Raw genomic sequence first — 115,343 nt, forward strand, 5'->3', positions numbered from 1 at the left:
GCGCTGCGGCGGGCCGCACGGCAAGGTCACGCTCGACGTACCGACCGGGAGCGTCCACGCGGACGTCCGCTTCTCCGTCTCGCACAGCGGGGACGTGATCGGGTTCGCCGTCTGCCGTGGCGCGGACGTCGGCCTCGACGTCGAGGACGGCGCCGGCGCCGATGTGGAGAAGGTGGCCCCCCGCGTCCTCGGCGAGACGGAACTGGCGGCTCTGCACGCACGCCCGGCGGCCGACCGGCCGGCGGCCTTTCTGCGCTACTGGACGCGCAAGGAGTCCGTGCTGAAAGCGATCGGCGTCGGCCTGCGTGTTCCGCTGCGCCGACTGGAGGTGTCGGATCCCAAGCTGCCACCGGCCGTGCTGAGTTGGCCTGAAGGGATGGATGCCCGTCAAGAAGTGCGCATGGCGGATACGGTGGTTGACACGACGCATCCCGCGTCGGTCTCGGTGACGGGAACAACCGAAGTGACACTCGTACCGCACGACACGTCGGCGATGCTCCGGGCGTGGCGTTAACTCCGTTTATTCTGCATCGACTTCTTTTACGGACCACGGGGAAGGGTTAGGGTCAGATGTCGGACGTCGTGCTGTTGACCCCGCGTGAGATAGCCACGGGTGCACTCAGCCTGAACAACCAGAACGTGACCGTCACCGACGAGGAGTACGTCCAACTCGACCCGGCACTACGGATTTTCTACGAGAAGGTCCGGGAGAATCTGGGCCTGGCCTGCATCACCGGATATCTGCGCAATGCCGGACACTCCGTCACATCGCTTAATCTGCACGGCCGTACGCCCAGCGATGACGCCATCATCGAGCTCATCCGCCGTGAGCGCCCCCGTTTCATCGGCATCAGCATCATGTACGACCTGCACATCATCGATGCCATCCGGCTCATCAGGTGCGCGCGGACCGCCGACCCGGACGTCTTCATCGCCATCGGCGGCGCCTTCTGCACGTACAACGCGAAACTCATCGCCGAGCAGGTACCCGAGGCCGACTGCGTCACCTTCGGCGAGGGTGAGCTGACGGTCGTGGGGATCATGGACCGGTTGACCGCCGGGACCGACTGGCGGGAGACGCCCGGGCTGTTCTACCGCGACGGCGACCGGGTGCGCAGCAGCGGCATGCCCGTGCTGCCGGACCTCGGCAACCTCGTCTGGCCGGCCCGTGACGTGCTTCAGTACCACAAGGCGGCCGGCATCGCGACGCCCGTGGCCTCCACGTTCACCAGCCGAGGCTGCCACGCCAAGTGCACCTTCTGCTACGCGCCTCGCCAGCCCGGAGTGGTGGACGGCTTCTGGCGGATGCGACCGCCCGGTGACGTCGTCGACGAGATCGAGTACCTGCAGAGGGAGTTCGGGACCCGTTTCATCTGGTTCAACGACGACAACTTCGGTGGGGCGTTCGGCGACGGCTTCGCGCACGCCGTCGAGTTCGCCGAGACCGTCCTCAGTCGTGGCCTGAAGTTCCAGTTCCACTGTGAGTTCCGGGTCGACTCCGGGCTGATCGACCACGAGGCTCTCGACCTGCTGCACCGGGCGGGGCTCTCGTCCGCGCTGCTGGGCATCGAGTCCGGGTCTCCCGGCATGCTGCGGCGGTTCAAGAAGGGCACCACGGTGGCCTACAACCTGGACGCGGCCCGCATGTTCAAGCGCAAGGGCCTCGGCCTCGACCCGGGCTGGATCATGATCGAGCCGAAGACCACCATCGACGAACTCTGGGAGAACCTCGAGTTCATCGTGGCCGCTCGGATCCACGAGGCGGACAACCCGTTCTTCCTCATCAACCGCGCCATCGCCCTGCGCGGCACCGAGATGTACGACAAGATCGAGGAGCCGCTGCCGCTGGCCGACATCGAAGGCCTGGAGGGCGACGCCTACGAGATCCTGCGCACCGCCCGCCGTGACTACCGGGTGCCGGACCCCCGGGTCGAGGCCTTGTGGAGCGCGTGGAGCGAGGTAGGCGAGGAGATCAGCGACCGCAAGGAGAACGTCCTGCCGTTCATCGCCCAGAAGATCGCCCTGGGCGCCCGCCGGCTACGGGGGACGGAGCACAATCCGCGCGCCTTCCTCAGTCGCCTGCGGGCCTGGCGCAACGGGCTGCCGGAGCTGTTCCTCGCCTTCATGAACTACGGGCTCGTCCTCGCCGAGACCGACCCGCCCGACCTCGCCACCCGGCTCACCGCCGATCTGCGGGACCTGGTGGCCGACTACGACGCCGAGCACCTCGGCGAGTCCTTCGAGGAGTTCGGCGAGCGGGTGGAGCGCGTCTGCGGCGCCGAGGCCCTCGTCGCGGCGGGAGTGGGCCGATGACCCTGCGCTACGGAGTGGTCGGCTGTGGTCGCGTCTTCCAGCGCTATCACCTGCCCGTCGTCACCGACCACGAGGACTACACGCTCGTCGCCGCCTGCGACACCGACGCCGACAGTGCTCGCTCGGTCCTCGGCGCGGCCGCCGACGGCGTCCTCGTCACGACCAGCCTGGAGGAGTTCCTCACGGTCGGCAGGCCGGACGTGGTGGCGGTGTGCACCCCCAACGACGCCCACACCGAGCCCGTGCTCGCGGCCCTCGCGGCCGGGGCACACGTCCTGTGCGAAAAGCCGCTGGCCGCCGACGTGACCGAGGCACGCCACCTGGCCCGCGCGGCCGGCGCCGACCGGCTCGCGGTCAATCTGCCCTACCGCTTCCACGAGCTGGTGCCGGCGTTCCTGAAGGCGTTGCCCGAGGGTCCGTGTGAGATCACCTTGACCTTCACCACCGCCGGCCAGCGGCTCTGGCGGCCGGTGACGAACTGGTACGGCGACGCGGCGCGGGCCGGCGGCGGGGCACTGGTCGACCTCGGCGCGCACGCCCTGGACCTGCTGATCACCGTCTTCGGCCGGCCCCGGCCGGTCTCCTGCCGGGTCGACGCGGCAGGTGTGGAGGAGCGGGTGGTCGCCGACCTGGAGTTCCCGGCAGGTCCTGCGAAGCTGCGCATCGATCGCCGCAGCCGGGTCATGGGCCTCACCCTGGAGGCCACCGCCGCCAGTGGCGAGAGCACCGTGCTGGACCTGCGACGCGGCGAGGTGCGCAGCGCCGCGGGCACGGTCACGGCCGAGGACCGCCGGCCCGAGCTGGCGGCGATCCGCGGCTTCCTCGATACGGTGGCGGGCCGGGCCCGGGGCCGCATGGTGGCCCCGGCGCAGGCGCTGGAGGTGCAGGAACTCATCGTGGCGCTGTACGCCGGCGCCGAGTGCGATCAGGAACTGACGCTCTGAGTGACGTCCTGTCCGGTTGCGGGGGCGTCGGATATGACCGGCCGGAACGTCTCCTTCAGCTCCCGCAGCCGGGCGCGTGAGCGCTCCCCCGAGTACAGGTGCGTCGCGCCGATCTCTTCTTCCGTGATCCGGTCCAGGAAGAACAGGTTGATGACGTCGGACGGCGTGGCGCAGGTCTTGCAGAAGCTGAACCGCGGCCGGTCGTGCATGAACAGGTCGTAGTGCTGGTGCGAGCCGTACTGGTCGAGCAGCAGCTTGCGGTCCTGTGCCAGGTTGCCCATCGGTTTGACCCAGGCGTGCGGGCATGCGGAGACATCGCCCTGGCCGAAGAGCTGGGCCATGGTCGCCGTGACGAAGCAGCCGAGGGTGCGCACGTTCGTCTTGAGCTGTTCGGCCATGTGCTCGACGTAGGCGCGCGGCGGCAGGACGTCCGCGAACTCGTCGTAGCGCTCCACCAGCGGCATCAGGTGGTCGCCGGGCGGCGGGCCCATCCGCTCGGCGGTGTCGCCGCGCACGGGGAAGAAGTACAGCGTGGTGCTCCCCGCGACCTCGTCGCGCAGGTACCGGGCGAACTCCAGCTGACCCGCGTAGTTGGCGTCGGTGAGCACCGACTGGATGTCGATGCGCAGCCCGGCCTCGGCCGCCGCGTGGAGACTGCGCATGATGACGTCGTGCAGCTTCGCCTGCTTCGGGGGCAGGCGGTGCCGGTTCAGCTCCAGCGTGTGTCCGTCCAGGGAGATGTTCAGCTGGACGTTGCCCATCGCGGCGAGGGCCTCGATGCGCCGTTCGTTGAGGAACACACCGTTGGTGATGACCTGGACGGTCTCGTAGCGGCGGCTGGCCTCCTGGACGAACTCGGTGGACCCCTTCAGCCAGAAGAACTCACCACCGGAGAGCCGCAGAATGGGCGCGTCCACGTGCTCGTGGTACATGTCCAGTATCTCGTGCCAGTCCTGACGGCGATCGGTGGTGAGCCGCAGCCGTGCGTCCGGCACGTTCATGAGGAGGTTGTACTCCTCGGTGAGGCAGTAGGAACAACGCATTTGGCAGAGTTGTTCCTCGATGACCATGTCGTTCATCAGGAAGGGGAGTCGACCGCCTTCTGCCGCCGAGGCGGTGAGTGCGGCACGAAACTTTTCCTTAAGGCGCATGAAAGTCCCCGTTTTGCGGTCGGCTTGGGATTTACGGCCAGGTCGCTCGACCGGTCAACCCTAACTGTTCGTCAACCAGGTATCCATAGCACCCAGTTGGGTTCCGGTTGGGGCTCCATGAGCGGGAAACACTCTGTACATGTGGGGAAGCGGCGGTCTTCCGGTCTGGGGGTGGACCTTGATCGGCACCGTTGGTTAGCATGCCGTCGGTGAAGGCCGGACAGCCACGGGGGCACTGAAGGCATGAGCGCAATCCGCCGTATCGACGTCACGCTGAAAGACCACGACTACGCCGTCCACGTCGGATCCGGCGCTCGTCGGCTGCTGCCGGCCGTCCTGCGGGAACTGGGCGTCGGCCGCGTCGCCATGGTGAGTGCCCTGCCGGAGAGAGAACTCCCCAATCCCGGTGTGCCGTTCACGGTCGTGCCGGTGGCCGACGGCGAGCGGCACAAGACGCTCGCGTCGGTGGAGTCGTACTGCCGCGCCTTCGTCGGGGCGGGGCTGACACGGTCCGACGCCGTGATCGCCTGTGGTGGCGGCACGACGACGGACACCGTCGGCCTGGCCGCCGCCCTCTACCACCGTGGCATCAAGGTCGTGCACCTGCCGACCACGCTGCTCGCCCAGGTCGACGCGAGCGTCGGCGGCAAGACCGCGGTCAACCTGCCCGAGGGCAAGAACCTGATCGGTGCCTACTGGCAGCCCAGCGCGGTGCTGTGCGACACGGACTTCCTGCACACCCTGCCCCGACGCGAACTGCTCAGCGGATACGGGGAGATAGCCCGCTGCGCGTTCATCGGCGCCGGCGACCTGCGCGGACTCGACCTGACCGAGCAGATCGTGGCGAGCGTGAAGCTCAAGGCGTCGGTCGTCGCCCGCGACGAACGCGACCGCGGTCCGCGCCACATCCTCAACTACGGCCACACCCTCGGGCACGCCATCGAGCGTGCCACCGACTACGCCTGGCGACACGGCGAGGCGGTCGCGGTCGGCACCGTGTTCGCCGGGCTGCTCGCGGGCCGGCTGGGCCGCGTCGACCGGACCAGGGTGGCCGAGCACCAGGAGATGGTGGAGAGCTTCGGACTGCCCACCTGGCTGCCGTCCGGCGTGTCCGTTCCGACCCTGGTGGAGCTGATGCGGCGCGACAAGAAGGGGCAGGACGCCGACGCCGGACTGACGTTCGTCCTGGACGGCCCCCGGGGGGTCGAGCTGGTGCCCGGGATCGACGAGCACCTGGTCTCCTCCGTCCTGGCGGACCTGCCCTCGGGCCCCGCCCCCACCTCGGCCTGAGGAGCGCCATGCCCGACGCCCCGCCCGGCCCGAGCGCCATCTCGGGCACGACCCGCCTCTACGTGGTCCTGGGAGACCCGGTGGCCCAGGTGCGCGCCCCCGGCCTGCTGAACGACCTGTTCGCCCGTACCGCGCGGGACGCCGTGCTGGTCCCCGTGCATGTCGGCCCCGACGGCCTCGCGGAGGTGATGCGGGGACTGCGCCGGATGCGCAACCTCGACGGGATCCTCGTCACCGTGCCGCACAAGATCGAGGTGTGCCGGTACGCCGACCTGCTGGGCCCGGCCGCGGAAGTGGCCGGCAGCGCCAACGCCCTGCGCAGGAACCCCGACGGGACCTGGCTCGCCGAGAACTTCGACGGCGCCGGCTTCGTCCACGGGCTGCGCGACAACGGCCAGGACCCCGCGGGCGCGACCGTCGCCCTGGCCGGGGCCGGAGGCGCCGGACGGGCCGTCGCCGCGGCGCTGCTCACCGCCGGCATCGCCCGGATGCGGCTGTACGACCCCGACCCCGTCCGCCGGGAGGACGTACTGGCCCGGCTGGACGCACGCTGGCCGGGCCGCGTCACGGTGGGCGCGGAGGGCGACTTCGACGGCGACGGCGCCGACATCGCGGTGAACGCGACCCCGCTGGGTATGCGCCCCGGCGACCCGCTGCCCTTCGACCTCGCCCGCCTGCCGCGTACCTGTGCGGTCGCCGACATCATCATGAAGCCGGCCGAGACCGCCCTGCTCAAGGCCGCCCGGGAGAGCGGACGCCCCGTCGTGTACGGCCGCCACATGCTCGACAGTCAGGTGCTCCTGTACGAGGAGTTCTTCGCACTGCACGCACCGGAAGGAAACGGGAGGTGGAAGCCGTGATCGACCATGCCCAGGCCGTGGCCCTCGCGCAGCGGGCCCTGGCGCACCTGGAGGCCGGCACGACGGACCAGGCCGAGGACGTGCTGCGGGTCCCCGTCACGGAATACCTCGACCCCGACCGCTGGCGGCGCGAGGTCGACGTCGTCTTCAAACGGGTCCCGCTGGCGCTCGCGCTCTCCGTCGAACTCCCGGGCGCCGGCTCCTACAAGGCTCTCGACGCGCTGGGCACCCCGGTCCTGCTCACCCGTGGACAGGACGGCGTCGTACGGGCGTTCCTCAACGTCTGCCGCCACCGCGGAGCCCAGCTGTGCCCGGCCGGAACCGGCACCCGGCACCGCTTCCGCTGTCCCTACCACGCCTGGGTGTACGACGACCGGGGCGGCCTCGTCGCCGTGCACAAGCCGGCCACCTTCGGGGACGTCGACACCGCCGAACTGGGGCTGCGCCCCCTGCCCGTCGTGGAGCGCCTCGGCTTCGTATGGGTGTGCCTCACCCCGGGCGCCACGATCGACCTGGACGCCTGGCTCGGGGACTACGCGCGCGAGCTGGAGCGGCTGGAACTCGACAAGTGGCACGTCTACGAGCAGCGCGAACTCGACGGCCCCGGCTGGAAGGTCGCCTTCGACGGCTATCTGGAGAGCTACCACATCCAGGCGCTGCACCGCACCACGTTCGCCCCGACGTCCACCTCCAACCTGATGGTGGTGGACTCCTTCGGGCCGCACCAGCGGATCCTGTACCCGGTCAAGTCGCTCCGGACGCTGCGGGACATCCCGGTCGAGGACTGGGACCCCGCTCCGCACTGCGGCACCGTCTACACCGTCTTCCCCAATGTGTCGATCGCCGGCACCTGGGAAGGGCACGGAGTCGTCTCCCAGATCATGCCCGGCCCGGGCGTGGACCGGAGCAGCACCGTGCAGACCATCCTGACGCGCGTGCCCCCTGTCACCGAGGAGGACCGGCGCTACACGGCGGAGTTCAGCGAACTCGTCGAAAGAGGGGTGGCGGACGAGGACTATCGCACCGGATTTGACGTACAGGCAGCTTTGTCCTCCGGAGCCAATACGCACTTTGTCTTCGGACGGAACGAGTTGGCCTTGCAGCATCACCATCGCTGGCTGGACCGTCTGCTTGCAGGGACCAACTAGGCTCCGACAGAGCTTTTTTGAGGCTAAGTCAGCATGGACAGCCTCTGGCCCACCGGATAGATTGTCACTCGTCCGAACGAATGAAAGGCTGTCTGTGAACCGCGACGAAGTGCTCCAGGAGATCCACCAAATCGCCAAGGAGTTTGCCGCCTCCAGTGGTCGCACGGTGAACGAGAACAGCAGCAACTTCCTCGAAGCCTATGGATTCACCTCGTTGGACGCGCTGGAGTTCCTGCTTCTCCTCGAGGAGCGCTTCGGTGTGACGTTCGAGGACGAGGACCTCACCGAGGACACGCTCACGTCCGAGGACCGGCTGGCCGACTACGTCGTCGAACGTCTCGGCTGAGCAGCGGGAGCCCCGCCCCATGACACCCCCCAAGCTGACGGAAGTCGCTGAGGGATTCTCCGTGCACGCCGTCAGCGCGCTGGACGCGCGCTTTCTGTACCGCGAGATGTTCGAAGGCGGAACGTACGCCGGTGTTTCCCTTCCCGACGAGCCGTTCGTCATCGACGTCGGCGCGAACATCGGGCTCTTCACGCTCTTCGTGAAGCAGCGGCGGCCCAAGGCGCGCATCGTGGCCTTCGAACCGCTGCCCGAACTCGTGGCGGCCCTGCACGCCAACGTGGCGGAGTTCGGCCTCCACGACGTGTCCGTGCACGAGACGGCCCTGGGGAGCGAGGAGGCGGCCGGAGTTTCCTTCCGCTACTACCCGCTGCTCCCCAGCAGTTCGACGCTGTACCCGCAGGACCAGGGCCAGCTGAGAGAACTGCTGGGAAAGAGTTTTCCGCCGCGGGTCGTGGAGCGGATGTTCCAGGGACGCGAGACGACCGTCACCGTCGAACGGCTCTCGAGTCACATCGGCACCGACCGACCCGTCGATCTCTTGAAGATCGACGCCGTGGGCTCCGAACTGGAGATCCTGCGGGGTGTCGACGCGGAACTGCGCCCCCTGCTGCGCAACGTCTTCATCGACGTCCAGGACGTGCACGGCCGGGTCGCCGAACTCTGTCTGTATCTGCGGGAGATGGGCCTGGAGCCCAGCGTTCTGAAACCGCCGATGGCGGACGGGGAGGACACGCTGAACCACCTGATCCACGCCGTGCGGCCGTGACACAAGGAATCCTGCGAGCTCAAAGAGGGGGAACACCGGGATGCTGACGCTCGGCCTGGGCGGGTCCAACCACGACTTCGCCGCCTGTCTCGTCTCCGACGGCGTCATCGCCGCAGGCATCGAGGAGGAGCGGGTACGCCGGGTCAAGTACTCGGTCGGAGTCAACTCGCTGTTCAACCAGTCGTGGCGGTACTGCCTCGACATGGCGCAGGCACGCCTCGCGGACGTCGACGTCATCGTCGCCGACGACACGCTGCTGGCACCCGCGTACTTTCCCTTCCGCAAGCGGATCCACCTGATACGCCATCACATGGCGCACGCCGCCAGCACCTTCTTCCCCTCGCCCTTCGAACGGGCCGCCATTCTCGTGGTCGACGGAGCGGGCAGCCTGATCGACGACCAGGGCGTGGAGACCCTCACCACCGCCGTCGGCGAGGGCACCACCATCACCGAGCTGTCCAAGGTGCTCGGCACCAACTGGTCCACCGACGGCCTCAGCGCCCTTCGGGTCTACCAGGCAGGCGACAGCGACCATTCCCTCGGCTACATGTACAAGGCGGTCAGCAAGGCCATCGGCTTCGTCCTGTACGAGAACGAGTACGAAGGCCGCCACTGGTACCTGTCCGAGGACGGCAAGACGATGGGCCTCGCGCCCTACGGAACCCCGCGCTACTGCAAGGAGTTCCGCGACTACCTCACGCTGCTGCCCGACGGCCGCTACGAACTGCACCTCAAGAACGGCGGACTGCTCGACTTCATCGAGCACGCCCTCGACGGCTACACGGGCGACGAGCGCTTCGCCCGCGCCGCCGACCTCGCCTACGCGGCCCAGGACACACTGGAGGAGGCCCTCCTGCACGTCGCCCGCCGGCTCCACGCGGACACCGGGCTCACCGACCTGTGCCTGGCCGGCGGAGTCGCGCTGAACTGCGTGGCCAACGGCCGGCTGCTGCGCGAGACCCCCTTCGAGAACGTCTTCGTGCAGCCCGCCGCGGGCGACGGCGGCTGCGCCGTCGGCAACGCCTACTACGGCTACCACGTCATCGCCGGCCGGCCCCGCGAAAAGCCCGCCCGCACCGCCCAGCGCCACGCCTACCTGGGCCGCACCTACGACGACCGCGAGGTACGGGCCGCGCTCGACGCGTCCGGACTGCCCTACCGCAAGGTGGACGAGCCGTCCCGGATCGGGGCCGAACTGCTCGCGCAGGGCAAGCTGCTGGGCTGGTTCACCGGCGGGTCGGAGTTCGGGCCGCGCGCCCTGGGCCACCGCAGCATCCTGGCCGATCCCCGGCGCGCCGAGATGAAGGACATCATCAACGCCCGCGTCAAGCACCGCGAGCCCTTCCGGCCCTTCGCCCCGGCGGTGCTGCGCGAGCACGCGGCCGACTACTTCGACCTCGACATCGAGTCGCCCTACATGCTGATCGTGGCCCCGGTCCGGCCCGAGAAGCAGGGCGAGGTCCCGGCCATCGTGCACGTCGACGGCACCGCCCGGGTGCAGACCGTGACAGCCGAGGACAACGGCGCGTACCACGGGCTGATCGCGCACTTCCACCGGTTGACCGGAGTTCCGGTGGTGCTCAACACCTCGTTCAACGACAACGGTCAGCCGATCGTCGAGACCCCGCAGCAGGCCCTCGAGTTCTACGGCGGCAGCCGGCTGGACTGGATGATCATCGAAAACTACGTGGTGGCGCACTCGGCCGACGACCTGGACGCCCTGGCGCCCTCCCTGTCGTCGGCGACCGGCAGCCCCGCCACCGACTGAGACCGACTGAGAGGGACGCACTGTGGCTCTGGCACTCGACGGCGGGAATCCGGTCCGCCGCCACGACTTTCCGGCCTGGCCGTACCACGACGACACCGAACGCGCGGCGCTGATCCGCGCGGTCGACCAGGGCCAGTGGTGGCGAGTCGGCGGCTCCGAGGTCACCTCTTTCGAGGCGGAGTTCGGCGAGTACCACGGCGGCACGACGCTCGCCGTCACCAACGGTACCCACGCCCTGGAACTCGGCCTGGAACTGCTGGGCCTGAAGCCGGGCGACGAGGTGATCGTGCCCGCCTTCACGTTCATCTCCACCTCCATCGCGGTGCAGCGCGCGGGCGGCGTCCCGGTCCCGGTCGACGTGGACCCCGTGACGTACTGCCTCGACCCGCAGACGCTGGAGGCGGTCCGCACACCACGGACACGTGTCGTCATCCCCGTCCACATGGCCGGGCACGTCGCCGACATGGACGCCATCGGCGCCTGGGCCGCCCGGCACGACATCGTCGTCTTCCAGGACGCCGCGCACGCGCACGGCGCCGTCTGGTCCGGCCGTCGCGTAGGCGACTTCGGCACGCTCGCCGCGTTCAGCTTCCAGAACGGCAAGCTGATGACCGCGGGCGAGGGCGGGGCGCTGCTCCTGCCCTCGCAGGAGTGGTTCGACGAGGCGTTCTCCCGGCACAGCTGTGGCCGACCCCTCGGCGACACGGACTACGAGCACCGCACCCCGTCCTCCAACTACCGCATGACGGAGTTCGCCGGGGCCGTCCTGCGCGCCCAGCTCGCACGGCTCTCCGAGCAGAACGCACGCCGCGAGAGCCGTTGGAAGACGCTGTCCGCGGCGCTGCGCGAGATTCCCGGTGTGGTCCCGCAGGGCCGCGATCCGCGCTGTGACCTCAACCCGCACTACATGGCCATGGCCGCCCTCGACCCCGCGGCGCACCCCGGCGTCGACCGTGACCTGGTGGTCAGGGCGCTGGTCGCCGAGGGCATCCCCGCCTTCGTCAACTACCCGCCGGTCTACCGCACCCAGGCTCACGAGGCGCTGCGCGGCAACGGACTGCCGGACACGGCCGAGCTCGCCGAGCGCAACCCGGTCAGCGAACACCTGGGCGCGCACGGCTTCTGGCTGCACCACCGGGTGCTGCTCGGCACGGACGCCGACTGCGCCGACGTCGCGGAGGCCGTGGCCAAGGTGCTGACCGAGCTGGCGGGGAAGAAGCGTCCCGCTTGATGAGGGTCGCCGTCATCGGGCTGGGCTGGGTGGCCCGCGAGGTATGGCTGCCCCGGCTGGTCAAGCACCCGGACTTCGAGGTCGTCGCCGTGGTCGAGCCGCGGCCCGAGGCCGTCGAGCGGGCCGCCGCCCTGGTGGGCGGGGCACGGGTGTACGACGGGTACCAGGAGCTCGGGCCGCGCGAAGCCGACCTCGTGTTCGTCCTCACCCCGAACCACACCCACGGCGCCCACGCGAGCCACTTCCTGCGCCAGGGCCTCGCCGTGTTCCTGGAGAAGCCCACCGGCACCGACTTCGGCCACCTGCGGCTCCTCGAAGACGCCGCCCGCGACGGCGGGGGGCGGCTGCTGCTCTCCACCGCCGCCCGCCACCGCGCGGACGTGGGGGAGCTGGCGCGTCTCGTCGCCGACGGGGCGCTCGGCACGCCCCGCCAGGCCGAGCTGAGCTGGGTGCGCTCCCGGGGCATTCCCGGAAGCGACTGGTTCGCCCGCCGGGAGACGGCCGGCGGCGGGGTGCTGGTCGACCTGGGCTGGCACGTCATCGACGTCCTGCACCACCTGTGGGGCGCCTCCGGCGTTCGCCACGCCACCGCCCTCGCCTCCAGCGACTTCCTCACCCGCGCGGGCTGGGGCGCGGACTGGCACACGGGCACGGCCGGCCTGCGGAACGCCGACGTGGAGGACCAGCTCACCGCCCTGGTGGCCACCGAGCGATACGGAATGCACCTGCGCTTCGCCTGGGCCTCGCACGAGCCGGTCGACCGCACCAGGCTGGTGCTGCACGGCACCGCGGGCACCGCCGAGCTGACCACCACGTTCGGCTTCAGCCCCCGGCGTGTGAGCGAACCGACGCTCACCCTCCGCCAGGCGGGCGGAGAGCGTCGAGTGCCGCTGCCCCCGGCCGCCGTCGGCGACGAGTACGACCAGCAACTCGACGCGCTGGCCGCCGAACTGGCCCGGCCCGATGCCACGGACCGGGCGCTGCGCGAGGCCCGCGAAGCCCTGGCCGTCGTCGAGGCCTGTTACCGCGCCACGTCCGCCCGTTGGACAGCACCGGAGACGAATTCATGACTGCATCCCTGTCCGAGCCGACGGCGCTGCGCTACGAGCCGCTGCGCGGCCTCGCCCTGTGGGGCCAGGAGGAGAAGGCCGCCGCACTGGACGTGCTGGAGAGCCGCTCCCTGTTCCGCTACTACGGTCCCGCGCTGCAGCGCCGCGTCGAGCGGTTCGAGGAGCGGTTCGCCGCTCTGCACCAGGCCCCCCACGCGGTCGGCGTGTCCTCCGGCACCGCCGCCCTGACCTGCGCCCTGATCGGCCTGGGGATACCCGAGGGCGGTGAGGTCATCGTGCCGTCGGCCACCTTCATCGGCTGCGTCAACGCCATCGTGGCCGCGCGCGGTATCCCCGTCTTCGCCGACATCGACGAGTCGCTCACCCTCGACCCGACGGCGTGGGAGAAGCTCGTCACCGAGCGGACCTTCGCGGTCATGCCCGTCCACCTGAACAACGCCGCCGCCGACATGGACCCGATCCTGGCCGTCGCCCGTGAGCACGGCATCCGGGTCCTGGAGGACGCGGCCCAGGCCTGCGGTGTCAGCTACCGGGGGCGCCCGGTGGGCTCGATCGGTGACGCGGGCGCGTTCAGCTTCCAGCTGGAGAAGAACATCACCGCCGGTGAGGGTGGCGCCGTCGTCACGACGGACCCCGGCGTCCACGACCGCGTGGTCCGCTACCAGGACCAGGGCGGGCAGTTCACCACCTCACGCAGCGGCGAGCGCGGCGGTGCAGCGGGCGAGGCCCTCCTCGGCGCCAACCTGCGGATGACCGAGATCGCCGGCGCCCTGCTGTCCGTACAGCTGGAACGGCTTGCTCCGATGCTGCGTCGGCTGCGCGACATCGCCCGGACCGTCCGAGCCGACCTCGCCGACCTGGAGCTCGAATGGCGGCGGCTGCCGGACGAGGAGGGCAGTGGCGGCGATCTCACGGTCCTGCTGGACGACCGCATGGCGGCACGCCGGTTCGTCACCGTGCTCACCGCGGCCGGCATCCCCGCGGCCACGCTCTATTCGGGCCGCCTGGTCCAGCAGAACCCCGCCGTCCGCGCCGGCCGCACCCCCTGGGGCGTCGCCTGGGACGCCACCGCGCGTCTGCGCGCCAGCGAGGCCGTGCTGGGCCGGTCCGTGACCGTCGGACTCGGCGCGACCATGACCGACGAGGACGTCGCCCATGTGGTGGCGAGCATGCGGGCGGCGTCCGAGGCCGTCCGAAAGGGAGCGAACGGTGAGTGACCTCTGGCCGCGGGCCGTCGTCCTGGACCTGGACGGCGTTCTCATCGACAGCATCCACGTGATGCGCAGGGCCTTCCAGCGGGCGTACGACCTCACGGTCGGCGACGGCGAGGCACCCTTCGAGGAGTACCTGACCCACCTCGGGCGGCACATGCCCGACACCCTGACGATCATGGGCCTGCCCGCCGGGATGTACGAGCCGTTCGTCGTCGAGAGCCGCAAGCTGGTCCACGAGATCGAGCCGTGCCCCGGCGCCGCGGAACTGCTCGCCGGACTGCGCGAGGCCGGCGTTCCGACAGCCGTCGCCACCGGCAAGACCCATGGCCGTGCCGTGGAGGCACTGGCGGCGACCGGCCTGCTGGACCTGGTGGACGCGGTGTGCGGCAGCGACGAGGTGGCCAACGGCAAACCGGCTCCCGACATCGTCCTGCTCGCCCTGGAGAAGATCGGGGCCGCTGCCGAGGGCGCCGTCATGGTCGGCGACTCCGTGCTGGACCTGCGGGCCGGCCGCGCGGCCGGCACCCGTACGGCCGCGGGCCTCTGGGGGCAGGGCGACCGGGAGGAACTGCTCGCCCACCGGCCCGAACTGGTGGCCGGCTCGTGCGCCGAACTGGCCGACCTGCTGCACCGCCGTGAAGGGACCCCCGCGTGACCATCGCCTCCACCTCCCGTGACCTGCTGCTGCTCAACGGCCCCAACCTCGGCACGCTCGGCACGCGCGAACCCGGGATCTACGGCACCACCACCCTCGCCGAGGTGGAGGAGTCGGTGGCCGAGCTGCTGGCCCGCGCCGGGTACGGACTGCGCAGCGAACAACACGACGGCGAGGGCGAGTTGATCCGTGCCCTGCACAAGCACCGGGACACCGCCGCCGCGATCGTCAATCCCGGCGCGCTGATGATCGCGGGCTGGAGCCTGCGCGACGCCCTCGCCGACTACCCGGCGCCCTGGGCCGAGGTGCACATCTCCAACGTCTGGGCCCGCGAGTCCTTCCGGCACAACTCCGTCGTCTCGCCCCTCGCCGTGGGCGTCATCGCGGGCTTCGGCACCCACGGGTACGAACTCGCCGCCGAGGCACTGGTACGGCGGCTGGAGGCGGCGCAGGGTACGGCGAAGTGAGCGCCGCGAACCTGTGGGAGGCGTTCTCCCGGGCGGACCTCGACCCCGACGCGCCCGCGCTCGGCGACCTGACCCGCCGGGCGGCCGTCGTACGGGTGACCGAGCTGGCCGGACGGCTGCGCGCACAGGGCGTACGGCCCGCCGAGGCGGTCGGCCTCCAAGGCCCCAACCAGCCGGAATGGGTGCTGGGCCTGCTCGCGCTGACGGCGGTGGGCGCCTGCCCCCTGCTGCTGCCCGCGGACTCGCCACCGGCGGAGACCCGCAGGCTGCTGAGGACCGCCGGAGCCCGGCGGACACTGGTGGCGGACCCGGGCGAGGCGGACGGGGCGGTGCTTCGGGCGCGGGACGGCGGCACGGACGGCGGGCTCGTCGGTGACGGGATCACAGGAGCCGACGCAGACTCCGGTCCGGTCGCCCACGCGCCGGGCACGCTGGTGCTGGTCTCCTCCGGATCGACCGGGACGCCCAAGCTCGTGGCGCGCTCGCCGCGTTCCGTGCTCGACGAGGGCGTGCGCTACCACCACGCCGGTCTGGCGCGGCCGGACGACCGCGTACTGCTCCCGCTGCCGCTGAGCCACGCCTACGCGCTCGGCTGGCTGGCCGGCGCGCTGGTGGCCGGGGCGCACGTGGACCCGGTGCCGCCCCGTGCCGTCGGCGCCGTGCACAGCCGACTGCGCGAGCGGGCGACGGTCCTGGTCACCGTGCCCGGCCTGGCCCGCGTCCTGGCGCGCCGGCGGGCCCTGACCGACGACGCCCCGTTCCCCGCGCTGCGCCGGGTGATGGCCGGCGCCGGATACGTGGACGCCGAACTGGACGCGCTGTGGACCCGCACCATCGGTGTGGGAGTCTCCCGCAACTACGGCTCCAGCGAGACGGGTTCCGTGCTGTGGGGAGATCCCGGACTGCCGTCGGGAGCCGTCGGCGGTCCGATGCCCGGCGTGCGGGTCGACCTGCTGGACCCCGACGGCACGCCTCTGCCCGGCCGGGGCGCGGCCCAGGGGGAACTCGCCGTAGTCCTGGAGGACGGCTCGGTCCACCGCCTGCACGACCTCGCCGATCGCGACGAGCACGGCGTCCACCGCATCCTGGGCAGGGCCCGGCGCGGAGTGGTCCGCCGGGGGGCCCGCTGGGTCTCCACGATGGAGGTGGAGTCGGTGCTCCGGGCGGCCCCCGGCGTCGCCGACGTCTCGGTCACGGCGACGGGTCCCGACGACTCGGACGACCAGGGGCTCACCGTCGAGTACGTGCCCGCCGACGCCGACCTGGCCGCTCCGGCACGGGTGCAGGCGTTCGCCCGTGCCGAACTGGCCGCGTACAAGGTGCCCGACAGCTTCCGGCCGCGCTACCGGCTGCGCCGCTCCGCCGTCGGCAAGGCGCAGGCGGCCCCCGTGTACCGCCTCGCGCGCGCCGCCCGCCCCGGGACCACGGCCGAGCAGGTCCTGGCGGCGGCCCTCACCGAACTCGGCCTGCTCGCGGGCCTGGGCCATGGCGGCACCGCCGCCGACCTGGCCGGGACGGCGGGGCTGCGCGTGGATGTGCTGTCGCCCGTGCTGGACACCGCCTGCGCGCTGGGGCTGCTGGTCACGGACACCGCCTCGGCGGGTGCGCCGGACGCCTGGGCGTACTCCCCGGACGTCGTGCCGGCCGGCCGGGCGCTGGCGGCCCGGGTGCGCGGCGAAGCGGCGGGGGAGCGACCGGTACTGCCGGGCGCGCCCGCCGGATCCCCGGCAGCGGAGAAGGCCCTGCGGGAGAGCGTCGAGGGGCTGCTGGCCGAGGCCGCCGTCGACGGTGCGCTCCTGGAGATCGGCGACGGCGGTGCCCCACCGGCGGCCGACGCCGAGTACGGCGCCTGCGTGGTCCTCGGGGGTGTCCACGGTCCGGCCGCCCAACTCGGCTCACTCGCCGCACTGCTGAGGCCGAAGGGACTGCTCGTGGTCGCTGACGCCTTCGTCCACGACCCGCTCGCCCTCACCGACGACATGAGCCGGACGACGGCGGTCCGCTGGCTCGTCGACGGACACCTCCACTGGTGGACGACGCAGGAGCTGCGGGCAGGGCTGGAGGCCGTGGGACTGCGGGTGGAGGAGAGCCGCGGTGCCGAGCAGGCGCCGTACGCGATCCTCGTCGCCCGGAAGCCGTCGTGACCGGTATCCCTCCGCGTACGCATCCCGGCACGGCGGGCGGCGTTCTCGCCGTGGACATCGGAGGCACCAAGCTGGCCCTGCGCGCGGTCGCCGCCGGGGCGGCCGTGTACGAGCGCACCGTCGTGTGGCCCGCCGGCGGTGACGGGGGAGGCGAGTCGGAGCTGTTGGAGGCGTCCGTCGCCGAGGCGGTCGGCGCGCTGGGGGGAACGCCGGCCCGGATCGGCGTGGCGGCGGCGCCCAATGTCGGCGCCGACGGGTCCGTGGTGAGCTGGCCCAACCGGCCCCACTGGGTGGGCCGTTCGCTGAGCGCCCCCTTCGCGGGCAGCGGCGCCGAGGTCCTGTTCGGCGACGACGCGACGCTCGCCGGGCTGGCGGAGGCCCTGTCCACGGGCAGTCGGGACCTGGTCTACCTGGGCATCGGTACGGGCGTCGGCGGCGGGGTGGTCAGCGGTGGCCGACTGCTGACCGGCGCCTGGGGCACGGCGGGCGAGCTGGGCCATCTGGTGGTCGATCCGCAGGGCCCGCGCTGCCGGTGCGGCACGCGCGGCTGCCTTCAGGCCGTGGTCTCGGCCGAGGCGCTGGCCGCTCACGCCGCCGCGGCACGCGGACTTCCCACGACGACCGCCGAGCTGGTGGCGGGCGTGGACCGGGCCGAACCGTGGGCGGAGCGCACCCTCGACCACGCGGCCGACTCGATGGCCGGCGCGTTGCGAGTCCTCGTGGAGCTGGTCCAGCCCGCGCAGGTACGCATCGGAGGGGGCCTCGGAGCCGCGCTCGCGGGCCTGCCCCGCAGGGTCGCGCGTCGCCTGACCGCGACGGCCCGCCCGGGCCGGCCCCTCCCCGAGGTCGGTCCGGCCGTCCACGGTCCGCACTCCTCCCTCGCCGGCGCCGCCCTTCTCGCCGCCCACGGCACGAGCGTGCTCGGTGGGGCGGACCTGTACCGCGAGGGGAGCCCGTCATGACCCGGCCGACGGTCAGCGTGGTCATCCCGACCCGCGACAAGGCGGACAGCCTGCGCCTCGTCCTGGCCTGCCTGGCCCGTCAGCTGTGCCCGGAGCCCCACGAGATCGTGGTCGTCGACGACGGCTGCACCGACGGCACCGCCGACGTCGTGGCGGCCGCCGCCGCACAGCTGCCCCTGCACACCGTGCCGGGACCACGGGCGGGCCGCGCCGCGGCACGCAACGCCGGGGCGGCAGCGGCCCGCGGCGGCCTGCTGATCTTCCTGGACGACGACATCCTGCTCCCGCCGCAGGCCCTGGCGGCCCACGTCGCCGAGCACACCGACCGGGAGCCCGGTTGCGCGCACGGGCCGGTCCGTGAACTTCCCGCCGCACGGCGTCTGCTGGCCGCCGCGCGGGACGAAGTCCTCTTCGATCCCCACGCGGCGGCGACGGGCGGCCGGTTCGGGCGCACGGTGGCGAACGCCCTGGAGACACTGGTGACAGCCATGAACACGGGTGAACTGGAGCCCGTGGCACCATGGTTGACGTGCATCGGTGCCAACACCTCGATGCCGTACGGGCTGTGGGAGCGATCCGGCGGCTACGACGAGACATTCGGCACGACTTGGGGGTGCGAGGACCTCGAACTCGGCCTGCGCCTGTGGTCGTCGGGAGCCGGGATGCGCCTCGCTCCCGCCGCACCGGGCGTGCACCTCACCCACGAACGCGCCGACCGCTGGGAACAGCACACGGTGAACCTCGCCCGGTTCACCGAGAAGCACCCCGTGCCCGCCGTACGCGCCCTGCCGGAGCTGCTCGGCCCCTCGGGAAACAGCCGCCGGTACGTCACGGCCGTACGGACCCTGGAAGAGAGCCCCCGCCCATGAACCACGTGGCCAGGACCCACCCTCCGTCGGCCGGCCCCGCCCCGCTGCCCCTGTTCTCCCGCCAGGACTGGTGTTGGGAGTGGACCCGCAGCTACACCGGTGACTCCACGCCGATCGAGTCGTCCGAGACCCTGCTGTTCCACGGGCCGCTCGACACGGGAGCACTGCGGGACACGCTGGCCGAGATCGGAACCCGGCACGAGGCGCTGCGCCTGCACCTCGTGGCAGGGGCCGGCCCGGACCCGTCCGCGGTCTGGCCCGGACAGGGGCTGCGGTCCGAGCCGGGGCCCCTGGACGTCGTACGGGCCCCCGCGCGGGAGCGTGCGGCGGAGGTGACGCGGGTCCTGTCCCGGCCTCTCGACCTGACGGACCGCATGACGCGCACGACCCTGGTGCGCACGGCGGAGGAGGAGCACGTCCTCGTCGCGCAGTTCCACCACCTGATCTTCGACAGCACGTCCCATCGCCTCTTCCGTGACCTGCTGGCCCAGGGCTACCGCGAGCGCATCGCACCGGGCGACGGCGCCGCCAAGCGCCGTGGTGAGCCCGCGAGTTACACCGGCCTGATCAGCCGGGAGCACGCACCCGAGGTACGGTCCGCCGTGCAGGGGCGGGCCGCCGCCCTCGCCGGGGAACTGCGGGCGTACGGTGCGGCCGACCCGCTGGCGGGCGACGCCGGGGCGGTCGTCGCCGCGGCGGAGTTCGGCTCCCTGCCGGTGGCGCTGACGGCCGAGCGGACCCGCCTGTTGCTGCGGCGCTCGCGCGCCGAGCGCGTCACGCTCCACACCGTTCTGCTGGCGGCCCTCGTGCACGCCGTGGCCACGGTGTACGGGCGGGACCGCCTGGTGTGCTCCGTGTACACGCACGGGCGGACCTCCGCGAGCGCCCGCGAGACGCTCGGCCTGTTCAGTACCGTGGTCCCGGTGCCGGTGGACACGGAGTACCGGTCCCTGACGGAGTTCCTCAAGGCCGTCCACGACAGCGTCCGGAGGGCCTCGGACGCGGCCGACCTGCCGTTCAGCGAGATCGCCTCCCGCGTCCTGGACCGCCCGCCGGGCGAGGGGGCCTACTACCGCAGCGCTCTGGCCCACCTGGAACTGCGGCTGAGCGGAGTGACCGGCTGGCTGCCGGAGGAGCCGAACCCTGTGCCGGCGTTGCCGTCCGGGCTCGCCGTGACCCCGCTGGACCTGTACCCCGAGCACCCGTTCCCGGTCTTCGCCGGCCCCGAGCAGGCGCTGGCGTGCGCCAGCACCCTCTTCGCCGACCTGGAGATGGCGGACGGGGCTCTCACGGGCTCGGTGTGGTACGAGAAGCACTATCACGATGCCACAAGGGCGGCACGGGTGGGCGAGATATTCATGCACTTCATGGAGCGATTGAGTGAGGGCGCCGTTTCATGATGCATCGTCAGAAATCGCTACCGTGACCGGCATTGCCGCGACCTGACGGATATCCGGAATCGGCACGGCCCTGTGGCAAGCCTTATTGACGGGAGATCACTTCGCCTGGAAGCATTCCCCTGCCACCGACCGGTGGCAGAGGAACCCGCCTACAAAGAGGGGAAGTTGACATGACGAAGGTCAATTCTGTAAGCCTCGCACTCATCAATCTCGAGCAGCTCCGCCGTCAGGCCGCGGCCGAGGCGAAGTAGGACCACCGACAAGTGCCGTACGGGGAGTCACGATTTCCCGTGCGGCACTCGTCGCACCTTCGGGCGAGGGAGCGCATGGACCGGGCAAGTGGAAGTACGCACGCCGTGGAATTGAGCCGTCAGCAGCAACGGCTCTGGGAAGTGGAATGTCTGGTTCGCGGAAGCGCGCTGCTGCACACCGGCATTGCGCTGCGTCTCGACGGAATGCTCGACGAGAAAAGGCTTTCCCACGCCGTCACGGCCGTATTTCGGCGACATGAACTGCTCGACACGGGCTTCCACGCGGACGGTGAGACGCTGACCCTCGGTCCGGCCACGCACCACGAGCCGCGCGTCCTGCACCGCCCGGACCTGTATGCGGACCGGGCCGGCCACCTCGCCGAGATACGCCGATCGGCGGCCGCGGCCCACGCGGAGGTCTTCCCCCTTGCCGGCGAGCCCTTGGCGCGCGCCCAGCTGACGCTTCTCGGCGACGGCGGCGGCGTCCTGCTCCTCACCTTCCACCGGCTCGTGATGGACCTGTTCTCGCTGCACCAGGTGGTGACGGACCTTCAGGAGGCGTACCGGCTGGGACCGGACGAGCCGCTGCCGCCTGCCGACCGGTACTCCGCACTTCTGGCGGCACGCGAGCACCGCAGGTCCGCCGACTGGGAGTTCTGGCGTACCGAGCTGTCCGGCTTCCCCACGCCGTGGATCGGCGAGCGGCGGCCGGAGCCGGGCTGGCTGCCCGACGGTGCCGAACTGCGCGTTCCCCTCGATCCCGCCCTGTCCGCTCTCCTCCGGGCGAACGCCCGCGCCGCGCGCTGCACGCCCACGGTGTACGTCACCGCCGCGGCGGCCCGACGGGTGCTGGAACGCTCCGGAGCCACCGACCTGGTCCTCGGCACCATGTCCGCGAACCGCATGAACTCCGACGCGGTGGGCCCCCTCGCCCAGGCGGTCCTCGTCCGCGTCGGCCCCTCGGCCCCGCACGGCGACCAGGGGGTGCTCGCACAGGTGCGGCGCGGGCTGCGCGAGGGAATGGCACACCAGGGAGTGGAGTTCGAGGAGATCGTCGACCTGCTCACGGACGGGATGGGCGTCGCGCGCGACGACCTGGCCCCGCTGAGCGTGAGCGTGACAGCGGACTCCTGGCAGAGTTCCGTGGCGGGGCTCACCTTCACCCTCTTCGACCTGGACGACGACCGGGGCGATGGGGAGGCGGATGGGGAGGCCGAAGAGGAGGCCGAGGGCACCGCCGGGCCCGTGGTCCGCCCGTCCCAGCTGGACCTGGAGTTCAACCTGTCCGGAACGCGGCCGCAGTTGGTCCTCACCTACGACCGCCGGTGCTTCGGCACACCGTGGTGCGAACGGTTCGCGGCCGACCTGCTGGCCGACCTGGCGACCGGCCGCGGCTGATCCGGCCCTCGGCCCGGACGGGCCACCGGACGCTCGGTCAGGCCGACCCGCCACGTGCGCGGTCGATCGACTCCAGCCCCAGCCGTCGTACGTCCCCGAAGCGCGCCTCGTCGAGGAGCGCGGTCATCAGCGCGACGTCCAGGTCCTCGACGTCCGGGGCGAATTCCGCGGCCTGTGAGGCGATCCGAGCCGCGTCGATCGAGGTGCCTCCGGCTTCGTAGAAGTCCGAGTCATCCCCCGGGAGCGAGCCGAGCACGCCGTGCCATGCCTGAGCGAGGGCCGCCGCGAGACCGTCGAGTCCCTGCGGACCCTGCCGCGTTGCCGAGGTGTCCACATCCGCCATGGCAGGAACATAACGCACCCCGCTCACCCCCATCCGGAGTTTTACAGTTGTGTGGCATGACCGCTCTGACGAGGGGCTATGCGCTGCGCCGAGGGTAGCGTCGACAGCGTCAGGGCGTCTTCCACAGGGCAGGTCATGACGGCGACATCCCATGAGTCGGATCAAGGACTTCCCCTCTCCTCGCGTCAGGAGTGGTGCTGGGAGTGGGAGAGGTGTTACGACGAGCTCTATCCCAAGGCCGTCTCCCTCGACTGCTCGACCGCCCTGCGCATGCGAGGGGCCCTGGACGTCGGCGCGTTACGCGACGCCCTCGCCGAAGTCGCCCTACGCCATGACGCGTTGAGGCTGCGGCTGCTCGACACCGGGACGCCTGTCGAGCAGGTGGTCCGACCGCGGCAGGCCCTGCGTCCTGAGCCGTTTCCCCTGGAGACCATGGACCTGGTCGACGCACTGCGCCGACGGGAACTGCACGAGATCCTCCTCGACCTGACCACACGGCCCTTCGAGGTCACCGACCGGCTGTCCCGGGCCACCCTGCTGCGGCTGGCCGCCGACGACCACGTCCTGCTGACCAGCTTCCACCATCTGGTCTTCGACGAGCCGAGCCATCAGGTCTATCTGCGCGACCTCGCCCACTTCTACAACCGCCGCATGGCCGCCCCCGGCGTCGGCGGCATCCGGCCGCCCCTGTCCTACGTGGACTTCGTCCGCAGCGAGAACACACCTCGAACCCGCCTCGACACCGCCTCCCGCCTGGCGGGCTGGGTGGACCGGCTGCGCGCCCACGGCTCCGGGGAACTCCTTCCCGGCCGCGCCACCGGGTTCCTCCCGCTCCAGCACCAGTACGACAGCATCCCCCTGGACCTGTCGGCCGAGGAGTCCCGGCGGCTGCTGCGCGCGGCCCGCGGCGAGCGGGTCTCCCTGTACGCGCTGCTCGCGGCGGCGCTGGCCCGGACACTGGGTGGCTTCTACGGCCGCGAGCGGCTGATCCTCTCCACGCCCTCGCACGGCCGGGTGCGCCCCGAGACCCGCTCCGCCGTGGGCCTGTTCTCCAACATGATCCAGGTGCCGGTCGACCTGGGGCAGACCCCGCCGAGTGGACTGTTCCGGCAGGTCGACGGCGTCCTCAGGGATGCCTCGGCGGGCGTCGACCTGCCGTTCGGCCGGCTTGCCGAGGCCGTCCTGGGCCGCCAGGGCGACGCGGCCTTCTACCGTCACGCCCTGGCGCACGCGGAGTTGCGCCTGTACGGGGTGACCGGCTGGATCGTCGACCGACGGGAACACGAGTTGCCGATGCACGGACTGCGCACCGGCCTCGCCCCCTACCACCAGGATTTCTCCCGGCTCAAATACGCCACACCGCAGTCGTCCCTGGCCGCCGCGGCCACTCTCTCGGTCGGCCTCACCATGGAGGCGGGCCGGCTGACCGGCGCGCTGCGCTACGAGACGACGTACCACGGACGCCGGACGGCCGAGGCCCTGGCGAACGGCTTCCGGGGGCGTCTGACGGATCTGGCGCGGGTCGGGGCCCGAAGGGCGTGAATCCCGTCAGGTCCGTCGTGTCCGGGGAGCACCGGGCGGGGGACTCCCGGCCCGTTCCGTCCGTGCGGACCTGGTACCGGCGTCACTCCTCCACCTTGGCGGGCGCGTCGCGCCAACTGCCCTACCGGGGGCGGCTCGAAGACTGTGGTGTGAAGATTCCCGAGGACCGGTGATCACTCGTTCGAACTCACATATTCTGTCCGGCATCACGTTCGGATACACGGGGCATCGCGTGGCGCGTTCGCGCCGGGGCAGGCCGAGAGAGGAGCGGACGGGTGAGTCACGCACGAGGTCCGGCGACGGACCCGACGGGGGACATGCGATGACCGACGGTCTGGCGGCCCGACTACCACTGGACCTACTGCGCGAGCGGAACCTGCGACGGCTGTTCTGCGCGCAGGCCGCCTCGGTCCTGGGCAGCAGCATGATGCCCATCGCGCTGTCCTTCGCCGTGCTGGAACACGGCGGCGGGGCGAGCGGGGTCGGCCTGGTGCTGGGCGCGCAGACCGCGCCCCTGATCGTGTTCCTGCTGGCGGGTGGTGTGCTGGCGGACCGGTGGGGCCGCCGGGTCACCATGATCGGGAGCGACCTCGCCCGCGCGGCCATCGAAATCACGGTCGTGGTCATCCTGTTGACCGTCGGCATGCCGCTGGGCGGCTTCGTCGCCTTCGCCGCGGCGCTCTCCGTGGCGGCCGCGTTCTTCCATCCCGCCTTCCACGGGTTCGTCCCGGAGGTCGTCTCCGGCAAACGCCTCCAGGAGGCCAACGCCCTCGGCTCCACGCTCAATTCGATCGGCTCGCTGCTCGGACCCGCCGTCGCCGGCGCGCTGGTGGCCTGGACCGATCCCGCCTGGGTCATCGCCATCGACGCGGCCACCTTCCTGGCCAGCGCGCTGTTCCTGGCCGGAGTGCGCACCTCGTCGTCCGCCACGAAGGCCTCCCGGGAGGACGAGAGCTTCTTCCGGCAACTGCAGCACGGATGGCGGGAGTTCAGCTCACGCACCTGGTTGTGGTCCCTGCTCGCCTACACCTCGCTGGCGTCCACCTTCGTCCTGGGGCCCGTCATGGTGCTGGGCATCGCCTTCGTCGGCGGCAAGGAGAACGGCGCCGCCCAATGGGGCACCGTCATGGCCGCGCAGGGAGTCGGCTCACTCCTCGGCGGATTCGCCGGAATGCGGTTGCGCTTCCGCAGGCCGCTGCTGGCGTCCGTCTTCTGCACGTTCGGTCTGGGAGCCTTCGCCGGTCTCCTCGCCGTGCGCGCGCCCGTGTACGTCCTGGTCCTGGGCTCGCTGCTGTCCGGCGCGGGATTCGCACTGCTGCACATCCTCTGGACGAGCGCCCTCCAGGCCGACGTGCCGTCCGACGCGATGTCCCGCGTCAGCGCGTACGACGGTGTGGCGACCGTGCTCTCCATGACCGTGGGCTACTGGTGGGCGGCCCCGACCGCGGATCGGGTCGGGGCCTCGTCGTTGCTCTGGTTCGGCGTGGTGTGGACCCTGGCGAGCGCCGCCGCGATGGTCGCGCTGCCACAGATCCGCCGGTCCGCGCCGGGAACGGAGAAGGGCGGGGACGGCGGGATGGACGGCGGGATCACCCCGGAGGCCCGGGAGCCCTCCACGGCGCACTGAGAGGCGTGAGAGGCGATCCGGGGCGGCAGATTCCTCTCGGCCGCCCCGGGGGAGTGGGCCGTGGGCCGCCATGGCTCTCCCGGGTGAGCGGCACCGCTCTGCCGTGCGATCCCCGACCTCTTAGAAGTGGTTCCCGAGGTGGCGTCTCGGTGGAACGGCAGCCCCGCACGCCGCCCGGCCGCCGCACAGCACTGTGCGCGGCGGCCAGGCGGCAGGCGTGAGCCCGCCCGGCTCCCCTTGCGCTCCTGTTCAGCCGTCCAGGCGCCGCGCGCTGAGCCACTTCACGATCTCCGGGTCGTGGTGGTCGAAGAAGAGCGAGGCTCCGGTGTCCAGGGAGGCGACGGCCGCCATCTCGGCGTCGGTGAGCGCGAAGTCGAAGACGTCGAGGTTCTCCGCCATCCGCTCGGGGCGCACGGACTTCGGGATCGAGGCGACGCCCCGCCCGACCGCCCAGCGCAGTACCACCTGGCCCACCGACTTCCCGTACCGCTGCGCGATCTCGCTCAGTACGGGGTTGGTGAACAGACCGTTCTTGCCCTCGGCGAAGCCGCCCCACGCCTGGTGCTGGACGCCCTGTTCGCGCATGAGGGCCTGGTAGTCGGCGCGCTGGAAGAAGGGGTGGGTCTCGATCTGGTTGACGGCGGGCGTGACCTCGTTGTTGATGATCAGGTCGAGGAGGCGGTCGGCGTAGAAGTTGGACACGCCGATGGCCCTGGCGCGGCCCTGCCGGTTCAGCTCCTCCATCGCGCGCCACTGGCCGTACACGTCGCCGTAGGGCTGGTGCATCAGGTACAGGTCCACATGGTCCAGCCCGAGCCTGGTCAGCGACGTCTCGAAGGCACGCCTGGTGTTCTCCTCGCCCGGCGCGTCCTGGACGTACAGCTTGGTGGTGACGAAGAGCTCCTCGCGCCGGATGCCGCTGTTCTTGATCGCGCGGCCCACGGCCTCCTCGTTGCCGTACGAGGCCGCCGTGTCGAGCAGCCGGTAGCCGGCCGCGAGGGCGTCGGTGACAACCCGTTCGGTCTCGTCGGACGGGATCTGGAAGACGCCGAAGCCGAGGATCGGCATCTCGACGCCGTTGTTCAGGATGACGTTCTGCATGGTTCTCTCCTTCGGGAAGCCCAGCTTCCGCCGGCGGGGCCGGCTCAGCGTTCGAGCATCTTCAGCTGGGCCTCGGTGTGGGTGGCGCCGGCCGCGGGCGGGAGGCTCGTCAACCGTTCGAGCTGGGCGGGGGTGAGCCGCAGTGCGTCGGCGGCGGAGTTCTCTTCGACGCGGTGGACGCGCTTGGTGCCGGGGATGGGGGCGATGTCGTCCCCCTGGGCGAGCAGCCAGGCGATGGCCACCTGGGCCGGGGTGGCGCCAGCTTCGGCGGCGACGGCCTTGACCTCGTCGGCCAGGCGCAGGTTGTGCTGGAAGTTCTCGCCGGTGAAGCGCGGGTTGTCCCGCCGGAAATCGTCCTCGGCGAAGCCGTCGGTGGAGCGGATCGCGCCGGTGAGGAAGCCGCGGCCCAGCGGCGCGAACGGGACAAAGCCGATGCCGAGTTCACGCAGCGTCGGCAGCACCCGAGCCTCCGGATCCCGCGTGAACAGGGAGTACTCGGACTGGACGGCGGTGACCGGTGTGACGGCGTTCGCGCGGCGGATCGTCTCCGGCCCGGCCTCGGACAGGCCGAACGCGCGGACCTTGCCCTCGGCGATCAGCTCGCCCACGGCGCCCGCCGTCTCCTCGACGGGGACGTCCGGGTCGACCCGGTGCTGGTAGTACAGGTCGATGTGGTCCGTGCCGAGACGCCGCAGCGATCCCTCGACGGCGGTGCGGATGTTGGCCGGGCTCGAGTCCAGGTTCCCCGGCCCGTCGCCTCCGTGCGAGACCAGGCCGAACTTCGTCGCCAGCACCACCTGGTCGCGGTGCCCCTTCAGGGCCCGGCAGAGCAGTTCCTCGTTGGTGTACGGACCGTAGATCTCGGCGGTGTCGAGGAAGGTGACGCCCAGCTCGAGGGCGCGGTGCACGGTCCGGACGGACTCCGCCTCGTCGGTGCCGGCGCCGGTGTATCCCTGGGACATGCCCATCGCGCCCAGACCGATCCGGGAAACCTCCAGGTCACGTAGGTGGATGTGGTGCATCATGGCTCTCCGCTCCGTCGTTTTCGGGTTGGTTCTTCGTGTTGTTCTCGGTCCCCGGCGGGTTCCCGGTGGACGTGCCGGTCGCCAGGGTCTGCGGCCTGGCCGCTCCCCGGGGGTTCCCACTCCGCCCCGGGCGTCCGGTCTCCGCCTGTCGCACGCCCTCGGCCCGACACCGCCCGTTCCCCGTTCAGTCCCGGAGAAGGCCGGTGCGGCCCAGCCACGACCGGACGGCGCCGTCGGCGTCCCGGACCTTCTCGCCCCGTACCGCCAGTCCTTCGCCGATGGTCGCGCCCGGGCAGGACTTCGCGTAGTCGCGCTCGGTGGTGCCCAGTCCGCTCATGGCATACGTGGTGATCGGAAAGACGGTCTTGCCGCGGAGGTCGAACCGCTCGGCGAAGGTCGACATGATCATCGGTGCTCGGACGTTCCAGATGGGACTGGCCAGCAGCACGGTGTCGTAACGCTCCAGCGAGGAAGGGAGGTTGGCGACGGCCGGACGCGCATCGGCGTCCTGCTCGCGGACGTTGCGTGCGACCGTCTGGTCGTAGTCGTCGGGGTAGGGGTCGGCGGCGTCGATGCGGTGGAGATCGCACGCCATGCGCTCGCCGATCACGCGGGCGAGGACCTCGGTGTTTCCGACGTCGAGGTCGGTGCGCCCGCCGTGGAAGTAGTTCTCGCCCGCCCGTGAGAAGTAGGCCAGCAGGACGCGCCTGCCGGGCCGCGAGCCCGTGGAGGCAGGCCGTTCGGGGCTCTCCGACGTGGCCCCGCCGGACGGGGACGCGGAACATCCGGTGATGTGGACACCGGTCATGACGGTGGCTCCTCCCAGGAGTACGCCACGAAGGAGCGTGCGGCGCCCCGGCGTGGCCGGTTGACCCTGCCCCGCGCGGGGTTCCCTCGCGGTCATGCGCCGGGCCCGCGAAGGGAGCGGACCGTGTCGAGATCCGCCCGCAGCGTCCGCGGTTCGGCTTCGACGGGCAGGTCGCCAGGGTCCGGTACGCGGGCGTCCGGCCGGGAGTGCCCGCCCGATCCGCTGGCGAGCACCATGGCGTCGACTCCCTGGACCGCCGCACGCAGGGAGGCGGGATCCTCCAGGTCTCCCCGCACGAGGTCGACGCCGGGGAGCAGCTGCTCGGCCCGCCGCGTGTCGCGGACCAGGGCCCGCGGCCTCAGGCCGTGCCGTTGTGCGGCCGCCACCGCCAACCCTCCGATGGTGCCGGTCGCGCCGACCAGGCGTACGTCGGTGATGTTCTGCGGGTGGGACATGATGAGCCCTCGCTGTCGTGCTCGCCGGTCGGTCAGTCGTGGATGCGGAGGTTGCTGATCCGGCTGACGGCGGCAGGGTCACGGTGGTCGAAGAACAGCGAGCCACCCGTGTCCAGGGTGGCGATGGACGCCATCTGGTCGTCGGTGAGCGCGAAGTCGAAGACGTCGATGTTCTCCTTCATCCGGTCGGCGCGAACCGACTTGGGGATGGCGACGATCTCCCGCTGGACGAGCCAGCGCAGCACGACCTGCGCCACGGACCGGCCGTGCCGGTCGGCGATGCCGCCCAGAACCGGGTGCGTGAAGAGATTGTTCTTGCCCTCGGCGAACCCGCCCCACGACTCGATCTGCACGCCCCGCTCGCGCATCAGTTCCTGGTCGTCGACGCGCTGGAAGAAGGGGTGGGTCTCGATCTGGTTGACCGCGGGCGTGATCTCGTTGCGCTCGATCAGGTCCACGAGCCGGTCGGGGTGGAAGTTGGAGACGCCGACGGCCCTGGCCCTGCCCTCGCGGTTCAGCTTCTCCATGGCGCGCCAGGAGCCGTGGACGTCCCCGTAGGGCTGGTGGATCAGGTAGAGGTCGAGGTAGTCCAGGCCGAGGTTGCGCAGCGAGGTGTCGAAGGCTCGCGCGGTGTTCTCCTCGCCGGTGTCCTGCACCCACAGCTTGGTGGTGACGAACAGTTCCTCGCGAGGGATACCGCTGTTCTTGATGGCGCGGCCGACGGCCTCCTCGTTGCCGTACGCGGCGGCGGTGTCGAGCAGCCGGTAACCGGCGGCGAGGGCGTCGGTGACGGCCTGCTCGGTCAGGTCCGGGGCGATCTGGAAGACGCCGAAGCCGAGGATCGGCATCGTGACGCCGTTGTTGAGAGTGACGGTCTGCACGGGGACCTTCTTTCGTGCGGAGGTGCGGAGGTGCGGAGGTGTGCGGGGGAGCAGGGGAAGTGCTCGGGGCCGGCCGGCCGGTCAGCGGCCGGGCCGTGTCGGCGTGGTCGTCACGCCTGCCGCGCGGGTCGCAGCAGCGCGGTGGCGACGATGCTCACCGGCACGGTCGCCACGGCGACCAGCAGACGCGTGGGCAGACGGAGACGAAACCGGCTGGCCGCGATGACCGCGCAGGTCAGCGCCCCTGGGGCGGCGACGGGAGCCACCCGCCCGGGCCGGTCGTAGGGCGGCGCCTCCGGCCGCCCACCGGCCACGGAACCACCGGCCACGGAACCACCGGCCACGGAACCACCGGCCACGGAACCACCGGCCGCGGAACCACCGGCCGCGCCGAGGCGACCGCCCACGCCCCACAGACCCGCTCGGGGGCCGGGCCCCGTCCACGATCACCGCGTCCACCGTGATCGTGAAGAAGCCGAGCGGGACCGCGCCACCCGACGCCGTACGTCCACCGGACGGCTCCGCGGCGGCAGACCACCCGCTCCCGCATACGGGAGCGGGGCTGAAACGGACCGGGATACGGATACGGACAAGGAACGAGCTCCTGTGCTGGACCGGACGGTGCGCTGAGCCGACAGAATCCGAGCCTCGCGCGTTTCCGGTCCCGGTGGCAGGCCGAGCTGGGCCAGGGAGTGGGGTTCGGGGGTATGACAGGGCCCCCCACGTGCCTGCCGCGCAGGTCAGAACGGTGTGACACTGGCGTCATGGCATCCGAGCGGAGCAGCGGCAAGAGCGGCGACATGGAGCTGGGCCGGTTCCTGCATGCGCGTCGCACCCAAACCACCCCCGACCAGGTCGGCCTCACCGTGGGAACGGGGCTGCGCCGCACCCCCGGCCTGCGCCGCGAGGAAGTGGCCACGCTCGCCGGCATCAGCATCGACTACTACGTCCGCCTGGAGCGCGGCAAGGAGACCCGCCCCGGCCCCTCCGTGCTGGACGCCCTCGCCCGCGCCCTGCGGCTCGACGACGCGGAGCACCAGCATCTGCGCGACCTCGCGGCCCGCGCCGCCCGGTATGCCCCCGAGCCGCCGCCCCCGCCCAGCCGGACCGTGCGCCCCCACCTCAAGCTCATCCTGGAGACGATGCGGCCCGGGCCCGCCTACGTCATCGGCCGCAGCATGGACCTGCTCGCCTGGAATCCGGGCGGCCTCGCCCTCTACGCGGGCCTCGCCGACTGGCCCGCGCGGCAGCGCAACCTCGCCCGCTACCTCTTCCTCCACCCCACGGCACGTACGCTCTTCCCCGACTGGGAGTACCAGGTCCGCGGCTGCGTCGCCCGGCTCCGTGCCCAGGCCGGCATCGACCCCGACGCACCCGACCTCACCACCCTGGTGGGCGAGCTGCTGCTCAAGAGCCCCGACTTCGCCCAGCTGTGGGAGCGCTACGACGTCGTCGGGCGCAAGAAGACACAGAAGACCTTCCACCACCCCCAGGTCGGCGTCCTCACGCTCAGCGGCCAGAGCATGCTCCTCGAGGACACCCCGGGGCAGCGCCTCGGCGTCTACACCGCCGAACCCGGCACGCCCGACCACGACGCCGTGCTCCTGCTGGACATGACCGTGCCGGAGCCGACCGGTTCTACGGCCGCGCAGCCCGAACGGCAACACCGCGCACAGTCCTGACCTGCGTCCTGACACCTGCGTCCTGACCTGCGTCCTGCCTGCGGCGCCCTGCGAGCTCGCGGCAGCCAGGCAGCCGGGCAGCCGGGCAGCCGGGCAGCCAGGCAGCCGGGCAGCCGGGCAGCCGGGCAGCCGGGCATCGGGGTATCCGGGCAGCCAGACATCCCGGGACCTCGCCCCGACGTCCACCGACGGACCTTCGGCGAAGCGCTGCCCGGCAGCAGCCAAGGCGTCGCACCCGCCACCGGTCGACGCCGCACCGCGTCGCGCACCCTGACCGGGTCGCTCACACGCCCGGCCCAGGGAGCGGGCCGGGCACATGCGGCCGGGCGGGAGCTGTGGAAGCGTCACGAGCACCGATCTCATTCCCTGCTGCTCACGAAGGGCCGACGGTGGTTGCTGCGGTTGCCGAGACGGGGGCTCGACTCGGCATGTCCTGGGGGGAATTCAGCCTCGGCCAATACCTGGGACTGGTCCTTGTCGCAGTGGGGACGCTGGTCGGCGCCTGGCTGGGGCGCCGGTGGTCGCACCGCTCGACGATGCTGCTCGGCGCCGCGTCCGGGGTGCTGCTGGCGGTCGCAGGTGCCGACATCGTGCCGCACGCCCTGCACGAGGCGGAGGAGCAGGGCCTCGCGGGCTGGATCGTGCCGGTCGTCGTCGTCGCGGCCTTCGCTCTCGCCTCGGCGGGGCACGCCCTGCGCAGACGGGGTGAGCCGGGGCGGCTTCTGGGCGCCGGAACGGCCGTCGCCCTGGTGTTGCACCGGCTGGTCGAGGGCATGACGGTGGCTCTGCTGGCCTCGGTTCCCGTGGTGGCGGCGCTGACCGTGCACTCCATCAGCGAGGGCCTCGCGTTGACGGCGGTCCTCGACGCGCGCGGCCGAAGGTCCCTGACGCCGTGGCTGGTCGCCGCCTGCGTGAGCCCGCTCGTGGGCGGCTGGATCACCCTGGTGGCACCCGTGCCGGAGTGGACGCACGTGCTGCTGCTCGCCGTCGTCGCGGGCGTGCTGTTGCGGAACGCGGGCACCGCCCTGGCCCTGGCGCGGCGCCGGCACCTGGCCGGGGCTCTGCCCGCAGCGCCCGTGCTGCTCGCGCTCGGCTCGGCTGCCGCCGTCACCACGGCGGCCGTGCTCCTGCGCTGACCGCTCCGATCGTGCCGGCCGCGCGCTTTTGGGTTGCGGGTCCGTGACGCGATGCGATGCTGGAGGGGTCTGCGCGGCACGCCCCTCATCCGATGCCGCGCCCTCCCACCCGCGCCTCGGTCAAGCCGAGTGGCGCGCGGCGGCAACCACCCCCCTCACCGGAAGGGCACAGCCATGGCCCAAGCGGCTCGAGTGCGTTACGACACGACGAAAATGACGGATACCTGGGACCCCCAGCTTCTCTGGTACGCCCGAGCGGTACGGCAGATGCAGGGCAAGCCGGAGTCGGAGCCGACCAGCTGGCTCTGGCAGGCCAACATCCACGGTGAGAAAGCGGACATCCCCGGCCCCAACCCGGAATGGAACAACTGTCCGCACGGTGGCTGGTTCTTCCTGCCCTGGCACCGCGCCTACATCCTCTGCTTCGAGGAGATCGTGCGCGATGTCATCCAGAACGAGCTGGACGGACCTGACGACTGGGCACTGCCGTACTGGAACTACACCCGGGTGACGAACGGCGACCCGGACAGCCCGGAATCCCTGGAATGCCGTCGCCTGCCGAGCGCGTTCCGCAGCCCTGACTGGCCCGACGACGACGGTGACAACCCGCTGTTCCTGGCGGAGCCCGATCGCAGCCCGGGTGCCGCCCTGGGAGCCCCCATCGGGTGGACCGAGGTCAACCCGCACAAGGCCATGCAGGCGCCGCGCTTCACCGGCGTGACGCAGTTCGGCAGCGAGTACACCGACAGCCATCTGCTCCACAGCAACGGGCAGTCCGGTCTGCTGGAGATGCAGCCGCACAACCTCATCCACGGTTACGTGGGAGGGGTGATGTCGCAGTTCTTCTCGCCCAGGGACCCCATCTTCTGGCTGCACCACGCCAACATCGACCGTCTCTGGGCCGCTTGGATCGCGAGCAACTCCGGGCACCGGAACCCGACGGACGCGGACTGGCTCGGCTTCACCCACACCTTCCGCAACGCGCAGGGCAACAAGGTCGAGTTCACGTCCGAAGACCTTCAGTCCGAGGATGCGCTCGGATACGTCTACGAGTCGCTGACGGACGGAGTCGGGCTGAAGCCGCCCGAGCGGTTGGTCGCCATGCTGGCGGCCGGCGGCGACCTCCCGCCGCAGCAGGTGGCGGCCACCTCCGGCCCGACCGACCTGGGCCCGGACGCTCTCACGGTCCCGCTGACCCCTGAGCCCGGTGCCCGCGCCGGAGCCCTGCCGGAGGCCGCGTCACCGCAGACGCCGAACCGCGCCATCCTCACGATGGACGACGTACGCGCCGACGCGCCGCCCCAGACGAACTACCGCGTCTTCGTCGGCGCCCGCCCCGACCACGAAGAGGACCTCGACCCGGAGGGGCCGTACTTCATCGGCCACGTCCACTTCTTCGGCGCGGTCGGCACCAACACCCACCATCACGGTGGCGGAGGGCTCACGTTCAGGTTCGACATCACCGAGCACCTCACCGAGCTGCGCCAGCTGGGCATTTGGGACGGCGAGGGCATTCCGGCGGTCGTGGTGACACCGGCTCCGCTCGGCCCGCCGCCGCCCGAAGCCCTGGAGGGGGCACGCGCTCTCGCGGCCGTGCCGTCACCACCGCCCGGCTCGCGTCCCCGCATCGGCAGCATTTCCCTGAGCACCACCTGACCGAGGTACGGAGGCCGGAATGGACACAGCAGACCTGGCCGGAACCTACACCTACCGAAGCTTCCTCAACCGGCCCGAGCGGGTGGACGACTTCAACCGGCTGCGGTTCGCCGAGCTGGAGCTGAGGCTGTCGGTCGAGCCCGGCGGGGCGATCAGCGGAGCGCTCGTCTTCTCCGACGCACCCGACGAGTTCCTCGGGATGGACATCACCGGGAAGGCCACGAACGGGTCCCTCGTGCACTTCACCCTGACTGGCAAAGGGCAGCCGGACACGCCCATCTCGGACTTCCACTACGAGTACGACGGCATCATCCTCCCGCACTGGCCGACGGGGGTGAACCAGCGGCAGACCCTGGCCGGGACCGTGTTGCGCGCGGCGGACCACGGCAGCGCTCCCGACCTGGCACCGGCCGGTCAGACAGCCGCCTTCCTCGCGGTCAAGCGGGGCGGCTGATCCCGCACGCACGCACGGGCGCCGGTGGCAGACGAGAGGATCCGCCGTCGGCGCCCCGCCCTGTCAGGGGGCGTCGATCAGGTCGTACGGCGGGACCGAACGCGGCCCCCGGATTTCGGGCGGATGCGCCTCGGTGCGGCCGGCATGAGCGTGGCGCGTCTTCGCGGTTCTCCGCGGTACCGACCGGCCCCGCGACGACGCGCTCCGCATGCGCGACTTCGCCCACCGGCGCAGAATAAGAAGCATGGGACTTGTCCGGCCCGCGTGAACACGCGGCCCCCGCTCCGAGTTCCCGGCGCAGGGGACTCGTGACTCTCCTCAAACAGCCCTCTCAAGAAGGAGGGACCCCCCATGCGCGCCGTCTGCGGCATCCTTCCGCCGTACATCCTCGAGAAGCTGGCCGAGGCGGCGGACCATCCCGCCGCCCGCGAGGCCGCCCGGGAAACCCTCGCCGTCGCCGCCGACTTCCGGCAGAACCGGATCGACACGCCGAGCCTGGCGGCACCTGTCCCACCCACGGAGTTCGTCCTGACGCGGACGATCTACGACACCAACCACAGCATGGCTCTGCCCGGCGACGAGGTCAGGGCGGAAGGCGGGGCCCCCACGCTGGACGGCACCGTCAACCGTGCCTACGAAAGCCTCGGTCTCACCTTCACGTTCTTCCAGAACGTCTACGGGCGCCACTCCATCGACGACGCCAACCTGCCGCTGGACGCGACGGTCCACTATCGTCGCCGGTTCAACAACGCCCTCTGGGACAGCAGTCAAATGATCTTCGGAGACGGTGACGGTCGTGTCTTCAACGACTTCACCCTCTCCCACGACATCATCGCCCACGAACTCTCGCACGGGATCACGCAGTACACCGCAGGCTTCGTCTACCAGGACGAGTCGGGCGCCCTCAACGAGTCGGTCTCCGACGTCTTCGGCTCGCTGGTCAAGCAGTACGCGCGACAGCAGACCGCCGGGCAGGCCGACTGGCTGATCGGGGCCGGCCTCTTCACCCCGGCGGTGCGCGGCCAGGCCCTGCGGTCCATGAAGGCCCCGGGGTCGGCGTTCGACGACCCGCAGCTGGGCGGCAAGGACTCCCAGCCGGACCACATGAGCGGCTATGTCCACACCGCGCTCGACAACGGTGGCGTTCACGACAACTCCGGCATCCCCAACCGCGCCTTCTACCTGACCGCCACCGCCATCGGCGGCTTCGCCTGGGAGAAGGCGGGACGCATCTGGTACGACACGATGACTTCCGGGCAGCTCTCCGAGAACTGCACCTTCCAGGAGTTTGCGGATGCCACGGCGAACACGGCGAAGCAGCTCTACAACTCGGGGAGCGAGCTGGCCGCGGTGGAGGACGCGTGGCGGGCCGTCGGCGTGATGTGAGCCCCACGCCATGCGCATCCGGCTGATGAGAAGCGGTGGACTGCTCGGCATGCCCCGCCGCGCCGACGTGGACACCTCCGGCCGACCCGACGGGGCGGAACTGGAACGGCTCGCGCACCAGCTCCTTGCCGAGCCGGACAACCGGCCCCCCGCCGGGCCGGGCGTGCCCGACGCCTACCACTACACGCTGATGGTGGACGACCAGCCTCCGCTCGAGTTCACCGATCCCGGACTGACCGAGGGTCAGCTCCAGCTGGTCGAACGGGTTCTCGGGGAGGGCTTCTGAGTCGAGCACAGCCCCTTTCATGTGAGTTCGAGGAGGCCGAGCGGTCGGCTTCGCGTCACGGGCGTTGTCGCGAAGCCGGCCGACGACGCTGCTTTCCGGGCGAGACGCGAGACGCAGGGCGTTGATGGCGAGGTCGGCCAGGTCTACATGGCGCGGGGTGCGGAGCAGGCGCGCGGTGCGGAGACGGGAAGCAGAGCCGGGAAGCGGAGCGCGGCCGCGTCGGCGGGCCTGTCGAACACCCCTTCAACGGATTCCACGGCTTCCACGGCGGTGAGGCCATCGATGGTGGCCGTGATGGCGGACGCGTCGGCCGAGGTGCACGGCGGACGATGCCCGGGGACGATCAGCCGCGGATCGAGGGCGGCCGTGTCGTCGAGCAGGCCGATCCACGCGGCGCGCTGCTCTCGGTGCCGAAGTGCGCCTTAAGACCTGCCACGCTGCATCGATGCGGGCCGCGGTGGGGGAGACGACCGGTGGGAACCGGCCCGAGGCACCGGACAGTTCGTCGGTTCGTCGGGGAGGGCCTGGCCGTCCTCCTTGTCGGCTCCGGCCGTAACCGTCCCGCCGAGCCGTCATCCGGGTCTGCTTCTCTGCAGGTCAGAGCCGGGGGGCGTCCCGTCATGACGTCATCTCCGCCATACCGGTGGTGCCCTCGCGACTCACGCTCCACTCTCGTCTCGCCACGTGTGCACAGCCAGGGCAGGTGCGCCCGACGAGTCAAGGGGGGCCGACGCATGCGATCGCAGGTCTCGGCCAGGGCGCCGAGTCACCCCGCCGCCGCGTGACCAGGCTCCGTGGCCCGTCCCGCAGGGGAGGGCGGGCCACGGTCCGCGGGCGCTCCAGGAGCTGCGTCCCCGGACGTGACTTCTCCGGGACCGTCATGCCGTCTCCCCGCACGACCGCGTGCACAGACCACCTCGTCCGCGCCGTCCGCAGGCCACTTGAACACCGGCCGTGAGGACGAACAGTGCCGGACGGCGCCGATCGACCCACGAAGGAGAGAGCTCACAGCCATGGGAAGACTCGCAGTCCGCGCTCATGCCGAGAACGAGAACGAGAACGACAACGAGAACAAGAACGAGAACACAGGGCACCGGGGCGCCCTCCGCACCACGACAGGGTGGCGGATCCGGATCGGCACCTTCGCAGCCACCGCGGCCATGGTCTCGGCCGGCATCGTGCTCGGCGCCGAACCGGCAGCGGCGGCGCCGGTCGCGATCAAGCTGACGTCTGTGTCCTGCCCGACCGAGATCGTGCAGGGCCAGGTGAGCGGCTGCGTCACGGAACTGCAGAACCTGCTCAACGCGCACGGCGCCGGTCTGGTGGTGGACGGTCGGTTCGGGCCGAGCACGCTCTACGCGGTCCGTGAGTACCAGGCCGCCACCGCGATCGCCGTGGACGGACGGGTGGGCCCCGCGACCAAGAGCAAGCTGTACGCGACCGGAGGCTCGGCGCCCGCCCCCATCAGCCTTCTGTCCTCCTCGTGTCCGGCGAACGTCGTTCAGGGCGACAAGGGCGGATGCGTCACCGAACTGCAGCGCCTGCTGCGCCACCACGGCTACGCGGTCGACGTGGACGGCGACTTCGGCGCCGGGACGGCGAGCGCCGTCCGAAGCTTCCAGTCCGCCCACGGCCTCACGGCCGACGGTCAGGTCGGCGCGAACACCGAGCGAGCCCTCTACGACACCGACGAGTCGCCGTCGACGAGCCTGGACCTGAGGTCGGCGTCCTGCCCGGAGAACATCGTGGAGGGGCAGAGCGGTGGTTGCGTCGCCACGCTGCAGGCCCTGCTGAACGGCAAGGGCCGGCAGCTCGACGTCGATGGCGAGTTCGGCCCCGCGACCCTGGCGGCCGTCAAGGCATTCCAGTCCGCGACCGGCCTCGCCGCCGACGGCGAGGTCGGTCCCAGCACCAAGGCCGCCCTGTACTCGAACATCGGCGGCGGTGGCGGCGACGGCGCACCCGCGCCGGTCAACCTGAACTCCGCTTCCTGCCCGAACGAGATCGTGCAGGGTCAGCACAGCGGCTGTGTCACCGAATTGCAGAGTCTGCTCAACCACCACGGTGCCGATCTCGCCGTCGACGGCGACTTCGGCTCGTTGACCGACAGTGCCGTCAGGGACTTCCAGGCCGAGAAGGGTCTCTCGGCCGACGGCCACGTGGGACCGAATACCAAAGCGGCACTGTACGGTGCGGTCACCCCGCCGTCGTCGCCCCCGCCCGGCGGCGGGTACGCCAAGATTCTCGACGTGGCCGAGGCCGAGGTCGGCACCGTCGAGGGCAGCGCCCGCGCGAACAGCTACGGGTCGGCCGTGGGCCTTTCGCTGTCCACCAGCAACTACGCCTGGTGTGCGACCTTCGTGAGCTGGGTGGCTAAGCAGACCGGGGCCACTTCCTACCGCAACTCCTATGTCTCGGGCTGGGTGAAGCAGGCACGGGCCGGCAACTACCACCTGTCGGTGACGACAGCCCCGCAGCCGGGCGACATCGTGGCCTTCGACTGGGATGGAGGCAGCGACTTCACCGGCGGCAATGAGCACATAGGCGTCGTGCGGACCGTCTCCGGATCGTCGTTCACCACCGTCGAGGGCAACACGGGCAATCCCGCCGGTGGCAGCGACGGCGTCTATGTCAAGTCCCGTGGCACGAACAACGGTTACGACGTGGTCTTCATCAGGGTCCGCTGAGCGGCGATCCAGCGCCCGTATCCACCGTCCCACCGGTTGCGAAGCCGAACCGATGGGACCCGACCAGGAAAGGGGTGGGGTGGGCTACCGTTTCCCCGGCCCGAAGCAGGACGGCACGGTGCTGGCTTCAAAGACTGTGGGCGACGGGGTGCAGCGGTTCGTACAGCGGCAGTTCGGCGCCGCTGGGGAGCCGGATCGCAGTCAGTCTGCCCCACCGCTGTTCGCTGACCGGGCGGGTGATCTCGACGCCCTGCGCGCGGAACTCGCCGAGCTGGGCATCAAGGTCGTCGCACATCAGGTAGAACTCGTGCTGGGGCGGGCCGTCGGTCGGGTGCACGGCCACCTCAGCCGGAGGCAGCTTGAAGATGAGCCAACCGCCGCCCGCGTCGACGCCGGGAAAGTCGAGGACGTCACGGAGGAACGCGCGATCAGCCTCGGCGTCCTGACTGTAGAGGATGACATGTGCACCGCTGATCATGACGTGCTCCTGCCCCTTCGACGTGCGCGCGGTCGTGTCCTCGGCATCCTGGCACGCGCAGGTCCAAGAAGACTTCATGCATTCGATGACACGACGACGGAGCCGACGAAGCCGGAGTTGAGACGGTCGGCTAGCTGGACGGCTCCGACGCGGACCATGCCGGTCCAGACGGCGCCAGTGCGAATGTCCTCCACGCCCCCGGCCGCTGCGAAGCTTGATGATGCGGTAGCGAGTCGACATCGGGTCCTCCTGAGGGGGTGGGCGGGTCGTCCTGACGGGCCCTCCGTTGGACCGTGGAGCGCGCCGTGGCATGGCTGTGCGGATGCCGTTGCCTGCACCGCCGCTACGAGCGCAAGGCCGACCAGTTCCTGGCATTCGCCGGCATCGCTGCGGCTCTGATCTGCTATCGCAGGCTGTCAGCCTGCCCGGTGAGACCTCCGAGCTGGGATGATCCTGCTGCAAAAGACGACACACCAGCAAGGAGCGTCATGACCGCATACCTGCCCGCAGTCATGGCGATGCTCGGCCCGGCCCAGAACCGCTACGCGGACGCCGCCGCCTGGGACCGTCTCCACGCGAAGCTCGACATCCGGCTGCCGACCGACTACCAGACCCTCGTGGACGCATACGCTCCCATCCAGCTCAACGGCCACCTGTCCTTGCCCCACCCCGCGACCGCACGTTGGAATCTGGGCGACTGGATACGAGACACGGCCCGTGCATGGTCCGAGGTTCCCTGGGACGACCTTGACCCGGACGAGGACCCTCGCCTGCTATTCGGACTTACGGAGTTGAGCTTCGGTACACGCAACGGACTGTGGCCGATCGCCAGCACCAACCGAGGCGAGACGCTGTTCCTCATGGCTGCGGACGACACGTTCTCCGGGATCATGGTCGAAGACGGCGAGGGAGGCTGGGGACGGTACGACATGAGCTTCGCCGAATGGCTCTACCGCTACCTCATCGGCGAAGACATGGCCGGCCCCAACACCTCAGCCTTCTATCCCGGCCCGGTACAACTGCGCCGCCTTCCCATGACCGCCGACGAACGACCAGAACCGTGGTACGGGCCCGAGCGCGGGATGTAACCCTGCTGGCCACGACAGTCTTAGACGCCCACCACGTCGCCTGGAAGGCCAAACGGGACGACCACTTACTTCGCCAACCGGAAGTGCACGATGACGATGGTGTCGGTCGGCTCGATCTGGGGGTAGTGAAACCGCAGTCTGTCGCGAAGCTCGGCGAGATCACGGAAACCGTCGGCTCGGGCGTCCGACTCGCTCAACTGAGCAATCGTTTTAGCAGTGACCTGCGTGACGACACCCGGTAGTGCCACCTCGTCGTCCAGCTCGAACACCAGGCTCACCGGGCCCATCGCCACCGGGTCACGGAATCGCACCGTGGTCGTCTTCTGTTCGGCGCGTACTGCATCGAGATAGTCAGGATGGAAGTACAGGGTCTGAGTCGCCGTTGAGTGCTGCCATGAACTGCTGTCGTCCATTCGGCGCACCCTAACGGAACGAGCAAACCCTCCGTGTCACACAATCCGCTGGATGCCCTGGGCCCCGGGCCGGTGAACGTTTCCGGTCGCAGCACTAGCAGGTGTGGTCGAGATCCTTCGCGATCACACTGTCCAGGGTCGCGCTGTCCGGTGCGGCGGGGTCCGGGACGACGAAGGTGTAGTCGACGCCCTGAGGATACTCGCCGACGACGACGGTGAGTTGGTCGGTCGGCGTGGGGAACGTCCGCATCTCCCCCTCCACCCCGGTCGCACCGAACAATTCCTCCAGCTCCCCGAACGTGACCTCCGACGCGAGGGTCACCATCTCCCCCCGCCGCCCGGTCGGCACGTCTGGTCGGCGAGCAGATGGCGGTCACCGACTGGCAGTTCCGGCGCTGGCGCCGGCCTGATCCGCCCCGGCCCCGGCCTCGACCGCGGGCCTGGCAGGTGCTGGACGCGCTGTTCGGCGTGAGTCCGCTGGACGCCGGATTTCCCGGCCCGGAACCGAGTGTGACCGTGAAAACGTCACCCAGCCACACCGAGGGGGTGCCCATGGACCGCCGCGCGTTCGTCACCGACTCCCTAGGCGTCGCCGCCGGTCTCGCCCTCGGTTCGTCCGACGCGGTGGAAACCGCACACATAGTGGCGCTCCGCGAGGGGCTGCACTTCCTGTACACCCTCGACGACGCCCACGGCGGCGGCGACGTCCGCTCGCTGGCCGTCCGGCATCTGACGCGCGTCCGCAGGGTCGTCAACACCAGCACCTGTCCGGAGACGATCGGCCGTCAGCTCCAACTCCTTGCCGGGGGACCGCCGAGCACTGCGCATGGCTCTACTACGACGCAGGCGAACAGGACACCGCGCGCCGCTACTGGGGCGAGGCACTGACCACCGCCCCCATGGTGATGCGCCCGCGCGTCTCGTGGCCGTCGCCACCAAAGAACTCGTGGAGCCCCTCAATCCGTGGTGGTCTCTCTGGACCATGGCCGCCGGCCGGGGGAGCGGTCAGATCTGTGTGCGGGACGCGCTGTAGTCGAGCCAGTCGCGTCTGGCGTATCCCGTCCAACAACTCGCGTTGCTAATGCTGGTGGCCGGATGACACGCCGAACAACGTGAACAGGTCGAGCGGCTTACCCGCGCCGCCATCGATCGGCTGCTGGTAGGGCAGATCCCGGCGGGCGGGGCCTGCTACGTCAAGACGCTCGCCCGCGAGGCCGAGATCTCCCGCGCGTCCCTCCATCGGACCTGGGGTCACCTCAAGGACGAATTCGAGAAACGGCGGGCCGCCGTCTGGGCCACCGGGCAGCAGCCCGACCCACGCGAGGCACGGATCGCCCGGCCCCGGGAGCACAATCAACGGCTCACCACGAAACTCGCCCAAACGCACACTGCGCTCGCCAGGCTCATGGAAAGCCACCGTGTCGCCCTGTCGGTCCTAGCCGCCCAGGACGACGAACTCCAACGGGCCCGACGCACTTTGAGCACGTTTGACGATAAATCCTCGGCGCCAGCGCCCGGACATTGACGGGGGGACGACACCCAAAGCGTCGTCCCCCGCCGCAGGGCATCAGGCTTGCTGACGCAGCACACCGCCCTCGTGACGACGGGAGAGTGCCATCACGCTGGCAACCGCGCTGAGCAGACCCGCGCATGCGGCAATCTGCGCTGCGGACAGGCTCATGGAGACGATGACGATCACCACGACGACACCAATGTCTTTGGCGCCCTTGCGCCCCCAGGGAAGCAACGGGAGACGATGAGAGAGCGACTGGCCCATGCGGTCACGCCCATTCTGCCGACGGAGTCGGCTAGCTGGCCGCCGGCGACCTCATGAGATTGCGAGGCTGGGGACGCCGACGGCTGGTCAATTTGTGCCCTACCAGCATGTGTTGCCCCCTTGACCTTGTTCAACTGGCCGAGACAATGCGAGCATAATCTGCGCTCTATTCGCGAAAATACGGGACAACAGAATCTAGAGGTGCCATGCCCAGACCACCCTCGCGCTTGACGCCGGCAGACGGCCCTCTTGCACGTTTCGCGCTCGAACTGCGGGCACTGCGCGACACCGCAGGCTTCGCCGCCCCGAGCGTGGATCAGATCGCAACACGCACAGGCATCGCTCGTTCCACGCTCTATGCGGCCCTTCGAGGCCAACGCCTGCCCACTCGCCCCGCGTTAAGCGCACTGGTCACACAGTGGGGCGGCAGCGAAACAGAATGGCTCACCCGGCGCACCGAGACTGAAGCCGCGCTGCAGGCGCTTCGCGCCGAGGGGGAGGCGGCGCCCAGGGCGGCACCGGCGCCCCCCACGCCCGCCGCCTCCCCCGCAGAGCGGCCAACAGAGCCAGAAACTGCTACCCCGGTCAAGAAATACATCGTGAACAAGGAGGTGGACGAGGCAGTCGCGGAGGACATGCGGGAGTGGTTGCGCGGGGTGCGCTTGCGAGACGCAGAGTCCCAAACAATGTTGCAGGAGATGGGGACACAGCTACAGGCGCTGCGGGCCAGGGCTGGCGCACCAACGCTGCGCCAGCTCTCAGACCAGATCCGCGAGAGCGACTTTCCCGGCACTGTCGGTGTCGCGACGCTCTCCACGGTGTTCAACGGAAAGCAGTTGCCGAAGTGGACGGTCCTCAGGGTCATCGTTGAGGTGCTGGGCGGTGATGCAGAGCAATGGCGAGACACGTGGGTGAGGATCAAGGCAATTCGCGACACCCTGCTGTGACGTTCGAACGACGGCCGCCTTCATCCGCGAGAGTCAACTGAGACAACCACTCCAGCCAACCGAGACATCCGCCTCACGGCCCGGCACAGGCGTGATTCCACACACTGCCCTGAACGCGACACCGCAGGAGATGGACACGGGCTTTGCCGAGCTAACCCGCTGGTCTCCGAAGTCCGCGGCCATGCGGAGCAGGGCGTAGGCGGAGGCGAAGCGGATAGCCGGGGCGCTGCTGTGGTCGGTCATGTGGGAGTGCTTCTTCTTGTCTCTGGGGTGGGTGGCCGCGAGGAAAGGTCGAGGAGGATCGGGTTCTGTTTGCCGGCGACGGCCTGGCTGGCTTCTGCAGACATTGGGGGCGCTACGCTGCGATGGGCCGTGCAACCAGGACAACGTCCGGGCCCATCGCGTCCCACTCCAGGTCGGCGCGCGCTCGCCGGCGAGTGGCACGCGGCAGCCCCAGCGAATGAAGGACAGGTCAAGGTGAGCAGGGAAGAGCCCGCGGCCAAGCGCAGGGTCGACGTCGTCGTGCTCACCGTTCCGGGGCGAACGATTGGTGGAAGGTGAAGGCGTGCGGCGCGGAGCCGTCGTCGTGGAGGTGTTCCAGCCTGGACACCCCCTCCTGCCAGGTGGGTATCACGCCGTCGGAGACCCACCAGCACACGTAATTCGGGTGTTCCGTCCTCTCGAACCAGTCGTAACGCCTGTTCAGCGCCTCACGGTGCAGACCGGTGTAGACGGCTTCGAGGGCCGGGCGCAGGTCGGTCCACAGTGAGAGTGTCGCGGCCAGGGCGGTGGTTTCCACCGTACGACCCTTGTCGTACCAGGTCGGTACGGCGAACTCTCCCCATGCACCCCAGTCCGCCTCGAAGAGCAGGCCCGGGTCTCCGCCTGCCGCTTCGGCACGCGCGAGGTATCCGGGGTGCTGACCGATCTTTCGGTAGACGGTCTCGCCGATTTCGTAGAACTCGCGCGTGAGAGGTGCGGGATCGGCGAGAGGTGACTTCAGGACGCCGAATGTGTACAGAGCAAGATGGGGCATGCGTCTCTCCCTGGTTGGGGCTGCCTGGCGTGGACCCGGTTCGGTGGCTGTCGCATGGTGGGCGAGGGTTCGTGGGGCATGCCGACTCATCCCGTCGCGGGTGGCTCAGCCTGGACGAACTCCTGCGTGACCATGGGCGATCGCCGAAGACCAGGTGAAGGTAGCCGCCTCCGCGGGCGCTGTCGAAGTTGCGTTTTCCCTGTCCACGTGGCCGTGTGGTGGAAGAAGCCGGCGAAGACGGCCTACGGCCACAGGACCGAGCACCGGCTGGTTCGTGCACAGGTGGTGCTGCACGCCGAGCGTCGACGCCCCCACGCATGCGTCGCCCGGGACCCGGGGCTGCATTCGGACACCGTGCGCCGCAGGCGTGGCCGGTTCGCTCAGACGGGCCTGGCCGGGCTCAAGACTGCCAACGCTGCGTCCGTCCCGCTTCGTGCACACCGCTACAGGACGCCGATGTCACGGCGCTGGCCTGCCGGCTGTCTGCGGGGAGCACGGCCACCCGCCCACGTCTCGCAGGCCGGTATCGGCAACAGGGTCTGGATCAGGGCCCATTCGTCGTCCCAAGTGTCGACGGGATGGCAGCGTTTGCAGTCGTCCCAGCAATGCGTCCTAGCCGAACTGTTGGCTGTTTATCGCGATATCAGCTCTTTTCGTGTCTCTGGCGGTCCACCCGGGGCATCCTTGGAGAGCGTGAAGCTGTCCGCGAGGGCAAGGGTTGCTCCGTCTGGTAGAGGGGCGAACGGCCCTTGCGGAAGGGGATGCGGTCGCCTGGCCCGGGGCCGCAGCCGGCGAAGCGCTGCTCGGAGCCATGGAGGCCTGGATTCGGTCGAGAGGCACACGGCACCACAGCACGCGGGCCGGCCGTTCTGATCGGCACGAAGGCTTGAACCCGTTGGGTGATGGCATGTCGGATCTTGAGTGGGGGTGGGTTCCTTGCACGCTGGAACGCGATGGCTGCTGGCAGGTTCGGTGACGATGGCGGCCTTTGTCGTACCGACCATGGTGTGCGGGTTATGGCTGCTGCCGGCCTTGGTGCACGACGCGGGCGCGCGGTGGGGCGTGGCGTCGGCGCTGGGTGCGGCGGTGGCCGCGGTCTCGGTGCTGTGGGGACAGAGCTTCGCCACACCCCCCGGTGGAGGAGGCGCCACCGGAAGCGGGCAGGCGCGCAGCGTTCAGGCGTCCGGACAGAGGGCTGTCGCGGTGGGAGGACCGGTGAAGGGGAACATCTCGACGGGCGACGTCGGCGTAGCGCGCACGAGCTCCGCTGCCGCCGGGCAGACGTCGGGTAGAGCGACCACGCCTTCCCCGGAGCCTTCTGTTCCGTCAGAGCCGCAGGGTGGGTCGCACCAGGGTTTGGTGGCCGCCTCCGGCGAACGATCGGTCGCTCTCGGCGATGCGATGGACGGCGACATCGCCACTGGTGATCGGCAGTAGGAGGGGAACCACCCGTGAGCAAGTCGCGCAGGCCCACCGTCGAGCCGGACGGGCCCACGCCGGCCTCTGTCATCGCATCAGGCGAACGAGCGATCGCCATCGATACGCAGGGCGGCCCGTTCCTGGGGGTGGCGAGTACCGGGGACCATACGACGATCGTGCACGTGCCGGCGGAAGAGCTGCGCCCACCGGCAACCGTGGACGCCCCTCCCGGGGTGGTGAACTTGCCCGGTACTCATGCGTCGTTCGTCGGGCGGGCCCGTGAATTGGCACTGCTGGACGCCGCCCTGAGCGGTTCGGGGGCGGCCGTCGTGCAGGCTCTGCACGGTCTGGGCGGGGTGGGCAAGACCACCCTGGCGGCTCACTGGGCCGCCACCCGCAAGGATGCGGACAATCCGGTCTGGTGGATCACCGCCGATTCCCCGGGTGCCCTGGCCGCCGGGCTGGCAGCATTGGCCGCCGCTCTCCAGCCAGCCCTCGACCGGCTGCCCGAGGAACAACTGACGAAGCGAGCCATGCAGTGGTTGGCCACCCACCACGGGTGGCTGCTCATCCTGGACGACGTCACCAACCCCGATGATGTGAGACCGCTTCTGCCCTACGCCGACAAGGGCCGGATCCTCATCACCAGTCGCCTCGCGTCCGGCTGGCATGACACCGCCGATCCCATCCACCTGGACATCCTCACCCCTGACGAGGCTCTCACCCTCCTCACCCGTATCCTCACCCATGACGGGTCTCGCCCCACAGCGGACCTGGACGGTGCCGCCGAACTGTGCGCCGAAGTCGGCTGCCTGCCGCTGGCCGTCGAGCAGGTCGGCGCCTACATGGTCCAGACCGGCATCAATCCCCGCGCCTACCTGCGACTGCTCGCAGAAGACCCCGCCTACATGTACCGCAAGGCCAAGGAACGGTACGACAGCGAGCGCACCATCGCCCGGATCTGGGCCATCACCCTTGACCGCCTCACCGACACCCCCCTCGCCGGACACATCCTGCGCGTCCTCGCCTGGTACGCCCCGAACACCATCCCGCGCGCCCTCATCGACCCCCTCGGCAGTGCGCCCGCCGTCGTGGACGCCGTAGGACGCCTCGCCGCCTACAGCATGATCACCGCTACGGAAGAGTCCCTGGATGTGCACAGACTTGTCCAGGCTGTCACCCGAGCTGCCGACCCCGGCGATCCCCACCGTCAGCCCCATGACATCGCCCAGGCCCGCGACGCCGCCGTCACGTGCCTGAACACCGCACTGCCGGCCACCGTGGACGATCCAGCCAGGTTCGCTGCCTGGCGCGTCCTCATCCCACACATCGACGCCCTGGCAGAACACTCCAGCCCGAACACCGACAGTCTCCTGACCGCGTACGTCATCTGTCGCGCAGGTGCCTTCCTTCAGCACCAGTGGCTCAACCCCCTGGCCACTCCACACCTGGAGCGCGCCGAACGAGGCTTCACCCGGATGCTCGGCGACGAACACCCCAACACCCTCGCAGCCCGTCATTACCTTGCCCGCGCCTACCAGGACACGGGCGACCTGTCGGGGGCGATCCAGCTCTACCGGCGAATCCTGGACGACTACGAGCAGATCTGGGGCCCTGACCACCCAGAGACCTTGAACCTGCATCGCAGCCTCGCCCAGGCCTACGCGACGGCAGGCGACTTGCGCAGTGCCGTCCACATGCTTGAGCGCGCCCTGGCCGCTCAGGAACGGCTCCTCGGCCCCGACCACCCGAATGCGCTCACCACCCGCCACGCCCTCGCTGATGTCTATGCGAAGGCAGGCGATCTACCCACGGCAATCAACCAGTACGAACGAGTGCTGACCGTATCCGAGCAAGTCCTGGGACCCGATCACCCCGACACATTCGCCACCCGCGGCAACCTCGCCGGCGCCCACGTCTCCATGAACCTTGACAAGGGCATTGATCTGTATGAGCGCCTCGCGGCGGACCAGGAGCGGGTGCTCGGTGCGGACCATCCGGGAACCCTCACCACGCTCAGCAGTCTTGCCCGCGCCCGCATGTTGAACAGGGACCTGCAAGGCGCCATCGACCTGTACGAGCGCAGCCTGCAAGCACGAGAGAGAACCCTCGGTGCCGAACATCCCGACACACTCCTCTCTCGGAGCAGCCTCGGCCTGGCACTCTCGGCAGCGGGGGACATGCACAGAGCGCTTCCGCTGCTCCAGCAGGCGCTGGACGACTGCGTGGAGGTCATGGGAGCCGATCACCCGGATACTCTCACCGCTCGCAGCAAGCTGGCCGAAGCCCACACCAGGGCGGGCAACAAGCCGCAGGCGATCCTGTTGTGTCGTCAGTCCCTGGCCGAGGCCGAACGAGTACTGGGCATGGACCATCGCGACACGGCCACTGCCCGCCACAACCTCGCCGTCGCATACTCCTTGGCGGGTAACGCGGCCCGAGCGATCAGACTGTACGAGCAAACCCTGACAGACCGGATACGCATACTGGGCGTTGACCATCCCAGTACGAGGAGTGTCCGCGTCATCCTCGCCGAAGCCCACGCGTCCGCACACAACTATGAACGAGCGATCCCGCTGTTCGAGCAGGCGTTGGCGGGAGCCGAGCGGGCGCTGGGCACCGACCACCCGGACACTCTGGGCAGACTCCGCGATCTCGCCGCCACCCACCTGCAGGCGGGCAACCCGACGCGAGCCATCACCCTGTACGAACGTGCGCTGAACGATTCCCTCCGCCTTCTGGGTAATGATCACGTCAACACCCTCGGGATCCGCAGCAACCTCGCCACCGCACACCAGTCGGCGGGGAACCGGCGAGAAGCAATCGAAGGGCATCAACGCGTCACAGCCGACTGCCAACGCGTGCTCGGGCATGACCACCCCGACACGCTGGGCTCCCTCAACAACCTGGCCAACGCGCACCTTCAAGTCGGCAATCGGAGCAGGGCCATCGAGTTGTTCGAACGTCTCCTGACCGATTGCAGGCGAACGTTCGGCACGGACGACCAGCGCACCAGTTTGGTCGCAGCCAATCTGGCCGCAGTCCGGGGAAATCGCTCGTGACGCCCCGGATCGAGCCGCCCGCACAGCGCCGGCAGTGCGCCGGCGTTGATTTCTTCATGCAGGGTCGGGCCGAGACCCAAGGCGACCTAGACAGGGCCTTCGCGGTCGACGCGAGCGTCGACCGCGAACCGCAAGCGGCTCGGCCGGTGTGGCGGTCGTCCGCCGGCCTTCCACCGGGACGTCTGGAAGCAGCGGAACGCGGTCGAAACCGGTGCATCAACAAGATCAAGCAGTGGCTGGCCACCCGCTACGTCAAGGCCGCGACCATCCACCTCGCCGGACTCCACCTCGCCGGACTCGACCTCGCCGGACTCGACCTCGCCGCAGTCTTCATCTGCCCGGAAAGGCGATCCGAGGAAGGCGGCCTAGTCCTGCGGTGCCAAGGTGCGCAGGACGTCGAAATCGTTGTCCTCGGGGTCAGCCATGACCACCCAGTTCCGGTCTGGGCCCTGGCCCACGTCCACCTTGGCGGCGCCGAGACCCAGCAGTCTGGTCACCTCGTCCTCGGTGCTGCCATCGATCGGGCTGACGTCGAGGTGAAGCCGGTTCTTGACGGTCTTGCCCTCGGACACATGGATGAACACGAGGGTGGGTGGCATCTGGCGGGCCCGGACATCCTCGACGGTCGGCACCCAGGAGCCGATCTCGACCTTGCCCTCGCTCCGGTCGATCACCCGAGCCGACCGACACCATCGCCGGTCAGTAGCCGATGGTGAAGCGGCGTTGGACGAAGCGTGGCAGTTCGACCTCGTCGACAAGGGCGACGGCGGCGTCCTCCATGGAGATACGGCTGCGCCCTTCCGCATCGAGTACCGGCTGGTCGCCACCGATTCGGAACCGGCCCGTGCGTTCGCCGGGTGCGATGCCCTCCGCGGGGCTGAAGTAGGTCCACAGCCGGTTGGAGGTGCGCAGGACGTTCAGGGCGTCGCGGTGGCCACGCACCGCGGCGGCGTACTCCCTCGGCAGGCCGATCTCGTCGAGGGCTTCGTGCAGGAGTTCGTCGGAGTCGGCCCGTACGACTCCGGGCTCGATCTCCAGGCTGCCGGCACCGCCGATGACGATGAGCCGGGTCCGTGGCTGACCTTCCAGCGCCTTCAGGAGCGCTCGCGCGGCGGTGACGTACACCGTGGGATCGGCGATCGAGCGGACCACGGTGTCGGCGATGTCCCTGGCGGCGTTTCCGGGCTGGAATCCGCTGATCAGTACGTCCAGGCCGGGTATTACGGCGGCGACGGCGTCAGCGTCGAGGACGTCGACGCTCTTCCATACGACGTTCTTGCGGTCCTCGTCGATCCGCGTGGCGTCGCGGCTGAAGGCCGTGACGTGATGCCCCCGGTCGAGGGCTTCGGTGACGACGCGACTGCCGATGCCGCCTGTGGCCCCGATGACTCCGATATGCATGGCTCTCCCTGGGTAATTGCTCTCACCGCCGCCTGTCTTCATGGCATGCAGAGACTATACGGTGTGAAGTATTAATACGGTGCACAGTATTGTGACGCTGTAGAGTGAGTGGCCATGGAAAGCGTGGGAAGCACCAAGGGGCGCCGCGAGCGGTTGAGGGCCGAGACGACCGCCGAGATCAAGAAAGTCGCGCTGGAGTTGATGGCCTCGGGGGGACCGGACGCGATCACGCTGCGGGCCATCGCGCGCGAGATGGGGATGACGGCCAACGCCATCTACGGCTATTTCGCCACCCGCGACGACCTGGTCACCACGTTGATCAGTAACGTCTACACCTCGCTGGCCGACACTGTGGATGCCGCCTGGGGCGCCGCCCCTGCTCAGGATCCGGCCGCCCGGATCCAGGCATGGGCCCGCGCCTTCAGGAACTGGGCACTGGCCAACCCCGAGGGCTTCCGCCTCATCTACGGCGACCCCGTCCCCGGCTACCAGCCGCCCGAGGGCGGCGCTGCTCCGGAAGCCGCCCGCCGCGTCTGCACCGGGATCACCGCACTCGCAGCCGCGGCCTGGCCGCACGCCGAACTCCGTTACTCGGACAGCGACTTCGAGTGGTCGGACTTCGACCTCGGTCTGCTGGACAAGGTCCGCCCGGCCTTCCCCGACCTGCCTCCGGCCGCCGTGGCCCTTGCCCTGCGTATCTGGAGCCACCTGCACGGCCTGGTGTCATTGGAGATCTACGGCCACCTGCAGCGCCAGGCCCTCAGCCCGGAAAAGCTCTTCCGTGAAGAACTGGCCCAGCTCATCCAGTCCTTGGGCCTGACACCGCAGAGCTGACTGCCCTGCGCAAGCGACCCAGCTACAGGACCGCTGACTCGCCTCCGTAGGGCAAGCAACTACCGCCGGGATCCGTTATGGCTGCGGGAATGCCCTGGCCAGGGTTCTGTCCGCGTCGAAGGACACGTAGGCCCCCGCGTCCAAGCCCATCCCTTCGGGCGCCGGTATGGCATAGCCCGGGACGCGGATCCGTCCAGGCCACCAGCGCCTTCCAAGGCGGCCGGATGCCAGACGGGTGTCAACGATGCCGTCACGGTGCTGCCGCAGGTGGTGGCCGACCGTCAACAGGGCCAGCCCAAAGAGCTGCTGGCCGTACGCGCCGACGAAGGCAGCCGCACCGGCTTGCGGTTGCGGTCGGTCCCCTCGCATCGGGCGCAGCCGGCGGGCAGGTCGGTCGGGGCGAGTTCGGTGTCGGCGCCCGGGTCGTCGCTGCCCGGCTGGAGCGTGCGCCGCGGCATCGGCTGCGTTAGGCCGCCGGCATCACCCAGGGCCGCCTCGCGACCGCGCTGAAGACGACAACGCAGAGCGTGAAGAACTGGGAGAACGGCCGCTCCGAGCCGCGCCCGCCCCGATTGGAGGCAACCAGCTGCTGTTGAACGGCTGTGCGGCGAAGTACCCCGCCCACGCAGCTCCCGCCGTCGCGCCCGCCCCCGCTCCCGAGTCCCCGCCAGCGCCGGTCCGGGAGACGTCCACGGGCCCGGCCGTGTCCGAGACGTCCAAGGCGCAGACGGCGGGACCGGCCCGGGCGGCCGCGCCGTAGCGCCCGGCGACCTCGCGGCTTCCGGCGGCGAAGAAGGCTGCCAAGCCCCCGTTCGACTCACGGTTTCCGCACGGCCCGCTCGCTTTGCTGGACGGTGACGGCTCCGCGTACGGCGCCGACGGCATCGTGCTCGACTGCCCCGCTCGCACGGTCCCGGAACTGGTGGAGTGGACGCTTGCGAGTCCAGCCTCGGCGCCGCGAAGCTCAACCGCTTCGGCAAGGACTCCGACCCGCTGATCGTGCTCACCGCCGCGGCCGCCGTGAAGCTGGGTCCACCGGAGCGCCTGGAGGGCCACGAGCAGCGCCGCTCCCTGCGCCTGCCCGCCGACCACGCCGTCGTCAAGCAGGTGGCGAAGTGGCAGCTCACCCAGCGCGGATTCGGCCCCTGGGCGCGGATCTACCGCAAGGCCCAGGGCCGCGAGCGGCAGTGCGTGCAACTCGCGATCCTGTCCTGGGACGCCCTCGATGAGCGGTCCCGGCCCGGCGTCGCGGACATGGAGCCCGCCGACATCGCCCGCGTCCTCGGCGTCTTCGCAACCCGGGTCATCACCTCGCGCGGCTCCACCGCCGTCTCGCGCCTGGAGCTGATGACCGCGCTGCGCCCGCCCACGAAAGCCGTGCAGGACCGGGAGAGCGGAACTGGGTGTCCGGCCACAACCCAGGCTCGCTGGGCACGGAGCCGATGGACCCGGCGCCGCCGGAGGCCACCCAGCAGGATTCTTGTCACCAAGATCGTCGGCACGTCTAGAGTGACTCGATGGGCGACGATGCCGTGCTATTGCGTCCAGTGGCCGAGGGTGGTCTCGGTGCTTGAGCGGTTCCTGACAGATCCGGAGGCGACCGGGCCCTTCCAGTGGCTGGGCTGGTCAGATCCGGGGCGCTGGCGGCGGCGCTGGGCGCAGGACGGCCTGCTGAGCGATGAGGGCGGTCAGCTGATGGTGGCAACCGGCGCCGACCGGCTCGGCTTCGTGGCATGGCGGAAGGTCGTGACCTCGAGGAGCTCCTACTGCTGGAACATCGGAGCCCAGCTGCTGTCAGAAGCCCGGGGCCGGGGTGTCGGCACGCAGGCCCAGCGGCTGCTGACGCGGTACCTGTTCGCGCACACACCGGTGGTCAGACTCGAGGCGGACACCGAGATGGGGAACATCGCCGAGCAGCGCGCACTGGAGAAGTCGGGCTTCACCCGCGAGGGCGTGCTGCGCAGCTGCGTGTTCCGGGACGGGCAGTGGCGGGACGTCGTGCGCCCCAGCCTGCTCCGCGACGACATCGCCTCAGCCAGGAGCCCTGCCTCAGATCGGCCCAGCGCCAAAGGAGAGCGAACGGCCTGACCCGGACTCATCCCAGCGCGTCGAAGGAGCAGCGAGGCCGGTGACAACAACCCTGCCGGCCCTGGCGTTGGTGACAAGCAGCGTGTCGTTTCGGTGACGACGACAGTGCCTCAACGCTGGGAGGGCAGCAGCTCAGTCGACCTCCCTGGTGCCAACTATCGTGCTTCGGCACACACCCGTCGACCGCAACACCCGGCTGACCGCTGCGGGCGAAGAGGCCGTGCGCCTGGCCGACGCAGTCCTGGAGGACCACCCGGACACCAGCGACGACACCGACTCCGACCCCAGCGGCGCATCGCCGTCACTGCGGCCGGGGACACCTGAGCGCCCTGCTTCCAGTCAGGCGCCGACGGCGTGGTGTTCCAGAACCCGGCCGGCACCCCGACCCGCCGCGTCCCGCACCCGTGGCCGCCGGGACAGTGGCTCCAGCAGTGAGCCGGCTCCGCAGTCCACGACGCCGACCGAGTCCCGCCCAGCATCCGCACCCGTTCGTGCCTCCGCACCACAGGTGCCCACCCCCGGTCCCCGGCCCACCGATGGCACTAGCCGCTCCGGCGCCCACGCCGCCCCGAAGGGACCCGCGCAGCCCCAGCGGCCGCCTCCAGGCCCGTCCTGTCGCTGCCCAATGAGCGGTGTGCATCGTGAAGTCGCAGGTCACGGGTCTGGTGTGAATGGCGAGTTGGGTACTCGTGCCGGTCGGCGGCCGATGACCATGGCGTAGATCATCGGGCGGGTCCGGCTCCGGCAGGATGCCGGGTTCGGCTGCGCCCACGACCGGCCCCCGCCTGCGATCCGTCAGCAGGTCGACACGCTGTGAGAGCGCGGGAGGGCGCGGGGATGCAGGAGCGGCAGTGGATCACGGCCCGCCGGAGCGGACTGGACGCTCTCGCTGAGGAGTTGGCCAAGCAGCTTCAGGAGGTCCAGGTCGAGCGGGATGAACTGGCGATCGCGGAGCGGGTGTTGAACCGCCTGGCCGAGCAGGCCCAGGCCGATGCCGGGGCTGTCGCTCCGGTGTCGGTGAAGGTGGCCGGGCGGGCGGTCCTGCTCATCCCGCACCGCAGCGACGCGGCCGACGAGAGCGCGCTGCCCGGCGACTACCGCAAGATCCTGGCGATCGTGCGGGAGGCCGACGGCCCGGTGCAGGTCAGGGCGGTCGGCGAGCGGCTGGGCCTGGACGCCTCGGTGCGCGGCAAGCTGGAGCCTCTGCGGGCAAAGATGACCAAGCTCGCCGACCGCGGCTGGCTGCACAAACGCCCTGACGGGCAGTTCACCGCACGCCCATAACTGTGCGGGTCGGGGGCGTAACTGACGGCTCTTCGACGGCAGTTGAGTTTGGTGTGAAGAAAAACAACAGTTCCGTCGAGGGCCCTGACGGCCTCGTCTACACTGCCCGCCTGCCGCTGTCGAGTGCCACTCTGAACTGGCGCGCCGACCTGATACGCGGCCACCTCAAGAAGATCGGCTCCAGGTGGCGCGCCCTGCCCGCAGGGAAGATCGCCACCATCGTGCTGGCAGTGCTGCGCTGTGACCAGCGGCCCGGCGACCTGGCCGGCGGCAACGGAGTACACCGCACCACCGTTACCCGGTGGGTCCGCGAGGTCATCGGCCTGCTCGCCGCCCGCGCCCCACGCCTGGACCGGGCCCTGAAGAAGATCGCCCGAATGGGTGGCGGCATGGTACTGCTGGACGGATCGGTGGTCCGCACCCGGCGCAGAACCGGGAAGGAGAACCGGAAGAACTACTCCGGCAAGAACAAGTGTCACGGCCTGCTCGTGATCGCCCTCACCGACGACCGGGGCCGGCTGCTGTGGATCTCGGCGGCCCGCCCAGGGCGCACCTCGGAGATCACCGCCTGCCGGCACGACCAGCTCACCCGGAAACTGCGGGAAGTCGGGCTCGGCGCCATCGCCGACCTGGGATTCGTCGGCCTCGACGACGGCGGCCCCGACGCCGAACCGGCGGTGATCACCGGCTACAAGGCCGCCCGGAACAGGCCCCTGACGCGAGGCCAGAAGCTGTCCAACACGGCACTGGCGGCCGTCCGGGCACCCGTCGAGCACGGCTTTGCCCACCTCAAGAACTGGCGCGTCCTCGGCAAGGTGCGCACCGACCCCTCCTGGGCGACCTCCCTGGTCAGGGCCTTGCTGGTCCTCACGAACCGCGAAGTCGCCCGATGACCGACGATCTTCACCAAAGTCACCTGCCAGCGACCAGCACGAGCATCCCGATGCCCACGCACACCAGCCCTGTGACCAGCAACTTCAGCTTGCGCACCTCCCAGTTGGGCAGCGGCGGAGAACAGCCGCAGCCTCCCACGGCAGCAGCGATCGGCAAGCCGAGGTCTATGGCTTCCGGGTCGGGACAGCGTGACGGCGGTGGTGCTGGCCGGCCGGCACCAGTCGCGGTCACCTCATCACCCCACCGCTCTCTCTCGGGCTGTTGGACCCAGGGCCGGCCTTCCGAGACGGGTCGTGGTCTCGGACATAGACGGTGACTCGCGCCCCGTTGACGTGGGTTGTTCCGTACGCGCGGAAGTGGCGCCGCAGGGTGCTTGTTTTCGCTTCCTCCTGCGGGTTGGTCGAGTGCGTACCCGCCGCGCGGACCACGACGATCCGGTCGAATTCCAGCATGCGTGCCGCAATTTCCTGGGCGGGAAACTCGACACCTGCAAGTGTGTTCGACGAAACGGGGTCCTGTGCCAGGGCGAGATCTGTCAGGAAACGGGTGTCCTCGGGGTTGGCCGCAGTCAGGATCCGGTGCTGGCCGGAGAGATAGAGCAGACCGTCGCCGGGACGGCCTTCCTTGCGTACAGTGGCGCCGATGGCGGTGACGTCATTGCTCCGGCTCTGGGGCGTCCTCAGCGAGAGGCTCGGCTGGACGAGCGCGGCCAGTACGGCAACCGCCGCGATCCACGCGTAGCGGGAAGACCGCTGCCGCCGGAGGAAGTAGTCCGTCCAGGCGCCCAGCAGCAAGGCGACTCCGATATTGCTGTAGAGCACATACCGGTCGACGAAAAGGGGCTTGACCAGTGAGGCGATCAGCAGCAGAAGGCCCGGAAGCGCAAGAATCGGCACAGCCAGCGCGGAAAGCCGCACGGGCCCCCTCACCCTCAGGGGCGCCAGGGCACACGCCACGCCCACGACCGCCACCACCAGGAAATAACCAGGCCGCACCGGTCCGCCGATCCAGGACACCTGCTCCGACTGGCCCGCACTGCAGATTGCCAGCGGCAACAGCCCGGCCACGACGCACGCGGCAGCCACACTCCACGCCCTCAGCACCGGTCGTGGAGCACGGGAGACGACCAGTGTGACGCCGTGTGCGACCAGGGCGAGGACCGCGAACTCATGGAGCAGACAGGCCAGCAGCATGGTGGAGCCATAGACCGCCCACCGCCACCGGGTGCGATGCGGGACGCTGACCACGAGCGCATAGGTGGCCCAAGTAAGCAGGGCACAGACCATGGCATACGAGCGGCCTTCCTGCGCGTACTTCTGTACCTGGGGAAGGAGCGGGAACACCAGCCCGGCCAGCAGCCCGGCACGGGGTCCCGCCAGGCGTAGCGCCAGAAGCCCGACTCCGCTCGCCGCCACGGACATAGCCAGCACGGACGGCAGCCGCAATGTCAGCAGCCCTCGGCCGAAGAGGCCGAAGATCTCGTGCATCACGGCGTAGTAGAGGGCATGGACCAGATCAATGTGCTGGGCGGTGAGCCATATCTGCGAAAGATCGCGGTGCGCGAGCTGATAGGTGACGGACTCGTCCCCCCACATGGTGTTCTTCCTGCGGATACCCCAGAGCCCCAGAGCGATGGTCAGTGCCAAGGGCGCGATGACGACAACGGCCTTGGCCGGGCCCGGTGTTTGTCGACGGGCGGGCACAGGAGGGGAAACCGTCTGGGCCGCGACGGGGGCACGTTCATCAACGGACATCGGCGACAGGGCCTTTCAGTAGTGGCGAAGACACTCCGCCAGCGTGCCCGGACCTCGTTGACCGGAGGCTGACCCAACCTGACCAGCCGATCAGGAAGGCGGGCCGGCGCTGTGCGAGGCTGCACCGCATGCGCATCCTGGTGGTCGAAGACGAGGTGGACCTTGCCCACACCCTGCACACCGGTCTGACCGCCGAGGGCTACAGCGTCGACCTCGCCCATGACGGCCGGCAGGGACCGTGGATGGCCCGGACCGGCGAATACGCCCTTGTCGTACTGGACTTGATGCTGCCCGGACTCAACGGCTACAAGGTCTGCGCCCAGTTGCGCCGGGAGGGCAACGCGACCCCCATCCTGGTACTCACCGCCAAGGACGGGGAGTGGGATCAGGCAGAGGCCCTGGACACGGGGGCCGACGACTACCTGGCCAAACCCTTCTCCTACGTGGTGCTCGTCGCACGGCTGCGAGCGCTGGTCAGACGGGCCGCCACGGTCGCCCCGCCCGTCCTTGCTGTGGGCGACCTCTCGTTGGATGTCGCCGGCCGGGTCTGCCGCCGGGCCGGGGCCCGGGTGGAACTCACGCCCAGGGAGTTCGCCGTGCTGGAGCTGCTGGCCCGCCGGGCGGGTCAGGCGGTCTCCAAATCGGATCTGCTCTATCACGCGTGGCCCGAGGAAGCCCTGGATCCCAACCTGGTGGAGGCACGCGTCAGCGCACTGCGCAAGAAGGTGGACTCCGCGTTCGGCCGACGGTCCCTGCAGACCGTACGGGGTACCGGTTACCGGCTGGTGGACGACCGTGAACGCGACTGAGCCGCGGCGCCGTTGGTGGCCGCGTTCGGTACGGGCCCGCGCGGCCCTGGCCGCTGCCTCGGCCGCCGCCGTCATCCTGGTCGGCATCGGCTGGTGGCTGCACCGCGACGTCTACCGCCAGAGCACGCAGATCGCCGAAGACCAAGCCAAGGAACAACTCTGGTCTCTCTGCGACAAGTTGCAACAGGGTGTCATTCCTGACTCCATAAGCACTGTGCCGTACGAGGTCGTCGCGACCGGTCGGCGCACCGCTGTCGCCTACGGCGGAGGCATGGACGACTTCGCTCCCGGCACCCACCACGTGATGCCCGCCCCGCCGAAAGCCTTGAGGGCCGAGCTCATTACTACCGTTCGCCTGCCTGCGAACCCCGACTACGACCCCCATGACAAATCCTCTGTGGCCGGCGGGACCAATCAGGTCATCACGGCCAATATCCCGGCCGATGTTCTGGGCGATGACAAAGCCGCTGCTCTGGGCGTCACCGCCGACGCCAACCTGCGGGTATATGTGGTGGTGCTCCCGCACACAGCCGAGGCAATCACCGAGACCACCGACCTCCTGCTGCTGCGGGCCGGGCTCGTGAGCCTCGTACTGATCGCCGCCGCCGCCTACTTCGCCGTCCGAATCGCGCTGCGGCCGGTCGAAGCCATCCGCGTCCTCACCGCCTCGGTCACCGCGAGCGACCCCCGCGAACGCGTCACCGTCCCCGCCACGGGACACGAGATCACCGCCCTGGCCACCACCATCAACAGCACCCTCCAGCGCCTCGACGACGCCGCCGCCCAGCAACGCCGCTTCGTCGCGGACGCCGCCCACGAACTACGCAGCCCCCTCACCACACTGCTGGCCAGCCTGGAAGTCGCGCTCGCCTACCCGGAACGCACCGACTGGCCCGCCGCGGCCACCACCGCCGCACGACAGACCCGCCGCCTCCAGGCCCTCGCCGAAGACCTGCTGCTCCTGGCCCGCCTCGACACCCGCACCCTCATAGCCGGCCCCGAAACCGTCGACCTGACAGCCCTCGCCTCCCGGCTGACCGAGCAATACCCCCTCACCGAACGGCCGTTGACCCTCACCTGCGACAGCACCGCCCCCGCACACGCACGCGGAAACCCGGACGAATACGAACGACTGCTGCGCAACCTCATCGACAACGCCGCCCGCCACGCCGCACACCGCATCCAGATCACCATCCGAAACCAGGACGCCTGGGTCGTCCTCACGGTGCACGACGACGGACCGGGCGTGCCCACCGAGGACGCCGAGCGCATCTTCGAACGCTTCGTCCGGCTCGACGACGCCCGCTCCCGCGACCACGGCGGCACCGGCCTGGGCCTCGCCATTGCCCGCGACCTGGCCCACCGTCACCGAGGCACCCTCACCCTCACCCCCCGGCCCCTCGGAGCATGCTTCCAGCTACGCCTTCCCCGAGCCTCCACCCCGGCCGAGGAATGACGCGCTTCACCGCGGCAGCCCTTCGGAACCGGAAGACCACCAGATGACCACGCCCAAGAAGCTCCCGCCCGCGAAGAAGCAGGTCAACCAGCTGATCGCCGCAGAACGAGCCGTCTGCGAACACGCCTTCGCACACCTGAAGAACTAATCCCTTTTCAAGGGCAACCCGGCTCGTCCGCGCGCTGATGGTCGTCAACTGGCACGAGATCGCCCGCTGACCGACGATCTTCACCGCAGACAACCGCCGCCGACCAGCACGAGCATGACCTCACCCACCCATGCCACCCCCGTGACCTGCACGTTCAAGATGAACACAACTCAATGAGGTCATCGACGCCGCGCGGAAGCTTCGGAGCGAAGGCACCCGTCCGTCCCGGCCGACGTCGTCGCCCACCTGGGCGGCGGGCGAGCCGTACCGCCGACCGGGTGGGCTGGATTCGCAAGAGGACCGCTAGGAGCGCGGTGCCTTGGATACGGCAGGCTCGGGCGGGCGCAGTTTGGCGAGTCGGGAGATCTGTACGGCCGTGCTCTGCGCGATGGCTGCGGCCAGTTGCTTTGCTTCGGCGGCCTGACCCTGGGTGCGCTCGCCCGCGCAGAGCATGCGGGACTGCGTGAGGTGGGCGCGTAGGGCTTCGGTGAGGATCCGGTCGAAGGCCGTGCCGGTCGTGGTGCCCGCTTTCGCGAGGGTGTCGAGGCTGACCATGCCGGGCATGTTGTGCCCTTCGTGGGGGCGGGTGTCGGAGACTCCGGAGCGCTTCAGCAGAGCGCGCAGACGGACCAGGTCCTCACGCAGCCGCCGTGCGGTCTCGGCTGCCAGCGCCGCCACGGCTGGATCTCCCTTGCGTGAGGGAGCCAGATCGGTCAGGAGTTGCGCACGCTCGTCCATGGGGATCATCAGCTGGGTCCATGCCGTGTCGGTGGCGTTGAAGGCCGTTGCCGGCGGCGGGCCGGCTGTCGGCTGCACCGCGCAGCCGACAGCCGGCAGCGCCAGGGCCAAGGCGCATACCGACCGCAGGATCAGAAGGTACCGGCGGAGTTGCACTTGGCCTTCTGGGTGATGCAGTCCTTCACGCGCTGCCCGAGAGCCGCGTTGTCCCAGGCGTTGAAGAAGTCACCGTGGATGGACGACGCCATGCCCGAGGCCAGCCGGAAGCCCGCCGCACTGCCGCTGGTCGGGTAGCTGAAGACGAAGGAGACGTTGGGGATGGCGACCGGGTAGGCGCCGCTGCACTTGCCGTCGTACGTGTACGCGACGTGCGACTTGTGGTCGGGACTGTCCAGGTTCTTGCCGTCCCAGCAGTCGGGGAAGACGAGTTGGTGGGTGAGGTGGGCCTTCGGGGCGCAGACCGGCCAGTTGCCGTCGGCGCTGCGGCCGATCTCGCCGCCTTCACCGGAGCACCAGAACTGGCCGGTCGACCCGGCCGGGGTGGGCGTCTGCGCCTTCGCGTTACCCGCGATCATGCGGAAGCCCTGCGGGAAGGGGACGGTCGCGGACGGCTGGTCGATCCGGGATCCGTAGTAGACGATCATGCCCTCGGGTTCGACGGCCTTGTCGCCCTCGTACAGGGTGGGGATCCAATAGGCCGAGAGATCCTTGGCGGGAGTGCAGCTGGTCGGTGTGTTGGCCAGCAGGGACTCGGTGGTGGAGAACGCGTCGGTGCTCTTGTTGCCGAAGAAGCTGTGCATGTGGGACGCGCCGGGAAGACCCGGCAGGACGATGGGGTCATCGGGCTTGGAGTGACTGTAGGTGCAGGTGGCGTTGAACTCCGGGACCCGGACCACGCCGGCGGGCACCGCGGCCGGCGTCATCGCACGGAACTGTGCCAGCTGGGCATCCCACTTGTTCTGGTCGACGGGTATCCAGCCGGGCGCCGGGCCGTCCCCTTCACCGACGAAGGAGAACCAGTTGATATTGACGAAGTCCTCAGGTGCGGTGCTTCGCAACACGGCGAACACGGTCTGCGAACCGGTGGGATGGGTGGTGACATCGGTGGCCCGAGTCGCCCAGCTCTGCCATCCGCCGGTCGGCGAGGTCTGCACGACCGCGAGCAGCGGACCGGTCAGGCTCGCCGTGCGCAACTCCACCGTGCCCGAGCCGACGGCGGAAGCGATCCGGGCCGAGACCGTCAGGCGGCCGGCGGCGCCGAGGTCGACATTGTCGAAGCGCATCCAGTCGCCGTTGGCGAGGTACGCCGCGTTCTGTCCGCCGCCGGCGTCCGCGGTGGCCTCCAGCACGACGCCGGACTGGGCCGCGTAGGACTCGGCCTGCACGGTGCCGGTGGCGGCCCGCGCAGTCTGGGCCGACACGGTCAGGCTCAGGGCGACGGCCAGCACGACCGCGAGAGTGCCCACTAACAGGGTGTACAGATGGACGGGATATCTGCGCATCTCACTTCCTCACGTGCGTCGGGTCCGGGAAGGGCTGCTCCCGGAGGGCAGGAACTTTGCTGGGGAACGTGCCTCGGACGTGTGCGAGGTCGGTGCCCCGGGCACTCCGAGGGGGCGGGACGGAGCGCCGGGGGCCCGGAGGGCGCCTACCGAAAGATCCGCACGTAGTCGACGAGCATCTTGGAGGGTAAGGATGTGCCGGCGTCCGGCGGACCCGGCCAGTCCCCGCCGACCGCCAGGTTGAGGATCATGTAGTGCGGATGATCGAAGATCCACGGGCCGCGGGTCTGCTCCACCTGGTCCTTGTCGAGAGAGAACACCGTCCGGCCGTCCAGGCTGTACGTGATGCCCTTGCTGTTCCAGTCGGCGGCCCAGGTGTGGAAGTCGTCGGAGAAGTCGGCGTTCCCGGGCAGCGTGTAGGGTGCGCCGATTCCGCCGCCGCCGTTGTACGCGGGGGCGTGGACGGTCGAGTAGGAGGTCTTCACGTCCTTGCCGAGGACTTCCATGATGTCGACCTCGCCGTTGTACGGCCACGGCCGGCCCGTCAGGAAGTCGGCGCCCATCATCCAGAAGGCCGGCCACAGCCCGTTGCCCTTGGGTACTTTGATGCGCGCCTCGACCCGCCCGTAGGTGAACTGGAACGTCGCCCCGGTGTTCATCCGCGCCGAGGTGTACTGGCAGGTGGTGCTGCCGCTCAGCGGGTCGCGCGGGCACGACGAACCGGCAGTGACCTCCTTGCGTGCTTCCATCACCAGGTGCCCGGAGCCGTCCAGCGCGGTGTTGCGGTGGTCGGTGTAGTACTCCAACTCGTTGTTCGGCCCCGTGCCCGGGTCGGCCCTCCACTTCGAGGGGTCGGGCTTGCCGCCGGCGGCGCCGTCGAACTCATCGCTCCACACCAGCCGCGGCGGATTCGCGGGGTCGCTCGGCAGCGGCGGAGCCGGTACCGGATCGCCCCCGGTGCCGTACACCTGGAATTCCCACAGCGAGTATCCGTAGGGGGTGGCGCGCTCGGTGCCGTACATCCGCACGTAGCGGCCCGTGCCGGAGACGTTCAGCGTCTGCTTGAAACCCGTGCCGGACGTCGTCGAGTAGATCGGCGTCCAGTCGGCTCCGTTCGGCGAAACCTGAATCTGGAAGGACGTGGCGTAGGCGGGATCCCACTGGAGAACGACCTTGTCGATCTGCGCCGTCGCGCCGAGATCGACGGAGATCCAGCCCGGATCGGTCCATCCCGTGGTGGAGCTCGTCGCCCAGCGGGAAGCCGGATCGCGGTCGAAAGCCCTGGCCGGAGTGCACTCCCAGCAGTTCTGGTCGGTCTGCGACGAGGAAGCCGCGCCGGTCCTGCCGTAGGACAGCAGTTTGCTGGTGTCCCCGCCGGAAGCGCCGGTGCCGTACACCTGGAATTCCCAGAGCGAGTAGCCGTAGGGGGTGGCGCGCTGGGCGCCGTGCATTCGCACGTAGCGGCCCGCGCCGGAGACGGCCAGGCTCTGTGCGCCGCCGACGCCCGTGGCCGTCTGATGGAGGACCGTCCACGCCTGGGCGTCGTCCGACACCTCGATCCTGAACGACGTGGCGTAGGCGGCTTCCCAGGTGAGCGAGACCCGGCTGATGTCGGCCCTGGCTCCGAGGTCGATCTGGATCCATTGCGGGTCGGCGAAGGCGCTGGACCACCGGGTGCCGGGATCGCCGTCGACGGCGTTCCGCGCGCCGAAGACTCCCTCGGTGCTCGAAGCGGTGGCGGTCTTGCCCTGGGAGAGGAGGACTTCCGCCGCCTGAGCGGACGGAGCGGGAAGAGCGATGAACGCGAGCAGTGAGGCCGCCATGGCCAAAAAGAGGGCGAAGCGGCGCGGCAGCGTTGGCACGGGCGACTCCTCAGGTGGGGGTGAGGGTGAGGGAGCGCTCCCTCGAAGGAGAATGGGGGGACTGTTGAAGGGTGTCAATAGGCTTGTTCACCTTCAAAAAACAACGCCGAAGCGAGGACGTAACGCCGAGGGAGCGTTTTCTCAAGATCGACGGGACGGGCCGAACGGCTCTGGCCGGCAGCGCGAAGGAGAGCGCGCGTCAGGAGCGCGACCACGCCGCCCGGCCTGCGGTTACGCTGCATGCATCGCCCTGACGCGCAGCCGGAGGTCGCCCTGATGAGAAATCGCTCCCTGAGGCCCGTCCCGGGTGGCGGAAAGAGGGAGGGGCGGGGATGAAACGGCCTACCCTCGAAGTGGTCGCGGCCCGGGCAGGTGTCTCCAAATCGAGCGTGTCCCGTGTCATCAACGGCGAGACGACGGTGGCCCCGCAGATCCGGGATGTCGTCATGCGAGCCGTGACCGAACTGGGCTACGTGCCCAACGGGGCCGCCCGTAACCTCGTCACCCGCCGCACGGACACCCTTGCGGTGGTCGTCTGCGACCCGCCCCAGGGGGTCGTCTCCGACGACCCCCTGTTCTCCTCCGTGGTCCGTGCCGTCAGCAGAGAACTCGAGGCGGCGGGAAAGCGGTTGGTGCTGATGCTCGCGGAATCGGACGAGAGCCGGACCAGGGTGGAACAGTACGTCGCCGGCGGGCAGGTGGACGGTGTGATGCTTGTAGCCCTGCACGGCACGGATCCCTTGCCGGCCGCGCTGGCCAGGCAGGGTTTGCCGGTTGTCTCCTTCAACCGCACGTCAGCGCAGGACGTGCCGTACGTGGCTCTGGACAACGCCGGGGGAGCGACCCTCGCCGTGGGTCATCTTCTGGAGCGGGGTCGACGCCGGATCGCCACCATCACCGGACCGCTCGACCTCCACGAGGCGCGCGAACGTCTCGACGGCTACCGTCGGACACTGCGCGACACCGGCCGTCGCTCCATCGTGGCGCTGGGCGACTTCACCAGAGCCTCCGGCGCCGAAGCGATGCGCCAGCTCCTGGAGGACGATCCCCACCTCGACGCCGTGTTCGCCTCCAACGACCTGATGGCGATCGGAGCTCTGCGCACCCTGCACCAAGCGGGACGACGCGTCCCGGACGACGTGGCCGTCGTCGGTTTCGACGACATCGAGGCCGCGTCCTACACCAGTCCCGCACTCACCTCGGTGCGCAGCCCGATGGCCGATCAGGCAACCGCCGCGGTCCACCTGCTCCTTCGCCTCATCGAAGGGGGTTCCACAGACCCGGTGATCATGCCGAACGAGCTCGTGGTCCGCGAGTCGACCTGATCCGCAGTTGAAGCGGCATGGCTGGTCGGTCGTAGCGGCGGCCTGTACGGCCGAACGACGCAGGGTGCCTGAGCGTTGGTCAGACGAACGGGGGTGGGCGCGGGCCAGGCACCGTCCGAGTCAAGAGTTCCTGGTCGGAGACTGTGACGGGATGACCGAGAGCCTGCCTGCCGACGTCGCAGGCGTGCTCGCGGCAGTCCTGAACAAGGACAGCCCGGTTCATGCCGCGCTCCGACGGCAGGTCCCGCACCTCAGCGTGCGATCGCGCTGCACATGCGGCTGCGGTACCGCCCACTTTGAACTCGACCCCGACGACGTCCAGCCCGCGCCCACGGGACCAGGCACCGTCGTGGCGGCGGAAGCGCAACTCGTCACCGAGTCCGATGAGTACCCCGCGAGTCTTGGCCTTCACGCAGGACGGCTACCTGCCATGGCTGGAAGTCTGCTCGCGGAGCGACGGCAGCAGATCAAGTCCCTGGCCGGCATCTGGCGCATCGACCAGCTCATCGACGAAGCACCTGGAGTACCAGGTCGGTGCGGCTGCGAGGGGGGTGGGGCGGGGGAGGTCAGTGCGTACGGGCAGCGCGGCGGATCGCATCGAGTGTGCGGGTCACATCGGATTCGGTCGTCGACCAATTGCTCACCGAGATGCGCATGACACGTCGGCCGTGCCAGGTGGAGCCGCTGATCCACGCTGTGCCGTCATCGAGCAGCCGAGCGAGGACCCGGTCGGTGCGTTCGTCGTCGCCGAACGCGGCGCAGACCTGGGTGAAGACGACATCGTTGAGGACTGTGGCGCCGTCGATCCGGGCGATGCCCTCGGAGAAGGAAGAGGCGTGGCGGCACAGCCGATCGACCAGGTCGGCGACGCCTGATCGGCCGAGGGAGCGCAGGGCGGCCCACACAGTGAAGGCTCGGCCCCGGCGCGAGAGTTCGGGAACCTTGTCGGTGGGGTCGCCCTGATGGTCGTGGATGAGGTAGTCGCTGTGCAGGGCCATCGCTGCCTGGAGCGCGGCGGGATCGCGTACGACGGCGAGGCCGCAGTCATAGGGGACATTGAGAGTCTTGTGGGCGTCCGTCGCCCAGGAGTCGGCCGCCGCGCAGCCCGCCGTCAAGTGTGTGTGGCTGGTGGAGGCGGCGGCCCACAGCCCGAAGGCGCCGTCGATGTGGATCCACGCGTCTGCTTCGCGGGCGGCGCGAATAGTCTCGACGAAGGGGTCGAAGGCACCGGAATGGATATCGCCGGCCTGAAGGATCACGATCGTCGGACAGGCCGGTCCACGGGCTACGAGCGTCCGCCGCAGGGCATCGGGTTCGATGCGCCCTTGCGCGTCCGCTGCGACGAGGTCGGGTTGACCGAGACCCAGGTAGCGCAGCGCCAGGTCGATGGCCATGTGGCGGTCCTGGCCGGTGACGACGCGCACAGCCGGTCCTTTGGTGAGCCCGTCGCGGGCGACATTCCATCCGGCGCGCCGCGTCACGGCGTCGCGTGCGGCGGCGAGGCAGGTGAAATTGGCCATCGTGGCGCCAGTGGTGAAGCCGACCGCGCTGTCGCCTGGCAGGCCGAGCAGTTGGAGCAGCCACGCGCTGGCGATCTCTTCCGCCGCCGCGTACGCGGGTGAGACGGCGCGCATGACGCAGTTCTGGTCCCAGGCACTGGTCAGCCAGTCCGAGGCGAGGGCGGCTGGTTCGGCGCCGCCGACCACGAAGCCGTAGAAGCGGCCGCTGGGAAACGCGGTGAGTCCGGGTTCGCAGGCCGTGGCCAGTAGGTCGACGACGTCCGCGGGGGCGCTGGGGCCGTCAGGCAGGTCGGGGCCGAGCGCGCGCATGATCTCCTCGACCGATGCGCGAGCCGGAATCGGGCGTTCGGAGAGGCTCGCCAGCCAGCGGACGGCGTGGCCGTACGCCTGTCGGAGCGCCATTTCGCGCGCGTCCATACTCCGGACTATGAAACAGCCCCCGCCGCTGTGCAAGCCGTACCCAGCCAGCCGGGGCACCGTGCTGTGGAAGGCGTCGCCCGCCCGCCGGGCGGGTCAAGGTGGCGTGGCACGCGAGGCTGTCCCGCGGCCACGTGAGTAGCGGGGTGTATGCAGGAGGTGTGGACTCCAGCCGACAACCGGGACATGTGATCGGGTCGTGGAATGCGTCGAGCCGTCGGCTTGCCCTGCCTCTCGTCTTGATCGCAGTAGTCACCGCTGTGGACGTCCTCGCACCTCCCGACGTCCACCTCGGCCCCTTGCTGGTGGCGGCGCCAGCGATCACGGCGTCGTTCGCCGGCCCGCGCCTGACGGCCCTGGTCGGCGCGATCGCCGTCCTCGCTCAGGCCACGGTCGCCGTCACACGTACCAGCCTCACGGACCTCAACCACACCCTCCAGATTCTCGCCCTGGCCTTGATCTCCGTCCTGGCGACTCTCTTCGCCTTCCGGCGCGAGCGTCATGAGCGGCAGCTGATCCAGCTTCGGTCGGTGGCGCAGGCGACGCAGGAGGTCGTACTGCGGCCCCTTCCGCGCCGGGTGGGTCCTCTGCGTCTGGCTTCCGTCTACCTGGCCGCGGAAGCCGAGGCACAGATCGGCGGGGACCTGTATGCCACGGCCCGCACCAGGCACGGCACCCGTGTCCTCATCGGCGATGTGCGCGGCAAGGGGCTGGAGGCGATCGGAGATGCCGCCCGGCTCCTGGGCGCTTTCCGCGCCGCAGCGCACCGGCAGCCCGAGCTGCCCGCTCTGATGGCCTTCCTCGAGGACGCCGTCTCCTCGGACCTCGACACACCGGGTGACTGGACCGATGACATGGAGGATCTGGAAGCCTTCACCACCGCGGCCGTACTGGACATCCCCCACCACGCCACAGCCGTCTCCATGATCAACTGCGGTCACCCGCCGCCACTGCTGTGGACCCGCGGCAAAGTCCACGAAATGCAAGTTCGCCAGCCTGCCCCACCACTGGGGCTGACCGGGCATATGGCGAGCCCGTTCACCGTTCAGAACTTCACCGTGGCCGACGGAGACATCATCCTGCTCTACACGGACGGGGTCATCGAAGCCCGCAACAGCAAGGGCGACTTCTATCCGCTGGCCGAACGGCTCACTGCCTGGTCAGGGCAGGGGCCGGATGACCTTCTCCGCTACCTGTGCAGCGATCTCCTTGTCCACACGGACCAAAACCTCGGCGACGACGCCGCCCTCGTCGCCATCGAACGCGTCGGCCACACGTAAGCCGCATTGCCTGGGCCCTCGCCATTGCACGCGAGCTCGGCGACCGCTACGGCGAAGGCATCGCGCTGAAGAGCCGCCGCCCTAGCCCTGCGGGAGGTGCGGCGCTTCGAAGAAGCGCTCGATGCCCACAAGGAGTACCTGGTCAGCTGCCGCGAACTCGGCGATCGCGAATGCGAGGGTATTGCGTACGCCAGCCTCGGCCTGGCCCCTGCAACAGGTGCGGCCAAAGCCCGCCCTCGGCACGCCGCAAGCTATGCCGATGACCGGCCGGCCCTCCTCACGCTCAGGGGGAATGCTCAGCCGCCGGTGAGGGGTGAGAGGGGGTTGGCGCTCCCGAGGGGCGAGCAAGGTCCCCCTCGCCGCCGACCGCAAGTGCCGCCCGATGGCGTTCATCATCGGACCGCGGTGAGTGTCGCGTAGACCACGAGGTTGCCCTGGTATCCGGTCTGCTTGGCGTAGCCCCCGCCGCAGGTGATCACCCGTAGTTCGGCGCGCTCGGAGATGCCGTACACCTTCTTGCTCGGGAAGCGTTCCTTGTCGTAGACCTCGAGTGCGTCGACGGTGAATACGGCTGTGCGCCGGTCCGCCCGGTCGATCTCGATGGTGTTGCCCTTGGTCAGGGCGCCGAGCTCGTAGAAGACGCCCGCGTTGCCGGTGGGCAGGTCCACGTGGCCCGCGGTGACGGCTGTCCCGGCAGATCCCGGTGCCGTGCCCTCGCTGTACCAGCCGGCGCGGTTGGGGTCGTCGGCGGGCGGGGGCTCGAGCGCCCCCGATGAGTCGAGGTGCAGCTTGGTGACTGGGGCGTTCACGTTGATGGCGGGGATCCGGAGCCAGAGCGGTTCCGCGGGCGGGAGCGGGGACACGGCGGGGCCGGCTGGGGCGGCGGTGCGGTGGACCGAGGCACCTGGCAGCGGAGAGAGTGCCTGGCCGGCGGAAGGCTGTGGTGGCTGCTCGTCGTGCACCGCGCCGACCAACAGCACGGTCCCCGCCACGAGCGTCCAGGCCAAAGACCTGGCCGAAGGGATGAACGGGGATGAGGACAGGTCGGTGGTACGCCTGGAGGCCATCGCGGTGGGTTCTCTGCCTGCAGCGGGGGAGAGGGGAGGCGACCGGTTCCCGGCGGCTTCCGGGACCAGGGAGGCCTCGGGAGCCGGCCGGGTGGAGCCAGCCGGGGGAGCCGGTGGGGCAGAGGCAGTCAGTTTCGGTTCGCGCGGCGGCGCATCCTCACCAGCCCCCCGGCAGCGGCTGCGGCGACCAGCGCCGCGCCCAGAGCGAGCTGCGGGACTTCGCTCCCCGTGTCTCCGAAACCGGCCTCGACGGCACCGTCAGGCTGGCGTGTCGGGAGCTGGTACGAGTCCGTGATCATGGTCCGCGGCGGGCATTTGACGGTTACGGTGTCGGTACCGGGCGAAGATCCTTCCGGCACGGTGAACTCGCCGGTGAGCACGCCCTTGCTCTCGCCTTCGAACAGGTGGAACGCGCCTGCCACCTCGGACACGCCCTTGCCGTAGGTCACGTCCGCACCGCATGCGGTGGTGCTGACGGTGACCGTGGAGCCGTGGGAGGTCCGCTGCGGGCGAATGTCGAGACTTGAGTCACCGGCGGCAGCGGCGACTGGAATCTGAAGAGCTAGGAAACCGGCCAGCAGGCCGATACTGAAGCCAACACGTGTACTGCCCACAAGAACCCTCCAGCGGAGCATTGTCCGTTCTGTTGCGTGATGCCTGGATTGTGCATCACTGCTGAGGCAACCGACGCTGTGTCACCTCCGCAACATGACGGATCGGCACATGTCTCGCCCGGACAGGCGAATCGATTGCCTGAGAACGGGCATTCACACAGGTCAGAGAAGTAGGAGCCGGAGTGGTGGGGGATTCGCCACAGGTCGGCAAACAGGCTAGTGACAGGCCGGTCCAGGCCCGCCCGGTAGCGGTCCGGGTCCTCGAGGAAGCGGTTCTCGTGCCGCCGCCGCATGGCGGCGGCCCGGTGGTCGGAGGTCGTATGGGCCTACGCCGACGGCGACCAGGGCAGGCACGCACTCCAGCGCGCATACGACGTCACCTCCGGTTGGGGCGACGGCTTCCGAGTACCAACCTCAGACCAGAGGGACATAGTTTGACCAGCGACGTCGAACCGGCGGGACCGCGGTACGCCGACGAGCTGACGACCGCCATGGTGTGGGAGATCATGCCGTCGAAGGTGGCAGGTGGGCGCGTAGACGCCGGGCCCGCGCCCGGTGGCCCAGACAACGTGCGGACGGTCATGGGTCGCGGCTGTCAGCCGGTCATCGCCACGGCGGCGCGGAGCTCGCGCACACCTGTGGTGCGCGGGTGCCGCTCGGCCGGCTCGTTGAGTCGGTGACGGCTGCGCCGTAAGGCCGGTGACGGCGCCGAAGACCGGGCTGATGAGTCGCCCGCGAGAAGTGGGCGCAAAGGTGGCCACCAGGGACCGAGGGGGAAAGCCGCTGACACTGCGCGTTACGCGGTCGGCGCATTCCGCCCCGGCCGCCGCCGCATTGACTGATCGAAGACGCAATCTCGAGACGGGCTCGCGGTCTGCCAGCTACCCACCTGCGGTCTGCCAACTACGCACCCAGGCATGCGACTTGTTACCGCCAGGTCGGACCTGAGTGCTGGTCAGGCAGACCGTGCTGGGCCACGGCGCCGTCCGAGTCGAGCGTCCCTGGTCAGATACGGTGACGAGATGACCGACAGCCTGCCTGCCGACGTGGCCGACGTGCTTGCGGCAGTCCTGAGCAAGGACAGTCCCGTTCATGCCGTGCTGCGACGGCAGATTCCGCACCTCAGTGTGCGGGCGCGCTGCACATGCGGCTGCGGTACCGCCTACTTCGAACTCGACCCCGACGAGGTCGAGCCCGCGCCCACCGGAGGCGGCGTTGTCGTTGCGGCCGAAGCACAACTTGTCACCGAAGCCGATGAGTACCCCGGCGAAGTCCTGGCCTTCACGCAGGGCGGCTACCTGGCGTGGCTGGAAGTCTGTTCCTGGAGCGACGACATCGAGGTGACACTGGCTGCCGCGCGTCGCTGGCTCCGGCCTCGCTCCTGATCTCGGACTCCCAGCAGCCAGCAGCCAGCAGCCAGCAGCCAGGAGCCAGATGTCTCGGCTCGGCAAGACACCACGAAGCCCAGTCGAGCGATGCTGCGACGAGGACGCCGTGGACGCTAGACCTGGCTTCGTGCCGCGCAGCATTCAGCCCTCAGGAGCAGCGCCCAGGCACACCGTGGGTGGCCGGGGTACTCAGCCGTGTGAGGTCTCCGCTGCCTCCACCACGTCGTAGCCTTCGCGGCGCATCCGTTCACCTCCCCAGGTGCCGAGCGGCCCGAGTGCTTGATTCAGCGTGCGCCCGTGCTCGGTCAGGGAGTACTCCACCCGTGGCGGCACCTCCGCAAAGACCTCTCGGTGTACGAGATTGTCCTCCTCCATCTCACGCAGGTGCTGCGTGAGCATCTTCTCGCTCACTCCCGGCATACTGCGACGAAGCTCGGCGAAGCGGCGTACGTCATGGGCGTCGAGTTCCCAGAGGATCAGCCCCTTCCACTTGCCGCTCACCACGTCGAGCGCAGCGTCGATCCCGCATATGTAAGGACCGCTTCTCGGTGCTTTGGCCATGGCCACCCCCCTTACTGAAAGGTAAGTACCGCAGAAAATAGTGGGTACTTCCGAGAATAGTGGTGCTCTCCGAGCATGGAGGGGTGAACGAACGACAGAACCTCACCACCAGCCAGAACAGCGCCGTTACCGTGATCGGGCTTGGTCCGATGGGTCAGGCGATGACCCGCACCCTTCTCGCCGTCGGCCACCCGGTCACCGTCTGGAACCGCACCGCTGCCCGGGCCGACGGCGTCGTCGCTGACGGAGCGAAGTTCGCCGCTACACCGGGCGAAGCCGTCGAAGCGAGTGATCTCGTGCTCCTCAGCCTCACCGACTACCAGGCGATGTACGACATCCTCGACAGCGCCACCGCATCACTCGCCGGCCGAACGTTGGTCAACCTGAGCTCGGACACGCCCGACCGCACCCGCAAGGCGGCAACGTGGGCGGCGGGCCACGGCGCAGCCTTCCTCACGGGTGGTGTCATGGTCCCGGCGCCGATGGTCGGCACCGAGGCGGCCCACATCTACTACAGCGGCCCCGACCAGGTGTGGGAAAACCATCGGGCGGTGCTGGCGCCGCTCGGCACACCGAAATATCTGGGCGAGGATCCGGGCCTCGCCCAGTTGATGTACCAAGCCCAACTCGCGGTGTTCCTCACCACCTTGTCCGCACTGATGCACGCCACCGCGATGCTGGGCACCGCAGGAATGAAGGCCAGGGAAACACTGCCGGAGCTGCTTTCTTCCGCCGACTCGATCGGAGCCATTCTCAGGGCCGGCGAGGACACCCCCGGAGCCGCGCTGGATGCCGGGGAACATCCAGGCGACCTCAGCACGGTCACCATGATGGGGGCGACGGCCGACCACATCGTCGAGACCAGCACATCACTCGGCCTGGACCTCGCCCTCCCTCTGGCAGTACAGGCCCACTACCGGCGCGCGATCGAGAATGGACACGGCAGCGACAACTGGACCCGCATCATCGACAGCATCCGGAGGCCGCGCTGACCGTACCCCGGCCCGCCGGGCCCACTCCCGCCCGCGACTTCACCGAGACGTCACCGCCTGCTCGGGCCTTCGGCGGAGTGTGACCCGGCACCCGACCCGGTAACGGGAGCGCGGCTCGGCCCGCACCTCAGAACGCTGTGGTCAAACTCCGTGAAGTGGCCCGCCTGGTCTGCGCGGGCTGGGGCATGCCGTGAACCGGGCCCGGCCAGAGCGGCTTCGCCGGCTCACGGGCTGACCAGCGAGGCATGGCCGGTCCGGCGAGATCACGAGCCGCCCATACATCCGCAGCGCTCCACGAGGGGTGTCCGCCCGCTGCGACGTGGAAGCCTGCGGCACAGAATGTCAGCTCTATCAGAGCTGGGCGTCGTCCTGGCAGTGCGGTCGAGTTGCGGATCCGCGCTGTCGGGCACGAGCTCATCCAGAAGGTGTGGCCGGGGTGGTGATGCTCGGCCGGGCCGGTCTCCCTGTCGAGCAGCAGGGCGGGTGATCAGGGGAACAGCCCATCGTCGGGTGCGGGGACCGTCAGGCTGTCGGCGCGAATGCCGTGAGGGCGTCGACGAGGTCGGCCGGGGCTTCCAGAGGGATCAGGTGGCCGGCGTGGGGGACCACCACGAAGTCGGCTTGGGAGAGGTAGGGCACCAGGTTGTGGCGGAGCACGCCGACGGGCTCCACCTGGTCGTGCTCTCCGGCGACGACGAGAGCGGGCACGCTGACCATGCGCGTGTACTCGGTGATGTCCTGCGCGATGCCGCGCAGCGGCCACTCGGTTCGGGCGGCGTCGGTGAAGGCCCGCGAATCCGTCACGATCTGCGCCTTGACCGGCGCGGGCAGGTCGGTCGCGGTGAGGACGTGGTCCCGTGCCCCGGCGACGGACTCGGCGGAGTCGTAGGCGTGCGACAGGCCTTCCTGGTACTCGGGGGTGATGTGTGCGGCGGGCTTCGCCGGGCCGGACCCGACGAGAACGATGCCGCGCAGGCCGACGGGGCGGGTGGCCGCGACCAGCTGTGCGACCTTGCCCCCCATGGAATGCCCCACCAGGACGTAGTCCGTGACTCCGGCATCGGCGAGCACGGCCACCGTGTCGTCGGCGAGTTGAGCGAGCGTGTAGGGACCAGGCAGAGCCATCGACCGGCTCCACCCGCGGAAGTCGACCGTGAGCACGTCGCGGCCCGCCAGGCGTTCGATGACGAGGTCCCAGGTGCGGGCGGAACCACCCCAGTAGTGCAGGAACACCAGGGTCGGACCGGCCCCCGGCCGATGGTCGTAAATGGGCAGAAGCGTCTGCTGCGTCGTGTTCACGATGGCTCTCCCGATCGGTTCTCTGGGCGATCGCCCTGTATGTTCATTGAAACTTCTGCGCCCGGACGGGGCATCGGTGTGACTGGTCACCCGATGGTGAAAAATGGACACGTGAGCGCGATCCGGCAGATGACCTACCAGCCCGCGGGGCGCCGCGCCGCCGCAGTCGAGACGATGACGTTCGGCCGCCTCCGCGAGCTGAACGACGGGGGCACCCAGCGCGCCGACTTCCACATCCTCGCCGTCATCGACGCCGGATTCGGCTCCGTCACGGTCGATTTCCACCGCCACCCGCTCCAAGATCGGTCCGCGGTGTGGATTCCACCCGGCGCGGTGCACCGGTGGGACGACATCGCAGAAGTGGTAGGCCACCTCGTGTTGTTCGTGCCGACCGCGCCGGTCACCCAGGCCACCCGGGAACTCGTCGCCGTTCCGGACCCGGCCACGCACTGGAGCATCCCCGACGCCGACTGGCCGTTCGTCGACACCGCACGCAGCCATCTCCTCCTCGAAGCGTCTGCCCCACCCAGCGACTCCTCGGCGGAGCTGCCCGAGATCCTGCTCTCCGCGCTCGTCACCCGGCTGCACCCACCGCACGCCGAAGCACCGCTCACCCATCCGGTGTTCCGGTTGTTCCGCTCCAGCGTCGAGGCGCACTTCCGGCAACACCACGACGCCGGCTACTACGCCCGTACGCTGGGATATGCGCCCCGCACCCTCTCACGAGCGGTGCAGCAGGCCACCGGCCGTACTGCGAAGGCGTACATCGTCGAACGGATCATCCTGGAAGCCAAACGGCTCCTCGCACATGACCGCCATACCGCCGCCCGCTGCGCCGACATGCTCGGTTTCCCCGACGCATCCAACTTCTCGGTGTTCTTCCACAGGGCCACAGGCAAACGCCCGGGCGTGTGGCAGGCGACGATGGCCGGCGAGTGAGGAAGGGACTGGGTGTTCCATCTCAGGGTGACACCCTCAAGGGCCGGAGTGTCGAAGCGGCCATCGGACATCACCCCACCTGGGCGGTGCGGATCGACATCTACGGGCGGATCGACGGCACCGCAGAGGTTCACCAGATGATCACGCTGCTGCTTGAGCATGGAGGCGTGGCAACGGACGACTACACCCCCCACCCCTGGACCCTGCCGGAAATCCTGTCTGGAACAGTGATCGACGGCCTGCGCTTCTCGACTTTCGCGGCTACCACGAACTCAGCCGCGCACACGGGCGTTCCTGACTCGACCGATCGCCTCACCAGCGCAATGCTCCTTTGTCAGGGCATCTAAGTCAGCGGTGTGGGGAAGTAGGTCTCACAGTGCAGCTGCAGGACTGCGTCCGCTCCTGCCCGTACACCCTCCGCCCCTTCAAACAGGTGGACTCGGGTGAATGACGCCTCCAGGTCCGCGTGCACCGCCGACAAGATCGTCCAGCGTCTCCCGGTCCCACACCGCTGCCCGAGCTGTGGGCTGGTCGGGCAACCACCCCGCTTCGCGTGGTGCATGCTATAAGTGACGACGAGAGTTTCCGGTCTGGTGGCAGTGGAGGCTGGATGATCGGGACGGTGTTCCGGGGCGAGCACATGCCTGCGGCGGACCGGTTCGACCACTGGCGCGAACTGATTGCCCGAACGCGCTCGAACGACTTCATCAGCGCCCACTCCGCCGACTTCCGTGGAGAGCTCACGTTGTTGAAGCTGGGGCCGACCACCGTGATGCAGACGGCGTTCCTGCCTACGCGGTTCCTGCGAAGCCCAAAAATGGTGCGCCGTGGCGACCGCGAGCTGTACCACCTGACGCTGATGCTCGATGAGGGAATGGTTCTCGACCATGCCGGGCGGAGCACCGAGTTCGGTCCCCATGACCTGCATCTGGCCGACAGCTCACGCCCCTACGACTTCCGGCCGCTGGACGACCGGGAACGCCGGATCGTCAGAGGAATCGGCGTGGACATCCCGAAGGTGATGCTGCCGCTGCCGCCGCAGCGGGTACGGGAGTTGCTGAACAGACGGATGCCGGTGCACGAGGGAGTCGGTTCCCTCCTCGCGGCCTTCCTCCTCGGACTGAACCGTCAGTCCGAGCACCTCCAGCCTTCCGACGCGCCCCGCATGGGCAAGGTCGTGGTCGACCTGGTARCAGCGTGGATCTGCCAACTCCTCGACGCGGAGGCCGTCCTCTCGCCAGAGACGCGCCAGCAGGTGCTCGCAGAACGAATCCGGGCGTTCGTCCGGCAGAACCTTCACGATCCCGAACYGACGCCCTCYGCGATCGCTGCCGCGCACCACATCTCCGTCAGCTACCTGCACCGCATCTTCCAACAGCAGATGCCTGGTGAGACGGTCGCGGCCTGGATACGCGGCCAGCGTCTGGAGGGCGCCCGCCGTGATTTGGCTGATCCGGCCCTGGGCAGCATGCCGATCCACGCCGTCGCCGCCCGCTGGAACTTCCCTCGCGCGGCCGACTTCACTCGAGCCTTCCGCTCCGCCTACGGTCTCGCTCCCAGCGACTACCGGCTTGAGGCCCTGTCCGACAAGAGCGCAGGGGGCGACGGGCGTGAGCAGCGCCGCGCAGGNGGCAGGCAGCATGCCGATCCACGCCGTCGCCGCCCGCTGGAACTTCCCTCGCGCGGCCGACTTCACTCGAGCCTTCCGCTCCGCCTACGGTCTCGCTCCCAGCGACTACCGGCTTGAGGCCCTGTCCGACAAGAGCGCAGATGCTGCCCCGACGAATGTCGCCCCAAGCCGGCGTGGGACGGACGTGCCGCGACTCGATTCGCTCAGGGAATCGAGCCCCCGTCAGACCCGGAGCGGTTCAGACGCCGACACCGAGCCCGGGCAGGCTCCGCCGCCAACCGGGTCCGGCAACCAGACCGGCATGGCCCCCAGTTGCCGGCGGCCGTCCGGGCCGGTCTGCCGCCGGACACTGGCCTTTGGCCTTCTCCCGACCCGCCGAACGCCGCCCATGGGGCCTGCCGGGACCAGGCCGGCCGCCGTCCACCCGTGCCGCCGGCTCACCGCGCCGCGCGCCCTGCCCGGCAGCCGCGGGCCGCCACCTCGTGCCGCCTGCTCCGGGCCCGCACCCGCGCCCCGCGACTCATACACCTGCTCTGAGAGGCATCAGGCCAGACAGCCCGCCCGCTCCGTGCCCCCGGGCCATCTCCGGTCCTGCGTGGGGGAGGGGAGGCTGGGGAGGGGGCCACCGTTTCCCTTCCCGCCTGGCCCGGTCATCGGCCGCACCCGTCCGTCGGCCGCGCGGACCTCCTGCCCGACCTCCTGTCGGGGGTTGCGGGGCTGCCTCCCCATGCGACGGGCTGCTGGTGGGGACATCGGCACGGCAGTTGACGCCGCGTCGCAGAGGTTGTGGCATGATCTCCCCAACCGGGGGGTGGGCAATGAAGCGCGGACTTCTGCTGAGTATCGGCATACTGCTGGCCTTGGCGACGGGGTGCACGCAGGCCGAGCCTCGCCCCGGTTCCCCTTCCTCCTCCACTCCGTCTTCGTCTGCTTCCTCTGATGCTCCTGAACCGCCGGAGTCCGGTCCTGCCACACCACAGGGCGCGGCCGCGATCACGGTGAACGACGCGAAGCTTGTCCAGGCCTACAGCAGCGCGGCGGTGTTCCCCGCGGGTGAGGCCGTCCCGGCGACGTCCGAGGTGGCGGTTCTGCGGCGCGAACGGCCGGTGGGCACGGGTAACGTCGCCTGGATGCCAGACGCCAACACGTACTGCCTCGTGTCGATCAGGGAGCAGACATCGCACCGTCAGTGCTTCGGGCTTGCGGCGAAGCGGAAGCCCTCGGGCTACGTGCATGTGGGCAACACACTTCCGCAGGGCCTCGGCGATCTCGCGGAACCACCCCAGATGCAGCTCACCGTCAGCGTCGTCGAGAACACCAGCGGGCCCTTCTCCTACACCGGCGGTACGCCTGAGCACGCAACTCCGGTGCAGGAAGCCACGGTGAAGTTTCCCTCGGGCAGGACGATGACGTTCCTGACGTACGAGTTCCCTGAGAGGGAGAGCATCCCGATGGACGCCGAGATCTGCAATGCGGGCCGGGTGGTCTGCTTCAAAGCATTCGAATCGACCCCTTACGGGGAATAAGACCGTGTCCTACATGGTCAGTTTCCGGAGCTGTTTGTAGCAGCAGAGGGCGGCTGCCAGTCCGAGAAAGGCCAGGTAGTTGCCTGGTTTCCGCTCGTAGCGGTGGTTGAGGCGGCGGTAGCCGGTCAGCCAGGACATGGTGCGTTCGATGACCCACCTTCGGCGGCCGAGTCGTTCGTTGGACTCGACTCCCTTGCGGGCGATCCGGACGCCGATGTGCTTGCCCCATAGCCATCGGCGCAGGTGGGGAATGTCGTACGCCTTGTCGGCATGCAGGCGTTGGGGCTTTGAATCAGTCGCGTGGGATGCGTGTCCTATGTGGAAATGGGACAGCATCGGCTTCAGTGCCTGACTGTCGTGGGTGTTGGCTGCGGAGAGTCCGACGCGTAGAGGCAGTCCGTTCGCGTCGGACAGGACATGCATCTTGGAACCGGGCTTACCTCGGTCCACGGGGCTCGGACCTGTGTGTTCGCCCCCTGTTTAGCCCGGACATGAGCTGAGTCGAGGACTGCACGGGACAGATCGATGAGCTCCTGGCCGTCCGAAGCTAGAAGCTGGCGAACCTTCTGATGCAGCCGGCCCCAGACTCCGGCGCGGGACCAGATGGCGAAGCGGCGATGCACAGTCGACTTCGACACTCCGAAGCACGGTGGCAAGGCCCGCCAGGCGCAACCGCTGACGAGCACGTAGATGATCGCGGCGAACACCGCCTCATCCCATCGATGTTCGCGACCCCGCCACCCTGCGGCCGCAGGCGGGCCGACGGCAGCAGCGGCTTCGCGATCTCCCACAAGCCGTCCGGAACGATCCATCCCCAGGGCCCACTCCCCATGCCCAGCACAACGGCCAACTGACCATGCAGGACACGGTCTAAAGGCCGCACCCGACACACCACCGACCGTGCCGTGCCCAGTGACTTCTGGCGGCGCCCACAGCGGAAGGTCGGTCTGAGGTTCCGGCGCTCGCCGTGGCAGAAGTCCGGCGGCTCATGGCAGTTCACCGTCCCCCACCGACACACCGGCGCAAAGCCGATCACGCGCTGAGCTGGTCCTGGTGGCGGCGCCGCCACCAGGCAACCGCACGACGCTGCCACTACCGTCGCCGCCACGGTGGAGGTTACGAACTTCCGGCATCTGACGCCACGGTAGCCGAATGGACTCGACAAGGAGCCTCTGACCAGCAGAGACAGCGAACTGCAACTGGAGTACTAGCCAATGTCGGCAGGGAGGCCGTCAGGGGAAGGTGACGCGGGCCAGTCTGCTGTCCAGCCAGTCCCGCAGGTGGGTGGGCTGGGTGATGGTGCCGGGGTTGTGGGGCTGGTTGAGGTCGGCGACGATCTCGACCAGGACGCGGCGCCGTTCCTCCTCGTCGGTGACGGGGATGGCGCGGGCCGGAAGGTCGGCCCGGATGCCGTGCTTCAGGTGGAAGATGAAGTCCGGGTGGGCCAGGAGGTTGGCGTACCAACTCGTCGGACGGCCGGAAGTACCGCTGCAGAGGTAGGTCTCGCCGGCGGCACGGTAGAAGAAGATCTCGATTCGCCGGGGGTTTCCGGTCCGGCGGCCGGTTGTGGTGATGTCGATGATCCGCTCGCGGGTGCCCGCGGCTGGGGTGATCTCGATGGCCGCACGTACCGCCGCGTCCATGAGGGCTCCTTTCCCTGGTGGTCGGATGGTGGGGCGCGGTCAGGCGGCTTCGTGCTTGAGGGCGGGGCCGAGCAAGAGGCCGCCGTCGATGACGAACTCCGAGCCGGTGGCGAAGGACGCCTCGTCGGAGGTGAGGAACAGCAGGGCCCGGGTGATGTCGGCGGGCTCGCCCAGACGGGGGATGGCGAACGGCTCGGCCGAGTAGAAGTCGGAGATCGGGGCGTCGCTGCCGGCGGCGGGCTCGGTGATGAACGGGGTGGCGATGACGCCGGGGTGGATGGCGTTGACGCGGATGTGGTCGCGGCCCAGTTCCAGGGCGGCGGTCTTGGTGAGGCCGCGGACAGCCCACTTACTCGCCACGTAGGGGGCGTACATCGCGGTGCCGCCCACGCCGGAGGTGGACGCGATGTTGACGATGACGCCGCCGCCGTTCCGGCGCAGCGAGGGGGCCGCCGCCTTGATGCCAAGGAAGGCGCCGGTGAGGTTGATGCCGAGGACGCGGTCCCAGACCCGGCGGTCGGTGGTCTCGATCGGGGCGGCGGGGTTCTGCACCCCGGCGTTGTTCACGAGGACGGAGAGGGGGCCGAAGTGCTCCTCGGCGGCCTGGACGGCGGCGCTCCAGGAGCTCTCGTCGGTGACGTCGAGGCGGACGTACAGCGCGCGGGCGCCGAGTTCGGCGGCGAGCGCCCGGCCCTGGTCCTCGTCGATGTCGGCGATCACGACGTCGGCGCCCTCGGCGTGGTAGGCGCGGACGTGGCTGGCTCCCTGGCCGCCGGTGCCGCCGGTGACGAGCACGGTGTGGTGGTCGAAGCGTTGCATGGGATGGTTCCTTTCCAGGTGGCGAGTCGAGCGACTCACCTCGTCATTGACCGTACGGGCGCGAGGCGAGGTGAGTCAAGTGACTCACCTCGCCTAGGATGGTGTTCATGACCACCGAGCCGTCGGCCTACCACCAGCGCGTCGCCGAGGAGAAGCGGGCCGCGATCCTGCGCGCGGCCACTCGCCTGTTCCTGGACTCCGGATACGACCGGACGTCGCTGGCGAAGATCGCCGAGGCGGCGGGGGTGTCGAAGGCGACCCTGTTCAAGCAGTTCCCGACCAAGGCGGCGCTGTTCGACGCGATCGTCACCGTGTCCTGGCAGGCGGGCGACGGGGACGAGGACACCCCACCGCCGGGCGACCTCCGGGCAGGCCTCGCCCGGATCGGCCGGCGCTACGTCGCCCTGCTCACCCGTCCCGGCATGGCCGACCTCTTCCGGATCGTCATCGCCGAGCTGCCGCGCTTCCCGGAACTGGCCGAGTCGCAGTTCCACCGCGGCAAGATGCCGTACTTCGATTCGGTGCGCCGCTACCTCGAGGCGGAGCGGGACGCCGGCACCGTCGTACTGGACGATCCGGAGCTGGCGGCCACCCAGTTCCTCGGCATGATCTCCAACTACGTCTTCTGGCCCCGTCTGCTCCTGCCCCGCTGGGCTCCGGACGGCGCGGCCGTCGAGTCGGTCGTCGACGAGGCCGTCCTGATGATGGCGGCCAGGTACGCCGCCTCCTCCTGAGGCGGCGCACCCCGCGCACCCTGCCGCCCCTCTCCCTCCGTCCCGGCCTCGGGTGACGAACGGGAGAGGAGCGCCGTGCGGGGCAGCCGGCTCAGCGGTCGGCGAGGGCGCGGATCTCATCGGCGATCAGCTTGGGGTCCTCCTCGGCCATGAAGTGTCCGCAGGAGACGGTCTGGTGGCGGAGGTCGTCGGTCCAGGCGCTCCAGAGGCCCTGGGCGTGGTAGCCGAGGGCGGCGCCCCAGTCCTGCTGGAGGACGGTGACGGGCATGGCCAGCTTGTTGCCCGCGTCCTTGTCGGCGGTGTCGTGGTCGACGTCGACTCCGGCCGAGGCGCGGTAGTCGGCGACGATCGAGGGCACGGCGGCCGCGGAGGCGGCGAGGTAGTGGGCGCGGACGTCGGCGGGGAGGGCGTCCGGGTCCTTGGTCCAGGCGTCGAGGAAGTACCCGAAGAAGGTGTCGGCGGCGCCCTGGATCATCTCCTCGGGCAGTCCGGGGGCCTGGGCCATCAGGTAGAGGTGGAAGCCGACGGCGGCGTTGACGCCGTGCAGCGCGTCCCACATGTCGAGAGTGGGCAGGACATCGAGGAAGAGGGCGCGGGCGACGGCCTCCGGGTGGTCCATCGCGGCGCGGAAGGCGACCAGGGCGCCACGGTCGTGGCCGGCCAGGGTGAAGCGGTCGTGGCCGAGAGCGGCGGCGAGGCGTACGACGTCGCGGGCCATGGTCCGCTTGGAGTAGACGTCGGGTCCGGTCTCGGCGGGCTTGTCGCTGACGCCGTAGCCGCGCAGGTCGAGGCAGATGACGGTGTGGTCGGCGCAGAGGTCAGCGGCGACGTGCCGCCACATCAGGTGGGTCTGCGGGAATCCGTGCAGCAGGACGACCGGCGTGCCGGTGCCGCCGACGGCGGCCTTCAGGGTGACGCCGTCGTCGACGGTCACGCGGTGCTCGGTGAATCCGGGGATGCTCGGGGTTGTCACGGTGACTCCTGGGCTTCGTGGCAGAGTGGACGTTCCGGACCTCCAACCTCGGTGGTCCGGGCCGTCCGGGGACGTCACCCAGGTTGCGGGCCCCGGATCAGCGATCGATGAGTGGACACGCGGCACCCCCCGGCGACGGCGCCGCCTCGCCCGCGAAAGGACCCTGCCGTGGGTGTGGAGTTCGGACTGCTGGGACCGGTCGCCGCCTGGGACACCGGCGGCGGGGCACCGCTGCCGCTGGGCGCGCCCCGGCACCGGGAGGTCCTCGGGCGGCTGCTGATCGCCCGGGGCCGGGTGGTCCCGGTCGGTCGGCTGGTGGCCGATCTGTGGGAGGACGAGGCCCCGGCGGGCGCGGTGGGCGCGGTCCGCACCTTCGTGGCGGCGCTGCGGCGTGCGCTGGAACCCGGGCGCCCGCCCCGGCAGCCGTCCCGTCTGCTGGTCACCGACGGTCCCGGGTACGCCCTGCGGGCCGGCCGGGAGACGGTCGACGCCTGGCGGTTCGAGGACACCGCCGCGCGAGCCGCCGAGGCGCCGCCGCACGCGGCGGTCGCCCTGTGGGACGAGGCGCTCGCCTGCTGGCGGGGGCCGGTGCTGGCCGACTTCCCCGACGCTGCGTGGGCCGCCGCGGAACGCGCCCGGCTGGAGGCGCTGCGCCTCGACGCGGTGGAGCGGCGCGCCGACGTCCTGCTGGCGACCGGCGCCGCCCGGGACGCCGTGGCTGACCTGCGCGCCCATGTCGCCGAGCACCCCGGCCGGGAGGACGGCTGGGTGCTGCTGGCCACCGCGCTGGACCGCGCCGGGCGGCGCGGCGAGGCACTGCGGGCACTGGCCCAGGCCCGTGACGCCCTGAGCGGAGGCAGGGGCGCCCTGGCACGGACCGAGGCACGCATCCTCAGTGCGGCGGGGGACTCCCCGGCCGAACCGGCCGGGACGGCCGACAGCGTCTGGGACCGGGCGGCGGCCTCCTGGAACCGTTCGGTGCCCGCCCGGTCCCGGGCCCGGCTGCACGCCACCGCCGGCCTCCTCCGCGACCTCGCGGTGACCGGCCCCGACGGCCTCGAGGAAGCCCACCGGCACCGGCGCGATCTGGTCTCGGCGGCCGAGACGACCGGCGACCCGGAACTGGCCGCCCGGATCATCGGCTCCTACGACGTCCCGGCGGTGTGGACCCGCGCCGACGATCCCGAAGGCGCCGGCGAACTGTCGCGGGCCGCCGCCCGCGCCGCCGCCCGGCTCGGCCCGGAGGGCCCGCCCGCGCTGCGGGCCCGACTGCTGTCCGTCGTGGCGGTCGAGTCCCGGGGCGACGCCGCCGCCGACGCCCCGCTTCCCCGGGCCTTTGACGCGCCCGCCACCGAACCGTGGCGGCTGCGTGCCGAACGCGCTGCCGAGGAAGCTGTCCGGACCGCCCGGCGCTTGGGCGACCCGGCGCTCCTGGCGTTCGCCCTCAACGGCGCCTTCATGCAGTCGTTCGCCGACTGCGGCTCGGCCGCCCGCCGAGACGCCCTCGGCACCGAACTGACCCGGCTGGCCGTCGACCACCAGCTCCCCGGGCACGAGGTGTTGGGTCGTATCGTCCGCCTCCAGGCCCTCGCCGGACTCAGCCACTTTACGGAAGCGGACGCCGAGGCCAGGGAGATCGACCGGCTCGCGGACCGCAACGAGCGGCCGCTCGCCGGCGTCTTCACCGCCTGGTACCGGGCCTTGCGCCTCTGCGAGACGGACGGCTGGGAGGCCGCCCGCCCCCGGTACGCGCGGGTCCTGGCGGAGACGGCCGACTGCGGAATGCCCGGCCTCACCCGGGGAGCCGCTGCCCTCGTCGCGCTGGTTCCCGTCATGCGGGGTGACACCCTGCCCGATCCCGGCGACTTCGCCGGCTTGGACCCGGGTCCGTACCGACCCTGGCTCGACCCGCTGCTGCTGGCCGCCTCCGGCGACACCGAGCGGGCCCGGCAGGCACTCGGGACTGTCCCCCGGCCCCCGCACGACCTGCTCCAGGAGGCTCTGTGGTGCGTACTCGCCCGAGCCGCCGCGTCCGCGGGGCACCTGCCGGTACTGCGCCGCGCCCGTGGGGAACTCGCCCAGGCCGAAGCCGAGTACGCCGGCGCGGGCAGCGGCCTGGTCTCCTTCGGCCCGGTCATGCGTCATCTGGCCGCCGCCGACGCGGCAATCGAGGAGGCGCACGCCTCCGCCACCGGGCGGGACGCCGACGGCGAGGAGTGAGCGCGGCCCCGGCGCTCGCGGGAGGCGGGCTCCACCGGACAGCACCGAGCGCTTTCGAGCACGCCTCGGGCATTGTGCGGCGGCTGGGTGATCACGGCTGCCGCAGATGATGGCTGAGCCCGCCGGACTTCGGCGTGGCCCCCACCATCCTTCGAGGCACTATGCGCATCCTGTTCTCCTGTACCCCGGCGATGGGCCACCTGCTGCCCCTTCTCCCGGGCCGCCCGCCGGGCCTGCCACACGACCGCCGTGCTGACGCACGGCTCCCTCAAGGGGATGTGCAAGGTCGGGAGCTGCCAGCGTCAGCCGGGGACGAGGGTGGCCAGCATGGCGTCGACGCCGCCGCTCAGCAGGGTCTCGGCGGGCAGTGCCCGTTCGGCGGCAGCGGCGGCCTGCATCTGCGGCCACAGGGCTGTGAGGGAGGAGTCGAAGTAGCGCAGCGTGTCGTTGGCAAAGAGATTTCGGCCTGTGCTGGTGCCGTCGGCAAGTTCCCGTAACCGGGGTCTGTCGCGGGTGTGGCGGGGCAGGAGGGCGATTTCGTCCGCCAGTTCCTGGGTCGGCGTCGCGGCTGCCAAGTCGAGACCGGCGCGCAGTCCGGGGGTGAACGGCTGGACGAAGAAGGGGGGGGGGGGGGGGGGGGGGGGGGGGGGGGGCAGCTCCACAAGCATCCCTGCCCGGGGGGCCACGCTGCTGGCGATCCGCTGCCGCCACGGTCTCAGATTGGGGTGCAGCCGCTCCGTGCTGGCCGGTCTGGTGCGTGAGTAGCGCACGCTGAGCGCGGCTTCCGGCAGCGCGTCGGGAACCGGGGCGACGGTGGTCCGACGTAGGTCAGCCTCCGTGAAATGTATGCGCAGCATGAGTCTGATCGTCCATCCGGCTCACCCTTTTGGCCACAGATGAAAGGCATGGCGACCGGAACCGACTGGCGGCAGGCTCTTTCTCACCAGCTCCATCCGCCCGGACAACTCGGCAAGGGGCCGGGCCCGGTCACCTGTTGGTACCGGATGGATCAGAAACATCCGCAGAGTTCACGGAGGAAGCATGATCGGACGTGTCGGCAGACGACTTGCCCTGGGTTTCGCCACGGGCGCTCTTACTGGTCCTGGTGATCATGGAGTTGCGACGCTCTGTGATCACTGGGGAGACCTGTGCCCGCGCTCCCATCGTGGCTGACAGAACGGCTGAGGCGGCCGTGATCGAGGTCCAGCAGAGTGTGCACGGCCTCCGCGTTGCCGTCGGCGCGGAGGAAGAAAAGTGATCATCCTCGGTCGGCGCCGGTTTCCTCGGCCAGCTGGGGGTGGCGCCTTTCCAGGCCAGGCGCCGTTCTGTCCGCCACTGCGTGGAACGAAAACCTGTCGAGCAGAGAACGGCCCCGGGCCGGGCATCATGCCGCAGCCGTTCCCCGCAGCCCCGGCAGATCATCTCATTGGCCCGTACGGCGCCTCGGACACCACACCAGCGTAGGGCCCGAGACCACTCGGAACCAGGGATCAGAAACACGCACCAAGCTTGTTCTCTAACCTCCGTCTCTACTCTGACGCTCCCCCTTAATGGGGTGATCATGACGAGCTGATCCGACACACTGGTTCGATGCGGCACGATGATGAACAGCCTTTGTCCGGTGGCAACGTCAGTGATGGTGTCGTTCGCGTCGGGGACACCGTTCGCCGTCCGACCGGACCATGGACTCCCGCTGTGCATGCCCTGCTTGCCCACCTGTACGAGGTGGGATTCGGCGCGGCGCCTCGTCCGCTCGGCATTGACGATCAGGGGCGTGAGGTCCTGACCTTCATGCCGGGAGATGTGGTCTGGCCCGACCGGTTCTCGCTGATGGAACCCGCTCGACGACTGGCTCGCGTGGCACGGCTGATCCGGGACTTCCACGACGCCGTGCAGGACTTCACGGCGCCCTCCGATGCGCAATGGCAGACGCTGATCCCCGCTGAGGGCAGTGACGTCATCGCCCATAACGACCTGGCCCCCTGGAACCTCGTGGTCGCAGACGAGGCGCGCTGGGCCTTCATCGACTGGGACGCTGCAGGTCCCGGCTCGCGCCTGTGGGATGTCGCATACGCCATTCACGGGTTCATCCCGCTGTCCGCGCATCCGGACTGGCAGAGCCCGGACGCGGCGGACCGACTGCGAGTCTTCGCCGACGCCTACGGTCTGGCTGAGTCCGAACGCCGTCGGTTGGTGCCTCTACTGGGGCGCCGTACGCGTTCCATGCACGAATTCCTGCGCGACCAGGCAGCCCAAGGAGCCCAGCCCTGGGCAAGGCTGTGGGCTGAAGGCCACGGCGACGCTTGGCGAAACGACGCCGAATACATCGAGCAACGCGAAGACCAGTGGATGCGGGCCCTGCTCGCCAGCTGAGGCATCAGCGCCCGTGCCTGGCTCCTGGCATCGAACGACATCTCGAACTGGATCACTCACCTGGGCATTCGCCGGACATTGAAGCGGCCTTCGCCTGATCATGTGCTCCGACCAAGGTGCTCCGATCGAGACGAAGGCCGTGAGGGTGAGTCTGCTGCCTGCAACCGGTCCCGGGGAGGCGTTCGCGCAAGCGTCACGCTTCCGGGAGGACTCATTCGACTGCCTGACCGCGCGCGGGGACGAACTGTTCGACCTCGTGGACGCGTTGTTGTGCGCGGACGGTCCGGTGACCTCGCCGGTGGACCTGACGCTGGTGGCCGAGCACCGGCGCGGGCACGGCGCTATGTATGAGGCGTTGAACTGCGGGAGTGTGGACGTGCCCCGGCTGCGGCAGGTGTTGGCCGGTCTGCCGATGCCGCGGGCCGCCGACGGCCGCCTGGTCCTGGCGGCCGACGTCAGCAACTGGCTCCGCCCCGACGCGCCGACCAGCGCGCACCGCCTGTTCTGTCACGTCTACGGCCGCAGCGGACGCTCCTCGGACCAGTTCATCCCGGGCTGGCCGTTACTCCATCGTCGCCGCCCTCGAAGCGGGCCGCACATCCTGGTGCCAGCTCCTGGACGCCGTGCGTCTCGGACCGGAGGACGACGTCGCCGAGGTCACTGCAGCCCAGCTCCGCCGGGTGGTCGAGGACCTGATCGAGTTGGGCCGCTGGCACTTGGGCGACCGCGACATCCTCATCGTCTTCGACGCCGGCTACGACGCCCCGCGCACGGCCCACCTCCTGACCGGCCTCACGGTCGAGGTATTGGGACGGATGCCCTCCGACCGCGTCATGCGACGGCCGACGCCCTCGCTCAAGGAGTACGCCCTGGCCTATCCCCAGGGCGGACGACCGCCGAAGCACGGCAAGGAGTTCCGCTTCGCCAGGCCCGAGACCTGGGGCGAGCCGGACGCGGCAACCGTGCAGGTCACCGACCGGTACGGCACCGCGCGCGATTGCCTGGGACCGCATCTCGCATCCACCCCCGCCTGACCACCCGCTCGGCATGGATAGATCACACCGGCGAACTCCCGTTGACGACCTGCCGATCCTCCACGCGTGGGCGGCCTGTCGCGGCCCGCGGTATTAAGGGGAGCGAGTAACTCCTGTGTCAGATCGGTGCGTTCATGGCGACGCTTCCCCGTCACCACGATCCGCCACCTGATGATCCATAAGACGGACCTAGTCAGTGCCGAGGCGGCTTCTTCGGCTTCTTCCGCTCCGCGTCGACCTGGGTCTGAGACTGCCCGGTGTCGAATATGGCCGAGGCCGCTTCGATGACCGCCGGTGCGGCCAGCGCTCCGCAGAGGGCGAAGCCGCACGCGGCGAGGGCTGCGCGCCTACGGATGACGGCTTGCATAAAGATCACCTGCCATAAACCGCTCTACTACAGGATCTTCATTTCCACCATCCGCCCCCGTCGCACCGGGAGTCAACACCTTTTGCCCGTATTGCGCATTTAAGTGATTGAACCCCCAATTACCTTGCGTTCAGGGGGAGGGGGAGGGAATCCACAGGTCCCTGGTCCGAATCCGTCCGCCGCCTGCCAGGTCGTCGAGGTCAGGGTGCCACGCTCCTTGTGGGCGCCCATGACGGCGACGTGGGGCGGCCACTGTGCGGACCACTACCCGACCAGCCCGCTCCCCGTGCCGCCTGCGGGCCGTGCAGCGCGTTTTATCTGGCCATATAAATCACGGACAGGGCCGGGACTCCCTTCGGCCTGTACGAGAAGGGGACCCATGAGCACATACGAGGAAGACGTCGCCATCGTGCTGCGCGAGCGTCGTGCGTCCACCTGTACCTGCGGCGCGACCAACCCGCCGCACTACGACGCCTGCCACGACTGCGGGCAGCCGCTGGTGACGTGCGCGACCTGCGGGATCGTCAGCCCGCAGCGGTACGGCGGCTGCACCGGGTGCAGGTGCGAGACCGACTGGGGTCTCGCCTGGAACAAACCGGGACCTGCATCGGTTGGTATAGATACCCCACCGGGTATATGAGAGGGGGCCGGTCCCATGCCGACTGTTGAACTGACCAAGGACAATTTCGAGGAGACCGTCACCAGTTCGAAGATCGTGTTGATCGATTTCTGGGCGGCGTGGTGTGGCCCGTGCCGAAGGTTCGGCCCCATCTACGAGAAGGCGGCCGAGCGGCACCCGGACGTCGTGTTCGGCAAGGTCGACACGGAGGCGCAGCCCGGACTGGCAGGTGCATTCCAGATCAGTTCCATCCCCACGCTGATGGCCGTCCGTGAGCGGACGGTGCTGTTCTCTCAGCCGGGCGCGCTGCCGCCGCAGGCGCTCGAGGAACTCATCAGCGGAATTCGGGCCGTGGACATGAAGGACGTGCGCCGACAGGCCGCGGATTCTGCGGTGGCGAACTGACACCCAGGACACCGTGCGCCGGGCTCGGCCGTTACGCAGAGCGGCGAACTGTGGCGTCCCAGGCGCCGGCGGCAGGCGACAGGGCAGACTTGCAGACCTTGGCGCGTGTGTTTCTTGATGATCGATGCCGTTGCGAAACGGGATGTACAGTACCCCGAGGGGTATTTTTCAAGGAGTGATCGTGGAACTGGAACTCGCGGGTGCGGACCTGAAGGCCGTACTGAACCGGTTGCGCCGCGCGCAGGGGCAGATCTCCGGCGTGATCCGGATGATCGAGGAGGGGCGCGACTGCGAGGACGTCGTCACACAGCTCGCCGCCGCGTCCCGCGCACTGGACCGGGCGGGATTCGCGATCATCGCTACCGGCCTGCAGCAGTGTGTGGCAGACGCCGAGTCCGGTCGGCAGAACGGCGAGGCCACCGACGTCATGCGTGCCCGGCTGGAGAAACTGTTCCTGTCACTGGCGTAAGGGCTCATGCCGTTGCGGCCGTCACAGGACAGCGTCGCTCAGCATGCGCCGGGCGACGATCGGCAGCCGCAGCACGAAGACCCGCTGAAGCGGGCCTGCGGACATATGCGCGTGACGCCGATCCCGGTGCTCCAGGAGATATCCACAAGAACGGGAAAGACCTGAAAACACCCCGCTGATGAAGGGCTACTCGTCCCGCGCCCTGTGAGCAGCCGAAGAGAAGGATCGACGCCATGCGCTACGACCGCACAGTGCACCTCGAGACCGACTTCGCCACCACCGTCGCCCGCACCCGCGACGCTCTCGCGGAGCAGGGGTTCGGGATCCTCACGGAGATCGACGTCACCGCGACCCTCAAGGCGAAGCTCGACCACGAGATGGAGGACTACGTCATTCTCGGCGCTTGCAACCCACCCCTCGCGCACCGCGCCCTGGAGACCGACCGCTCGATCGGCCTGCTGCTCCCGTGCAACGTGGTCGTGCGCAGGGACGGCGACCGTACGGCCGTCCAGGCCCTCGACCCGACCACCATGGTCGCCCTCAGCGAGCTCGAGGCTCTGCGCCCCGTCGCCGAGGAGGCCGCCCGTCGTCTCGATGCCGCCCTCGCCTCACTTACGGCGGCCGATACCGACAGCTGAGGTCCCCCGACGAGCGGAGACCCCGCATTCGACCACCCGCTCGGTACCGGGCGAACCGGCAATGCACCTGACGCATCTATAGGTCCCCGGGTCATGTGGCAGTGTCGGGGACCCGGTGACCCGGTGACCCGGTGACGCGCGGCGCCTGTGAGCAGCACGAGGTGGGAACCGGCAGCCGAAGAAGACGCCCCTCTCCACCCGAATCACGCCCGACGCCTGGCACAGGTGTCGGGGGAGTACGGGACGGGTCGGCTCTCCTCGTCTGCGGAAGCGCCTGACGCAGAAACCCGGTTTTGCTCATCGCTCAGTCGCAGACCGAGTCCGTCGGCTCACCCAGCCGCTCGGCCAATTGGAAGAGTGCCGGCAGTGCGTCTGCGATCGCCGCCCGGTCGGCGTCACAGCGGGCGGAGAGGTCCGTACCCGTGCGGTGTTAGTGGGCGCTGGTCCAGGCGGCGAGCGGCTCGTGCTGTTCTCCGGGGCGCTGGCGTACCTGATCGCCACCAGCCGCCCTCGTCCGAGCGGCAACGCTCCATACCCCGACGCGGAGGGGGAGGAAGTCATGCCGCCGGTAAGCCATGGCGCCGGTCGCGACCGGCGTTGGGGGCCGCGCGGGGGTTTGACCGCAGCCCCGGGATCCGGCCTATTCAAAGTCTCGGCCGACGTTCTTCCCGGAACCGGAACCGGAACCTCGGCCCGCTGCCGCCTGCCCCGCAGCGTCACGCGCACAGGTCCCGGCCGCGTGGGTGTAGGCCCGGCCTGCTGACTGGGGGACCCACACCCACACGCGTGGCGCGGCGCCCGCCCCTCGCGCCGCCGCCCCGCACCGTGCATACGTCGTCCGGCAACCCGAGCAGGCATCTGGTCCTCCCCTCTGCTTGGGGCCCTGGTCCTTCGGTCTGTGGCTTCGTTTGCCTGTTTCTCAACCTCGCCCGCCCCGTCCGGCCACGGAGGGGGCGGGCGGTCGGTCAGAGAGTGCGACGGCGGCCCGTCCCGGCCATGAATCCAGCGGACAGCACGGCTCGAACCGCAACGTGAACCACGCAGGCAATGGCCCGCCAGCCGACGGCCGTACCTGGTTCGAAACCCCGACCGGAATACCCCCGGGGGTACCAATGCTAGAGTTCATATACCCCGGGGGGTAAGTTCAACGGGAAGGAAGCACCTCCGTGTTCTTCATCGACACCATCGAGCTCGAGGGCCTGGGCAACCGCAGCTACCTGGCCGGCGGTACGCGGACCGCCGTGGCGGTGGACCCGCCGCGCGATGTCGACCAGGTACTGGCGGCCGCCGCGCGTCGCGGGGTGCGGATCTCGCACGTGGTGGAGACGCACATCCACAACGACTACGTCACCGGTGGTCTGGAGCTCGCCCGGGTCACGGGCGCCTCCTACCTGGTGCCGTCCGGGGCGCGCGTGTCCTTCACACGGGTTCCGGTGTCCGACGGCGACACCGTCACCGTCGACGGCGAGCTGGAGCTTCGGGCGGTCGCCACCCCGGGCCACACCCCGCACCACACCTCCTACGTCCTGCGGGACCAGGGACAGCCGGTGGCCGCATTCACGGGCGGCTCCCTGCTCATCGGCACGGTGGGTCGTCCTGACCTCGTCGAGCCACGTCTGACCGAGGACCTGGCCCGCGCTCAGCACGCCTCAGCGCACCGCCTGGCGGCCGAACTGCCGGACGAGACCTTCGTGCTGCCCACGCACGGCTTCGGCAGCTTCTGCTCCTCGGCGCAGGCCGAGGGGGACGCCACCACGATCGGCAAGGAGAAGGCGGTCAACGCGGCTCTGACGACGGACGTGGAGTCGTTCGTCGCCCGGCTCCTCGCGGACCTTGACGTCGTCCCCGCCTACTACTCCCACATGGGGCCGGCCAACGCCGCCGGTCCCGCGCCCGTGGACCTGACTCCTCCGTCCGTCGCCGACGCCGACGAGATCGCCGCGCGACTCGCGGCCGGTGAGTGGGTCGTCGACCTCCGCAACCGGGTCGCGTTCGCGGAAGGCCACGTCGCCGGGTCGTTCAACTTCGAGGCGGACGGCAAGATCGCCACATATCTGGCCTGGATGATCCCGTGGGGCAAGCCGGTGACGCTCCTCGCCGAGTCTCCGGAGCAACTGGCCGTCGCACAGCGTGAACTGGTCCGGGTCGGTATCGACCGCCCATCGGCCGCCGCCACCGGCACGCCGCAGGAGTGGACAGCCGAGGGCACCAGACTCGCCTCCTTCCGCCGCTCCACGTTCGCCGGTCTGGCAGCCCAGCGGCCTTCGGACGACATCGTCGTCCTGGACGTGCGGCGCGACTCCGAACGAGCCGCGGGACACATCGAGGGCTCCGTGCACATTCCGATCCACCAGTTGCACAAGAGGCTCGGCGAGGTGCCGGACGGCACCGTCTGGGTCCACTGCGCCGGCGGCATGCGCGCCGGCATCGCCGCCTCGCTGCTGGACGCGTCCGGCCGCGATGTGGTGGCAGTCGACGACGGCTTCGACATGGCCGAGGCGGCCGGACTGACCGTCGCCACCGGCTGACCCAGCGGACCGATCCGTACCCGAGAACTCTTCGAGAGGTTCTGTGATGTCACTTTTCCGTCGCCGCGCGAACCGCGTGAGCGTGGACGAGGCCCACCGGCGCACCCGGAGGGACGACGCCCCGGCCGTCCTGCTGGACGTGCGCGAGCGGGCCGAGTGGAACGTCGGCCACGCGCCCGGCGCCGTCCTCGCGCCACTGTCCCGCCTGGCCGCGGGAGCCGCCGTGCCGAGCGTGGCCCAGGCCATGCCGTTGGTGGTGATCTGCCGCAGTGGGCGCCGCTCACAGCAGGCCGCCGAACTGCTGACCCAGCGCGGCCACGACGCCGTCGATGTCAAGGGCGGCATGCAGGCGTGGGCCGCCGCCGGGCTCCCGGTCGTCGATGAACGCGGGAACGACGGCTCGATAGCATGACGGCTCTGATCCTCGCGCTCGTAGCCGGCGGCGTCATCGGCCTGGCGCTGGGCGGACTCGGCGGAGGCGGCAGCGTCCTCGCCGTCCCCGCCCTGATCTACCTGGTCCACTTCACCCCGGCGCAGGCGACGACGGCCAGCCTCATCATCGTCACTCTCACGTCCGTCACAGCGTTGGCCGGGCACGCTCGGGACGGCAACGTGGTCTGGGGCACCGGGCTGCTCTTCGCGGCGGCGGGGATCGTGCCCGCGGTGATCGCCGGAGCCGCCGCAGGCCACCTGCCCGATGCCATGCTGACCGTCGCCTTCGCCGCCATCGCGGCCTTCGCCGCGGTACGGATGCTGTGCTCCGCGTGTACCGGGCCCCCCGGTCCGGTGAACCCTCGCAAGGCCGGGGCAGCCGGCGCCGGACTCGGCACGGTCACCGGATTCCTGGGGGTGGGCGGTGGCTTCCTCGCGGTACCAGCCCTGGTCAACGTGCTCGGACTGCCCATGCGCCGGGCGGTCGGCACCAGCCTCCTGGTCATCACGATCAACTCAATGGCAGCCCTTACCGCACGGGCCGGCTCCGGCATGCAACTGGACTGGGCCGTCATCGCACCGTTCACCGCGGCAGCCATCCTGGGCGCCTGGGACGGCAAACGTCTCTCGAAAGACCTCAAGGGCCGGACACTGCAGCAGGTCTTCGCCTACGTGCTCCTCGCGGTCGCCGTCTTCATGCTGGTCGACGTGCTCGTCTGACCCGCTCGGGCACACAGAGCCGATCATCCCGCCGCGCCCGGCGCGGCCCTTTCGGCGCCGATCGGCACAACTCCCCACCGGGTGACCGAGTTCCACGGCTATCACGTCCTCACCCCCACCCCATCGGCATGAGGGCTCCTCCGGCCGAGACACCCCAACACACAAGGATGACAACAACCATGACCACCCGCACCACCCTCGAACCCCGCCAGGCCCACGCCCGCCTGCACGAGCTCACCATCGTCGACGTCCGCACCCCCGGCGAGTACGCCGGTGGCCACATCTCCGGCGCCCTGAACATCCCCCTGGACCAGCTCGACCGGGCGCTGCCCGACCTCCGCACCGCCGCCCGGCGAGGGGAGGTCCTCATCGTCTGCGCCTCCGGCGCCCGCTCCGAGAACGCCTGCCGAATGCTCGCGGAGAACGGCATCCACACCGCCACCCTCGCCGGCGGCACCGGCGCCTGGGCCGCCCAGGGCCACGACCTGCACCGCCCCGAGGGAAGCACAAGGCCGAGCTGGGGCATGGAACGCCAAGTCCGCCTCACCGCAGGCTCCGTCGTCCTGTTCGGCCTGGCACTGGGCGAGTTCACCCACCCCGCCTTCCGGCTGCTGTCAGCCGGCATCGCCGGTGGTCTGGTCTTCTCCGCCATGACCAACAGCTGCGGCATGGCCGCCATACTCGCCAGGCTTCCCCACAATCGGCCCCGCAAGGCCGACCTCGACACGACGCTGGCCCGTCTGCGCAACAGCTGACGTGCGCAGTGCGACTACCCCCGAATGCGTTCCTGCCGACCCGAGCACGGATCACAGCCGCCCGGACCATGCCGTGCATGGCGGCTCATGCCATGATCCGGCCTCATGGGTGACCGATCGATTTCGTCCGACTGGCTGACCTCTTGGACAGACAGAGTCTCGCGGACCCTGACGGCAATGACAGGCGAGTTCGAGCGGCGGCACGGCTATCCTTCCGGCACCAACGTGGTCCGGCCGGCCAACCGCGACGATCGAGCCGCGGCTCGCACGCTGGCCCAAGTGAGCCTCATCTCAGCTGACCTGGTCACCTTCTACGACAGCGTCGGCGATGTCACTTGGGCGGACGTCGGCAACGGCTGCTTCCTCGGGCCGGCAAGTGACGCCCTGCTGTGGATCCAGGAGTACGGCCTTGTCGCTGTGACCATGGACCAGACGGCCAGTGGCGTGGTCATCGGCTCGAACGGCGGCGGCCTGTCCTATGTCGCGAGCCCTGATGGGGCGGTCTACCGGACGCGGACGCCGTCGCCGGACGAACCGGAACTCGACAAGGTGGCCGACGACCTGCGGCAGTTCTTGCGACTGCTGGAGCAATCCCTGACACGGTTCGCCGTCGACGGCTGACCGGGACACCTGTGGACACAGCCTTGTCGCTCATTCTGGATGGGGCGGCCGGTCGGTCCGGGGCGCGGTCGAGCAGCTTGCCGCTGCCGGTAGCAAGGGCGTTCGCAGGCCACGCCGCGGTCAAGTCGGGATGAAGCCCGGCCACCAGGGCGGGACGTTGCCCGGGCACGACGGGGCTGGGTAGGACTCCGGAATGCCGAGCCAGGTGACGAGGAACCAGGTGAACCACAGCGTGACGACGAGCCCTGTAATCAAGGCTGTCCTGCGATGACGCCTTCCGAGGGTGTGGTGCAGGATCACCCACGGCACCGCAGTGGCGATCCATATGAGAGGCGCCAGGATCAGCAGAGTCATGCTGTTGGCTGCTGCGTTGGTGCCGATGTCACAAGCAGCCCATGCCCTCCCCACCGCAGCAACGGACACGAACATGGCCAGCCCACCGAGAAGGATCGCAAAGCCAGTTCCTCGGATCCAACGGCTGGGAGGACTCGACGGCTCTTCCGCCACGTTCATCCCCCGTTCCTCCGCAGATGCGGACAGTACCAACCCTCTGAAACAGCCCGCGGCGCTCTGGCCTGCCCCGACCCACCGGTCAGCCGTTCTTGCGCAGGGCGTCGGGTCTGCGACGGGGCCCCCGGGGCGGTCCGCGTCAGGGGGATCCCCTCACCTGGACTCGGTTTGATGAGGGCAGTGGTCATGGTGCAGCTCGCAGCGGTGGTGGTGCGGGCCGGATAGTCGGTGTAGCCGCGGTGGTCGCCGCCGTCATGGGTCTGAGCTGGTGTGATGCGTAGGAGCAGTGGAGCGGTGGAGCCCCGGCGAGATTCGGCTGTGGCCGGTGTGAGTTGCCGCGGCTGTGGTCTGCCAGGTCCGGCGGACCACAGCCCCCGCGATGGCTCGACCGCTTGCCGGGAGACGCGAGACGCGACGCGCTCGCCGTGCCGGAGAAGGTCGCCTACGTGACAGAGGCGGCGGAGGGAAGGGCGAGGACCTTGCCGGAGAGCGCGCCTTCCGCGGCCTCCGCGTGCAGCGCCGGCAGCTCGGCCAGCGGAACCCGTCGAGCGATGGCGACGCGCACCGCTCCGGAGTCGACCAGCGACACCAGCCTCGCCAGCTGCGCGGCGTCGCTGTTGACGAAGAGGTTGACGCCGCGCACGCCGCGTTCCTCGTCGGAAGGCGCGGGCATCCACACCGTCGTGTTCACCACGATGCCGCCGTCGCGGACCACGGACGTCAGCGCGGCCAATTGCGTCGGATCGACCGGCGCGAGGTTTGAGCATGACGTCGACCAACCTGCGGCCCCCTGGTCGCCGGGAAACCGCGCACCGGTCAGGCCACCTCGCCCGCAGCGCAGACCCTCCGACGACGGAGCAGGGCAGCCCCCGAGATTGAGGAGGCCATGGCACGCAGGCGGCAGGAGGACTTCGAGACCGGAGCAGGCCCCGAAGCAGGGTCTTGGAGGCACTGCCTGCCCCAGGAGCCAGAGGTCGGTGGCTACGGAGACGGCGCCGAGATGGGCCAGGGCCAGGTCGGTGTACTGTCGCGTCCGGTCTGACTTCCGGGATTGATACCGGGGAATCATTTTTTACGGCTCTGGTGAGTCCGAGGAAAACCCGCTCGGCTCATAAAGTGACTTGATCAAGGAAAGTTCACCCATACCGGGGTCACGGTCACTCGCTTTGCCGCGCTTCCGGAGGAGAAGGAGCGGCGTTAGCGAGATATGACGAAAACGACGCCCCCTGGCCTCCCTCAACGCAATACGAGGCGCAACGCGGGGACAGGAGATCTACCTGCTACCCCCGCCCGGCCGTCTGGTGATAGATACGCATTGGTTGCGGCGCAGGGCACTTCTGTCGGAGACCGCGTGTGGGTCGAACATCGGATTACCGAGCCACTGCTACGCGATTTCCTTGGGCTACTGGAGGCGATTCAGGAGGAAATTAATTCTCGATGGGACAGGCAGGAGCGCTTTGCCCGTCGCGAGAACGGTGTGTGACGGTGAAAAATGACATGAATCGCGACTATGTGAATCCTTCGTTTGCGCAGCGCGAGTATCGGGATTATTACTTCGACGCGCACTCCTACGGGACGGGAACCGACTGGACCGGGGCGCCTGCCGACGGCATCCACACCGGGGTTCCGCTGGCTGCTCCCGACACGGGCTGGGACCCGGTCGAGGAACTTGCCTATCTCCTGCAGGAAGCTGTTCCCGCGGAGCCGCCGGACAGGGTGCCGCCACCTCGCGGCGAGCCCTCGGTCGGCGTCGAATTCACTGGCCCGCTGGAGGGCCTGACTCAGCCTCCGCCCACCCGACGCCCCCCTGCCGGGCATCGGAAGATGCAAGTCCGAAAGGCCCGGCTCAAGTGGCTGCAGGCCGGCAGCTTCGCCCTCGTCGCCCTCGTCGCCGTCATTGTGGCGATGGTCAGCGTCTTCGGAGGCGTGGTGGCCTACAGGCCGCTGCAGAGCATCACCTCCGGAACGGGCGCCGGAAACGCCCCGTCGTGGCCTCTTCTCGTTTACGGCCCTTGGATGGCGGCCTCGCTCTCCATCCTGCGCGCTGCCCTGCATCGGCGCCGAGCCGTGCACTCATGGTTTATCGTTCTGACCTTCTCCTCCGTCGCGGTAATGCTGTGTGTGGCACAGGCAGACATGAGCATCACCGGAATCGCTGGAGCTGCCCTGCCTGCCGTGGCATCCCTCGCGTGCTTCCAGCAACTTGTCCGGCAGATCACGTTGACCCTGCCACCACGACAGGCCACGCGCCGTCACCGGCTGTAGCCGTGGCGACGGGGGTGAGTCGGCGGTCGTAGGGCCGCCGAAACGCCTGGCGCAGTGGCCGCGCCACTCACCCGGGCGGGTCCACCGGGACCAGTACCACCACAAGTTCCAGATCAGCGACGCCCACGGCACCGGCAGTCGGTGCCTGGACAACACCGCCCAGACACCCACCTGACGCCAGTTCACCCCCTACGGCGGCACCCGTTTCCGACAGCCCACGGATCCAGCCGTTCACAGGGACCGCTACGGGCTGCTTGTGACAAATTGTCTGCATGCCAAACCGGTTGATCCCTCTACGGGCGGGCGCGGTCGAGGTGCTGGTGGAAACCGTGCCCGTGCCGGGATCGCAGCCCACCTCACGGCTGGAGGAAGCGGGCCGCCAGGTCGTGGAGTCCTTCGATCATGCCCGCGACGCCGTGGTGGAGATCGCGACCTCCGCTGCCCAGGCGATCGACCGGCTGCACCAGCGCGCGGTCCGGCCCGAGCAGGTCGAGGTCGAGTTCGGGCTGAAGTTCTCGGCTCAGGGGAACGTCATCGTGGCCGCCGCCGCCGGTGAGGCGTCGCTGGTGGTCCGGATGACCTACCGGGGCGCAGCCGGCCCGGACGCCTCCGCGTAGCGCCGTCAAGGGGTCGACGATGGAGGCGGCGACGCGTCATCCCCGGGTGCCGGGCAGTCTGGGACGCGTACTGAGCCCCGACGGCGCACCGGCGGGCACCTGTTTCCAGGTGGCGCCCGGAATTGTCGTCACCGCCTGGCATGTGCTGGCCGGGCTCGGTTGCGGGTACCCCGGAGCACAGGTGCGGACCGACGCGCTCGGCGGTGCGGCGGCCGCCGAGTGGGCGAAGGTCACCGCGGTCGATGACGTACGCGATCCGGCGGTGCTGCGCCGGGCCCGGCCGCTGGAGGAGTCCGTCCCCGGGTGGGCACCCACGGACGCGGTGCGGCTGCTGACCGGTGTGGTGGTGAACGGTGTGGCCGGGGTGGACGATCCCGGGCACGACTATCGCTTTCTGCACGCCATCGGCAGCTGGCAGGGCTGGACGGTACGAGACGGGGTCCCGCTGGGCCGGCTGTCGTCGTCCGCACTGCTGCCCGGGATGAGCGGCGCCCCCGTACTCCGGCTGACCGACGGAGTGGTGCTCGGCGTGGTGTCGGCCCGCTACAACAGCACCTGGCTGCGCGACTCCGTCTGGGTTGCCAGAACAGAGGACCTCACGCATCTGCTCGAAGGCCCGGCCGGGATCACCGTACGCAGCCGACTGACCCTCGGCGACGAGCCGGGCACCCTCATTTCGGCCCTTGAAGCCACCCCCGCGCCCCGCACCACTGTGATCGGAGCAGCGGAAACGGCCCGCGAAGCCGCCCTGGTGCTCACCGCGATCGACGACACCTGCCGTGGCGACGGCCCGCTCCAGGACCTGCTCGGTCACATCCTGGAGCGGGCCGCCGCCGGGGCCTGGAGCCGACGGGAGACCGACGAGTTCCGTCGCCGGCTACGGCTGCGCGGCCTGGAACCACGCGTCCTGCTGCCCCGGCTCGCCGACCACGACGAGGCACTGCACCGCTGGTCCGCACCGCTGCCGGGGCCGGAGCCGACGGACGAGATGGCGGCGCACGCGGCGCGGGCGCTGCTCGGGAGCGTGCGGCGAGTGCTGGCCGATGAGTTGCCCGGCGGCATGTTCACGGAGCTGTCCGAGACCTGCCGGAGCTGTCTGCGCGAGGCGCTGCTGGACGGGGACGGCATCCCGCTGTCCGGCTTCCTGCATGCGCTGCTGGACCTGCTGCCGCCGCATCCATGCCTCCATGGGGCCGCATTTCGGCGACTGGGACCGGCAATTGCCAGCCGACCTCACCCGGCTCAGGAACCAGTACTTCGGCAGCAAGGACCAGGTACTCGCGTTGCGCGTGGCGACCTTGGCCACAGACGAGACCGCCGGACCCTCCCTCGCATACGGACCCAAACTTGCCCGCACCGCTCAGGAGTTGGGTATCGGTGTGAGCGTTGATGCCGTCTTTGGAACCACCTCCTCGGAAGCCGTGCTGCGCTGGGCCAAGGACGGCATCCTGGGGCCCGACACCACCCTCATCCACGCAACCGGTCTGACGTCCGACGCCTGGAAGTTGATGGGGGAGTCCGGTGCCACCGTGGCATTGGCCCCCACGTCGGACGCCCAGATCGGTCTGGAGACCGCGATCCCCGCAGTTGACGAGGCACTCTCGGTCGGCATCCGACCCGGCCTGAGCATCGACGTCGAAGTAGCGCTGGCCAGCGATATGTTCACCCAGATGCGCGCCTTGCACGCCATTCAGCGAATGCGCGCCGTCAACGCCGCATACGGCACTGACCAGCAGCCTTCCCGCATCAGTACCCACGACGTGCTGGACTTCGCCACCCTCCAGGGCGCCCGCACCAACGGCCTTGAGGGCGTGACCGGCTCCCTGACCCCGGGCAAGAAGGCAGACCTGCTCCTCATCCAGGCAGAGGACATCAACAACATGCCCCTCAACGACCCCATTGCAACCATCGTCCTGGGCTCCGACGCCCGCAACATCAGCGCAGTGCTCATCAACGGCGAACCCCGCAAGTGGAACGGTGAGGTACTCGACATCGACCTCCACGCCCTACGCAGCCAGGTGCATGCCTCACGCGACCACGTACTGAACACTCGCACAGAATGAGCGATTGGCCGCCCTCACACAGCGCGCCGCCGCGGGGTGAAACAGGTCTGGAGTGACGCTTGGACAGGCTACTGGAGCGCTGGCCACCGAGCTGCCGCGGTGACGACGAGGCGCAACACACGACGGACCGTTTGCGGCAGCCGGGGCTTCAGGATGTCTGGCATGAGTGGCCCGAGCCCGCATGGCCCGCCACCTCTTGTAGTCCGTCATGCCGCGATCTGAACCTGCACACCCGAGAGTGCCTTCGGCTCTACTGGCCGTAGTACCTGAACCTGCTGGCTTTGCGTACGGTAGACGCCGCCATTGAGCTGGCGCAGAGGCGTCACGCGGCTCTTCACGGAGGTTCGCTGCTCGTCGTTCATGCCTCCATGGTCAGTCGCCTCGAGCACGGCAACCAGGCCGTCCCTATCCGGGGAGTGGCACACCTGGAAAGGGCGCACCCAGTCGGACCGGGGCACGGCACCGTCACCGGCTACTCGACCTAGACGACGAGATGCTGCCACACAAGGCCGCACACGCCGGCCTGGGCGGGATCCAGCGCTGCTGACCGGCCTGGGCGCTGGCGCCGTAGGTGTGGTGGTCGGTCATGTTGCACCAGCCCTATCGCCGCGACGGTGGCGGGACGCTCGACGAGTTGGCCGACATCGCCCGGCTTCTCGACTTCAACCGGATGACCGGGCAGGTCGTGCGGGCCGTACGGGAGTGTCCGGTCCCCGTGATCGAGGCGGTGCGTTTGGAATGGGCCCCGGCACGGACGAGGGCGACGGGGTGGGCCCCGCCGCCCGCCGCTCCTTGGCGGACTCGACGAGCTCGAAGTCCATCGTCCCGAGCCGCTCGCGCCCGGACCACGCGTATTTGGCGATGGCCACCTTCGACGAGCGGGCCAGGGTCTCGCGGAGCAGTTTGTAGGGCTTGGCCGCGACCTGGCCGTCGGGGGAGAGGTGGTAGCCCTCGCCGATCCGGATCGGGTCGATGTCGTCCGCGGCGACGAAGGCGTCGATCTCGATCGCCTTCGCCGTCGGCAGCGGCTGGGCGGTGATGGGCTGGTGCATGCGGGCGATGTGGTCCAGGCCCGGCCGGTAGCGGTCGGGCCCTCGAGGAAGGTGTCCGCGTGCCGCCGCCGCATGGCGACGGTTCGGGTGTGGGAGCAGGCGGTGGCGATGGCCGAGGCCAGTGAAGCACCGCTCCAACCGGGTGACCCTACGCGGTCTCAGCGCCAGCGGCAGTATTGGGAGAGTGCGCTATTCCTCTCAAGCGGCGAAGCGCCGATGACGTAGCCGAGTACCGGTCAGAACAGTTAGGCCGATTCTTCGTTGCTGCCACTGTCTTCGGTCAGCTCATCGAGGCTGACCTCGAGGGTGGCGTCGATCGCCGCGTGGAAGTCCTTGCGAAGCTTCGGCAATGTGCGGTCGCAGAGAGCGACGGTCTCTGTCCAGCCGCCCTGCGGCATGTCGAGGCGGGAGACCCCCTGGGGAAGGTCGAGCAGGAGCCATCGGTCCAAGACGTGCTGTTCGGCTCGCATGGCGTGATAACCGGGCAACGAACTGATCAGCACCTGCTTCCATCCGTTGCGCTCGTGATCTCGAATCCGTCCACTGCCTTCGTTGCAGATGCCGACCTTCGCGGCACCCAACGCGATGTGGACCATCAGGTACAGGAAAGCGGTCAGACCCGGCTTGAAGCCATACCGGACGCAGTGGATGCAGGACGCCCGGCGGCGCTGAATGACCTTGTCGAGCACGGCGTCGACCTGCTTGCCGCAAGCGATGTGTTCTGCCTTCCAGACGGCTTTGACGCTCCCGGGAAAGGGGGCTAGCGGCTTCAGGCCAGCCTCTTTCATGACCTCACCGGCGACGTAGGGATCTGTAGCGCGCTGAGCGCAGTACCGACAGGGGAACCTCGTCTTGCGAGCGTTACACAACGTTGGGTCGACGATCTTCTTGCACGTGGTGCAGCGACTGCGCCACTTCACGTTCGATCCCGGGTAGGGGACGAGGGCTTCGAGGCCGAGGGCGAAGAGCTCCACGCGGGCGTCGACGTCGGGTAGCTCCCGGCTTCCGGAGCAGTAGTCGCAGGCTCCGTTGCCGGCGTAGGCGACGCTGGAGTACCACACGTCAATCTCGTGTAAGCAGGTAAGGCACAGGCAGCGCCAAGTGCCCTGCGTGCCGGGAAAGTCCTCCAGCGGTTCGACATTTGCCTCACGGATCTTCGCCTCGGCGACGTCGGCTGGCACGGCACGTTTGAGGGCCGCCGCAGCGGAGCTCTTGCGTTGCCCGCACGCGAAGCAGGGGCCTTGCCCCTTGGTAATGACGCTGGTGTAGCTGGACCTTGTGGATTTTTTGCACGTCTTGCAGATGGCTGGCCAGGGTTTGTCCGCGCCAGGGTAGGGAGCTTTCAGGATCAGGCCGCGCGCGGACATCTCCGCCGCGCGGGCGATGGGGTCGATCTTTGCCACGTTGCCTCTGTTCAGTTGAAATGTGCCTCACGCCATGTGGACCGGGCGGGAGCATACGCAGCCCCACTGACAACGAAGAGTTGCGGCCAACTCAGCTGAGGCTCCTGTTGAACTGTGAGAGCCGCAGATGCCTCGCTCTGACGGCGCCCCGGGACGACGGATCGGCCGGAACACGCGCCTGGAACAACGGACTCCACGGACCTCTGTTGGGAACCGGGCTGTCCGGGTAGGTTCGCAGTCGACGATTTTGGGTTCGGGCGCATCTTTGAACCGCTCCGCGGGCCAGGAAGCTGAGACGCAGTTGCCGGGTGTCAGTTCGCGGGTCAGTCCGACCTGCTCTCCGTACGGCGGGACAGCGTCGGTCTTCGGGGCCTTGGTGTCCGGGCTGTCGAGCCGTGTTACCCCCGGCCATATGCCGCCGCCGATGAGCACCAGTGCAGCGGCGATGACTGCCGGTCGGTGAAGTCGCGGTACGTGCCGCTCCTGGATCTCCTGCGCGTGCTCGTACGGGGTCCTGCGCCGCTCGGGGTATCTCTTCACGCACGAGTCGTCCTCGATGCCGAGCTGCGGAGCCAGGTACTCCACGATCTCCCACGGCACGGCCAGCGGATCGTCGCCCAGGAACCGGCCGATGTAGCGGATGGTGCAGATCTGCACCGAAGAGGGTGGGCCGTGCTGTGCGCGGCAGCGCTGCCGGCGCTGGCAGGGTGCGGGCAGCGAGCGCCAGAGCGGGCCCCGACAATCCCGGCGGCCAAGGAATCAGCGGAACAAGGCCCTCATGAGCATGCTGGGAATGCGTGTGGGGGCAACCCCTCACGAGTTCGAATCTCGTATCCTCCGGCAGTGCCTCACCGGGCACGACGTCGAAGGGCCCCACCGGGAACCGTGGGGCCCTTCGACGTTTCTCAGGCATCGTCGTCCATACGTGCAGCGCCGGGAAGCTGCTGTGAGAGAGGACCGCGTGGTCGATGCGCCTGGACGGGTGCAGTTCGGCACCTGACTCCGGTGCCGTCGCCCGGACTGGCGCGCCGCCGGATTACATGGGCCTGCGCCTCGGTGTGGGGCGTGCCGGCGTCCTTCACGGCTCCGGATCCGACGAATGAAAGAGCGCAATGCAAGAGCGCGACCCTCGCAACCGCACTGGCCGCAGCCCGCTGCTTCGCGGGCTCGGCGCTGCCGTGCTCGCGGCCGGCATGCTGGTGGTCTCAGCGGGAACCGGTTACGGAACCGGTGTGGCCCCTCCGGCGCCCGGCGCACAGTTCACGCCGTTGACGGCGGCAGTGATGACCAAACCGACGCCGTTCGTCGCCACGGACGGCAAGACGCACCTCTCGTACGAACTGCTCACCACGAGTTCACTGCCCAGCAGCACGCCGTTGCGGCTCGACCGTGTCGACGTCCGAGACGCCCGCACGCACCGGGTCGTCGGCTCGCTGAGCGGGCAGGCACTGGCCGAGGCCGCCAATCCGGTGGGCGACCCCCTGCCGGGTGCCGACGGGTACACCCCGCCTCCCCCGCCGCCGACGCCGACCGTCATCCAGGGCTCCGATCAGTGGATCATCTGGCTCGACCTGGCCCTCGACCGCGGTCAGCGTGCGCCCAAGGTCCTCGAACACCATCTCTCGGGTGCCGTCCTGACCGCCGCCGGCCCCTCCGCCTTCGAGGAGACGGTGCAGGCCACTGCGACCTCCGGCATCCCGCCGTTGAACCTGCGCGCGCCGGTTCGCCCCGGCACCTGGTACTCCAGTGAGTCGTGCTGCGGCAACACCCACCACCGGCGCGGCCTCGCCCCGATCAACGGCCGCTTCGACGTTCCGCAGCGCTTCGCGATCGACTGGTACCGGGTCGGCGAGCAGGGGCAGGCCTGGGAAGGCGACCCCACACAGCTGACAAGCTACCTGGGCTACCGTCAGCCGGTCGTGGCCGCCGCCGGCGGCAGAGTGGTGGAGGTCCAGGACGGAATCGCGGACAACCCGCCGCCCGTCACACCGCCCGTCCCGCCGATCGAGGACACTGTCGGCAATCACGTCACCCTGGAAGTCGCACCGGGCCGCTATCTGCTCTACGCCCACCTGAAACCCGGCTCGCTCAACGTCCGGGAGGGCGAGCGCGTCCGACCCGGCCAGGTCCTCGGGCTGATCGGCAACAGCGGCAACTCCACCACGCCGCACCTGCACTTCCAGGTGATGACCACGGCCGAGTTCTTCCCTACCGACAGCCCGCCGTTCACCTTCCGGCAGTTCCGCGTCGTCGGACAGGTCGAACCCCGGATCTGGGACGACAACCTGGGCCTGCAGCCGACCGGCGTGCTGCCGATCACGCCCTCGCCGTACGAGGGCCTTCACCGGGCGCGGTACCCGCTCGACCGCGAGGTGCTGGAGTTCTGACCGGACCCGGTCGGGCCGTTGTCCTGGTCCTCATCCAGTGCGTGGACGTACACCGTGGTTCACACACGTTCAAGCGAGCCGCCTGCCCCGTCACGCGAACGTTCACGGACGGCCCGGAACAGCCGTGCGGATAGTGGACAAGATAAAGAACGCGCTGAAGGGGCACGAGGCCAAGCGGGCACGGGCATCGACAGGGCCGGCGACTTCGTCGACGAGAAGACCCGGGGCACCTCCGGAGAGCAGGTCGAGGCGGACAAGCAGAAGCTCCGCGACCAGCAGGCGAAACAGGCGCCGGAAGCCGACCAGACAAACCCGCCGCAGGGACAGCCACAGGACGACGACACTCCCCGCAACGGCCCCGGCAGCTCGAACCGTCCTGCCGGGGCCAAGTCCGGCTCGCTGGGAAGTGCCCGCTCCGAACGGCTTCGTGCGAACTGGCGCAGCCGGCGAACCCGTCCCCCACGAAGAGTCAACTGACGCAGCGGGGTGGTCATTCTTTCACCCGCCGGAATCGGCTCACATTTCAAGCGTCGCTGACAGCGATCCACACCTGTTCACGGGCGGCGGCCACTCGTGATGCGTGGACGGGCTGCCAAACCCGCTTCCCACCGCCGACGCGGCATGCCTGGCTCTGACCGGGGGCAGGTGCTGTCTCGATGCCCGCCCCCATCAGCCGCCGCCGTCAGCCGACGGAAGGCCGTCCGGATGCCACCCAGCGACCGAAGCGACTGACCCCCGGGCTGGTTCAGGCGCGTCCATTCAGAGTGGGCAACCCGCCGAGACGACCTGTACGTTCCGGCCGCCGCGGTGAGAACAGCCGTCCTGAGCATCCGGCCGGTCCGTGTGCGCCCACGGTGCGAGACCGCATCGAGGTCGGCCGGCTGCTTTCCATCATGTCATCGTCGAGAGGGTCGACGCCGTCATCAGGAAGACCTTCACTTCACGAGGTTGGCCCCGGCGTAGCCGAGCTGGGTCGTGTACTTCGACTACATACGTCATCAACAAGACCGGCTGACCTGGCGTTCTGCGGCGGCGAAGCACGGTGGTTGACACCCGGTCAGCAGGCTGTTCGTCACCATCAGCGCACTGAGCGCCGGGGTTGTCACCGGCCTGGGTGCGACGTGCTGAGCTGCACAGAAAGCCGCGCCCGATCGCATCGGCTGATGCTCGCCGCCGCCGAAGTGGTGACGGAGCGACGGGAGCGGGGCTGTCGAAACCGATCTACCCGATGACCCGTCCTGAATAGCAAGGTCAAGCAGATGGGAAATCGCCGTGGAGGGGAAGGCAGCAGTGGGCCGATGGGTGCGACGCCGATCTGGACCGTGGGCTGCGGGCGAGAGCGCGAAGCGGGATCCATGGTGCCGACCGGCCTGGAGGCGGGGGCGGGTGCCGGCGGTGTTCGCGGTGCTGACAGCCGGGCTCATGGCCTTCCACCGGGCGGTGCCCAACTCCGCGGGCCGCCTGGGCAGTCTGCTGGAAGCGTTCCTTCCGTGGCTCGGCCTGGTGGTCGTGGTGCTGCTCGTTCTCACCCTGCTGCGCCGTTCAGCATCCGCGCTGATGGCGCTGCTGCTGCCGGTGGTGGCCTGGATGCACCTCTTCGGCGGGCTGCTTCTGCCGGGGCCGGAGCCTGGCCCGCACGATCTGGTCGTGGTGCAACACAACGTCAGCGACGAGAACACCGACCCGGCGGGCACGGCCCGCGCCCTGGCTGACGCCGACCCCGATCTCATCGCGCTGGAGGAACTGGTGCCCCCGACGCTGGCGGTGTACGCGCAGACGCTCGCCCCGAACTACCCGTACCACGCCGTCCGGGGCACTGTCGGACTCTGGTCGAAGCATCCGCTGACCGGTGCCCGGCTGGTGGACATCAAACCCCAGGACATCAAAGAGAGCTGGAGTCGCGGGCTGCGGACCGTGGTCCACACACCGCACGGCGATATCGTGGCGTACGTCGCGCACCTGCCCTCGGTCCGTGTCCGGGCGAGCGGCCTCGCATCCTCCCACCGGGACGAGAGCGCCGGCCTGCTTGGCGAGGCCATCGCCGCCGAAGAGCTGAAACCGGTCCTCCTGCTCGGCGATCTCAACGGCACCGTGGACGACCGTGGGCTGGCCCCGCTGACCTCACGGATGAACACGGCGGAGCGAGGCTTCGCCTTCAGCTTCCCCACTGGCTTCCCCATGGCCCGTATCGACCAGGTCATGGCCCGCTCGGCAACCGTCCGTCAGATCCGCACCATGTCACCCACCGGCAGCGACCACCTGCCGGTCACCGCTCGGATCGCACTGGGCTGAAGGAGCGATCTCGATGACAACAAGCCTGCCCATGTCACCGTCGTGTTCCACTGACCTGAGGGTTGGACGCGGCACCAAGCAGGAGGGTTGTCAGCAACGAGGCAGCGCTGCTGTCACCAACGCCGAGTCTGCAGGCTTGTTGTCACCGCCTTCGGTCGCCGTAGAAGCGCTGATCTGCATCCGCCTTGGCCGCCGCGAGGATTGAGGACGGCAAGGTACGGCGTCCGTTTCTGGCGGGCAACGGCACTCGGAACAAGTGATCGACAGCAGGGTCCTGGCGGCGCTGCAGCCCACCCCAAGTGGCGGCCTGACCTCCCGGACCTCTGCCCGACGCAACCTTGAGCGGGCGCTGGAAGAGGACAAGTTCGCGGAGTACCACGAGCTGCTCTACGCCAACCAGCCCGAGGAGAGCGTCGACGGCTACACCGACGCCTACCTCCTGGAACTGGCCGACCAGGTGGAGGGACTGTGCGGTCCCACGTTCGACGCGGCCGTGAAAACCATCCGCGGACCGGTGCGGCAGGACGGCATGCGCGGCGTCGTGATCGTGCGTGTCATCGTCGGCGTGTTGGACGAGCCGTGATGCCCGCCGTCGCCAGAGAAGCGACACAGCCGTGCCCGGGTTGGTTTCCCCGCCTCCGCGGCCCTCCCCGAGGCGCTACCTGCTCATACGAGCCGATCTGATCACACGACGAAGCCACAATGAAGGTCCGGTCGTCCGCACGGGATGAACCGTGATCCCGCCGCAACTGACCCAGGGACGGCGGTGCCGCAACTCTGAAGCAACAACGCTCCGGGCGGTCACACCACCAGGGCCGCGTGCAGTGCATGGAATGCTTCACGAAGTTCTGATGTGGCGATCGGATCGATCTCCATCTGCAAGTGACACACGGTGTCGTCGCCGTTGGGGGTCAGACGTACGAAGAAGGCGAAACCCTCCCCGACTGGCTCCGCGTTCAGCGTCAGCGGATTGTTGCGGCCCGGAGTCACCGCCGCCGAAAAGCGGACACCCGACGGAGTGCGCACATGAGTGAGCATCCGCGCTGCGAAGTCCATAGCTTCCGCAGCGCTGAGATCTGCGGTGAAGTCAGCCGTCAGGCAGGAGCTCCAGTCTGCGGTGATCTGCCAACTGTCCCCACAAGTGCGAGCCAGTTCCAGCCACACATCATCGCTGCCGAGGCGTATCCGCGGCTGTTCCATCGTCGCCCTCCGACATCCGTACCTGGGCTCAAGATCCTATGGGGCGGAACTCCGTCGTCGGAAGTGTTGCGGTCGCCCGACGCGGCGCCGTAGCGCCGTCCGACGTCGGCGGCGAGCCGCCACTCGTCGAGCACGGGCACCGCACCGAGGCCACGCCCGCAGCGCGGGAACCGCGGCCCGACCCGCTCCCCGACCGTTCTCCGACATGATCCCGGGCCATGACGCCCGCCGCTGACGATCTTCACCACCTCGGCCCGCACCAGCCCCGTCACCGCCCCGGGGCTCAACCGGTCCGCGGTCGTCCCGTCACCGAGTTGCCCGGCCCTCCCCGCTCCCCAGGCCAGAACCGTTGTGGCAGTGCTGCGCGGCGAACCCGCCATGGCTGTCCTCCAAGTCAGAGGTCGTCACGTCTCCGCACCAGCCTTTCGTTCCCGGTCCCCAAGATCGACCAGCCCCGCCGTGAGTCATTCGAAAGGGCGAGCCGCACAAGGCTGACCCGAAGGCCCTCGGGCTTTGAGCAGGCAGGGGTGGCCGCATCGGTGTCGTTGGCTTGCTGCTCTGGGCGGTGACGCGGCTGGAGCGAAACGGGCGCCCAGGGTACATGGTTCCCTGAATTCAGGATCTTGTGTACTGTCGGGGTGTGCCGACTGTTGCCTCCGACATCGAGGTGCTGGCCCGGTTCGGCCGCGCTCTCGCCGACCCGATCCGCTGCCGCATCCTGCTCGCCCTGCGTGAGGCGCCGGCCTACCCGGCCGACCTCGCCGACGCGCTCGGGATCTCCCGTACCCGGCTGTCGAACCACCTGGCGTGCCTGCGGGATTGCGGCCTGGTCGTCACCGTCCCCGACGGCCGCCGCACCCGCTATGAGCTGGCCGACGAACGCCTCGGCCATGCTCTGGACGATCTGCGCGCGGCCGTGGTGGCCGTGGAGAGCGACCGCACCTGCCCGGACGCCGCCGACAAGGGGTGCTGCTGACCATGGCCGCCGAGATCTCGATATCCCTCGGACTGTCCCCGGCCCGCCGCGAAGCACTCGCCAAGCGCATACGGCTGCTGGTCGCCGCGACCATCACCTACAACGTGATCGAGGCGATCGTCGCCCTCACCGCCGGCACGCTCGCCTCCTCCACCGCCCTGATCGGCTTCGGCCTCGACTCGATCATCGAGGTCTCCTCCGCCGCTGCGGTTGCCTGGCAGTTCTCCGCCCGCGACCACGCCGCCCGCGAAGCACGCGAGCAGCGCACCCTGCGGATCATCGCGGTCTCCTTCTTCGCCCTCGCGGCGTACATCACCTTCGACGCCGTCCGCGCGCTCACCGGCACCGGCGAGGCCGAACGCTCCATCCCCGGCATCGTCATCGCCGCTCTGTCCCTGGCGATCATGCCGTTCCTCTCAGCCGCCCAGCGCAAGGCCGGCCGCGAACTCGGCTCCGCCTCCGCCGTCGCCGACTCCAAGCAGACCCTGCTGTGCACGTACCTGTCCGCCGTCCTCCTGGTCGGCCTGGTCCTCAACGCCATCCTCGGCTGGTCCTGGGCCGACCCGATCGCCGCCCTGGTCATCGCCGCGATCGCGGTGAAGGAGGGCCGCGACGCCTGGCAAGGCAAGGGGTGCTGCGCACCTACAGCCCACACGCCGGCCTCCGTCGCAGCAGCGGCTGCGGCCGGGGCGGACGCGTGCGGCTGCAAGCCGGGCTGCGCCTGCTGCTCGTGAACATCTCGTTGCGGGATCCCGATCCCGCCACCCGCTCCGTCGATACTGACCGGGCGATCACGGAGCGGCGGGGGCAGCGGTGGAGTGGACGATCTGGGCGGGGTTCGCGGCCGGCCTGCTGATCTCGACGGTGACCGCGCCGGTCGGCGTGTCCGGGGCGGTCTTCCTCCTCCCCGTTCAGCTCAGCGTCCTCGGCGTGCCCAGCCCGGCGGTCACTCCGACGAACCTGCTGTTCAATGTGGTGGCCGGGCCAGGCGCACTGTGGCGCTACCGCCGTGACGGCGCTCTGCGCGGCGGCCTGGCCCGGCGCCTCGTCGCATGGACACTGCCCGGCGTCATCGCCGGCGCCGCTCTCCGCGTCTTCGCCCTCCCCAGCCCCGGCGTCTTCCGCATCCTGGTCGCCGCGCTCCTGCTGCCGCTCGGCGCGTGGCTGTGCCTGCGCACCCTGCGCCCCGCCCGGCCACGGGCGGACGCGGCCGAACCGTCGGCGCGCGTCCTCGCCGCTCTCGCCCTGGCGGTCGGGGTGGTCGGCGGGATCTACGGCATCGGCGGCGGTTCCCTGCTCGGGCCGATCCTTGCCGCCCGCGGCATGCCCATGGCCCGCATCGCACCGGCCACCCTCGCCGCCACCTTCACGACCTCCCTCGCCGGGGCCGCCGCGTACGCCGCGCTGGCCTTGGCGAGTCCCGGGCCCGTCGCGCCCGACTGGCGGCTGGGTCTGGCCTGCGGCGCCGGAGGGCTGATCGGCGGCTACCTCGGCGCACGGCTCCAGCCCCGCCTTCCCGAAACCGCGCTCCGGCTCCTGCTCGGCGCCCTCGCCTCCGCCCTCGGCGCGGTGTACGCCGCCCAGGCCCTGACCTGATCCCCAAGGCGGCCGGCTGAGGCGAGGAAGGACCCGCCAGCCCAAACCCGCGCGCTCGTCCATATCTGAGCGCCGCACACGATTCGGTTCCGGCGTCACCATGTCCGGGAATCCCCGAACCCGCGCGCTTCCGGTTGTACGAGTTCGATGCAGCTTTACCGCGAACTGCTCGCACTCGGCCACACCGGCGGTTACCACGTCGTGAACCGCTACGTGACCACCGTCAGGCAGGGCACCGTGATCCCCGCGCAGGCAGCGACTCCCAGCCCTCGCACCATCACGTCACGGATCATGCGCCCTCAAGAGGCACTCAGTCCCTCCGACACCGCTCAACTGGAAGCTGCAAGAAACGCCTGCCCAGAGATCACCACCGCCTGCGACTTCGCACGGGAGTTCACGGCCATGGTCCGCCACCGGCAAGGCCATCTGCTCCGAGGCTGGATCCGAAAGGCCGAGCTGAGCGGCCCCGCAGCCATAGGCGTCTTCGCCGACTCCATCCACCGGGACCCTCGACGCCGTCACCGCTGGCCTCTCCCTGCCCTACAGCTCCGGCGTCGTCGAGGGCCACGTCAACAGAATCAAAACGATCAAGCGCCAGATGTATGGCCGCGCCTCCTTCAACCTGCTCAAGGCCCGCATCCTCGTCCAACCGTAGCCATCACGGATGCGCGGTCAGAACCCGCCGGTAGGCCACTCTGAGCACCGCAGTTGGCCACTGCTTTCTCCCCGGCTGGAACGGGGAGAAAGCAGTGGGCGGATCAGCGGAGTGAGAAGGTCTCAGTGCTGGATCAGTAGTTCGCGCAGTAGTCGGAAGACGTTGGCGGTAGCCGAGACAGCAGCCGGAATCACACCCCACCAGGGCTTCGAGTTGCGCTGCTCCCTGTGCCGCGAGGTACCGTCAGGGGACACGATGCATCACCTCTCTTATGGTGATCTTCGGTGCCCGTCGGGGCGAGTCGAAGCTGTCCAGGCCGCTCGCGCCGACGGGCTTCTTGTTGCCCTCTATGGAATCAAGAGATCGGCGGTTCGCAAATTCGATCCAGGATTTCCAAGCATCGATTGGCTTGCCCCGCCCGGGGGGTGTGACCTGCGTTACTGACCCGGTGGTTGGTCAGGTCGGGGGCTCGGCAAACTCGACGGCCGACTCCTCCACGTCCTCCGTTCCGCGGCAGGCAGTTCCCGGACCAACAACGCAGCGGGCAGGAAGGGACCTGCCGGAACAGCCGCCCCGGTTGAGGCGGGCTCCATCTGCTACGTCAGCGTGGGCGCGACAGTGTGTGCGAGCGAGGGAACCGCTGAATCGATTCCGGCCACTTTCGGAGCGTGCGGTGCGTTCAGAGCGTCCGGCTTTCCGGCCAGTGCGTCTTGCTCGATAACATCGCAAACCCCCATGCCATTCTGCGCCGCTGGCAGGGTCGCCCCCATGTACACGCACCCACGAGGAGATGTCCAACATTGTCCTGCGGAGATTCCTGGCGTCCGTGGGGTTTCGGTAGGCCTCCTACTTGATAGCAAAGTTGGCTTAAAACCGCCTCGGGGTGCAGCATGCCCCAGCGGCTGCGGTCAGCGTGACCGACGGGAGGCCGGGAAGGCCTCTGCTGAGCGCAGAGTGGCCAACGGCACGTCAGCAAACTGCGAGACGATCAGGCGGACATCCCGCTCGAGTTCAGGGGACTCGCTCCAGACTTCGCGATCCATGCAGCGGCGATCTCCAACCTGGTCGTGAAGACGTCGCAGCTGATCGAGACCGGGATTCCTGCTTCGTGGCGTGTCCAGCAACCAGGCAAGACCCCACCGCTGGCGGGTCATAGCGCGGCCGTGAATCGGATGCCGCTGATGGGTAGTCTGCCAACACAGGGTGGGGGGAACGGTTGTGGTGAGGCTACGGGGGGCAGCGCTAGCCCTTACCGTCACGGTTGTTGTATCAACTGCGTTGCTGGCATTGGCCAGTAACGCGGCGACGGGGGACAATCGTTGGCCGGGCGTCCTGGACCAGTTGCGAGAGCACGCATGGCCCGCGGTCGCTGTGCTACTCGTCGTAGGTGTCGGCGCCTCGGTATTGCTGACTGCTGTCGCGAACCAAATCTCCGCCGCCGAGGAAGGCCCTCCAGCTCCCAGTCCGTCAGGCGTACCGGACTGGGTGATTGATCGCGTTCAGACGCAGCAGGCCATCGCTGCCATATGTGGTCGACTTCATGGGGCCATGCCTACCGTCACTGCCCTTGAAGGAGCGGGCGGGTTCGGCAAGACCACACTCGCGGACGTAGTGTGCGCCAACCGGAAGGTGCGGCGACGATTCCGCGGCCGGATCTACCGGGTCACCGTAGGACGGGATGTTCGTGGGCGCGCGGCGATCGCGGCCAAGGTAGGTGAGGTCACACGCTTCATCACAGGTAATGCCGAGGCGTTTGAGGACCCCGAGCTTGCCGGTGCACACCTGGGACGCCTTCTGCAGAAACGCCCGAGAATATTGCTCGTGCTCGACGACGTCTGGGACGCGGAGCAACTCAGGCCGTTCCTGATCGGCGGCGGGAATTGCATCCGGCTTGTCACTACACGCCGGCAGGATGTATGTCCTGGCACCGCCAGGCGCATCTTGGTTGACGAGATGTCCGCGCCAGAGGCTCGCAGAGTACTGACCAGGGACCTCGCGCCGTTGCCGCACGAGACCGTCGAGAGCCTCCTGGAAGCCACGGGTCATTGGCCACTACTACTGCGTCTCATCAACCGTGTGATATTCGCCGAAGCGACTCTGACCTGCGGAGAAT

Annotated in this window: 101 protein-coding genes and 12 pseudogenes (2 of these 113 only partly in view); 72 read left to right on the forward strand and 41 right to left on the reverse strand. The window is 69.5% G+C overall.

The window, feature by feature from the left end; translation table 11 throughout:
- The 3 genes in view from ASD48_RS29740 to ASD48_RS29750 are tightly spaced (at most 56 nt apart) and all read left to right on the forward strand, a layout consistent with a single transcriptional unit that may run on beyond the window.
- On the forward strand, positions 1-514 hold the 3' portion of the coding sequence (locus ASD48_RS29740) for a 4'-phosphopantetheinyl transferase superfamily protein (protein ID WP_057604830.1). It extends 233 nt beyond the left edge of the window; the window shows 514 of its 747 coding nt (coding positions 234-747); its start codon lies off the left edge, out of view; it ends in the stop codon at positions 512-514.
- Positions 515-570: 56 nt separating this feature from the next.
- On the forward strand, positions 571-2,313 hold the full coding sequence (locus ASD48_RS29745) for a radical SAM protein (RefSeq protein ID WP_057604831.1): 1,743 nt from the start codon (positions 571-573) through the stop codon (positions 2,311-2,313).
- A complete protein-coding gene (locus ASD48_RS29750) occupies positions 2,310-3,257 on the forward strand; it encodes a Gfo/Idh/MocA family oxidoreductase (protein ID WP_057604832.1) in 948 nt (315 codons plus the stop codon). The genes ASD48_RS29745 and ASD48_RS29750 overlap by 4 nt, the downstream gene beginning before the upstream one ends.
- Here ASD48_RS29750 and ASD48_RS29755 read toward each other — a convergent pair.
- Positions 3,239-4,300 (reverse strand): radical SAM protein, encoded by a 1,062-nt coding sequence (locus ASD48_RS29755; RefSeq protein ID WP_057604833.1) that lies wholly within the window; start codon positions 4,298-4,300, stop codon positions 3,239-3,241. The two genes, ASD48_RS29750 and ASD48_RS29755, sit on opposite strands and share 19 nt — an antisense overlap.
- 351 nt (positions 4,301-4,651) lie before the next feature.
- Between ASD48_RS29755 and ASD48_RS29760 the strand changes: the two genes are divergently transcribed.
- The 16 genes from ASD48_RS29760 to ASD48_RS29835 all read left to right on the forward strand — a co-directional run bounded on the left by ASD48_RS29760 (position 4,652) and on the right by ASD48_RS29835 (position 22,247).
- Entirely contained in the window at positions 4,652-5,698 is a 1,047-nt protein-coding gene (locus tag ASD48_RS29760) for a 3-dehydroquinate synthase family protein (RefSeq protein WP_057604834.1), read from the forward strand.
- Between the two features lie 8 nt (positions 5,699-5,706).
- Positions 5,707-6,558, forward strand: coding sequence for a hypothetical protein (locus tag ASD48_RS29765; RefSeq protein ID WP_057604835.1), 852 nt, complete (start codon positions 5,707-5,709; stop codon positions 6,556-6,558).
- Positions 6,546-7,706: an aromatic ring-hydroxylating dioxygenase subunit alpha gene (locus ASD48_RS29770; RefSeq protein WP_079074047.1), complete on the forward strand. Its 1,161-nt coding sequence runs from the start codon at positions 6,546-6,548 to the stop codon at positions 7,704-7,706. The genes ASD48_RS29765 and ASD48_RS29770 overlap by 13 nt, the downstream gene beginning before the upstream one ends.
- Before the next feature lie 94 nt (positions 7,707-7,800).
- The gene (locus ASD48_RS44480; RefSeq protein WP_020129798.1) at positions 7,801-8,052 is read left to right on the forward strand and encodes a phosphopantetheine-binding protein; all 252 of its coding nucleotides are present in this window, start codon (positions 7,801-7,803) and stop codon (positions 8,050-8,052) included.
- 19 nt (positions 8,053-8,071) lie between these two features.
- Positions 8,072-8,818, forward strand: coding sequence for an FkbM family methyltransferase (locus tag ASD48_RS29780; RefSeq protein ID WP_057604836.1), 747 nt, complete (start codon positions 8,072-8,074; stop codon positions 8,816-8,818).
- A 40-nt stretch (positions 8,819-8,858) separates the two neighbouring features.
- Positions 8,859-10,586 carry a carbamoyltransferase C-terminal domain-containing protein gene (locus ASD48_RS29785; RefSeq protein ID WP_057604837.1) on the forward strand — a complete coding sequence of 576 codons (1,728 nt, stop codon included), beginning with the start codon at positions 8,859-8,861 and terminating at the stop codon, positions 10,584-10,586.
- A gap of 22 nt (positions 10,587-10,608) precedes the next feature.
- Positions 10,609-11,817 (forward strand): DegT/DnrJ/EryC1/StrS family aminotransferase, encoded by a 1,209-nt coding sequence (locus tag ASD48_RS29790; RefSeq protein ID WP_057604838.1) that lies wholly within the window; start codon positions 10,609-10,611, stop codon positions 11,815-11,817.
- Positions 11,817-12,887 (forward strand): Gfo/Idh/MocA family oxidoreductase, encoded by a 1,071-nt coding sequence (locus ASD48_RS29795; RefSeq protein WP_057604839.1) that lies wholly within the window; start codon positions 11,817-11,819, stop codon positions 12,885-12,887. Before ASD48_RS29790 ends, ASD48_RS29795 begins: the two co-directional genes overlap by 1 nt.
- Complete coding sequence (locus ASD48_RS29800) at positions 12,884-14,104, forward strand: DegT/DnrJ/EryC1/StrS family aminotransferase (protein WP_057604840.1); 1,221 nt, start codon at positions 12,884-12,886, stop codon at positions 14,102-14,104. Before ASD48_RS29795 ends, ASD48_RS29800 begins: the two co-directional genes overlap by 4 nt.
- Entirely contained in the window at positions 14,097-14,756 is a 660-nt protein-coding gene (locus ASD48_RS29805) for an HAD-IA family hydrolase (RefSeq protein WP_057604841.1), read from the forward strand. The genes ASD48_RS29800 and ASD48_RS29805 overlap by 8 nt, the downstream gene beginning before the upstream one ends.
- Positions 14,753-15,223, forward strand: coding sequence for a type II 3-dehydroquinate dehydratase (locus tag ASD48_RS29810; protein ID WP_057604842.1), 471 nt, complete (start codon positions 14,753-14,755; stop codon positions 15,221-15,223). Before ASD48_RS29805 ends, ASD48_RS29810 begins: the two co-directional genes overlap by 4 nt.
- Positions 15,220-17,367 (forward strand): AMP-binding protein, encoded by a 2,148-nt coding sequence (locus tag ASD48_RS29815; RefSeq protein WP_057604843.1) that lies wholly within the window; start codon positions 15,220-15,222, stop codon positions 17,365-17,367. Before ASD48_RS29810 ends, ASD48_RS29815 begins: the two co-directional genes overlap by 4 nt.
- Positions 17,364-18,329, forward strand: coding sequence for an ROK family protein (locus ASD48_RS29820; RefSeq protein WP_057604844.1), 966 nt, complete (start codon positions 17,364-17,366; stop codon positions 18,327-18,329). The genes ASD48_RS29815 and ASD48_RS29820 overlap by 4 nt, the downstream gene beginning before the upstream one ends.
- A complete protein-coding gene (locus tag ASD48_RS29825) occupies positions 18,326-19,198 on the forward strand; it encodes a glycosyltransferase (protein ID WP_057604845.1) in 873 nt (290 codons plus the stop codon). The genes ASD48_RS29820 and ASD48_RS29825 overlap by 4 nt, the downstream gene beginning before the upstream one ends.
- Positions 19,195-20,598 (forward strand): condensation domain-containing protein, encoded by a 1,404-nt coding sequence (locus ASD48_RS29830; RefSeq protein WP_057604846.1) that lies wholly within the window; start codon positions 19,195-19,197, stop codon positions 20,596-20,598. Before ASD48_RS29825 ends, ASD48_RS29830 begins: the two co-directional genes overlap by 4 nt.
- 356 nt (positions 20,599-20,954) lie before the next feature.
- Positions 20,955-22,247 (forward strand): condensation domain-containing protein, encoded by a 1,293-nt coding sequence (locus ASD48_RS29835; protein ID WP_157880729.1) that lies wholly within the window; start codon positions 20,955-20,957, stop codon positions 22,245-22,247.
- Between the two features lie 37 nt (positions 22,248-22,284).
- Here ASD48_RS29835 and ASD48_RS29840 read toward each other — a convergent pair whose 3' ends face one another.
- Positions 22,285-22,590 carry a phosphopantetheine-binding protein gene (locus tag ASD48_RS29840; protein ID WP_057604848.1) on the reverse strand — a complete coding sequence of 102 codons (306 nt, stop codon included), beginning with the start codon at positions 22,588-22,590 and terminating at the stop codon, positions 22,285-22,287.
- A gap of 135 nt (positions 22,591-22,725) precedes the next feature.
- Here ASD48_RS29840 and ASD48_RS29845 point away from each other — a divergent pair, with 135 nt between their 5' ends.
- Together ASD48_RS29845 and ASD48_RS29850 are read left to right on the forward strand one after the other, a co-directional pair.
- Entirely contained in the window at positions 22,726-24,132 is a 1,407-nt protein-coding gene (locus ASD48_RS29845; RefSeq protein ID WP_079074050.1) for a condensation domain-containing protein, read from the forward strand.
- Positions 24,133-24,454: 322 nt separating this feature from the next.
- On the forward strand, positions 24,455-25,759 hold the full coding sequence (locus ASD48_RS29850; protein WP_057604850.1) for an MFS transporter: 1,305 nt from the start codon (positions 24,455-24,457) through the stop codon (positions 25,757-25,759).
- Between the two features lie 249 nt (positions 25,760-26,008).
- Here the strand turns inward: ASD48_RS29850 and ASD48_RS29855 are convergent, their stop codons facing one another.
- The 6 genes from ASD48_RS29855 to ASD48_RS29880 all read right to left on the reverse strand — a co-directional run bounded on the left by ASD48_RS29855 (position 26,009) and on the right by ASD48_RS29880 (position 30,388).
- Positions 26,009-26,860 (reverse strand): aldo/keto reductase, encoded by an 852-nt coding sequence (locus tag ASD48_RS29855; RefSeq protein WP_057604851.1) that lies wholly within the window; start codon positions 26,858-26,860, stop codon positions 26,009-26,011.
- A 44-nt stretch (positions 26,861-26,904) separates the two neighbouring features.
- On the reverse strand, positions 26,905-27,882 hold the full coding sequence (locus ASD48_RS29860) for an aldo/keto reductase (RefSeq protein WP_057605052.1): 978 nt from the start codon (positions 27,880-27,882) through the stop codon (positions 26,905-26,907).
- Between the two features lie 187 nt (positions 27,883-28,069).
- Entirely contained in the window at positions 28,070-28,693 is a 624-nt protein-coding gene (locus tag ASD48_RS29865; RefSeq protein WP_057604852.1) for a flavodoxin, read from the reverse strand.
- Between the two features lie 92 nt (positions 28,694-28,785).
- Positions 28,786-29,148, reverse strand: a complete 363-nt coding sequence (locus ASD48_RS29870; RefSeq protein WP_057604853.1) for an NAD(P)H-binding protein — start codon at positions 29,146-29,148, stop codon at positions 28,786-28,788.
- 32 nt (positions 29,149-29,180) lie between these two features.
- Entirely contained in the window at positions 29,181-30,029 is an 849-nt protein-coding gene (locus ASD48_RS29875) for an aldo/keto reductase (protein WP_057604854.1), read from the reverse strand.
- 110 nt (positions 30,030-30,139) lie between these two features.
- Positions 30,140-30,388: a hypothetical protein gene (locus ASD48_RS29880; RefSeq protein ID WP_157880730.1), complete on the reverse strand. Its 249-nt coding sequence runs from the start codon at positions 30,386-30,388 to the stop codon at positions 30,140-30,142.
- 405 nt (positions 30,389-30,793) lie between these two features.
- On the opposite strand from ASD48_RS29880, the gene ASD48_RS29885 reads away from it, so the two are divergent.
- From ASD48_RS29885 to ASD48_RS29915, 7 genes are all read left to right on the forward strand, one after another.
- Positions 30,794-31,711, forward strand: coding sequence for a helix-turn-helix transcriptional regulator (locus ASD48_RS29885; protein WP_057604858.1), 918 nt, complete (start codon positions 30,794-30,796; stop codon positions 31,709-31,711).
- A 428-nt stretch (positions 31,712-32,139) separates the two neighbouring features.
- The gene (locus ASD48_RS29890; protein ID WP_157880731.1) at positions 32,140-32,847 is read left to right on the forward strand and encodes a hypothetical protein; all 708 of its coding nucleotides are present in this window, start codon (positions 32,140-32,142) and stop codon (positions 32,845-32,847) included.
- 213 nt (positions 32,848-33,060) lie between these two features.
- A complete protein-coding gene (locus tag ASD48_RS29895) occupies positions 33,061-34,503 on the forward strand; it encodes a tyrosinase family protein (RefSeq protein ID WP_199876015.1) in 1,443 nt (480 codons plus the stop codon).
- A 19-nt stretch (positions 34,504-34,522) separates the two neighbouring features.
- Positions 34,523-34,957, forward strand: a complete 435-nt coding sequence (locus tag ASD48_RS29900) for a hypothetical protein (RefSeq protein WP_057604862.1) — start codon at positions 34,523-34,525, stop codon at positions 34,955-34,957.
- A gap of 351 nt (positions 34,958-35,308) precedes the next feature.
- Positions 35,309-36,343, forward strand: coding sequence for a M4 family metallopeptidase (locus tag ASD48_RS29905; RefSeq protein ID WP_057604864.1), 1,035 nt, complete (start codon positions 35,309-35,311; stop codon positions 36,341-36,343).
- A 25-nt stretch (positions 36,344-36,368) separates the two neighbouring features.
- Positions 36,369-36,629 carry a protealysin inhibitor emfourin gene (locus ASD48_RS29910; protein ID WP_348983236.1) on the forward strand — a complete coding sequence of 87 codons (261 nt, stop codon included), beginning with the start codon at positions 36,369-36,371 and terminating at the stop codon, positions 36,627-36,629.
- Between the two features lie 1,013 nt (positions 36,630-37,642).
- Positions 37,643-39,316 (forward strand): peptidoglycan-binding protein, encoded by a 1,674-nt coding sequence (locus ASD48_RS29915; protein WP_242432768.1) that lies wholly within the window; start codon positions 37,643-37,645, stop codon positions 39,314-39,316.
- 127 nt (positions 39,317-39,443) lie between these two features.
- Here the strand turns inward: ASD48_RS29915 and ASD48_RS29920 are convergent, their stop codons facing one another.
- Positions 39,444-39,794: a VOC family protein gene (locus tag ASD48_RS29920; RefSeq protein ID WP_057605054.1), complete on the reverse strand. Its 351-nt coding sequence runs from the start codon at positions 39,792-39,794 to the stop codon at positions 39,444-39,446.
- A 284-nt stretch (positions 39,795-40,078) separates the two neighbouring features.
- Between ASD48_RS29920 and ASD48_RS43760 the strand changes: the two are divergent.
- Positions 40,079-40,198: pseudogene (locus ASD48_RS43760) on the forward strand (transposase); the annotation flags it as partial.
- Positions 40,199-40,947: 749 nt separating this feature from the next.
- Here ASD48_RS43760 and ASD48_RS29930 read toward each other — a convergent pair.
- The gene (locus ASD48_RS29930) at positions 40,948-41,295 is read right to left on the reverse strand and encodes an ASCH domain-containing protein (RefSeq protein ID WP_057604870.1); all 348 of its coding nucleotides are present in this window, start codon (positions 41,293-41,295) and stop codon (positions 40,948-40,950) included.
- Positions 41,296-41,389: 94 nt separating this feature from the next.
- Positions 41,390-41,620: a hypothetical protein gene (locus ASD48_RS29935; protein WP_199876017.1), complete on the reverse strand. Its 231-nt coding sequence runs from the start codon at positions 41,618-41,620 to the stop codon at positions 41,390-41,392.
- 41 nt (positions 41,621-41,661) lie between these two features.
- On the opposite strand from ASD48_RS29935, the gene ASD48_RS44900 reads away from it, so the two are divergent.
- The gene (locus ASD48_RS44900) at positions 41,662-42,183 is read left to right on the forward strand and encodes a hypothetical protein (protein ID WP_199876019.1); all 522 of its coding nucleotides are present in this window, start codon (positions 41,662-41,664) and stop codon (positions 42,181-42,183) included.
- Positions 42,184-42,373: 190 nt separating this feature from the next.
- Here the strand turns inward: ASD48_RS44900 and ASD48_RS29945 are convergent, their stop codons facing one another.
- A complete protein-coding gene (locus tag ASD48_RS29945) occupies positions 42,374-42,712 on the reverse strand; it encodes a hypothetical protein (protein ID WP_157880732.1) in 339 nt (112 codons plus the stop codon).
- A 150-nt stretch (positions 42,713-42,862) separates the two neighbouring features.
- Positions 42,863-43,072: a hypothetical protein gene (locus tag ASD48_RS29950; RefSeq protein ID WP_057604876.1), complete on the reverse strand. Its 210-nt coding sequence runs from the start codon at positions 43,070-43,072 to the stop codon at positions 42,863-42,865.
- A gap of 206 nt (positions 43,073-43,278) precedes the next feature.
- Here ASD48_RS29950 and ASD48_RS43765 point away from each other — a divergent pair, with 206 nt between their 5' ends.
- Positions 43,279-44,019 carry a helix-turn-helix transcriptional regulator gene (locus ASD48_RS43765; RefSeq protein ID WP_107104430.1) on the forward strand — a complete coding sequence of 247 codons (741 nt, stop codon included), beginning with the start codon at positions 43,279-43,281 and terminating at the stop codon, positions 44,017-44,019.
- A 526-nt stretch (positions 44,020-44,545) separates the two neighbouring features.
- On the opposite strand, the gene ASD48_RS29960 is transcribed toward ASD48_RS43765, so the two are convergent.
- Complete coding sequence (locus ASD48_RS29960) at positions 44,546-45,055, reverse strand: DUF3291 domain-containing protein (RefSeq protein ID WP_057604879.1); 510 nt, start codon at positions 45,053-45,055, stop codon at positions 44,546-44,548.
- A 1,451-nt stretch (positions 45,056-46,506) separates the two neighbouring features.
- Here ASD48_RS29960 and ASD48_RS29965 point away from each other — a divergent pair.
- Positions 46,507-49,536, forward strand: coding sequence for a tetratricopeptide repeat protein (locus tag ASD48_RS29965; protein WP_057604881.1), 3,030 nt, complete (start codon positions 46,507-46,509; stop codon positions 49,534-49,536).
- 365 nt (positions 49,537-49,901) lie between these two features.
- Here the strand turns inward: ASD48_RS29965 and ASD48_RS29970 are convergent.
- Both ASD48_RS29970 and ASD48_RS29975 read right to left on the reverse strand, forming a co-directional pair.
- Positions 49,902-50,213: pseudogene (locus tag ASD48_RS29970) on the reverse strand (VOC family protein); the annotation flags it as partial.
- Between the two features lie 22 nt (positions 50,214-50,235).
- The gene (locus ASD48_RS29975) at positions 50,236-50,937 is read right to left on the reverse strand and encodes an NAD(P)H-binding protein (protein ID WP_057604883.1); all 702 of its coding nucleotides are present in this window, start codon (positions 50,935-50,937) and stop codon (positions 50,236-50,238) included.
- 114 nt (positions 50,938-51,051) lie between these two features.
- Here ASD48_RS29975 and ASD48_RS29980 point away from each other — a divergent pair, with 114 nt between their 5' ends.
- The 5 genes and pseudogenes from ASD48_RS29980 (at position 51,052) to ASD48_RS30000 (ending at position 56,036) form a co-directional block, all read left to right on the forward strand.
- Positions 51,052-51,771, forward strand: coding sequence for a TetR/AcrR family transcriptional regulator (locus ASD48_RS29980; protein ID WP_057604884.1), 720 nt, complete (start codon positions 51,052-51,054; stop codon positions 51,769-51,771).
- Between the two features lie 437 nt (positions 51,772-52,208).
- A pseudogene (locus ASD48_RS29985) lies at positions 52,209-53,240 on the forward strand (helix-turn-helix transcriptional regulator); the annotation flags it as partial.
- Positions 53,241-53,298: 58 nt separating this feature from the next.
- Positions 53,299-53,859: a GNAT family protein gene (locus ASD48_RS29990; protein WP_242432783.1), complete on the forward strand. Its 561-nt coding sequence runs from the start codon at positions 53,299-53,301 to the stop codon at positions 53,857-53,859.
- Between the two features lie 837 nt (positions 53,860-54,696).
- Positions 54,697-55,143, forward strand: a complete 447-nt coding sequence (locus ASD48_RS29995) for a hypothetical protein (protein WP_057604887.1) — start codon at positions 54,697-54,699, stop codon at positions 55,141-55,143.
- Between the two features lie 53 nt (positions 55,144-55,196).
- Complete coding sequence (locus ASD48_RS30000) at positions 55,197-56,036, forward strand: transposase family protein (protein ID WP_057604888.1); 840 nt, start codon at positions 55,197-55,199, stop codon at positions 56,034-56,036.
- Positions 56,037-56,264: 228 nt separating this feature from the next.
- Here ASD48_RS30000 and ASD48_RS30005 read toward each other — a convergent pair whose 3' ends face one another.
- Positions 56,265-57,683, reverse strand: a complete 1,419-nt coding sequence (locus ASD48_RS30005; RefSeq protein ID WP_057605055.1) for a glycosyltransferase family 39 protein — start codon at positions 57,681-57,683, stop codon at positions 56,265-56,267.
- Between the two features lie 236 nt (positions 57,684-57,919).
- On the opposite strand from ASD48_RS30005, the gene ASD48_RS30010 reads away from it, so the two are divergent.
- Together ASD48_RS30010 and ASD48_RS30015 are read left to right on the forward strand one after the other, a co-directional pair.
- Entirely contained in the window at positions 57,920-58,600 is a 681-nt protein-coding gene (locus tag ASD48_RS30010) for a response regulator transcription factor (RefSeq protein ID WP_057604889.1), read from the forward strand.
- The gene (locus ASD48_RS30015) at positions 58,587-60,056 is read left to right on the forward strand and encodes a HAMP domain-containing sensor histidine kinase (protein WP_057604890.1); all 1,470 of its coding nucleotides are present in this window, start codon (positions 58,587-58,589) and stop codon (positions 60,054-60,056) included. Before ASD48_RS30010 ends, ASD48_RS30015 begins: the two co-directional genes overlap by 14 nt.
- 451 nt (positions 60,057-60,507) lie before the next feature.
- On the opposite strand, the gene ASD48_RS30020 is transcribed toward ASD48_RS30015, so the two are convergent.
- From ASD48_RS30020 to ASD48_RS30030, 3 genes are all read right to left on the reverse strand, one after another.
- Positions 60,508-61,053: a DUF305 domain-containing protein gene (locus ASD48_RS30020; protein ID WP_157880733.1), complete on the reverse strand. Its 546-nt coding sequence runs from the start codon at positions 61,051-61,053 to the stop codon at positions 60,508-60,510.
- A 20-nt stretch (positions 61,054-61,073) separates the two neighbouring features.
- Entirely contained in the window at positions 61,074-62,444 is a 1,371-nt protein-coding gene (locus ASD48_RS30025; RefSeq protein ID WP_057604892.1) for a DUF1996 domain-containing protein, read from the reverse strand.
- 146 nt (positions 62,445-62,590) lie between these two features.
- Positions 62,591-64,267: a discoidin domain-containing protein gene (locus ASD48_RS30030; protein WP_057605056.1), complete on the reverse strand. Its 1,677-nt coding sequence runs from the start codon at positions 64,265-64,267 to the stop codon at positions 62,591-62,593.
- A 371-nt stretch (positions 64,268-64,638) separates the two neighbouring features.
- On the opposite strand from ASD48_RS30030, the gene ASD48_RS30035 reads away from it, so the two are divergent.
- Positions 64,639-65,631, forward strand: a complete 993-nt coding sequence (locus ASD48_RS30035; protein WP_057604893.1) for a LacI family DNA-binding transcriptional regulator — start codon at positions 64,639-64,641, stop codon at positions 65,629-65,631.
- A 566-nt stretch (positions 65,632-66,197) separates the two neighbouring features.
- Here the strand turns inward: ASD48_RS30035 and ASD48_RS30040 are convergent.
- Complete coding sequence (locus ASD48_RS30040; RefSeq protein WP_057604894.1) at positions 66,198-67,568, reverse strand: pyridoxal-dependent decarboxylase; 1,371 nt, start codon at positions 67,566-67,568, stop codon at positions 66,198-66,200.
- A gap of 161 nt (positions 67,569-67,729) precedes the next feature.
- Between ASD48_RS30040 and ASD48_RS30045 the strand changes: the two genes are divergently transcribed.
- Entirely contained in the window at positions 67,730-68,848 is a 1,119-nt protein-coding gene (locus ASD48_RS30045) for a PP2C family protein-serine/threonine phosphatase (protein WP_242432769.1), read from the forward strand.
- A gap of 392 nt (positions 68,849-69,240) precedes the next feature.
- On the opposite strand, the gene ASD48_RS30055 is transcribed toward ASD48_RS30045, so the two are convergent.
- Complete coding sequence (locus ASD48_RS30055) at positions 69,241-69,915, reverse strand: class F sortase (protein ID WP_107104433.1); 675 nt, start codon at positions 69,913-69,915, stop codon at positions 69,241-69,243.
- Positions 69,916-70,043: 128 nt separating this feature from the next.
- The gene (locus tag ASD48_RS30060; protein WP_079074081.1) at positions 70,044-70,529 is read right to left on the reverse strand and encodes a sortase; all 486 of its coding nucleotides are present in this window, start codon (positions 70,527-70,529) and stop codon (positions 70,044-70,046) included.
- A gap of 1,022 nt (positions 70,530-71,551) precedes the next feature.
- Here ASD48_RS30060 and ASD48_RS30065 point away from each other — a divergent pair.
- Positions 71,552-71,914 (forward strand): hypothetical protein, encoded by a 363-nt coding sequence (locus ASD48_RS30065; RefSeq protein WP_057604899.1) that lies wholly within the window; start codon positions 71,552-71,554, stop codon positions 71,912-71,914.
- Between the two features lie 192 nt (positions 71,915-72,106).
- Here ASD48_RS30065 and ASD48_RS30070 read toward each other — a convergent pair whose 3' ends face one another.
- Positions 72,107-72,478 carry a helix-turn-helix domain-containing protein gene (locus ASD48_RS30070; RefSeq protein WP_057605057.1) on the reverse strand — a complete coding sequence of 124 codons (372 nt, stop codon included), beginning with the start codon at positions 72,476-72,478 and terminating at the stop codon, positions 72,107-72,109.
- Between the two features lie 83 nt (positions 72,479-72,561).
- Between ASD48_RS30070 and ASD48_RS30075 the strand changes: the two genes are divergently transcribed.
- Positions 72,562-73,470: an NAD(P)-binding domain-containing protein gene (locus ASD48_RS30075; RefSeq protein ID WP_057604900.1), complete on the forward strand. Its 909-nt coding sequence runs from the start codon at positions 72,562-72,564 to the stop codon at positions 73,468-73,470.
- 522 nt (positions 73,471-73,992) lie between these two features.
- Here the strand turns inward: ASD48_RS30075 and ASD48_RS30080 are convergent.
- A complete protein-coding gene (locus ASD48_RS30080; protein WP_057604901.1) occupies positions 73,993-74,769 on the reverse strand; it encodes an alpha/beta hydrolase in 777 nt (258 codons plus the stop codon).
- Positions 74,770-74,880: 111 nt separating this feature from the next.
- On the opposite strand from ASD48_RS30080, the gene ASD48_RS30085 reads away from it, so the two are divergent.
- From ASD48_RS30085 to ASD48_RS30100, 4 genes are all read left to right on the forward strand, one after another.
- Positions 74,881-75,708: a helix-turn-helix transcriptional regulator gene (locus tag ASD48_RS30085; protein ID WP_057604902.1), complete on the forward strand. Its 828-nt coding sequence runs from the start codon at positions 74,881-74,883 to the stop codon at positions 75,706-75,708.
- Positions 75,705-76,055 carry a hypothetical protein gene (locus ASD48_RS30090; RefSeq protein WP_157880734.1) on the forward strand — a complete coding sequence of 117 codons (351 nt, stop codon included), beginning with the start codon at positions 75,705-75,707 and terminating at the stop codon, positions 76,053-76,055. Before ASD48_RS30085 ends, ASD48_RS30090 begins: the two co-directional genes overlap by 4 nt.
- 293 nt (positions 76,056-76,348) lie before the next feature.
- A partial coding sequence (locus ASD48_RS30095; RefSeq protein WP_348983240.1) for a helix-turn-helix domain-containing protein occupies positions 76,349-77,337 on the forward strand: 989 nt, incomplete at its 3' end.
- Between the two features lie 999 nt (positions 77,338-78,336).
- A complete protein-coding gene (locus ASD48_RS30100; RefSeq protein WP_057604904.1) occupies positions 78,337-78,864 on the forward strand; it encodes a hypothetical protein in 528 nt (175 codons plus the stop codon).
- Positions 78,865-78,873: 9 nt separating this feature from the next.
- On the opposite strand, the pseudogene ASD48_RS43770 reads toward ASD48_RS30100, so the two are convergent.
- The 3 genes and pseudogenes from ASD48_RS43770 to ASD48_RS30115 form a co-directional block, all read right to left on the reverse strand.
- Positions 78,874-79,696, reverse strand: a pseudogene (locus tag ASD48_RS43770) (IS5 family transposase).
- A 400-nt stretch (positions 79,697-80,096) separates the two neighbouring features.
- Positions 80,097-80,507: a nitroreductase/quinone reductase family protein gene (locus ASD48_RS30110; RefSeq protein WP_057604906.1), complete on the reverse strand. Its 411-nt coding sequence runs from the start codon at positions 80,505-80,507 to the stop codon at positions 80,097-80,099.
- 39 nt (positions 80,508-80,546) lie between these two features.
- Positions 80,547-81,326, reverse strand: coding sequence for a glucose 1-dehydrogenase (locus ASD48_RS30115; protein WP_057604907.1), 780 nt, complete (start codon positions 81,324-81,326; stop codon positions 80,547-80,549).
- 107 nt (positions 81,327-81,433) lie between these two features.
- Here ASD48_RS30115 and ASD48_RS30120 point away from each other — a divergent pair, with 107 nt between their 5' ends.
- Positions 81,434-82,060: a TetR/AcrR family transcriptional regulator gene (locus tag ASD48_RS30120; RefSeq protein ID WP_057605058.1), complete on the forward strand. Its 627-nt coding sequence runs from the start codon at positions 81,434-81,436 to the stop codon at positions 82,058-82,060.
- 91 nt (positions 82,061-82,151) lie between these two features.
- Here the strand turns inward: ASD48_RS30120 and ASD48_RS30125 are convergent, their stop codons facing one another.
- Positions 82,152-83,033, reverse strand: a complete 882-nt coding sequence (locus ASD48_RS30125) for an alpha/beta hydrolase (RefSeq protein WP_057604908.1) — start codon at positions 83,031-83,033, stop codon at positions 82,152-82,154.
- A 168-nt stretch (positions 83,034-83,201) separates the two neighbouring features.
- On the opposite strand from ASD48_RS30125, the gene ASD48_RS30130 reads away from it, so the two are divergent.
- Positions 83,202-85,253: an AfsR/SARP family transcriptional regulator gene (locus ASD48_RS30130; RefSeq protein WP_057604909.1), complete on the forward strand. Its 2,052-nt coding sequence runs from the start codon at positions 83,202-83,204 to the stop codon at positions 85,251-85,253.
- A gap of 302 nt (positions 85,254-85,555) precedes the next feature.
- Here ASD48_RS30130 and ASD48_RS44485 read toward each other — a convergent pair whose 3' ends face one another.
- The gene (locus tag ASD48_RS44485) at positions 85,556-85,828 is read right to left on the reverse strand and encodes a hypothetical protein (RefSeq protein WP_157880735.1); all 273 of its coding nucleotides are present in this window, start codon (positions 85,826-85,828) and stop codon (positions 85,556-85,558) included.
- 1,015 nt (positions 85,829-86,843) lie between these two features.
- Between ASD48_RS44485 and ASD48_RS30145 the strand changes: the two genes are divergently transcribed.
- Both ASD48_RS30145 and ASD48_RS30150 read left to right on the forward strand, forming a co-directional pair.
- Entirely contained in the window at positions 86,844-87,626 is a 783-nt protein-coding gene (locus tag ASD48_RS30145; protein WP_057604912.1) for a phosphotransferase, read from the forward strand.
- A 145-nt stretch (positions 87,627-87,771) separates the two neighbouring features.
- Positions 87,772-88,767 (forward strand): annotated as a pseudogene (locus ASD48_RS30150) (transposase); the annotation flags it as partial.
- 86 nt (positions 88,768-88,853) lie between these two features.
- Here the strand turns inward: ASD48_RS30150 and ASD48_RS30155 are convergent.
- On the reverse strand, positions 88,854-89,027 hold the full coding sequence (locus tag ASD48_RS30155; protein ID WP_157880736.1) for a hypothetical protein: 174 nt from the start codon (positions 89,025-89,027) through the stop codon (positions 88,854-88,856).
- A 465-nt stretch (positions 89,028-89,492) separates the two neighbouring features.
- Positions 89,493-89,621, reverse strand: coding sequence for a hypothetical protein (locus ASD48_RS46065; RefSeq protein ID WP_282438353.1), 129 nt, complete (start codon positions 89,619-89,621; stop codon positions 89,493-89,495).
- A 61-nt stretch (positions 89,622-89,682) separates the two neighbouring features.
- On the opposite strand from ASD48_RS46065, the gene ASD48_RS30160 reads away from it, so the two are divergent.
- The 8 genes from ASD48_RS30160 (at position 89,683) to ASD48_RS30195 (ending at position 96,214) form a co-directional block, all read left to right on the forward strand.
- Entirely contained in the window at positions 89,683-90,051 is a 369-nt protein-coding gene (locus tag ASD48_RS30160) for a thioredoxin domain-containing protein (protein ID WP_057604914.1), read from the forward strand.
- Positions 90,052-90,232: 181 nt separating this feature from the next.
- Positions 90,233-90,520 carry a metal-sensitive transcriptional regulator gene (locus ASD48_RS30165; protein WP_057604915.1) on the forward strand — a complete coding sequence of 96 codons (288 nt, stop codon included), beginning with the start codon at positions 90,233-90,235 and terminating at the stop codon, positions 90,518-90,520.
- A gap of 233 nt (positions 90,521-90,753) precedes the next feature.
- Positions 90,754-91,158, forward strand: a complete 405-nt coding sequence (locus ASD48_RS30170) for a DUF302 domain-containing protein (protein ID WP_057604916.1) — start codon at positions 90,754-90,756, stop codon at positions 91,156-91,158.
- A gap of 1,166 nt (positions 91,159-92,324) precedes the next feature.
- Complete coding sequence (locus ASD48_RS30175; RefSeq protein WP_057604917.1) at positions 92,325-93,686, forward strand: rhodanese-like domain-containing protein; 1,362 nt, start codon at positions 92,325-92,327, stop codon at positions 93,684-93,686.
- A 46-nt stretch (positions 93,687-93,732) separates the two neighbouring features.
- Positions 93,733-94,098: a rhodanese-like domain-containing protein gene (locus ASD48_RS30180; protein ID WP_199876023.1), complete on the forward strand. Its 366-nt coding sequence runs from the start codon at positions 93,733-93,735 to the stop codon at positions 94,096-94,098.
- Positions 94,095-94,838 (forward strand): sulfite exporter TauE/SafE family protein, encoded by a 744-nt coding sequence (locus ASD48_RS30185; protein WP_057604919.1) that lies wholly within the window; start codon positions 94,095-94,097, stop codon positions 94,836-94,838. Before ASD48_RS30180 ends, ASD48_RS30185 begins: the two co-directional genes overlap by 4 nt.
- A 179-nt stretch (positions 94,839-95,017) precedes the next feature.
- Positions 95,018-95,593, forward strand: coding sequence for a rhodanese-like domain-containing protein (locus ASD48_RS30190; RefSeq protein ID WP_057604920.1), 576 nt, complete (start codon positions 95,018-95,020; stop codon positions 95,591-95,593).
- A 177-nt stretch (positions 95,594-95,770) separates the two neighbouring features.
- Positions 95,771-96,214: a hypothetical protein gene (locus tag ASD48_RS30195; protein ID WP_057604921.1), complete on the forward strand. Its 444-nt coding sequence runs from the start codon at positions 95,771-95,773 to the stop codon at positions 96,212-96,214.
- Between the two features lie 120 nt (positions 96,215-96,334).
- On the opposite strand, the gene ASD48_RS45685 is transcribed toward ASD48_RS30195, so the two are convergent.
- Positions 96,335-96,727 carry a hypothetical protein gene (locus tag ASD48_RS45685; protein ID WP_242432770.1) on the reverse strand — a complete coding sequence of 131 codons (393 nt, stop codon included), beginning with the start codon at positions 96,725-96,727 and terminating at the stop codon, positions 96,335-96,337.
- Positions 96,728-97,166: 439 nt separating this feature from the next.
- The gene (locus ASD48_RS45690; RefSeq protein WP_057604923.1) at positions 97,167-97,457 is read right to left on the reverse strand and encodes a zinc-binding dehydrogenase; all 291 of its coding nucleotides are present in this window, start codon (positions 97,455-97,457) and stop codon (positions 97,167-97,169) included.
- 752 nt (positions 97,458-98,209) lie between these two features.
- Between ASD48_RS45690 and ASD48_RS30210 the strand changes: the two genes are divergently transcribed.
- The 4 genes and pseudogenes from ASD48_RS30210 to ASD48_RS30225 all read left to right on the forward strand — a co-directional run.
- The gene (locus ASD48_RS30210; RefSeq protein ID WP_348983237.1) at positions 98,210-98,989 is read left to right on the forward strand and encodes a DUF2637 domain-containing protein; all 780 of its coding nucleotides are present in this window, start codon (positions 98,210-98,212) and stop codon (positions 98,987-98,989) included.
- Positions 98,990-99,261: 272 nt separating this feature from the next.
- Complete coding sequence (locus ASD48_RS30215) at positions 99,262-99,606, forward strand: CU044_2847 family protein (RefSeq protein WP_157880737.1); 345 nt, start codon at positions 99,262-99,264, stop codon at positions 99,604-99,606.
- 19 nt (positions 99,607-99,625) lie between these two features.
- Positions 99,626-100,126, forward strand: a pseudogene (locus tag ASD48_RS45695) (trypsin-like peptidase domain-containing protein); the annotation flags it as partial.
- Positions 100,127-100,775: 649 nt separating this feature from the next.
- A pseudogene (locus ASD48_RS30225) lies at positions 100,776-101,669 on the forward strand (amidohydrolase family protein); the annotation flags it as partial.
- A gap of 206 nt (positions 101,670-101,875) precedes the next feature.
- Here ASD48_RS30225 and ASD48_RS44490 read toward each other — a convergent pair.
- On the reverse strand, positions 101,876-102,031 hold the full coding sequence (locus ASD48_RS44490; protein WP_157880738.1) for a hypothetical protein: 156 nt from the start codon (positions 102,029-102,031) through the stop codon (positions 101,876-101,878).
- Positions 102,032-102,309: 278 nt separating this feature from the next.
- Here ASD48_RS44490 and ASD48_RS43775 point away from each other — a divergent pair.
- Positions 102,310-102,399 (forward strand): annotated as a pseudogene (locus ASD48_RS43775) (enoyl-CoA hydratase); the annotation flags it as partial.
- A 94-nt stretch (positions 102,400-102,493) separates the two neighbouring features.
- Here the strand turns inward: ASD48_RS43775 and ASD48_RS42640 are convergent.
- The 3 genes and pseudogenes from ASD48_RS42640 to ASD48_RS46220 all read right to left on the reverse strand — a co-directional run.
- Positions 102,494-102,697, reverse strand: a pseudogene (locus ASD48_RS42640) (Ku protein); the annotation flags it as partial.
- Positions 102,698-102,966: 269 nt separating this feature from the next.
- The gene (locus ASD48_RS30235) at positions 102,967-104,124 is read right to left on the reverse strand and encodes a hypothetical protein (protein WP_057604927.1); all 1,158 of its coding nucleotides are present in this window, start codon (positions 104,122-104,124) and stop codon (positions 102,967-102,969) included.
- Positions 104,125-104,607: 483 nt separating this feature from the next.
- Positions 104,608-104,784 (reverse strand): annotated as a pseudogene (locus ASD48_RS46220) (DUF4158 domain-containing protein); the annotation flags it as partial.
- 518 nt (positions 104,785-105,302) lie between these two features.
- Here ASD48_RS46220 and ASD48_RS30240 point away from each other — a divergent pair.
- From ASD48_RS30240 to ASD48_RS30250, 3 genes are all read left to right on the forward strand, one after another.
- Complete coding sequence (locus tag ASD48_RS30240) at positions 105,303-106,511, forward strand: M23 family metallopeptidase (protein WP_057605060.1); 1,209 nt, start codon at positions 105,303-105,305, stop codon at positions 106,509-106,511.
- A gap of 1,386 nt (positions 106,512-107,897) precedes the next feature.
- Entirely contained in the window at positions 107,898-108,803 is a 906-nt protein-coding gene (locus tag ASD48_RS30245) for an endonuclease/exonuclease/phosphatase family protein (protein WP_057604928.1), read from the forward strand.
- 256 nt (positions 108,804-109,059) lie between these two features.
- The gene (locus ASD48_RS30250) at positions 109,060-109,386 is read left to right on the forward strand and encodes a hypothetical protein (RefSeq protein ID WP_057604929.1); all 327 of its coding nucleotides are present in this window, start codon (positions 109,060-109,062) and stop codon (positions 109,384-109,386) included.
- 218 nt (positions 109,387-109,604) lie between these two features.
- Here the strand turns inward: ASD48_RS30250 and ASD48_RS44910 are convergent, their stop codons facing one another.
- Entirely contained in the window at positions 109,605-110,003 is a 399-nt protein-coding gene (locus ASD48_RS44910) for a hypothetical protein (protein ID WP_057604930.1), read from the reverse strand.
- The gene (locus ASD48_RS45705) at positions 109,898-110,383 is read right to left on the reverse strand and encodes an RCC1 domain-containing protein (RefSeq protein WP_079074060.1); all 486 of its coding nucleotides are present in this window, start codon (positions 110,381-110,383) and stop codon (positions 109,898-109,900) included. Before ASD48_RS45705 ends, ASD48_RS44910 begins: the two co-directional genes overlap by 106 nt.
- Positions 110,384-110,643: 260 nt before the next feature.
- Between ASD48_RS45705 and ASD48_RS30260 the strand changes: the two genes are divergently transcribed.
- The 4 genes and pseudogenes from ASD48_RS30260 to ASD48_RS43790 all read left to right on the forward strand — a co-directional run.
- Positions 110,644-110,979: a metalloregulator ArsR/SmtB family transcription factor gene (locus tag ASD48_RS30260; protein WP_057604931.1), complete on the forward strand. Its 336-nt coding sequence runs from the start codon at positions 110,644-110,646 to the stop codon at positions 110,977-110,979.
- A gap of 2 nt (positions 110,980-110,981) precedes the next feature.
- A complete protein-coding gene (locus tag ASD48_RS30265; RefSeq protein WP_057605061.1) occupies positions 110,982-111,713 on the forward strand; it encodes a cation transporter in 732 nt (243 codons plus the stop codon).
- Between the two features lie 79 nt (positions 111,714-111,792).
- Positions 111,793-112,575 carry a sulfite exporter TauE/SafE family protein gene (locus ASD48_RS30270; RefSeq protein WP_057604932.1) on the forward strand — a complete coding sequence of 261 codons (783 nt, stop codon included), beginning with the start codon at positions 111,793-111,795 and terminating at the stop codon, positions 112,573-112,575.
- A gap of 529 nt (positions 112,576-113,104) precedes the next feature.
- Positions 113,105-113,230, forward strand: a pseudogene (locus ASD48_RS43790) (transposase); the annotation flags it as partial.
- A 608-nt stretch (positions 113,231-113,838) separates the two neighbouring features.
- Here ASD48_RS43790 and ASD48_RS45710 read toward each other — a convergent pair.
- Positions 113,839-114,031: pseudogene (locus tag ASD48_RS45710) on the reverse strand (phosphatase); the annotation flags it as partial.
- Between the two features lie 684 nt (positions 114,032-114,715).
- Here ASD48_RS45710 and ASD48_RS30275 point away from each other — a divergent pair.
- Positions 114,716-115,343 carry the beginning of an NB-ARC domain-containing protein gene (locus tag ASD48_RS30275; RefSeq protein ID WP_282438354.1) on the forward strand. It continues 2,666 nt past the right edge of the window, so 628 of the gene's 3,294 nt are visible here — the first part of the coding sequence; the start codon lies at positions 114,716-114,718; the stop codon falls past the right edge of the window.

Source organism: Streptomyces sp. Root1310 (assembly GCF_001426425.1).
Taxonomy (GTDB): domain Bacteria; phylum Actinomycetota; class Actinomycetes; order Streptomycetales; family Streptomycetaceae; genus Streptomyces.

Coding starts and splice junctions, on each gene's coding strand:
- ASD48_RS29745 (WP_057604831.1), top strand. CDS start 571: ATGTCGGACGTCGTGCTGTTGACCCCGCGTGAGATAGCCACGGGTGCA.
- ASD48_RS29750 (WP_057604832.1), top strand. CDS start 2,310: ATGACCCTGCGCTACGGAGTGGTCGGCTGTGGTCGCGTCTTCCAGCGC.
- ASD48_RS29755 (WP_057604833.1), bottom strand. CDS start 4,300: ATGCGTTGTTCCTACTGCCTCACCGAGGAGTACAACCTCCTCATGAAC.
- ASD48_RS29760 (WP_057604834.1), top strand. CDS start 4,652: ATGAGCGCAATCCGCCGTATCGACGTCACGCTGAAAGACCACGACTAC.
- ASD48_RS29765 (WP_057604835.1), top strand. CDS start 5,707: ATGCCCGACGCCCCGCCCGGCCCGAGCGCCATCTCGGGCACGACCCGC.
- ASD48_RS29780 (WP_057604836.1), top strand. CDS start 8,072: ATGACACCCCCCAAGCTGACGGAAGTCGCTGAGGGATTCTCCGTGCAC.
- ASD48_RS29785 (WP_057604837.1), top strand. CDS start 8,859: ATGCTGACGCTCGGCCTGGGCGGGTCCAACCACGACTTCGCCGCCTGT.
- ASD48_RS29795 (WP_057604839.1), top strand. CDS start 11,817: ATGAGGGTCGCCGTCATCGGGCTGGGCTGGGTGGCCCGCGAGGTATGG.
- ASD48_RS29800 (WP_057604840.1), top strand. CDS start 12,884: ATGACTGCATCCCTGTCCGAGCCGACGGCGCTGCGCTACGAGCCGCTG.
- ASD48_RS29825 (WP_057604845.1), top strand. CDS start 18,326: ATGACCCGGCCGACGGTCAGCGTGGTCATCCCGACCCGCGACAAGGCG.
- ASD48_RS29830 (WP_057604846.1), top strand. CDS start 19,195: ATGAACCACGTGGCCAGGACCCACCCTCCGTCGGCCGGCCCCGCCCCG.
- ASD48_RS29840 (WP_057604848.1), bottom strand. CDS start 22,590: ATGGCGGATGTGGACACCTCGGCAACGCGGCAGGGTCCGCAGGGACTC.
- ASD48_RS29845 (WP_079074050.1), top strand. CDS start 22,726: ATGACGGCGACATCCCATGAGTCGGATCAAGGACTTCCCCTCTCCTCG.
- ASD48_RS29850 (WP_057604850.1), top strand. CDS start 24,455: ATGACCGACGGTCTGGCGGCCCGACTACCACTGGACCTACTGCGCGAG.
- ASD48_RS29855 (WP_057604851.1), bottom strand. CDS start 26,860: ATGCAGAACGTCATCCTGAACAACGGCGTCGAGATGCCGATCCTCGGC.
- ASD48_RS29860 (WP_057605052.1), bottom strand. CDS start 27,882: ATGCACCACATCCACCTACGTGACCTGGAGGTTTCCCGGATCGGTCTG.
- ASD48_RS29865 (WP_057604852.1), bottom strand. CDS start 28,693: ATGACCGGTGTCCACATCACCGGATGTTCCGCGTCCCCGTCCGGCGGG.
- ASD48_RS29870 (WP_057604853.1), bottom strand. CDS start 29,148: ATGTCCCACCCGCAGAACATCACCGACGTACGCCTGGTCGGCGCGACC.
- ASD48_RS29885 (WP_057604858.1), top strand. CDS start 30,794: ATGGCATCCGAGCGGAGCAGCGGCAAGAGCGGCGACATGGAGCTGGGC.
- ASD48_RS29890 (WP_157880731.1), top strand. CDS start 32,140: ATGTCCTGGGGGGAATTCAGCCTCGGCCAATACCTGGGACTGGTCCTT.
- ASD48_RS29895 (WP_199876015.1), top strand. CDS start 33,061: ATGACGGATACCTGGGACCCCCAGCTTCTCTGGTACGCCCGAGCGGTA.
- ASD48_RS29900 (WP_057604862.1), top strand. CDS start 34,523: ATGGACACAGCAGACCTGGCCGGAACCTACACCTACCGAAGCTTCCTC.
- ASD48_RS29905 (WP_057604864.1), top strand. CDS start 35,309: ATGCGCGCCGTCTGCGGCATCCTTCCGCCGTACATCCTCGAGAAGCTG.
- ASD48_RS29910 (WP_348983236.1), top strand. CDS start 36,369: ATGAGAAGCGGTGGACTGCTCGGCATGCCCCGCCGCGCCGACGTGGAC.
- ASD48_RS29915 (WP_242432768.1), top strand. CDS start 37,643: ATGGGAAGACTCGCAGTCCGCGCTCATGCCGAGAACGAGAACGAGAAC.
- ASD48_RS29920 (WP_057605054.1), bottom strand. CDS start 39,794: ATGATCAGCGGTGCACATGTCATCCTCTACAGTCAGGACGCCGAGGCT.
- ASD48_RS29930 (WP_057604870.1), bottom strand. CDS start 41,295: ATGGACGACAGCAGTTCATGGCAGCACTCAACGGCGACTCAGACCCTG.
- ASD48_RS29935 (WP_199876017.1), bottom strand. CDS start 41,620: ATGGTGACCCTCGCGTCGGAGGTCACGTTCGGGGAGCTGGAGGAATTG.
- ASD48_RS44900 (WP_199876019.1), top strand. CDS start 41,662: ATGGCGGTCACCGACTGGCAGTTCCGGCGCTGGCGCCGGCCTGATCCG.
- ASD48_RS29950 (WP_057604876.1), bottom strand. CDS start 43,072: ATGGGCCAGTCGCTCTCTCATCGTCTCCCGTTGCTTCCCTGGGGGCGC.
- ASD48_RS43765 (WP_107104430.1), top strand. CDS start 43,279: ATGCCCAGACCACCCTCGCGCTTGACGCCGGCAGACGGCCCTCTTGCA.
- ASD48_RS29960 (WP_057604879.1), bottom strand. CDS start 45,055: ATGCCCCATCTTGCTCTGTACACATTCGGCGTCCTGAAGTCACCTCTC.
- ASD48_RS29975 (WP_057604883.1), bottom strand. CDS start 50,937: ATGCATATCGGAGTCATCGGGGCCACAGGCGGCATCGGCAGTCGCGTC.
- ASD48_RS29980 (WP_057604884.1), top strand. CDS start 51,052: ATGGAAAGCGTGGGAAGCACCAAGGGGCGCCGCGAGCGGTTGAGGGCC.
- ASD48_RS29990 (WP_242432783.1), top strand. CDS start 53,299: ATGCCGTGCTATTGCGTCCAGTGGCCGAGGGTGGTCTCGGTGCTTGAG.
- ASD48_RS29995 (WP_057604887.1), top strand. CDS start 54,697: ATGCAGGAGCGGCAGTGGATCACGGCCCGCCGGAGCGGACTGGACGCT.
- ASD48_RS30010 (WP_057604889.1), top strand. CDS start 57,920: ATGCGCATCCTGGTGGTCGAAGACGAGGTGGACCTTGCCCACACCCTG.
- ASD48_RS30025 (WP_057604892.1), bottom strand. CDS start 62,444: ATGCGCAGATATCCCGTCCATCTGTACACCCTGTTAGTGGGCACTCTC.
- ASD48_RS30030 (WP_057605056.1), bottom strand. CDS start 64,267: ATGGCGGCCTCACTGCTCGCGTTCATCGCTCTTCCCGCTCCGTCCGCT.
- ASD48_RS30035 (WP_057604893.1), top strand. CDS start 64,639: ATGAAACGGCCTACCCTCGAAGTGGTCGCGGCCCGGGCAGGTGTCTCC.
- ASD48_RS30040 (WP_057604894.1), bottom strand. CDS start 67,568: ATGGACGCGCGCGAAATGGCGCTCCGACAGGCGTACGGCCACGCCGTC.
- ASD48_RS30055 (WP_107104433.1), bottom strand. CDS start 69,915: ATGGCCTCCAGGCGTACCACCGACCTGTCCTCATCCCCGTTCATCCCT.
- ASD48_RS30065 (WP_057604899.1), top strand. CDS start 71,552: ATGACCGACAGCCTGCCTGCCGACGTGGCCGACGTGCTTGCGGCAGTC.
- ASD48_RS30070 (WP_057605057.1), bottom strand. CDS start 72,478: ATGGCCAAAGCACCGAGAAGCGGTCCTTACATATGCGGGATCGACGCT.
- ASD48_RS30110 (WP_057604906.1), bottom strand. CDS start 80,507: ATGGACGCGGCGGTACGTGCGGCCATCGAGATCACCCCAGCCGCGGGC.
- ASD48_RS30115 (WP_057604907.1), bottom strand. CDS start 81,326: ATGCAACGCTTCGACCACCACACCGTGCTCGTCACCGGCGGCACCGGC.
- ASD48_RS30120 (WP_057605058.1), top strand. CDS start 81,434: ATGACCACCGAGCCGTCGGCCTACCACCAGCGCGTCGCCGAGGAGAAG.
- ASD48_RS30145 (WP_057604912.1), top strand. CDS start 86,844: ATGCGGCACGATGATGAACAGCCTTTGTCCGGTGGCAACGTCAGTGAT.
- ASD48_RS30155 (WP_157880736.1), bottom strand. CDS start 89,027: ATGCAAGCCGTCATCCGTAGGCGCGCAGCCCTCGCCGCGTGCGGCTTC.
- ASD48_RS30160 (WP_057604914.1), top strand. CDS start 89,683: ATGCCGACTGTTGAACTGACCAAGGACAATTTCGAGGAGACCGTCACC.
- ASD48_RS30170 (WP_057604916.1), top strand. CDS start 90,754: ATGCGCTACGACCGCACAGTGCACCTCGAGACCGACTTCGCCACCACC.
- ASD48_RS30180 (WP_199876023.1), top strand. CDS start 93,733: ATGTCACTTTTCCGTCGCCGCGCGAACCGCGTGAGCGTGGACGAGGCC.
- ASD48_RS30185 (WP_057604919.1), top strand. CDS start 94,095: ATGACGGCTCTGATCCTCGCGCTCGTAGCCGGCGGCGTCATCGGCCTG.
- ASD48_RS30190 (WP_057604920.1), top strand. CDS start 95,018: ATGACCACCCGCACCACCCTCGAACCCCGCCAGGCCCACGCCCGCCTG.
- ASD48_RS30195 (WP_057604921.1), top strand. CDS start 95,771: ATGACAGGCGAGTTCGAGCGGCGGCACGGCTATCCTTCCGGCACCAAC.
- ASD48_RS45685 (WP_242432770.1), bottom strand. CDS start 96,727: ATGAACGTGGCGGAAGAGCCGTCGAGTCCTCCCAGCCGTTGGATCCGA.
- ASD48_RS30215 (WP_157880737.1), top strand. CDS start 99,262: ATGCCAAACCGGTTGATCCCTCTACGGGCGGGCGCGGTCGAGGTGCTG.
- ASD48_RS44490 (WP_157880738.1), bottom strand. CDS start 102,031: ATGAACGACGAGCAGCGAACCTCCGTGAAGAGCCGCGTGACGCCTCTG.
- ASD48_RS44910 (WP_057604930.1), bottom strand. CDS start 110,003: ATGGAACAGCCGCGGATACGCCTCGGCAGCGATGATGTGTGGCTGGAA.
- ASD48_RS45705 (WP_079074060.1), bottom strand. CDS start 110,383: ATGGCGGGTTCGCCGCGCAGCACTGCCACAACGGTTCTGGCCTGGGGA.
- ASD48_RS30265 (WP_057605061.1), top strand. CDS start 110,982: ATGGCCGCCGAGATCTCGATATCCCTCGGACTGTCCCCGGCCCGCCGC.